At 62.9% G+C, this 115,343-nt stretch carries 99 protein-coding genes, 1 rRNA gene and 1 other RNA gene (1 of these 101 running past the window's edge); 54 read left to right on the top strand and 47 right to left on the bottom strand.

The annotated features are described in order from the left end of the window. Positions 1-891, top strand: partial view of an aldo/keto reductase gene (locus ML540_RS15240; protein ID WP_243363083.1) — the 3' portion only. 324 nt of this gene lie to the left of the window's left edge; the window shows 891 of its 1,215 coding nt (coding positions 325-1,215); its start codon lies beyond the left edge, outside the window; it ends in the stop codon at positions 889-891. A 183-nt stretch (positions 892-1,074) separates the two neighbouring features. On the opposite strand, the gene ML540_RS15235 is transcribed toward ML540_RS15240, so the two are convergent. The 3 genes from ML540_RS15235 to ML540_RS15225 all read right to left on the bottom strand — a co-directional run bounded on the left by ML540_RS15235 (position 1,075) and on the right by ML540_RS15225 (position 5,415). Next, positions 1,075-2,787, bottom strand: coding sequence for a methyl-accepting chemotaxis protein (locus ML540_RS15235; protein WP_243363081.1), 1,713 nt, complete (start codon positions 2,785-2,787; stop codon positions 1,075-1,077). Between the two features lie 388 nt (positions 2,788-3,175). Beyond that, on the bottom strand, positions 3,176-4,840 hold the full coding sequence (locus tag ML540_RS15230) for an AMP-binding protein (protein WP_243363072.1): 1,665 nt from the start codon (positions 4,838-4,840) through the stop codon (positions 3,176-3,178). Between the two features lie 14 nt (positions 4,841-4,854). Further along, the gene (locus ML540_RS15225; protein ID WP_243363070.1) at positions 4,855-5,415 is read right to left on the bottom strand and encodes a helix-turn-helix domain-containing protein; all 561 of its coding nucleotides are present in this window, start codon (positions 5,413-5,415) and stop codon (positions 4,855-4,857) included. Between the two features lie 124 nt (positions 5,416-5,539). Here ML540_RS15225 and ssrA point away from each other — a divergent pair. From ssrA to ML540_RS15200, 5 genes are all read left to right on the top strand, one after another. Continuing rightward, positions 5,540-5,891: a transfer-messenger RNA gene (gene ssrA / locus ML540_RS15220) on the top strand. A gap of 217 nt (positions 5,892-6,108) precedes the next feature. Then, positions 6,109-7,326: a tyrosine-type recombinase/integrase gene (locus ML540_RS15215; protein WP_243363067.1), complete on the top strand. Its 1,218-nt coding sequence runs from the start codon at positions 6,109-6,111 to the stop codon at positions 7,324-7,326. A 1,033-nt stretch (positions 7,327-8,359) separates the two neighbouring features. Beyond that, entirely contained in the window at positions 8,360-8,578 is a 219-nt protein-coding gene (locus tag ML540_RS15210) for a helix-turn-helix transcriptional regulator (protein WP_243363058.1), read from the top strand. 2 nt (positions 8,579-8,580) lie between these two features. Then, positions 8,581-9,582, top strand: a complete 1,002-nt coding sequence (locus tag ML540_RS15205; RefSeq protein ID WP_243363056.1) for an AAA family ATPase — start codon at positions 8,581-8,583, stop codon at positions 9,580-9,582. A gap of 224 nt (positions 9,583-9,806) precedes the next feature. Further along, complete coding sequence (locus ML540_RS15200) at positions 9,807-10,343, top strand: ERCC4 domain-containing protein (protein ID WP_243363054.1); 537 nt, start codon at positions 9,807-9,809, stop codon at positions 10,341-10,343. Between the two features lie 256 nt (positions 10,344-10,599). Here the strand turns inward: ML540_RS15200 and ML540_RS15195 are convergent, their stop codons facing one another. From ML540_RS15195 to ML540_RS15170, 6 genes are all read right to left on the bottom strand, one after another. Then, complete coding sequence (locus ML540_RS15195) at positions 10,600-11,079, bottom strand: terminase small subunit (RefSeq protein WP_279343488.1); 480 nt, start codon at positions 11,077-11,079, stop codon at positions 10,600-10,602. Between the two features lie 266 nt (positions 11,080-11,345). Beyond that, positions 11,346-11,612: a hypothetical protein gene (locus tag ML540_RS15190; protein ID WP_243363048.1), complete on the bottom strand. Its 267-nt coding sequence runs from the start codon at positions 11,610-11,612 to the stop codon at positions 11,346-11,348. A gap of 285 nt (positions 11,613-11,897) precedes the next feature. Next, a complete protein-coding gene (locus tag ML540_RS15185; protein ID WP_243363046.1) occupies positions 11,898-12,614 on the bottom strand; it encodes a M48 family metallopeptidase in 717 nt (238 codons plus the stop codon). Next, positions 12,614-15,667, bottom strand: coding sequence for a type I restriction endonuclease subunit R (locus ML540_RS15180; protein ID WP_243363045.1), 3,054 nt, complete (start codon positions 15,665-15,667; stop codon positions 12,614-12,616). Before ML540_RS15180 ends, ML540_RS15185 begins: the two co-directional genes overlap by 1 nt. Beyond that, a complete protein-coding gene (locus tag ML540_RS15175) occupies positions 15,664-16,890 on the bottom strand; it encodes a restriction endonuclease subunit S (protein WP_243363042.1) in 1,227 nt (408 codons plus the stop codon). Before ML540_RS15175 ends, ML540_RS15180 begins: the two co-directional genes overlap by 4 nt. After that, the gene (locus ML540_RS15170) at positions 16,881-19,307 is read right to left on the bottom strand and encodes a type I restriction-modification system subunit M (protein WP_243363032.1); all 2,427 of its coding nucleotides are present in this window, start codon (positions 19,305-19,307) and stop codon (positions 16,881-16,883) included. The genes ML540_RS15175 and ML540_RS15170 overlap by 10 nt, the downstream gene beginning before the upstream one ends. 1,418 nt (positions 19,308-20,725) lie before the next feature. Here ML540_RS15170 and ML540_RS15165 point away from each other — a divergent pair. Genes ML540_RS15165 through ML540_RS15150 form a run of 4 tightly spaced genes read left to right on the top strand, consistent with a single transcriptional unit; the run spans position 20,726 to position 25,474 of the window. Beyond that, positions 20,726-22,489, top strand: coding sequence for a methyl-accepting chemotaxis protein (locus ML540_RS15165; protein WP_243363030.1), 1,764 nt, complete (start codon positions 20,726-20,728; stop codon positions 22,487-22,489). Between the two features lie 29 nt (positions 22,490-22,518). Continuing rightward, complete coding sequence (locus ML540_RS15160; RefSeq protein ID WP_243363028.1) at positions 22,519-23,061, top strand: chemotaxis protein CheW; 543 nt, start codon at positions 22,519-22,521, stop codon at positions 23,059-23,061. 11 nt (positions 23,062-23,072) lie between these two features. Further along, a complete protein-coding gene (locus ML540_RS15155) occupies positions 23,073-23,363 on the top strand; it encodes an STAS domain-containing protein (RefSeq protein ID WP_243363026.1) in 291 nt (96 codons plus the stop codon). 2 nt (positions 23,364-23,365) lie between these two features. Next, complete coding sequence (locus ML540_RS15150; protein WP_243363016.1) at positions 23,366-25,474, top strand: chemotaxis protein CheA; 2,109 nt, start codon at positions 23,366-23,368, stop codon at positions 25,472-25,474. A 514-nt stretch (positions 25,475-25,988) separates the two neighbouring features. Here ML540_RS15150 and ML540_RS15145 read toward each other — a convergent pair. Continuing rightward, entirely contained in the window at positions 25,989-26,897 is a 909-nt protein-coding gene (locus ML540_RS15145) for a hypothetical protein (RefSeq protein ID WP_243363004.1), read from the bottom strand. Positions 26,898-27,414: 517 nt separating this feature from the next. On the opposite strand from ML540_RS15145, the gene ML540_RS15140 reads away from it, so the two are divergent. From ML540_RS15140 to ML540_RS15130, 3 genes are all read left to right on the top strand, one after another. Beyond that, entirely contained in the window at positions 27,415-27,969 is a 555-nt protein-coding gene (locus ML540_RS15140) for a hypothetical protein (protein ID WP_243363002.1), read from the top strand. A gap of 491 nt (positions 27,970-28,460) precedes the next feature. Beyond that, positions 28,461-29,027 carry an RNA polymerase sigma factor gene (locus tag ML540_RS15135; protein WP_243363000.1) on the top strand — a complete coding sequence of 189 codons (567 nt, stop codon included), beginning with the start codon at positions 28,461-28,463 and terminating at the stop codon, positions 29,025-29,027. Between the two features lie 142 nt (positions 29,028-29,169). Beyond that, positions 29,170-29,451 carry an anti-sigma factor family protein gene (locus ML540_RS15130; protein WP_243362998.1) on the top strand — a complete coding sequence of 94 codons (282 nt, stop codon included), beginning with the start codon at positions 29,170-29,172 and terminating at the stop codon, positions 29,449-29,451. 104 nt (positions 29,452-29,555) lie between these two features. Here the strand turns inward: ML540_RS15130 and fliD are convergent, their stop codons facing one another. The 7 genes from fliD to ML540_RS15095 form a co-directional block, all read right to left on the bottom strand. Next, entirely contained in the window at positions 29,556-31,241 is a 1,686-nt protein-coding gene (gene fliD / locus ML540_RS15125; protein ID WP_243362995.1) for a flagellar filament capping protein FliD, read from the bottom strand. A 24-nt stretch (positions 31,242-31,265) separates the two neighbouring features. Continuing rightward, positions 31,266-32,759 carry a flagellar hook-associated protein FlgL gene (gene flgL, locus ML540_RS15120; protein ID WP_243362993.1) on the bottom strand — a complete coding sequence of 498 codons (1,494 nt, stop codon included), beginning with the start codon at positions 32,757-32,759 and terminating at the stop codon, positions 31,266-31,268. A gap of 9 nt (positions 32,760-32,768) precedes the next feature. After that, complete coding sequence (flgK, locus tag ML540_RS15115; RefSeq protein ID WP_243362990.1) at positions 32,769-34,844, bottom strand: flagellar hook-associated protein FlgK; 2,076 nt, start codon at positions 34,842-34,844, stop codon at positions 32,769-32,771. 42 nt (positions 34,845-34,886) lie between these two features. Next, the gene (gene flgF / locus ML540_RS15110) at positions 34,887-36,455 is read right to left on the bottom strand and encodes a flagellar basal-body rod protein FlgF (protein WP_243362988.1); all 1,569 of its coding nucleotides are present in this window, start codon (positions 36,453-36,455) and stop codon (positions 34,887-34,889) included. A gap of 25 nt (positions 36,456-36,480) precedes the next feature. Further along, a complete protein-coding gene (locus tag ML540_RS15105; RefSeq protein ID WP_243362979.1) occupies positions 36,481-37,182 on the bottom strand; it encodes a flagellar hook assembly protein FlgD in 702 nt (233 codons plus the stop codon). Positions 37,183-37,343: 161 nt separating this feature from the next. Then, positions 37,344-37,637: an anti-sigma factor family protein gene (locus tag ML540_RS15100; protein WP_243362977.1), complete on the bottom strand. Its 294-nt coding sequence runs from the start codon at positions 37,635-37,637 to the stop codon at positions 37,344-37,346. 25 nt (positions 37,638-37,662) lie between these two features. Continuing rightward, positions 37,663-38,235, bottom strand: coding sequence for an RNA polymerase sigma factor (locus ML540_RS15095; RefSeq protein ID WP_243362974.1), 573 nt, complete (start codon positions 38,233-38,235; stop codon positions 37,663-37,665). Positions 38,236-38,838: 603 nt separating this feature from the next. Here ML540_RS15095 and ML540_RS15090 point away from each other — a divergent pair. The 3 genes from ML540_RS15090 (at position 38,839) to ML540_RS15080 (ending at position 42,377) form a co-directional block, all read left to right on the top strand. After that, complete coding sequence (locus ML540_RS15090) at positions 38,839-40,851, top strand: methyl-accepting chemotaxis protein (protein ID WP_243362973.1); 2,013 nt, start codon at positions 38,839-38,841, stop codon at positions 40,849-40,851. 42 nt (positions 40,852-40,893) lie between these two features. Beyond that, positions 40,894-41,913, top strand: a complete 1,020-nt coding sequence (locus ML540_RS15085; RefSeq protein ID WP_243362970.1) for a pepsin/retropepsin-like aspartic protease family protein — start codon at positions 40,894-40,896, stop codon at positions 41,911-41,913. Between the two features lie 116 nt (positions 41,914-42,029). Further along, on the top strand, positions 42,030-42,377 hold the full coding sequence (locus tag ML540_RS15080; RefSeq protein WP_243362968.1) for a hypothetical protein: 348 nt from the start codon (positions 42,030-42,032) through the stop codon (positions 42,375-42,377). A 22-nt stretch (positions 42,378-42,399) separates the two neighbouring features. Here the strand turns inward: ML540_RS15080 and ML540_RS15075 are convergent, their stop codons facing one another. Then, positions 42,400-42,765: a PilZ domain-containing protein gene (locus ML540_RS15075; RefSeq protein WP_243362966.1), complete on the bottom strand. Its 366-nt coding sequence runs from the start codon at positions 42,763-42,765 to the stop codon at positions 42,400-42,402. 319 nt (positions 42,766-43,084) lie between these two features. Here ML540_RS15075 and ML540_RS15070 point away from each other — a divergent pair, with 319 nt between their 5' ends. Both ML540_RS15070 and ML540_RS15065 read left to right on the top strand, forming a co-directional pair. Beyond that, positions 43,085-43,684, top strand: coding sequence for a nitroreductase family protein (locus tag ML540_RS15070; protein ID WP_243362960.1), 600 nt, complete (start codon positions 43,085-43,087; stop codon positions 43,682-43,684). A 125-nt stretch (positions 43,685-43,809) separates the two neighbouring features. Then, entirely contained in the window at positions 43,810-45,357 is a 1,548-nt protein-coding gene (locus ML540_RS15065; protein WP_243362958.1) for a methyl-accepting chemotaxis protein, read from the top strand. 271 nt (positions 45,358-45,628) lie between these two features. On the opposite strand, the gene ML540_RS15060 is transcribed toward ML540_RS15065, so the two are convergent. Then, positions 45,629-46,966: a UDP-glucose dehydrogenase family protein gene (locus ML540_RS15060; protein WP_243362956.1), complete on the bottom strand. Its 1,338-nt coding sequence runs from the start codon at positions 46,964-46,966 to the stop codon at positions 45,629-45,631. A gap of 151 nt (positions 46,967-47,117) precedes the next feature. Between ML540_RS15060 and ML540_RS15055 the strand changes: the two genes are divergently transcribed. The 9 genes from ML540_RS15055 to ML540_RS15015 all read left to right on the top strand — a co-directional run bounded on the left by ML540_RS15055 (position 47,118) and on the right by ML540_RS15015 (position 58,171). Continuing rightward, the gene (locus ML540_RS15055; RefSeq protein WP_243362954.1) at positions 47,118-47,843 is read left to right on the top strand and encodes a pyridoxine 5'-phosphate synthase; all 726 of its coding nucleotides are present in this window, start codon (positions 47,118-47,120) and stop codon (positions 47,841-47,843) included. A gap of 88 nt (positions 47,844-47,931) precedes the next feature. Then, positions 47,932-48,306 carry a holo-[acyl-carrier-protein] synthase gene (locus ML540_RS15050; protein ID WP_243362950.1) on the top strand — a complete coding sequence of 125 codons (375 nt, stop codon included), beginning with the start codon at positions 47,932-47,934 and terminating at the stop codon, positions 48,304-48,306. Further along, complete coding sequence (locus tag ML540_RS15045; RefSeq protein ID WP_341482665.1) at positions 48,303-49,919, top strand: NAD(P)H-hydrate dehydratase; 1,617 nt, start codon at positions 48,303-48,305, stop codon at positions 49,917-49,919. Before ML540_RS15050 ends, ML540_RS15045 begins: the two co-directional genes overlap by 4 nt. 373 nt (positions 49,920-50,292) lie before the next feature. Beyond that, positions 50,293-51,069, top strand: a complete 777-nt coding sequence (locus ML540_RS15040) for a DUF169 domain-containing protein (protein ID WP_243362949.1) — start codon at positions 50,293-50,295, stop codon at positions 51,067-51,069. Between the two features lie 168 nt (positions 51,070-51,237). Further along, a complete protein-coding gene (locus ML540_RS15035; protein ID WP_243362946.1) occupies positions 51,238-52,197 on the top strand; it encodes a phosphate/phosphite/phosphonate ABC transporter substrate-binding protein in 960 nt (319 codons plus the stop codon). 28 nt (positions 52,198-52,225) lie between these two features. Continuing rightward, complete coding sequence (locus ML540_RS15030) at positions 52,226-54,178, top strand: ATP-binding protein (protein WP_243362943.1); 1,953 nt, start codon at positions 52,226-52,228, stop codon at positions 54,176-54,178. 24 nt (positions 54,179-54,202) lie between these two features. Further along, the gene (locus ML540_RS15025) at positions 54,203-54,562 is read left to right on the top strand and encodes a response regulator (protein ID WP_243362941.1); all 360 of its coding nucleotides are present in this window, start codon (positions 54,203-54,205) and stop codon (positions 54,560-54,562) included. 76 nt (positions 54,563-54,638) lie between these two features. Further along, complete coding sequence (locus tag ML540_RS15020) at positions 54,639-57,095, top strand: PEP/pyruvate-binding domain-containing protein (RefSeq protein WP_243362932.1); 2,457 nt, start codon at positions 54,639-54,641, stop codon at positions 57,093-57,095. A 5-nt stretch (positions 57,096-57,100) separates the two neighbouring features. Next, the gene (locus ML540_RS15015; protein WP_243362931.1) at positions 57,101-58,171 is read left to right on the top strand and encodes a protein-tyrosine phosphatase family protein; all 1,071 of its coding nucleotides are present in this window, start codon (positions 57,101-57,103) and stop codon (positions 58,169-58,171) included. Between the two features lie 17 nt (positions 58,172-58,188). Here the strand turns inward: ML540_RS15015 and ML540_RS15010 are convergent, their stop codons facing one another. Then, positions 58,189-58,755, bottom strand: coding sequence for a hypothetical protein (locus tag ML540_RS15010; protein ID WP_243362921.1), 567 nt, complete (start codon positions 58,753-58,755; stop codon positions 58,189-58,191). Between the two features lie 52 nt (positions 58,756-58,807). Then, positions 58,808-59,926, bottom strand: a complete 1,119-nt coding sequence (locus ML540_RS15005) for a sulfite exporter TauE/SafE family protein (RefSeq protein ID WP_243363750.1) — start codon at positions 59,924-59,926, stop codon at positions 58,808-58,810. A gap of 873 nt (positions 59,927-60,799) precedes the next feature. Here ML540_RS15005 and ML540_RS15000 point away from each other — a divergent pair. The 5 genes from ML540_RS15000 to ML540_RS14980 all read left to right on the top strand — a co-directional run bounded on the left by ML540_RS15000 (position 60,800) and on the right by ML540_RS14980 (position 66,566). Beyond that, positions 60,800-61,255, top strand: a complete 456-nt coding sequence (locus tag ML540_RS15000; protein ID WP_243362919.1) for a CBS domain-containing protein — start codon at positions 60,800-60,802, stop codon at positions 61,253-61,255. 3 nt (positions 61,256-61,258) lie between these two features. Then, a complete protein-coding gene (gene tsaE, locus ML540_RS14995; RefSeq protein WP_243362916.1) occupies positions 61,259-61,762 on the top strand; it encodes a tRNA (adenosine(37)-N6)-threonylcarbamoyltransferase complex ATPase subunit type 1 TsaE in 504 nt (167 codons plus the stop codon). Further along, positions 61,759-62,991 carry an aspartate kinase gene (locus tag ML540_RS14990; RefSeq protein ID WP_243362906.1) on the top strand — a complete coding sequence of 411 codons (1,233 nt, stop codon included), beginning with the start codon at positions 61,759-61,761 and terminating at the stop codon, positions 62,989-62,991. Before tsaE ends, ML540_RS14990 begins: the two co-directional genes overlap by 4 nt. Before the next feature lie 103 nt (positions 62,992-63,094). Beyond that, positions 63,095-64,693, top strand: coding sequence for a citramalate synthase (gene cimA / locus ML540_RS14985; RefSeq protein ID WP_243362903.1), 1,599 nt, complete (start codon positions 63,095-63,097; stop codon positions 64,691-64,693). Between the two features lie 385 nt (positions 64,694-65,078). Then, positions 65,079-66,566, top strand: coding sequence for a PAS domain-containing hybrid sensor histidine kinase/response regulator (locus ML540_RS14980; RefSeq protein WP_243362901.1), 1,488 nt, complete (start codon positions 65,079-65,081; stop codon positions 66,564-66,566). 4 nt (positions 66,567-66,570) lie between these two features. Here the strand turns inward: ML540_RS14980 and ML540_RS14975 are convergent, their stop codons facing one another. The 3 genes from ML540_RS14975 to ML540_RS14965 all read right to left on the bottom strand — a co-directional run bounded on the left by ML540_RS14975 (position 66,571) and on the right by ML540_RS14965 (position 68,747). Beyond that, on the bottom strand, positions 66,571-67,326 hold the full coding sequence (locus ML540_RS14975; protein ID WP_243362899.1) for an alpha/beta hydrolase: 756 nt from the start codon (positions 67,324-67,326) through the stop codon (positions 66,571-66,573). Between the two features lie 99 nt (positions 67,327-67,425). Further along, the gene (mtnP, locus tag ML540_RS14970; protein WP_243362898.1) at positions 67,426-68,169 is read right to left on the bottom strand and encodes an S-methyl-5'-thioadenosine phosphorylase; all 744 of its coding nucleotides are present in this window, start codon (positions 68,167-68,169) and stop codon (positions 67,426-67,428) included. Between the two features lie 62 nt (positions 68,170-68,231). Next, positions 68,232-68,747: an adenine phosphoribosyltransferase gene (locus ML540_RS14965; RefSeq protein WP_243362888.1), complete on the bottom strand. Its 516-nt coding sequence runs from the start codon at positions 68,745-68,747 to the stop codon at positions 68,232-68,234. Positions 68,748-68,853: 106 nt separating this feature from the next. Here ML540_RS14965 and ML540_RS14960 point away from each other — a divergent pair, with 106 nt between their 5' ends. Then, positions 68,854-69,432 (top strand): hypothetical protein, encoded by a 579-nt coding sequence (locus ML540_RS14960; RefSeq protein WP_243362886.1) that lies wholly within the window; start codon positions 68,854-68,856, stop codon positions 69,430-69,432. Here the strand turns inward: ML540_RS14960 and ML540_RS14955 are convergent. Further along, positions 69,429-71,477 carry an ArnT family glycosyltransferase gene (locus ML540_RS14955; RefSeq protein ID WP_243362883.1) on the bottom strand — a complete coding sequence of 683 codons (2,049 nt, stop codon included), beginning with the start codon at positions 71,475-71,477 and terminating at the stop codon, positions 69,429-69,431. The two genes, ML540_RS14960 and ML540_RS14955, sit on opposite strands and share 4 nt — an antisense overlap. A gap of 78 nt (positions 71,478-71,555) precedes the next feature. Here ML540_RS14955 and ML540_RS14950 point away from each other — a divergent pair, with 78 nt between their 5' ends. The 14 genes from ML540_RS14950 to ML540_RS14885 all read left to right on the top strand — a co-directional run bounded on the left by ML540_RS14950 (position 71,556) and on the right by ML540_RS14885 (position 85,942). Next, positions 71,556-72,866, top strand: a complete 1,311-nt coding sequence (locus ML540_RS14950) for an amidohydrolase (protein ID WP_243362881.1) — start codon at positions 71,556-71,558, stop codon at positions 72,864-72,866. 86 nt (positions 72,867-72,952) lie between these two features. Further along, positions 72,953-73,189 carry a PxxKW family cysteine-rich protein gene (locus tag ML540_RS14945; protein WP_243362880.1) on the top strand — a complete coding sequence of 79 codons (237 nt, stop codon included), beginning with the start codon at positions 72,953-72,955 and terminating at the stop codon, positions 73,187-73,189. 237 nt (positions 73,190-73,426) lie between these two features. After that, positions 73,427-74,665, top strand: coding sequence for a M20 family metallo-hydrolase (locus ML540_RS14940; protein ID WP_243363747.1), 1,239 nt, complete (start codon positions 73,427-73,429; stop codon positions 74,663-74,665). A gap of 77 nt (positions 74,666-74,742) precedes the next feature. Then, positions 74,743-76,548, top strand: coding sequence for a tRNA uridine-5-carboxymethylaminomethyl(34) synthesis enzyme MnmG (gene mnmG / locus ML540_RS14935; protein WP_243363738.1), 1,806 nt, complete (start codon positions 74,743-74,745; stop codon positions 76,546-76,548). A 38-nt stretch (positions 76,549-76,586) separates the two neighbouring features. Then, the gene (locus ML540_RS14930) at positions 76,587-77,633 is read left to right on the top strand and encodes a PilZ domain-containing protein (protein ID WP_243362878.1); all 1,047 of its coding nucleotides are present in this window, start codon (positions 76,587-76,589) and stop codon (positions 77,631-77,633) included. A gap of 43 nt (positions 77,634-77,676) precedes the next feature. Beyond that, entirely contained in the window at positions 77,677-78,531 is an 855-nt protein-coding gene (locus ML540_RS14925) for a hemolysin family protein (protein WP_243362877.1), read from the top strand. Continuing rightward, entirely contained in the window at positions 78,509-80,029 is a 1,521-nt protein-coding gene (lnt, locus tag ML540_RS14920) for an apolipoprotein N-acyltransferase (protein WP_243362875.1), read from the top strand. Before ML540_RS14925 ends, lnt begins: the two co-directional genes overlap by 23 nt. Before the next feature lie 13 nt (positions 80,030-80,042). Beyond that, positions 80,043-81,153 (top strand): peptide chain release factor 2 gene (prfB, locus tag ML540_RS14915; protein WP_243363734.1). Its coding sequence is split into 2 segments (ribosomal slippage): positions 80,043-80,117 and positions 80,119-81,153, totalling 1,110 coding nucleotides; the frame shifts between segments, so codons are not numbered across the junction. After that, the gene (locus tag ML540_RS14910) at positions 81,140-82,009 is read left to right on the top strand and encodes a GGDEF domain-containing protein (RefSeq protein ID WP_243362871.1); all 870 of its coding nucleotides are present in this window, start codon (positions 81,140-81,142) and stop codon (positions 82,007-82,009) included. The genes prfB and ML540_RS14910 overlap by 14 nt, the downstream gene beginning before the upstream one ends. Then, positions 82,006-82,833, top strand: coding sequence for a MinD/ParA family protein (locus ML540_RS14905; protein ID WP_243362864.1), 828 nt, complete (start codon positions 82,006-82,008; stop codon positions 82,831-82,833). Before ML540_RS14910 ends, ML540_RS14905 begins: the two co-directional genes overlap by 4 nt. A 107-nt stretch (positions 82,834-82,940) precedes the next feature. Continuing rightward, complete coding sequence (locus tag ML540_RS14900) at positions 82,941-83,216, top strand: HU family DNA-binding protein (protein WP_243362861.1); 276 nt, start codon at positions 82,941-82,943, stop codon at positions 83,214-83,216. A 9-nt stretch (positions 83,217-83,225) separates the two neighbouring features. After that, positions 83,226-84,128: a UshA-like (seleno)protein family 2 gene (locus ML540_RS14895; RefSeq protein WP_420705181.1), complete on the top strand. Its 903-nt coding sequence runs from the start codon at positions 83,226-83,228 to the stop codon at positions 84,126-84,128. A gap of 49 nt (positions 84,129-84,177) precedes the next feature. Then, on the top strand, positions 84,178-85,056 hold the full coding sequence (gene dapA / locus ML540_RS14890) for a 4-hydroxy-tetrahydrodipicolinate synthase (RefSeq protein WP_243362856.1): 879 nt from the start codon (positions 84,178-84,180) through the stop codon (positions 85,054-85,056). A gap of 340 nt (positions 85,057-85,396) precedes the next feature. After that, on the top strand, positions 85,397-85,942 hold the full coding sequence (locus ML540_RS14885; protein ID WP_243362853.1) for a DUF2087 domain-containing protein: 546 nt from the start codon (positions 85,397-85,399) through the stop codon (positions 85,940-85,942). A gap of 87 nt (positions 85,943-86,029) precedes the next feature. Here ML540_RS14885 and ML540_RS14880 read toward each other — a convergent pair whose 3' ends face one another. Beyond that, positions 86,030-86,461: a winged helix-turn-helix transcriptional regulator gene (locus ML540_RS14880; RefSeq protein ID WP_243362852.1), complete on the bottom strand. Its 432-nt coding sequence runs from the start codon at positions 86,459-86,461 to the stop codon at positions 86,030-86,032. A gap of 91 nt (positions 86,462-86,552) precedes the next feature. Between ML540_RS14880 and ML540_RS14875 the strand changes: the two genes are divergently transcribed. Further along, a complete protein-coding gene (locus tag ML540_RS14875; protein WP_243362850.1) occupies positions 86,553-87,401 on the top strand; it encodes an SDR family oxidoreductase in 849 nt (282 codons plus the stop codon). Positions 87,402-87,473: 72 nt separating this feature from the next. On the opposite strand, the gene ML540_RS14870 is transcribed toward ML540_RS14875, so the two are convergent. The 10 genes from ML540_RS14870 to ML540_RS14825 all read right to left on the bottom strand — a co-directional run bounded on the left by ML540_RS14870 (position 87,474) and on the right by ML540_RS14825 (position 96,082). Continuing rightward, positions 87,474-88,397: a manganese-dependent inorganic pyrophosphatase gene (locus ML540_RS14870; RefSeq protein WP_243362848.1), complete on the bottom strand. Its 924-nt coding sequence runs from the start codon at positions 88,395-88,397 to the stop codon at positions 87,474-87,476. Between the two features lie 99 nt (positions 88,398-88,496). Beyond that, positions 88,497-89,237, bottom strand: coding sequence for a PTS sugar transporter subunit IIC (locus ML540_RS14865; RefSeq protein WP_279343485.1), 741 nt, complete (start codon positions 89,235-89,237; stop codon positions 88,497-88,499). Positions 89,238-89,270: 33 nt separating this feature from the next. Next, positions 89,271-89,726: a PTS sugar transporter subunit IIB gene (locus ML540_RS14860; protein ID WP_243362844.1), complete on the bottom strand. Its 456-nt coding sequence runs from the start codon at positions 89,724-89,726 to the stop codon at positions 89,271-89,273. 6 nt (positions 89,727-89,732) lie between these two features. After that, a complete protein-coding gene (locus tag ML540_RS14855) occupies positions 89,733-90,170 on the bottom strand; it encodes a PTS sugar transporter subunit IIA (RefSeq protein WP_243362842.1) in 438 nt (145 codons plus the stop codon). A 10-nt stretch (positions 90,171-90,180) separates the two neighbouring features. Continuing rightward, positions 90,181-91,065, bottom strand: a complete 885-nt coding sequence (gene rapZ, locus ML540_RS14850; RefSeq protein ID WP_243362834.1) for an RNase adapter RapZ — start codon at positions 91,063-91,065, stop codon at positions 90,181-90,183. Between the two features lie 106 nt (positions 91,066-91,171). After that, positions 91,172-91,624 (bottom strand): PTS sugar transporter subunit IIA, encoded by a 453-nt coding sequence (locus ML540_RS14845; RefSeq protein ID WP_243362832.1) that lies wholly within the window; start codon positions 91,622-91,624, stop codon positions 91,172-91,174. Beyond that, positions 91,624-92,163 carry a ribosome hibernation-promoting factor, HPF/YfiA family gene (gene hpf, locus ML540_RS14840; RefSeq protein ID WP_243362830.1) on the bottom strand — a complete coding sequence of 180 codons (540 nt, stop codon included), beginning with the start codon at positions 92,161-92,163 and terminating at the stop codon, positions 91,624-91,626. The genes ML540_RS14845 and hpf overlap by 1 nt, the downstream gene beginning before the upstream one ends. Positions 92,164-92,205: 42 nt before the next feature. Beyond that, complete coding sequence (gene rpoN, locus ML540_RS14835; RefSeq protein WP_243362828.1) at positions 92,206-93,645, bottom strand: RNA polymerase factor sigma-54; 1,440 nt, start codon at positions 93,643-93,645, stop codon at positions 92,206-92,208. Positions 93,646-93,896: 251 nt separating this feature from the next. Continuing rightward, the gene (locus tag ML540_RS14830) at positions 93,897-94,448 is read right to left on the bottom strand and encodes a KdsC family phosphatase (RefSeq protein WP_243362826.1); all 552 of its coding nucleotides are present in this window, start codon (positions 94,446-94,448) and stop codon (positions 93,897-93,899) included. Next, positions 94,445-96,082: a CTP synthase gene (locus ML540_RS14825; protein ID WP_243362824.1), complete on the bottom strand. Its 1,638-nt coding sequence runs from the start codon at positions 96,080-96,082 to the stop codon at positions 94,445-94,447. Before ML540_RS14825 ends, ML540_RS14830 begins: the two co-directional genes overlap by 4 nt. A gap of 140 nt (positions 96,083-96,222) precedes the next feature. On the opposite strand from ML540_RS14825, the gene ML540_RS14820 reads away from it, so the two are divergent. Next, on the top strand, positions 96,223-97,035 hold the full coding sequence (locus ML540_RS14820) for a phosphoribosylformylglycinamidine synthase subunit PurQ (RefSeq protein WP_243362815.1): 813 nt from the start codon (positions 96,223-96,225) through the stop codon (positions 97,033-97,035). 41 nt (positions 97,036-97,076) lie between these two features. Next, entirely contained in the window at positions 97,077-97,598 is a 522-nt protein-coding gene (gene tadA, locus ML540_RS14815; protein ID WP_423747897.1) for a tRNA adenosine(34) deaminase TadA, read from the top strand. Positions 97,599-97,731: 133 nt separating this feature from the next. On the opposite strand, the gene ML540_RS14810 is transcribed toward tadA, so the two are convergent. The 7 genes from ML540_RS14810 to ML540_RS14780 all read right to left on the bottom strand — a co-directional run bounded on the left by ML540_RS14810 (position 97,732) and on the right by ML540_RS14780 (position 103,624). Continuing rightward, positions 97,732-98,502: an alpha/beta fold hydrolase gene (locus ML540_RS14810; RefSeq protein ID WP_243362813.1), complete on the bottom strand. Its 771-nt coding sequence runs from the start codon at positions 98,500-98,502 to the stop codon at positions 97,732-97,734. A 1-nt stretch (position 98,503) separates the two neighbouring features. After that, positions 98,504-99,355 (bottom strand): thiamine pyrophosphate-dependent enzyme, encoded by an 852-nt coding sequence (locus tag ML540_RS14805; RefSeq protein WP_243362811.1) that lies wholly within the window; start codon positions 99,353-99,355, stop codon positions 98,504-98,506. A gap of 9 nt (positions 99,356-99,364) precedes the next feature. Further along, positions 99,365-101,053: a 2-oxoacid:acceptor oxidoreductase subunit alpha gene (locus ML540_RS14800; protein ID WP_243362809.1), complete on the bottom strand. Its 1,689-nt coding sequence runs from the start codon at positions 101,051-101,053 to the stop codon at positions 99,365-99,367. A gap of 66 nt (positions 101,054-101,119) precedes the next feature. Then, positions 101,120-101,617, bottom strand: coding sequence for a hypothetical protein (locus ML540_RS14795; RefSeq protein WP_243362807.1), 498 nt, complete (start codon positions 101,615-101,617; stop codon positions 101,120-101,122). A 7-nt stretch (positions 101,618-101,624) separates the two neighbouring features. Beyond that, positions 101,625-102,137: a ferritin gene (locus tag ML540_RS14790; protein ID WP_243362805.1), complete on the bottom strand. Its 513-nt coding sequence runs from the start codon at positions 102,135-102,137 to the stop codon at positions 101,625-101,627. 3 nt (positions 102,138-102,140) lie between these two features. Then, positions 102,141-102,518, bottom strand: a complete 378-nt coding sequence (locus ML540_RS14785) for a desulfoferrodoxin (protein WP_243362797.1) — start codon at positions 102,516-102,518, stop codon at positions 102,141-102,143. Between the two features lie 110 nt (positions 102,519-102,628). Continuing rightward, positions 102,629-103,624 carry a sulfite exporter TauE/SafE family protein gene (locus tag ML540_RS14780; protein WP_243362796.1) on the bottom strand — a complete coding sequence of 332 codons (996 nt, stop codon included), beginning with the start codon at positions 103,622-103,624 and terminating at the stop codon, positions 102,629-102,631. Between the two features lie 302 nt (positions 103,625-103,926). Between ML540_RS14780 and ML540_RS14775 the strand changes: the two genes are divergently transcribed. Genes ML540_RS14775 through ML540_RS14765 form a run of 3 tightly spaced genes read left to right on the top strand, consistent with a single transcriptional unit; the run spans position 103,927 to position 105,881 of the window. Continuing rightward, the gene (locus tag ML540_RS14775; RefSeq protein ID WP_243362794.1) at positions 103,927-104,862 is read left to right on the top strand and encodes a FlgO family outer membrane protein; all 936 of its coding nucleotides are present in this window, start codon (positions 103,927-103,929) and stop codon (positions 104,860-104,862) included. A gap of 10 nt (positions 104,863-104,872) precedes the next feature. Then, the gene (locus ML540_RS14770) at positions 104,873-105,133 is read left to right on the top strand and encodes a hypothetical protein (protein WP_243362785.1); all 261 of its coding nucleotides are present in this window, start codon (positions 104,873-104,875) and stop codon (positions 105,131-105,133) included. A 16-nt stretch (positions 105,134-105,149) separates the two neighbouring features. Beyond that, positions 105,150-105,881 (top strand): FlgO family outer membrane protein, encoded by a 732-nt coding sequence (locus tag ML540_RS14765; RefSeq protein WP_243362783.1) that lies wholly within the window; start codon positions 105,150-105,152, stop codon positions 105,879-105,881. Between the two features lie 119 nt (positions 105,882-106,000). Here the strand turns inward: ML540_RS14765 and ML540_RS14760 are convergent, their stop codons facing one another. Next, on the bottom strand, positions 106,001-107,968 hold the full coding sequence (locus ML540_RS14760; protein WP_243362782.1) for a monovalent cation:proton antiporter family protein: 1,968 nt from the start codon (positions 107,966-107,968) through the stop codon (positions 106,001-106,003). Between the two features lie 196 nt (positions 107,969-108,164). On the opposite strand from ML540_RS14760, the gene ML540_RS14755 reads away from it, so the two are divergent. Beyond that, a complete protein-coding gene (locus tag ML540_RS14755; RefSeq protein ID WP_243362766.1) occupies positions 108,165-109,001 on the top strand; it encodes an alpha/beta fold hydrolase in 837 nt (278 codons plus the stop codon). 147 nt (positions 109,002-109,148) lie between these two features. Here the strand turns inward: ML540_RS14755 and ML540_RS14750 are convergent, their stop codons facing one another. The 3 genes from ML540_RS14750 to rrf all read right to left on the bottom strand — a co-directional run bounded on the left by ML540_RS14750 (position 109,149) and on the right by rrf (position 115,337). Beyond that, the gene (locus tag ML540_RS14750; protein ID WP_243362764.1) at positions 109,149-111,995 is read right to left on the bottom strand and encodes an FAD-binding and (Fe-S)-binding domain-containing protein; all 2,847 of its coding nucleotides are present in this window, start codon (positions 111,993-111,995) and stop codon (positions 109,149-109,151) included. 212 nt (positions 111,996-112,207) lie between these two features. Continuing rightward, positions 112,208-114,664 (bottom strand): endopeptidase La, encoded by a 2,457-nt coding sequence (lon, locus tag ML540_RS14745; protein ID WP_243362762.1) that lies wholly within the window; start codon positions 114,662-114,664, stop codon positions 112,208-112,210. 557 nt (positions 114,665-115,221) lie between these two features. Next, positions 115,222-115,337 (bottom strand): 5S ribosomal RNA (rrf, locus tag ML540_RS14740). Positions 115,338-115,343: the final 6 nt, after the last annotated feature.

Genomic DNA, 115,343 nt, shown 5'->3' with positions numbered 1-115,343 from the left:
AATCCCGACGCCCGCAAGGACATCTTCCTGGTCACCAAGATCGTGGCCAAGCAGGGCTCCGACAACACCGCCAGGCTGGACGCGGCGCTTAAACGCCTCCAGACCAACTACGTGGACCTCTTCTTCATCCACGGCATCTCCGGCATCGACGAAATGACCCAGTACAAGCAGTGGGCCGCGGACATGAAGAAGGCCGGCAAGATGAAGTTCTTCGGCTTCAGCACCCACACCAACATGGAAGACTGCATGCTGGGCGCGGCAAAGCTGGATTGGATCGACTCAGTCATGATCACGTACAACTACCGGCTCATGCACACCCCGAAGATGCGCGAGGCGCTGGACGCCTGCGTCAAGACGGGCATTGGGCTGGTGGCCATGAAGACCCAGGGCGGCGGCCCGGTGAAGACCGACTCCGAGGCCGAACTCAAAATGGCCGGACGCTTTATGGAGAAAGGCTTCACCGACAAGCAGGCCAAGCTCAAGGCCGTATGGGAGGAACCCGCCATAGCCAGCATCTGCTCCCAGATGCCCAACCTGACCATCCTTTCGGCCAACGTGGCCTCGGCCCGGGACAAGACCTCCCTGGCCCGCGAAGACGTGAAGGTCTTCGGCGAGCTGGCCGAAGCCACCAAGTGCGACTACTGCGCGGGCTGCGGCAGCATCTGCCAGGGCGCGGTGGGCGGACTGGTCGCCGTCAACGACGTCATGCGCTGCCTCATGTACTACCGCGACTACGGGGATAAGGAGCTGGCCCGCGAGGTGTTCGCCTCCCTGCCGGAAGAGACCCGGGCCAAAATGCTCACCGTGGACTACACCCAGGCGGAAAAGGCCTGCCCGCAGGGGCTGGCCATTGCGGAACTCATGCGCGACGCCTCGACGCTTCTGGCGTGAGGTGGTGAGAAGAGGCTCTTGAGGGGCTCAGCTGAGGCCCACCAGGGCGGAGTGATGCCTGGGTGAAGCCTTCAGCGCCCAAAAGAGGGCGAGCCCCTTTGGAATCCAATGTAATGATCGACGGGCGGCCCGGTTATCACGCCGGGCCGCCCGTTTTGACGTTCGGAAGAAGTGCAGGAGGCGCTAGGGCAGGGCCCGCATGCCGGGCCGGGTGGAGAGGGCCGGTCGCCTGCGCGAACCGCGTGCGCCCGAGTCGCCGTCGTGCATCTGGGCGATCAGCTCCTTGAGCTGTCCGGCCATGTCGGCCAGCTTGCCCACGATCGCCACGGTCTCGGACATGCCGGATTCAGTCTCGTGGGCCACGCCATTGACGTCGGAGAGGCTGCCATGGATGTGTTCCGAGGCCGACGACTGCTCTTCGGCCGCCGCAGCGATGCTCTGCACGTTCTGGGTGTTGACGCTGGTCAGGGCCACGATCTCCTCGAGCGACTTTCCGGACGCCCCGGCCAGCTCATTGGAGCGGTCCACCGCCGTGGCGGCTGCTTCCATGTCCCTGACGCTCTGGCCCACGGAATCCTGGATGGCCCTGATCTTACCGCCCACATCCTGGGTGGCTCCCATGGTCTTTTCTGCGAGCTTGCGCACCTCGTCGGCCACCACCGCGAATCCCCGTCCGGCCTCCCCGGCTCGTGCGGCCTCGATGGCGGCGTTGAGCGCCAGAAGGTTGGTCTGGTCGGCGATGTCGCTGATCACGTTCATGACCTGCCCGATGGACTGGGCCTGGGTCCCCAGCTCGTTCATGTTGGAGCGCAGGTTGGCGGTGACGCTGCTCACACGGTCGATGGCCTTGACGCTCTCGATGACGATGCCGGCCCCTTCGCGCGCCTTTTCCTGGGCCTTGCCCGCGCTCTCCGCGGCTTCGCTTGCGTTCCTGGCCACGTCCAGCACCGTGGCGTTCATCTGCTCCATGGCCGAGGCCGCCTCGGAAAGACGGTTTTTCTGAACCTCGGTGCCCTGCTTGACCTGCTCCACCTGGGAGGAGAGCTGTTCGGCATAGTCGCTCAGGTTGTCGGACAGGGTCATGGACTCGTTCGCGATGGAGCGGATCATGGTGAGCATGTCCTTGATCTGGTGCTCCTGGGCTTCGGCCTGGGCCTGGGCCTCCCGGGCCTGCCGGGAGAGCGCGTCGGCTTCCTCGGCCTTGCGGTCCGACTCGGCGATCTTGTCCTTGAGCCCAGCGACCATGGCCCCCATGGACCTGGAAAGTTGGCCTATCTCATCATTCTGGGACAGGACGCACTGCTTCGACAAGTCTCCACCGGCGATGACCGTGGAACATTCAGCAAGCGATTTCAGAGGATTGGATATGGCACGTGAAATCACCAGGCTGAGCACGACGGCCAAAGCCATGGAGACGACGGTAGAGACGTAGACCAGAAGCTTCGTGAAGTTGATATCCTCGATCAGATCCTTGCGGTTCGTGTCGATACCGGTCTTCACCTTCTCGCGCATTCCCAGCAGTATCTCCTGCACGGATGAGAGCGACTTGAGCGTCTGTATGTTGTAAACTTCCTCGGCTTTTTCCTGCTGCGCCTCTTTCTTGAGCTTCTGGATGGTGACGGCGGTGCCGTGGAGATCCTTGTGGGGCTGTTCTATGGAGGCCAGAAGGGGCTTGAGCTCCGGATTGACCTTTTCCAGTTGGGCACGTTCGTCGCTGTAGAACCAGCGCCCGAAGGCGCACTTGGTGGCGTCGGATGAAACCGTCAGCTCCGTGGCCTTGTGGTCGTGCACGAACAGACCGAGGGCCTGCGCCCATTTGAGGTGGTCGATCTCGCGCTGCAGCAGGGTCATGGACAGGTCATACTTCTGCATGGTGTCGTTGGCGTGGATGTCCACGTCGTTGACCTCCCGTGCCGTGCCCAGAAGAACCAAAAGAAATATGAACGTGACGCAAAAAAAACCGAGTTGAATCTTTCTTCCGATTCGCAGATCAGACCATTGCATGTTCGCCCACCCACGTTAGTACTTTGAAACTGACCCATCGAAAAACAATGAATTTCAATGGACCGCCCCCACATGAAACCAATTGTTTACTAACGTAACAAAAACATCACGAAAAGGTAGGGAAAGAGGAAATTCAGCGCGTTAAAAATTTCGTCAGCGTACCGGCCCCTGGAGGCAAGAAAAAAGCCGCGGAGTTCTCCGCGGCTTTTTGTGATGTTCGGTCGGGGAAGGCGCGCCTCGTGCGCGGCGCCCTTCCGATGTCCGTTTTGGCGCTTCCCGGTCAGGGCTGGCTGCCGGGCCCCTTGCCTTCGTCCTTGGCCCTGATCTCGGCCCGCTTGATCTTGCCGCTGATGGTCTTGGGCAGTTCAGGCAGGAATTCCACGATGCGCGGATATTTGTAGGGAGCGGTCACGCTTTTCACGTGGTTCTGGATCTCCTTGACCAGCTCGGGGGAAGGCTCGTACCCGGGGGCCAGCACCAGGGTCGCCTTGACCGCCTGTCCGCGCTCGGCGTCGGGCACGCCGGTGACGGCGGCCTCGATCACGGCCGGATGGGTGATCAGGGCGCTCTCCACCTCGAAGGGCCCGATGCGGTAGCCGCTGGACTTGATGAGGTCGTCGTTGCGGCCCAGGAACCAGAAATAGCCGTCCTCGTCGCGCCAGGCTTTGTCGCCGGTGTGGTAGTAGCCGCCGAACAGCACGGACGCTGTCTTTTCGGGCTCATACAGGTAGCCCTCGAAAAGGCCCAGGGTCTTGCCGTCGCCCAGGCGGATGCAGATTTCGCCCTCCTCACCCGGCGGGCAGACGTGGCCCTTGGCGTCCAGGAGCACGATGTCCCAGCCTGGGCATGGCTTGCCGATGGACCCCGGGCGCACGGGCATGTTGGGGAAGGCCGCGATCTGCAGGGTGGTCTCGGTCTGGCCGTAGCCTTCGAAGATGGTCAGGCCGGTGGCCTTCTTCCAGGCGTGGAACACGCCCTCGTTCAGGAGCTCGCCCGCCGTGGTGCAGTGGCGCAGCTTCGAAAGGTCGAATTTCGTGAGGTCCTCGCGGATGAGGAAGCGGTAGATGGTGGGCGGCGCGCAGAACACCGTCACGCCGTGATCGGCGATCACCTGAAGCAGCTCGGCCGGGACGAACTTGCCCCGGTAGTCCCAGGTGAACACGCAGCCTCCTGCGATCCACTGCCCGAAGAACTTGCCCCACATGGATTTGGCCCATCCGGTGTCGGCCACGGTGAGGTGCAGGTCGCCGGGGCGCAGGTCGTGCCAGTAGACACCGGTGGTGGTATGCCCCAGGGGGTACTTGTGGTTGTGCACAACCATCTTTGGCATGCCGGTTGTGCCGGAAGAGAAGAAGATGAACATGACGTCGTCGCCGCCGGCGCTGTCGGCCGGGCGGGGGAACTCAGGGGAGGATGCGGCTTCCAGCGCCTCGTAGGCGTGCCAGCCGGGCAAGGCGGGCTTTTCGCCCACCCGGATCAGGTGCTTGAGCGTGGGGCAGGCGGCTTTGACCGCATCCACACGCTCCATGAAGTCCTCTTCGGCCACGCAGGCCTTGATGCCTGCCTTGTTCACCCGAAATTCCACGTCGTGGGCGGTGAGCAGGTGCGGCGAGGGCACAGGCACGGCCCCCAGCTTGTTCAGGGCCAGCACCGCCACCCAGAACTCCACGCGCCGCTGCAGCACGATCATGACCTTGTCGCCCTTGGAAATGCCAAGGGCCTTGAAGGCGTTGGCCAGACGGCTGGAGCCCTGGCTGAAGAAAGCCAGGTCGAGGTCGCGGCGCGTGCCGTCCGGTCCTACATGCACCATGGCCGGGCGCGAAGGGTCGGCCTTGGCGGCGACGTCCAGGAAATCGAAGGCGAAATTGTAGTCGGGGGGGACATCGACGGCGTACTGGCCGGAAAACTCCTCGAAGGATTCGTAATGTTTGAATTCAGGCAGCATTCTCGTCCCCTCCGCTAGATGATGACGTCCAGGAAAACGGCCTCTTTGCCGTCCAGGGCCCGCATGGCGTGCGGGATGGTCGAACTGAAATAGAGGCTGTCCCTGGGCTCGAGGATCTCGGTCTCCTTGCCCAGCATGACTTCCATGCGGCCTTCGAGCAGGAAGATGAATTCCTGTCCGGCGTGCTGGTTGAACTCCAGTTCGCCGGGCTCGCGCGGCGGCACGGTGACGATGAAAGGCTCCATGGCCGGCCGGTTGAAGCGGTAGGCCAGGGCCTGGTATTTGTAGGCCTTGCGGCGGGTGACGGAGAGCCCGTCGCCCTTCTTCACCAGGCTATACTGATGGAGCTTGGCCTCGGATCCGGTGATGAGGGCCGTGAGGTCCACGCCGGTGGCTTTGGCCAGGGCGTAGAGGTAACTGACCGGCACGTCGCGCGTCCCGGTTTCGTAGGCAAGGACGTCCTCGGCCGGGACGCCGAGCCGGCCGGAGAGATCCTCGGGGGATAGGTTCAAGACGTCCCGTAGGTCCTTGATGCGCCGGGAGATGTCGCGGTCGAAGGATGTGGGATGGCTCATGTGGTCCTCCTTGGCGTGTGTCCGGGCCAAATATCCCATATCGGTCAGGAATACGAGCATTTTTCACACTCTTGGGGCTTGCCGAATGGGCTAGCCGTCTTATATGAAGTGTCGGCACATCCCTGGGGGCGCACTGGTTTCGACGGGGATAGCGACGACAAGGTTGCAGGCCGAGGTTCCGCGAGGCCTCGTTAAACACGCGGAAAAAAAGATAATCGCCAACGATTACGACTACGCCCTGGCCGCTTAAGGCCAGCCTCCCTCTGACCCACGCCTGGTAAGTCGGATGCGGGGGACACCCCACCAAGCTGGCGCTTGCAGTTGGCCGTTGCAGCGAGCGTGAGAACTTAAACGGTCTGGATTCGGGACGCCCGGCCGGAAGGCACGTCCGAATTGAGATCAATTTCCGGCCTACGCCTGTAGATGCTTTGCCCGAGCGTTCTCGGACGGGGGTTCGATTCCCCCCGCCTCCACCAACAGGACTTCCAGCACAGTCCGACAAAGTCCACATCCCCCAGGAATTTCAAGGAAAAGGCGGTCCGTAAGGGCCGCCTTCGTCCGTTTTGGTCCGTTGACAGCCAAAATATTTGTGAGTAACCCTGCGAGTAACGCGGGCATGAGACACAAGGGGTTGTGAGTAACAAGCTCAATCCACAGCCTTACTGCCCCCCCCGCCTATCGGAGGTTACTCACATGGCGCTCACCGACTTGGCCGTGAGAAACGCGAAACCCGGTCCCAACCTCATCAGGATCGCTGACGACCGAGGGCTTTGCCTAGAGGTGGCCCCTGCCGGGGGGAAGCGCTGGCGCTTCCGCTATCGCTTCAACGGCAAGCCCAACATGCTCTCCCTTGGCGTCTACCCTGACGTCAGTCTCAAGGAAGCCCGCGAGCGCCGCGATGAAGCCCGCCGGTTACTCACACAGGGCATCGACCCTGCTCAGGTCCGAAAGTCAGCCAAAGCAGAAGAAGCTGAAGACGCCGAGACCTTCGAGCGCATCGCGCGGGAGTGGTGGGCCAAGTTCCAGCCTACCTGGAGCGAGGAACATGGCGCTCAAATCCTCCGCCGTCTCGAATTGAACGTCTTCCCCTGGATCGGTTCGCGGCCCATCAAGGAGATCACCGCCCCCGAAATCCTGACGCTTGCCCACCGCATCGAGTCGCGTGGAGCCCTGGAGATGGCGCACAGGACGATCCAGGGATGCGGCCAAGTGTTCCGTTACGGCGTCGCCACAGGTAGATGCGAGCGCAACCCCGCCGCCGACCTTCGCGGGGCACTTCCTCCAGTGAAGGAAAAGCACCACCCGAGCATCACGGACCCCAAGGCAATCGCCCCTCTCCTCCGGGCCATGGACAATTACCAGGGCTCGCCTATCACCGCCTGTGCCCTGCGACTGGCCCCGCTCGTCTTCGTGCGTCCCGGCGAACTCCGACATGCCGAATGGGCCGAAATCGACCTGGAGACGAAAGAGTGGCGCATCCCCGGCCACAAGATGAAGATGCGCGAGCAGCACATCGTCCCCCTGTGCACGCAGTCCGTCGCCATCATTGAGGAGTTGCGTCCCCTCACCGGCCACGGGAAATACCTTTTTCCGTCGATGCGGACCCTGGAGAGGCCGATGTCCGAGAACACGGTCAACGGCGCACTTCGCCGCTTGGGCTACACCAAGGACGAATTGACCGGCCACGGATTCCGCAGCATGGCCTCTACACTGCTCAACGAACAGGGATGGAATCGAGACGCCATTGAACGCCAGCTTGCCCATGCCGAGCGCGACAACATCCGGGCGGCATACAACTACGCAGAGTTCCTGCCCGAGCGAAGGAAGATGATGCAGGCTTGGGCGGACTACCTGGACGGCCTCAGGGCTGGCGGCAAGGTGGTCCCGATCCACCGGGAGGCCAACGGCTAACCCTGCCCACCTCGGCGGAAAGTGTACCGTCTGGGACGGAGGCGGTCAGCCGAGAGAATTTGTTCCTGCAAAATAAAGGTGATAGAGCGATGCGCTACACGCAGGCAGCGCAAAATATCCGCTAAAGTACGGATCGGGTCCGTGAAAGTACGAATCGGGCAAGGCTCACGCCCGCATAGCCAGTGACCTCATCATTTTTGGCTAAACAGGGCCGTTTCTTCGCTCAAGATGCTTTTCGGAACATGGAGAATCAGACAACGTCGTGGCCGTCGCAGACCAGTTGTAACTCGGTAAGCCCGGAAATTTTCTACTGCACCTATGACGGATTTTGCTCGATGCGGTTACATTATATAGCAGTCATCCGCCGCTCAGTTCCGTCCAAATTTCAATATCGCATCTTACGCCGCCTTGATCTACACGAAGTAAATCAGGAGTTTATTGCCTCTATAGATGCGCCCGTCAGACATACGCTAGCCCTCTTCTTCGACACCAAGGGAATTATGGATGAAACTTCCTTGTCCCTGGACTGGTCCGAGCGTCGTGGGATCGCGGCCATGATCCGGGACATGACGGGCGACTTGGAGAGCTTAGGGGGGCCATCTCAATGAGTTGCACAGCGCCCCCGATGCCGTGACCAAGGAGGCCCGGCACTAAAACCCGCTACACTTCCTGAACTTTTTTCAAGACCCTGGCCCTCGCCTGGGTCTTTTCTTTTGTCAAATCAGCATATTGGACGGACATGGGCGGTGGCGCGTTTTGTATGTACCGCGCCCATAATACTGCTACGATCCGGATCATTCGCTTCAACGAGAGCGGCAATTTCAACATAGGGAATTCATCAAAATGTACGATGAAATTTTTGGACGTAATTTTCATGCATGGAGAAAGGAAATGAAGGTCACGATGAAGGACGTAAGCAAGGCGCTCCAAGTTCCGGTGAGCACACTAACCGCAAGACTAAATGGCTACATCCCTCTGAGGGATGAAACGAAAGCAGCCTTGGAGCAGTTTCAAAAGGAGTACGGCGAGTAAGATGAGCCAGATTTTCGATATCGAACACGGCCAGGGAGAGCGATTCCTCCGGGCCAAAGAAGTTTGCAGCCTCCTCGGCATCAGCAAATCTACCCTCTACAAATTTATCGGGGAAGGCAAGTTCCCGGCCCCTAAGAAGCTTGGCACTCGGACTTCGGTCTGGCTCAGTTCCCAGGTGTATGCCGTGATGCAGGCTATCATAGGCGGCGAGGCAGCGTAAACGTGAAAGAACAGAACGCTCCTGCACCGGGTGGGGCCGAGAAAGAAGATACGGCAGAGGGGTCGCTTAAACGAGCTTTGCAAGGCATCCGGATTGTTACCGGAAAGGAACTACTGGCGAAGGAGTTCCCGCCGACAGAATACCTGGCCCAAGGTCTCATTGCCTCTGGAACAACTCTGCTCTGCGGAGACCCTAAAGTCGGAAAGTCTTTGGTAGCCCTTCAACTAGCCCTCTGCATAACGGAAGGCAGTATTTTGTTTGGAAATTACGAGTCGCAAATTCGTGGGAAGGTACTCTACTTTTGTCTTGAAGACGGACAGAAGCGCCTAAACAAGCGCATGAAGGAGCTTGATGTCGAAGACGAGTGGGCTGATAATTTGTTGATCGTCAACAAAGCCCCTAGATTGGGGCAAGGATTTGAAGATGTTCTTGAATCAATACTCACTGACGATCCTGACATTATGTTGGTCATCATTGACCCACTCGTTCAGATTCGCCCGATTTCTGGAGGTAACAGTCCCTATCGTGAGGACTACGCAGCTATACAGAGCGTCCGTACGATCCTGGAGGCACATGGTGTTTCTGGCCTAATCGTTCATCACCTCCGCAAGGAGCATGGCACGGGCGAAACCTCTCCCCTCGCCAGGATCAGCGGGACTCAGGGCCTTGCCGGTGCGGCGGACCACATCTTCATTATGGCCGGGGTCAGGGGCAAGAAAGCGGCAACGCTCCATCGTATTTCTCGCGACGACGATGAACTTGCAATCGGCCTTGAGCGAGAGGGGGTATTGTGGAACCTCGCTGGCGATGCCGTGAGCGTGACCCTCTCGCCCGCTCTTCGCCCGGTGTATGATTGCGTGGCCACTTCAGAGAAGCCAATCGGGCCAACAGAGATTGCCAGGATCATCGGAAAGTCAAAAGGTACGGTTGGCGAACAGTGCAAGACCCTTATGAAGGGAGGGGTGTTTGATGAGTTTGACGGCAAGTATGCCCTGGCTTCCTGAAACACCCGAACGAGCCGAACAGGGGCCAGGAAGCAAGACAGGACAACGGTTTCCCCGTTCGGTTCACGCCCGAACCCTAGCCGAACAAGTCGAACAGGACTCCACATCCCGTTCGGTCGCGTTCGGGTCCGTTCGACTCACTCCCGAACAAGGAAAGCTAGTAGTAGTGTGGGTTAAGGGACAGTGTTCGGCTGATTCGGTAGTTTTTGGACCAGGGGGCCATCATGGGCAGTAGCTTCCCCTACGTCCCGCTTCGGATCGTGGTGGATACCCGCGAGCAGCACCCATACGCTTTCGAGAAGTACCCAGAAGCGGAGATCATCCGGCACGGGCTCAAGACGGGCGACTATTCCCTGGCTGGCTATGAAGATCGCATGGCCCTGGAGCGGAAGTCCCTGGATGACCTGATAGGATGCCTGACGACTGGCCGGGATCGCTTCGAGCGAGAACTTGAACGGGCCAGGGCGTTGGACCTCTTCGCCGTCATCGTGGAGGCTTCAGTTGAAGACGTGAAGCGAGGGAGATACCGGAGCAAGCTCAACCCCCATGCTGCACTTCAAAGCGTCATCGCCTTCCAGGTCCGCTATGGCACCTCTTTCGTCTGGGCTGGCTCGCGGGCCGGTGGCGAGTACATGGCCTATGGGCTACTGGAGAAGTACCGGCGCGAGAAGGAGGGCCATGGTGAAGCCCTTGCTGCATCGGGCACGGAAGGGGCCAGCAAGAGAACAAGAGCCGCACGGCGAGAACGCATGGACAACTGAAAAACGAAGAGGCCGGACCCTTAACGGAATCCGGCCTTTCTCTATGCGAGCATGGCCCACGCTGATGCGATTTTTAGTACATAGAAGCTCATCTTTCGCATCTTAGCTTGGGAAGCCATGTCTCAGGTCGTGATGCGTGCCAGGATGAAGGAAAGAGTGTCGATGCGCTGGATATGATAGGCAGTAGGACAGACACACGCATCCTTTTTACATACCGGACCGCAGTGGCATTACATGGGAATGAACCTCCCCATCCTCAGTCGCCTTCACCCTGAATCCCAGGGGCCAAAGTGTTTGTTTCCAAGGCTTCCCGGACGTATCCAGCTATGCCCACGATGGTGAACTTGCCAGACACTTCCACGTTGCGGGTGTCTCTCCAGTTCGCGTGATGCTTCAAGGTGAAGATGGCCCCGGCAGTCGTCTTGCCTTGATGCAGTGAAATTTCAAGGGCGTCTTCTATGCGCTGGCGCGCCCTGAATACTACCCCATGAAACGGGTGGGATGGGTTCTTGTACTCGTCCAGGGCGTCGGGTGAACGAAAACCAAGCCAAGCGGTGAGGCCAGTATACGTTGCCGGTTTCCGGTCCTCTCCTCGGTACTCGAAATATAGCTCTATGGCGGCTTCAAGGTCCATGCAATTGTTGTAAAGCGGTTCACGTCCAGCGACGTAACCTTTTCGGCCTTTGACGGTTGCGCCGGGAACATTCCAGCGTGTGGGGTAAAGTCGATTGTTCATGCCCGATGACGGATGATGACGGTTGTTGACAGATCAAAAAAAAGACTTTGGAGGCATCCCGAGCGTCTCGTTCGCTTGCGGTCGTAGCCAGAGCATGCCATGCAGAATGGGCCTCTTCAAGACATGGCGCGCACAGCACTCATTAGCGCTGTGCATCGGCACACCTCTAGCATTGCCTCCTCAGCTAGCCAGAGTGTTCGGTCGAACAGGGGCCACTTTACAATGGTCCTTCCGGGGGGCTCTTCCGCGTGCTTTTGCTTGTTGACCTATCCGTTGCCGTTGTTTTCTATGTCACGAATGATTTTTTGGATAAGTACGGATGTTCTTTTGAACAGCGTCTTATTCTCATGATCCTGGCTGGCGTAATGCTTCTCGACAATCTCATTCACGACTGATGAGTTGCTTACCCCTTTTTCTCCGGACAATTTCCGGTTCGTAACCTCTCTTGTTATACGTAAGAAATTCATTGCTCGCATTGAGATGGTCATTTTGCGGCAATCGTGGCTCCCTTCGTTGTTTCCGTCGATATTCATAGCCTGACCCCTTTTACTTTCCGCATTGTATAAGGAGCCTTTCGCTCAATGTAAATAGTATTGTTTGTTGTAAACACGACTAGTATATTATGTGACAATGTGAAAATTCGTAAATATGATTACTGCAAGAAAGACACACTCAACGAGTCGGATGGAAACTGTTGTTTGTGGTGTGATCAGATTGCGGTCAATGCCCGCTGGTTCGTGGTCAGACAACGGCAAACGGTCAGTTCCTCGACGACAGCAGCCGACAGGTGCCGTCACAAAGCCCGGCTGTCCATATCATTAATACAACCATTCCTCGTGGCTCACCGGCAGACGGTTGAGCTGCTCCCGGTAGAACCGCCACTTCGGCATGAGCCGGTCCATGAGAGCGACGAAGCGCGGGTTGTGCGTGGGTTCCAGCAAGTGGGCCAGTTCATGGACGACGAGATACTCCAGGCAGTCCTTGGGCTTCTTGGCGAGGTCGGTGTTGAACCGGATGCAGCGGGTCGCCGGGTTGCAGCTCCCCCATCGGGTCTTCATCCTGCGCACGAAAAATCGCTCGACCTGCACCCCGATGCGCCTCTCCCATTTCTTGATCAGCGGAGGAGCCGCCGCTTTCACCTGGCCCCGATACCACCCATCGACAATCGCCTGACGTTTTTCTTCATCCGTTCCGGGTCGGACTTTCAGGGTCATCGTGCGGTGTTCAAGCTCGACACGGGGAGCCTCATCCACTTCGACCACTCGCATAAGGTAGCGCCGCCCCCAGAGGAAATGGCTCTCCCGTTCAAGATATTCGCGGGGGGTCTCCCGTTCCTGGTCACGGAACTTCTTCTGCTGCTTCCTGATCCAGTCGAGCTTCGAGATGGTGAAGACGCGGATGGTGTCCAGGTCCATGCGCGACGGGGCGGCAACGCGGACCTTGCCGTGCGGGGGGTAGACGCTCAAGTGGATGTTCTTGATGTCCTTCAGCACGACGTCCACCTCAATATCTCCGAGGTTGATCTGAGTGACCATCAATACTCGCCCTGCGCCTTGATGATGAGGAATATGCGCTCCACCTCTGCCTTGTCGCCATCCAAGAGCGGCAGCAGCGCCGCCTTGATGATGTTCTCCTTGGCGAGGTGTCCCCGCCAGCCATCGGGGCGCGTATCCTTAATCGTGTGGTCCAACTTCAGGGCCAGCTCCTCATCCTTATTCAGGTTGTTGTACAGCGCCCGTCTGCCCGGCGTGTCCAGCGTCTTCGGCGTCTCTTCCGATTGCCCGGCCTCGACCTGCTTTGCCAGCGCGGCGATACGCTTCAGGTACTCCTCGTATTCGATGGCCTTCGCCTTGCGGGCGGCGATGATTTCGTCCAGCAGCTCGGACATCTTCTCGTAGTACTCCGGGTCGCTCAGGTGCTCCTTGATGATCTTGCTGCGGACGTTGTTCTCGATGGTCTCGGCCACGGCGTTCTTGTTGCCCTTCATCCCGGCGAGGCGCTCATTGATGGCCTTGGCGATGCCGGTCTTCACGATCAGTTCCAGCAGGCCCATATTGTCGAAGGGGGAAATCGGCCTCGGCATGTCGGCTTCGATGTAGGTGTCGATCAAGTGCCGCATGTCCGCCTCGTAAGCCTTCAGGTCAAGCTCTTCCCCACTGGCCTTTCGCACAACATCCCGGACTTTCAGGAAGTGATCCAGTTGCTGCTTGATGCGGCTGATGTCGGCTGCCGTGTACCCTGCGGGCTCCATCTCGTCGGCAATATTGGCGTAGGCGCGGATCAGCGCCACCGTGGCCTTGTAGAGCGCGGCGCGTTGCGGCTCATGCTCCTTCAAGTCCGATGCGATCTCAGTGTTACCGCAGAAATAGTGGATATGCTCCAGCTCCCCTTTCGGCGGCTTGACCGGTTCGCATAGCAGGATGATGGATTCCAGGGCGGCATCGAGCCGTTCCTTACCTGTCTTGAGGCGGTCGTGCAGCAGCACTTCGGGACTGGCCCCTTCCGCACTATGATCCAGTTCGGAGGTGTAGACCGCGATGGCGTTTTCGACCTTCTTGAACAGGTCCTTGTAGTCAACGATGTAGCCGAAGCTCTTGTCGTCGCCGTCCAGCCGGTTCGTGCGGCAGATGGCCTGGAACAGGCCGTGATCCTGCATGGATTTGTCGATGTAGAGGTATGTGCAGGACGGCGCGTCGAAGCCGGTCAGCAGCTTGTCCACCACCACCAGCAGCTTCATGTTTGCCGGTTCCTTGATGAACAGCTCCTTGGCCCACTCTTCGTAGGTCTCGGTCTTAGTCATGCCCGGCTTCGCTTCGACATCCTTAAGCAGCTCAGTGTAGGTCTTGTAGATGAACTGCTTGTCGGTTTCCGTGTTCGCCCCGGTCTCTTCCTTGGTCACATCCTTCGTCAGCGGGTTGTAGGAGGTCACCACCGCGCATTTGTTCTTGAAGGTTGATGCCTGGAAAAGCGTGAAATACTTGCACGCCTCGAAGATGCTCGATGCCACGAGGATGGCGTTGCCGCGATGATCGGACAGGCGGGGCTTCAGGCTGAAGTCGTACTCGATGTCGTCCACCACCCTTACCATCCGGGACTTTGACGAAAGCACATGCTCCATCGTGCCCCAGTGCTTCTTCAGTTCGTCCTTCTGCCAGTCATTGAGAAATTTCGTCTTGGCGTCGAACAGCATGTCGATCCTGAACCCAGAACCAAGGCGCTGGTCGATATCCCGCGCCTCATAGAGCAGGTCCAGCACGACCCCGTCCTCTACGCCCTCGCTGAACTTGTAGGTGTGGATGTAGCCGCCGAACACTTCCAGGCTGGTCTGCTTGTCCTTCTTCAGGAGCGGCGTGCCCGTGAAGCCGATAAACACGGCATTGGGCATCATGGCCTTCATCACCCGGTGCAGCTTGCCGGTCTGCGTGCGGTGGCACTCGTCCACGAAGACGAACACCTCGCCCACGGTCTGGCTGGGCTGGGCTTCCAGTTCCTTGATGAAGGCATCGAAGTCGTCCACGTCCTTGCGGCCAAACTTGTGGACCAGGGAGCACAACAGGCGCGGCGTGGCCTGCCCGAGCTGGGTCATCAACTCCCGTCCGCTGCTGGTACGTGTGATCGGTTCTCCCGCTTCCATGAAGACGCGCTCAATTTGCTTGTCCAGCTCGTCGCGGTCGGTGATGATCGCCACGCGGGCGTGGGGGTTGTTTTCCAGAATCCATTTCGCCAGCAGCACCATCACGATGCTCTTGCCGCTGCCCTGAGTGTGCCAGATGATGCCGCCCTTGCGTTCACGGACATGGCGTTGCGCGGCCTTGATGCCGAAATACTGGTGGACGCGGGGGAGCTTCTTCATGCCGCCGTCGAAGAGCACGAAGTCGTGCATCAGCTCGATCAGCCGGTCCTTGCAGCACATCTTCAGCAGGTACTTGTCCAGCTTGTACCGGCTGTTGTCCTGTTCGTCTTCCTTCCACTTCAGGAAGTACTTCTCCTCTGTGCCGACGGTTCCGTACTGCATACCCTCGGAGTCACTCCCCGCGAAGATGAACTGCACCGTGCTGAAGAACCACGCGTTGAACTCGGGACGCTGGTTGGACAGATTCTGGCGGATGCCGTCGCCGATGGTGGTGCGGCTGTTTTTCAGCTCCAGCACGCCGATGGCGATGCCGTTCACGTACAGCACGAGGTCAGGACGCCGCTCCAGGTTGCCCTTGAGGGTCACCTCCTCCGCGATGGCGAAGTCGTTCTTCTGCGGCTCCTCCCAGTTGATGAGGTGGACGGTCTCAGTGGGCTTGCCAGCTTCGGTCTTTACTGAAACGCCGTAGCGCAGCAGGCTGTAGACGGCCTGGTTGTTCCCGTAGAGGCTGCGCCCATGGTTGTTGGCCTCGGTGCGGAGCAAATGAATGGCTCTGCTGATCTGGGAAGAGGTGTAGCCGCACTTCTTCAGGTGGGCGGTAAGCAAACCCTCCTCGACGTTGGTGTTGCCTTCACGGTCTGACCAGTCGCCAAGGTAGCTGTAACCCAGCTCATCGCGGAACAGAGCGATGACGCGGTTTTGGGTGACGCGCTCGGATTTGCCGATGTCGCTCATATGAGTCGGATTCTCCCGGTAAGAAGTTCCTGCATCATCCCTTGCTTGATCTGGCGGGCTTTGGAGAGCTTTGACTCCAGAGCGGAGAGTTCGGCGTCCATGTCGGAGAGGACGGTGGCGATAGCGGCTTGTTCTCTGACGGGCGGGATATAAAATTGTAACTTATTGAGCGCGGCGAGGTTGACAACTTTCTGCGCAGAACCGGCACTAGGTGCAAGTACCATATTTCTGCCATCGGTCGAGTTTAGAAAACACACAAGGAAATCCGGTACAACTTGTTCGTTGCATCTCAACAAGCCAACTGCACGGGAAATGTTTGACCCAATTAGCTCGTCAGGGACTTTCGCAGAAGAACCTGGGTATCCGACCAAGGCTATCACAACATCATCTTTCTCCAGCTTTGTCCTCGAATATTCATTCGATTTTTCGTGAGCAACCATTGGTAGGTCCGTGGCGATGTGGCCGTCGTCTATGTCTCCACCTCGGAGCATCTTGATCCCATTCTGGATAAATCTTCCTGCTGTTACAATGCCATACGTAGCGTTTAGTTGCAGCAAGTCTCGCATACGCACTTCCTTCCATTCCCCACTAAACCCCGGCAACCGCTTCTTGCCGGTCAGCAACTCCTGCATCGCTCCCTGCTTGATGTTCCGTTTCTTGGCGATGAGCTGCTCCAAGGATTCGATGAGAGCATCAGCATCGGAGAGTGCGGCGGCGATGGCTTCTTGTTCGGCCTTGGTGGGAGGAAGGGCCATAACATATTCAGCCAGCTCCAACCTGTTTATCTTCGGCATCCCACTGCGGACAGACACGGACTCTGCATACTTTGAGAAATGATATCCAAGGATGACGGCAAACACGAACCCCGAAGAAATGTCGACTTGAGGCTTCAATGGGTACATATCCGCACTGCAAAGACCCTCAAAGTCGGATAAAATTGCCTTTCTCAAGTACGGTCGAATCTTACTATAAACTATATCGTTCACCGAAAATGCGTACTTCCCGCTGATTGCGCGCTGATCCCCAGCAGTTTCTTTTTTCAACAACCGCCCGCTGCCACTCTCAATATGATCTGGAGCTACGAGTATCATTGAGCGGTAAGGCTCATGCTTGGGGTCCACTTGACCGTGAGCGACTCGAACGACGGACAGCATAGGTCGAAGTTGCCAATCCTCCGGGATCACCCCGACCTCTGTCTGCTTGTAGCCGGGCTTCACGTCCATGAGAAACCCATCCTCTCCAGGTGCTTGTTCACCCTCTCTTCGAGTTCAGCCACGCGGCTGACCATCTGCGGCAGCGAATTTTCATACCGTTCCGCCAGTTCCTTCACCCGCTGGGTGAGCGACTGGCTGACCCGGTCCATCTCGCCATGGATCGCCCCGTCCAGGGCAGCGAGCCATTTATCGTCCACCACCAGCGTCTGGACATCGGTCTCGGTGAGCCTGGGGTATTTCGTGTAAGCCTTGGCATCGAGTTCAGCCTCGGTATCCTTGAGGCGCTTCTTCAGTTCTGCCTTCCGCTCATCCAGTCTCAACCACTGCCGCAGCACGGCGGCTTCTTCCTTGGCTTCTTTGTCGCTCTTGATCTCCTTGAGCCGGGCCTTCACCAGGGCTTTGGAGACCTTCCCCTCTTTGCCGTCCTTGCCCTCATCCCTAGCTTCAGAGAGCACTCCGTCATCGCCCCCGTGCTCCTCCTCCAACTCGGCCATGCTGGCGCTGACAGTCTCCAGGTCGGCTGCGAGCTGGTCAACGGCCTCCTGCTCATTGGCGAAATAACGGGCCACAACCAAGCCCTTGGGCACAAGGTCGCAGGTCCACCCCTTGTCCTTCTCCTTGCCCTGCTTGTTCTTCACGATGATGCGGCTGGTCTCGGCCTTCCACCCGTCAGAGGCGATGAGGTAGCAGTCGTCCTGCATGGTCTCGGCCCAGTAGTTCATCAGGTGCTGGTAGACGTCGTAGGGATCAATGAGCGGCTTGCCGGTATAGTGGGTGAGCAGGTCCTCGGCCAGCGCGGTGATGACGTCCTTCGGGTGGCAGCCGACCTGCAACTGCTTCAACGTTGCGGCGCTCTTCCGCCTCCAGGCGTCGAAGTGGGCGTTCATGCCGCTGATGAAGTCTGCGAATTGGGGGTGCTCGTAGATGGCCGACTTGATGTCGGCCTTGTCCACGGCAAGGTCCAGATAGCCGGGGCGGTTGTCCTTGAACAGGGCCTGCTTGAGCTGCGGGCAGACGTCCCAGTAGCGCTGGAGGGCGTCCACGTCGGCAACCGGGATGCCGCCCTTCAAGTGGCCCTCGATGTCCTGGAGGTCCTCGGCCTGCTGGCTGTCGATGTAGCGCGGCAGATTGAGGTTGAACTCGTTCTTCTCGATCTCCTCCACTGGCACCATGCGGGAGTATCTGGGGACCTCGATGCACTTGTTGAAGACGTCCACGATCTTGTGGATGTCCTGGTCGCGCAGGCGGTTCTTGGGGCCATCCTTCATGAAGCCAGAGCTGGCGTCGACCATGAAGACACCCTTGCGGGCATGGGCGTCCTGCTTGTCCACCACCACGATGCAGGCAGGGATGCCCGTGCCGTAAAACAGGTTCGCGGGAAGGCCAATGATGCCCTTGATGTAGCCCTTTCGGATGAGCGCCCGGCGAATGTCGGCTTCTGCGTTGCCCCGGAACAGGACGCCGTGCGGCAGGATGCACGCGCCCTTGCCCGTGCTTTTGAGCGAGCGGATGATGTGCAGCAGGTAGGCGTAGTCGCCCTGCTTGGCAGGAGGCGTGCCGAACGGCTGGAAACGGTCGTAGGGATCGTGCAGCGGGTCGATGCCGGTGCTCCAGCGTTTGTCGCTGAAGGGCGGGTTGGCGACCACGAAGTCGAAGGTCTTAAGCGTCTCGCCTTCCTTGAACCGTGGGTCGGCCAGGGTGTTTCCCTGCACGATGCTCGCGGTGGGGTTGTCATGCAGGATCATGTTCATGCGGGCCAAGCCGCTGGTGGCGGAATCCTTTTCCTGGCCGTACAGCGTGACCTTGGCGCTGGCCTCGTCGCCCACCTTCAGAAGCAGGGAGCCTGACCCGCAAGTGGGGTCGTAGACCGTTGTGGTGGTGGTCGTCTGGGCGTCACGGATGCCGATGATCTTCGCCATGATGCGGCTGACCTCGGCAGGGGTGTAGAACTGGCCCTTGCTCTTGCCACTCTCCGTGGCGAAGTGACGCATCAGGTATTCGTAGGCATCCCCAAGAATGTCGTCGCCGTCTGCCCGGTTCTTCGAGAAATCGAGCGCCTTGTTCTCGAAAATGGCGACAAGGTTGGTGAGCCGATCCACCTTCTCCTTGCCGTTCCCGAGCTTGGTGGCGTCGTCGAAGTCCGGCATGTCGGAGAGCTTGTTGGCGTCGGCCAGGGGGGCGATGATCTTCTTGTTGATCTGGTCGCCGATGTCCGACTTGCCTTTGAGGGCCACCATATCCGCGAAACTGGCACCCGCAGGGATGGTGATCGGCGCATATGGCTGGCCAGCGTATTTGTCGCTGATATACTTGATGAAAAGCAGGACGAGGACGTAATCCTTGTACTGGCTGGCATCCATGCCGCCGCGAAGTTCGTCGCAGGATTGCCAGAGAGACGAGTAAAGTTCGGACTTCTTAAGAGCCATCTTACCTAAATCCTTAATTTTCTCACAATGGAATCAGATGGGCGGCAGCGCTTGGCCGCAACCAGTCACGGCGTTAGGCAAATCCCATTGGCCCGAGGCTGTCAAGAATTATAGACGGTTGGCAGATTGTCTTGAGATGGTGGGACAAAAGCACTTGGCGAAGGGTTCGAGTATCGTCATTCCAGGTGACACTGCGGACGTTCCATCAGCGACAACACCGTGGAGGTGACCCAGGGCGGGGGTGTGGGTGCCCCCCCACGGCAGAGACCGGAAACGGGAGGGGACTACAATACCCTAAGGTTGAGACCGAAACCTAAGGCAAATTTCAGTGAATATCTGGCCTCAGAATCGCGCCTATGCCCCGGAGATGAGTAAGGGCAAGGCCAAGAATCATGGGAGCGGTTTTGTCGGCGTTTGTGATGGATAGTTAAGACAGTCGCAGAGTCTCTGTCCGGAAGTTGCACCTGAAACTTGTCTGGGTGGATGGGACCCTGAGGCGGGAGGCGGGGGAGCAAGGGGGGGTGCTGATTCTCCCGGCAGGCGAAGGCGCTTCGACTGAAAATGCCACGGCCCGAGTGGAGTCCGGGGTGGGGTCGGTTCAACGCGCTTGCCCCATGCCTGACAGGGGGGCTGACGCGTTGCTGAACTAAAACAGCTAACACCCCGGCCTTAGAATGCTTCGAGTCGCTGTAGCATGGATGAAGTGCCAGGACGAGGGAGCCCAAGCGGTCCTGGAACGATCTGTTGCCTATAAATCTGAGCACATCGAAGTCCCCGTCCGGACGTTACGTACTGAAACTTGTCCGGGTGGATGGAACCACGGATGCCCTCCCCCCTCGGAGCCCCCCCCAGCCTAGTTTTCTTGCCGAACCGGGAACTCTTCCTTGTTCAGGGTCAGACGCAAAATTGGCGGCAGCACACCAAGCCTGTGAGTAAGATTGTGAGTAGCTCAACGGACAACCACAGGAAAATCGACTATCCACGCACGTCCCCAGACATATTCGATTCCCCCCGCCCCACCAAGAGGACTTTCAAGGAAGTCCGACAAAGTCCAAAACCCCCAGGAATTTCAAGGAAAAGGCGGGCCGCAAGGTCCGCCTTCGTCCGTTTTGGTCCGTCGCCCCCACGATTCCGGGCAACCGGCCTGCGCAACCATTCCAAACGACAAACGATTTCGATTTACACTAGGCCTCAAATTCTGGTATGAGTTGGAGTGGAAATATAAGACGTATGAAAACACCATACCAGTACAATTATTTTAATTTTTCATTTTGATCTTCACTTATTACGAAGGACTCGCGAAATCACTTACAAGATTTTCGCCCGTATATCACATGGCTTTACAATACAACGTACTGCATATTTTGAATTAGCAACACCTTTAATCACACTATGAATAAACTTTCAGGAGGATCATCATGAAGCTGACTCTCAAGCTCTCTCTGGCGTTTGGCGCAAGCACTCTGCTGATCCTGATTCTTGGTGTCATAAATATTTATTCCATGAAATCCATGAGCCAGAGCATCAATGAACTCGGCTCAAACTGGTTGCCCAGCGTCAAGGAACTTGGAAACATTGAACGCCATTTCTCGTCAACTAGACGTCTTCTTTTGTTGTATTTTCTTACTGATTCAAATGATGTAAAGAAAGAACAGGAAAAAAGACTTAACGAAGCAAGCGTAAATCTTGATGCGGCAATCAAACTATATGTTAAACTGATAAGCAGCGACGAGGAAAGGAAGATATTCGAAGAGTTTCAGAAGTACTCAAAAGACTACTTTGCGTTGCAGGACAAGGCCCTCGACATGGCAAAAAACAACCGCATGGATGAAGCTGTCAAGCTGGTGGCGACTGGAATGCGGTCAACGTACAATCCAGCAGCCGACGCCCTCACCAAAGGAATTGACATCAACGACAAAGGCTCCGCAGCCGAGGCCATCAACGGGCAGACCGCCTATGAAAACGCCAGGATGCTTTCGATCATCCTGCTTGTCACGGCGGTGGTCATCGGAATCCTTCTCGGCATCTTCATCCCCCGCTCCATCGTGCTGCCCCTGGCCAAGGGAGTGGCCTTCGCCAACCGGCTCGCCGTGGGCGATCTGAGCCAAAAGCTCGAAATCGAGTTGAAGAACGAGATCGGCACCCTGGCCAACGCCCTTCGCAATGTGGCCGAGGCCGAAAAAAACGTCGCCGCCCTGGCCCAGCAACTGGCAGAAGGAGACCTGCGCGCCAACGTGCAACCTCGCTCGGACCAGGACATTCTGCTGCAGTCGCTGGGCAGCATGATCAAACGCATTTCCGACGTGGTGCACGAAATCCAGGAGGGAGCCCAGAACGTGGCCTCCGGCAGCGAGGAACTCTCCAGCACCGCACAGTCCCTCTCGCAGGGATCCTCAGAACAGGCGGCCGCAGTCGAGGAATCATCCTCGTCCATGGAGGAGATGTCCTCCTCCATCATCCAGAACGCAGACAACGCCAAGCAGACCGAGACCATAGCCGTCCAGGCCGCCCGCGCCGCCCAGGAGTCCGGGCAAGCCGTGAACCAGACCGTCGAGGCCATGACCAACATCGCCGGCAAGATTTCCATCATTGAGGAAATCGCCCGGCAGACCGACCTCTTGGCCCTCAACGCCGCCATCGAGGCAGCCCGGGCGGGCGAGCACGGCAAGGGGTTCGCGGTGGTAGCATCCGAGGTCCGCAAGCTCGCCGAACGCAGCCAGGAAGCGGCGGGAGAGATCAATCAGCTGAGCACGGAAAGCATGGGTGTGGCCAAGAAGGCCGGGGAGCTTCTGCAGAAGCTGGTGCCCGACATCCAGAAAACCGCGCAGCTGGTCCAGGAGATAGCCGCGGCCAGCCAGGAGCAGGGCTCCGGCAGCGCCCAGGTGAGCAAGGCCCTGCAGCAGCTCGACCAGGTTATCCAACAAAACGCCTCGGCCTCCGAGGAACTTGCTTCCACGGCCGAGGAACTCTCGGGCCAATCGGAGCAACTCCAGGGGACCATCGATTACTTCAAACTCGACGACCACGGCGTCATCCGCAAGCCATCCAAGCGCCGGGTGCTCGCCGCCGGCGCGTCTCCGCTCTCCAAGCAGCCCGCCGGGCGCAAGGGCAAGAGCGGGGTCAGGCTGGACATTGGAGAAGAAACCTCCGAAGAAAGGCTCTCGGAGTTCGAACAGTTCTGACGCGTCCTTCCAAACAAGGGAGATTAAGTATGACCGACGCCTCCGAATCCAAGACGAGCACCAGCCTGAGCTTCGTTCTGGACAAAGAGCTCTTCGCTCTCGACATCGACAGGGTCCGCGAAATTCTCGACTTCGCCGAGATCACCCGCATTCCTCAAACGCCCGAATACATGCGCGGCGTCGTGAACCTGCGCGGCAACGCCATACCCGTGATGGACATGCGCCTGAAATTCGGCATGGGCCGAACCGAACAGACCATACATTCGCGCATCGTCATCCTCGAGGTTCCCATCATGGGGGAGACCACCGTCATCGGCGTCATGGCCGACGCGGTGAAGGAGGTCTTCGAGCTGGACCGGGACCAGATCAAGCCCCCGCCGAAGATGGGCACCACGGTCAACACCGAATTGATCAAAGGCATCGGCCGTTACCGCGACCAGTTCATACTCCTGCTGGACGTGGACAGGGTTTTCTCCGACGAGGAACTCGTCGCCGTGTCCTCCACGGTAAAAGCCGAAAGCGAAGAAGCCCAAGACGCCGACACGGCCGCGGATGCGGTCCAGGCCACCTAACGGAGTGCAGCATGCCCATGGAATTCAAGCCCAGGTGCACGGTGGACAGCGCGTCGGACATCCACAAGGAACTCATGCAGGCCCTGGAAGCAGGTGAGGCCCTGACCCTGGATTTCTCGACAGTCCGGGAGATCGACCTGACCTTTTTCCAGCTCCTCGCCGCGGCCCAGCGCTCCTTCGAGCGGGCCAGTGTTCCCTTGCACTTCACGGCGACGCTGTCCCCCGAACTTGCGGACAAGGCCCGGCTGACGGGATTCGACTTCCTCGTGGCCACGCCGGGCCTGCCCGGCGAGGAGATGTGATCATGAGCGCCGACATCGGCAAGCTGACGTTTCTCGACGAAGCCCGGGAACTGCTCACCGAAATCGAGGAGTCCCTGCTGGCGCTGGAGTCATCGCCAGATGACTCGGGCGAGGTGGCCCGCCTGTTCAGGGCCATGCACACGATCAAGGGATCCGGAGCCATGTTCGGCTTCGACGAGGTCGCCCGCGTCACCCACGAGGTGGAAACGGTCTTCGACAAGGTGCGCTCCGGCAGCCTTCCGCTCACGACCGACCTGCTGAGTCTGACCCTGGAAGCCAAGGACCACATCCAAGGCCTGCTCGACGTCGAGGACACGTCGCCCTTCAAGGAACGCTCCGACTCGCTCATCGCCCGCTTCCGGCTGGCTGGCGGCGAAGCCCCGCCTCAAGCGCAGGCCAGCCCCACCGGAGAAGCAGAGGCGGATGGCCGCAGGGGAATTTCCCCTGAAAACGCCAAGACCTATTGGGTGCGCTACCGCCCTGCTCCCAACACTTTCCTCAACGGCACCAACCCGCTGGCGCTGCTTGAGGAGCTTTCCGGGCTCGGCCGCATCTGGATCCGCTATCACGATACGGACATTCCCGCGCTGGAAGCCCTCGATCCCGAGCTGGCCTATTGCTGGTGGGACCTGCTCTTGGTCACGGACAAGGGCGAGGACGCCATCAAGGACGTCTTCATCTTCGTCGAGGACGAAGGCGGCATCGCCATCAGCCTCATCTCCGACCTGGCCATGCGCGGGGGCGACTCGGAAGAGCTCATGAACATGATCGAGGCTTCCCGAGACCTGGGCCGCGCCGCCGTGACGGACAAGCTGTCCACCATCCTGGCCAGCAAGATGACCCTTCGGGGCACCGGCGTCGGCGTGGTTTCGGCCCAAAGGCGTTCGGAAACCCAGGAGCGGGCGGCTTCGAGCGTGCAGTCGTCCAGCATCCGGGTGGACGGCGTGCGCCTGGACAACCTGGTCAACCTCGTAGGGGAACTGGTCATCGTCCAATCGCGCCTCTCCCAGGCGGTGCTCAACAAGAACCAGCAGTCTGTGCGCAACATCGCCGAGGAACTTCAGCGGCTGACCTCGGAGATGCGGGACTACGCCCTGGGCATCCGCATGGTCCCCATTGGCACCATGTATTCCACCCTGCACAGGCTCGTCCGGGATCTTTCCACATCGCTCGGCAAGCGCATCGAATTCGTGGGCGAGGGAGCCGACACGGAATTGGACAAGAACGTCATCGACAAACTCAAGGACCCTCTGGTCCACATGCTCAGAAACAGCGTGGACCACGGCATCGAAAGCCCCGAAAAACGCCTCGCGGCGGGCAAGCCCGAGAACGGCACCATCACCCTCAAGGCCGGGCACGAGAGCGGCAACGTGGTCATCACCATCCAAGACGACGGTGGGGGAATCGACGCCGAGGCTGTCCGGCAAAAAGCCCTGGATGCAGGAGTCATCGCCCCGGACGCCGAGTTGACGCCCAAACAGATATACGACCTGCTCTTCCTACCCGGCCTGTCAACCGCGAAAACCGTGAGCAGCGTCTCCGGCCGGGGAGTGGGCATGGACGTGGTGCGCAAGAACATCGACGCGCTACGCGGGGGGATCACCCTGGACAGCGCCCCGGGCGAAGGCACCACGGTCACTGTCAGGCTCCCCCTGACCCTGGCCATCATCGACGGCCTCCAGTTCCGGGTGGGCAAGGAGTTCTTCATCATCCCCCTGCCCATGATCCAGGCCTGCCAGGAGCGCCGCGTGACCGGGGCGGAAAAGGAGGTTGACGTCATCGAGATGCGCGGGGACCTCATCCCCTGCCTGAGCGTGCGCAAGATGCTCAACATTCCCGGCTCGCCCCCCGCCTATGAACGCATCATCATAGCAGGCGTGGACGGATCGCTGGTGGGACTGGCCGTGGACGCGGTGGTGGGCCAGCAGCAGGCGGTCATCAAACGGCTCAGCCGCATATACCAGGACGTGAACTGGGTGTCGGGAACCACCATCAACGGCGACGGCGGCATTTCGCTCATCCTGGACGTGCCGCATCTCGTGCGGTTTGCGGCGGAGCATTTCAAACAATTTATGAACGCTCAGAACCAGCACGCCTCCACCCTGCACTGACCCCGGCGGCGGGGCCATCCGGCGCCCTTCCGCTTCGGGGCTGTTTCCACAAGCAAAAGGGGATGCCCTTTCGGGCATCCCCTCCGCTTGAGCTCCGTGGCCCCCAAGGAGTAGGGAGAGGGCGTCGGAGACCCGGAGCCTGCCCCTTTCGGGGCTTCAGCGATTTTGACGGCCAGCCGTTTCCCTACGCTGGTTCCGTGGCCGCGCGGGTGTTCCTTCCCACGGGCCAGGCGTCAGCCGCGTCTCGGCGGCGCGCGGGCTTGAGAGGCTCATTCGCGAGGTATCCCGGATGCCGGCACCGCGCGGGCATGGCCGACTCCCCGCGCTTGTGCCCCCATCATCCTGGACGGGTTCGCATCGCGCGGGTCTGGCCGCGCTTGGGGAACAGTTGGACATCCGTGTCCGTGTCCCGGATTCGAGACAAGCACTGTCCGAAATTTTGCGCTCGTTCCCCTGATCCATCGAAAACACCTGCCCACCGGCCCTGCTGGAGTCCCTTCCCAAGGCTTCCGGATTATGAACTCGAAACCGTTCCCGTAGACGCTGTGAAGTAGGACAGATCGTTGGCCATCAGCTGCTGAATCCTGGCGAACAGCGACTGGGCCTGCTGGTCCGCGCTCAAGAGCGAGCTGCTGGTGCTCGATCCCGAATCGCTGCTGCTGGAAGAGGAGCTTCCCATATCGGCCATGGGCGGCGGAGGCGGAGGCGTGGACGGTTTGAGGCTGTCCATGCTGCCGGACTGGGCGGCGCTGGAGAATTTCGACGACATGTCGGTGAGCATGGCGGTCGTCCCGGGATCTGTGGAGTTCTGGGCCTGGGTGGCCAGGTCGTCCGAGATCTTCTGGCTGAGTTCCTTGAACTTGGCCGGATCAGACGTCTGGAGCTCCTTGAGCTGGTCCATCAGATACCGCATGCCCTCGGGACCGCCCATGCTGGAGAGGCCCGCGTTGGAGCTGGCCAGGGTGCTGGCGTTGGAGAGGCTGGAGAGCTCGCTGGCGATGGTGCTGGTCAAGGTGTCCATGGCGTCCTGCCCGCTGGAACCGGAGGCGCGCCCCGACTTTCCTCCGCGGTGGCTCCCGGACGGCTTAAGGCTGTCCATGCTGCCGGTCTTGGCCGCCGTGGCGAACTTGGTGGACATCTCGCTCAGCATGGAGGTCTGCGTCGAGTCGCTGGAACTGGCTGCCTGGGCGGCCAGGTCGTCCGAAATCTTCTGGGCGACCTCCTTGAACTTGTCCGGATCGGTGGATTGCAGCTGCATGAGTTCGCTCATCATCTGCCCCATCTGGGAGAACTTCGTCTTGTCCCCGCTCGACTGGATCGAATCCGACGAGTTCAGGTTCGAAGCAATATCGCTGGAATCAACCTGTTGTATCCCATATATGGCGGATAGTGGATTGTAACTTGAAACGCTACTGACGTTCATGACTTAACCTCCATGAAAAAATGTTGTAACCTTTTCGGAGATGGGAAAATTTTTCCGTCTACCTCAAGCCGCCGTCGCATCCCTCTAAAAAGCAACTTCAAAGCCGGACAAAATACGTATTTATATTCAATTATCTAGATATCTTACATGCTAGTTTAAAAAAGTTACACTCAAAACAAAAAAAACATGAAACTTTTTAATATAATATTTCAGTATGTTATTACAAAATCGTGCATCAGAGGCTGACGCTGCCAGAAGCCTTGTTTCGCATATCTAACTAAAAATTAACGATTATTTTTCTTGGAATCTCCCGGTATCCGGACGTTCCGGAGACGAGTGAAAAACCGCCTCCTAATGGCGTAACTATTCAAAATAATAAACTATATTATAATAAAACTCATTCTTGATATGCACAGCAAATAGCACGTTCATTAGATATACAATGCATTGCCACAGCTCTAAACTTTTTCACGATACATCCGATATGCTTGCTAATCTCATCAAGGAGGACAGTGCCATGAGCACCATCTCAAGCCTCTCCGGATCGAACCAGCTGGCCTCAATCGGACTCATCAGCGGCACGGGAGAAGTGCAGACGACGTCGGTGACGGACGCGCTCGCCCAGGGACAGGGAACCGACTCGGCAAATATTTCCGAGGGCGGACAGCTGATGAACAAGCTCAAGCAGCTCCAGTCGAGCGATCCGGAAAAATTCAAGGAAGTGGCCCAGACCATCTCCGACAAGCTGTCGGAGCAGGCAAAGAACACCACCGACACTGGCGCGGCCAACATGCTGAGCGACATGGCGTCGGGCTTCGCCGACGCCGCCAAGACCGGCAGCATGGACAGCCTGAAGCCCAAGTCTCCCCCCAGTGGATCCATGAACGGCTCCGGCCTCTCCAAGAACATGTCGGCGTTCAACAAGAGCAGCATGGAATCCACCTTCGGCACGGTCAACACCATCATCTCCGACGCGCTGTCCGGGACCACCTCGAGCTCGTCCACGAGCACGACCTCGAGCAGCACGGTCGCATCGACCAGCGTCACGGCCACGGGCTCGGCCAGCGCCTAGCGCTGTCCGGCGGGAGCCGTGCCTCCAGGACGATCCCGTCCCGGGAGAGGCAACGCGCTTGCGGCCGCAACTCCGCTTCCCCGCGAGGGGAAGGCGTCCGGGGAGTCTGGGAGGGCGACGGACGCGGGAGGTGCGGCGGCGGGACACCCGGACTGCACGAACCGCCCTGCGTACGGCGACGCAAGCGCCGCGCACGCATGCGTGGCGCACAGCGGCCTCCTTGAAAGCATCGCCTTTTTTTCCTCTCCCATTCGCCTAGTTGGCGCGCCTGCGTCCTTCCAATGCGAAAAACCTTGCTACCGGGTGAAACCGTACGCCCGGCAGCTCCCTCTACGTAACTGGGCGGATGCGCACAGGAGCTTCAGCCCTGGCCCGCCGCACCGGCACGAATGATGCTCTACATCCCGTGGGGAAATTTTTTCCTAGTTCGCCAGGCATCGTGCAGGCGGACAGGCTGAAATTGTTAACGAAGTATCCCAGGGTGTTACACAATGCTTCAGGAACGCGATCGGAGCTCATCCATCGACATCGACAGGGTGACGCGGGGGGAAAAGGCCGCCTGGGACCAATTCGTCGATACCCACGCAGGCCTGCTCTACTCCGTGGCCCTGCGCACGTTGCGCATGCGCTCGCAATCCTGCGGCGCGGAGGACGCGCGCGACGTGGTCCAGGATATCTTCCTGCGGCTGGTCAAGGACGACTTCAGGCTGCTGCGCTCCTACGACCGCGACCGGGCCTCCCTGGGCACCTGGCTGACGGTGGTGGCCAGGTCGGCGGCCATCGACTTCCTGCGTCGTCCCGAGAACGGCCGCGTGACGGTGGAATTGGACGAGGAAATGCCCGCCGAGCGTGACGTACGTCCCGCCGGCCTTCTGGACCTGCCCCCAGGCATCCTCTCCGAGCGCCAAGGCCAGATCCTGCGGATGCTCTTCGACGAGGACATGGATGTCTCCGAAATCGCGGGCGCGCTGCGGGTTCAGTCCCAGACGGTGCGCAGCCTCAAGCACCAGGCCTTGACCAGGCTGCGCGAATATTACGGAACCTCCCGCCCAGCCTGACTCCCTTCATTCGCGACCTAAAGTAATCGGTCTTTCCAGCCGATTCTCTCCACGGCCAGGCTCCTTGACCATGGAAATTCCGCGCGATATTGAGCCCGAAGGCCACCACACGGTGTAACCAGCGGAAATCACGGGAGCAGGCATGCCACAGGACGGCGGCGCGAACACACCCTTGCCCAAGGACGGGGCCACACCCGAGGATTTCAGCGTCTGCTTGGACGCCATGACCCTTGCGGCCTATCTGGACGACACCCTGGACGCCCGGGAACGCCGGCTCGCGGATGCGCACCTGGCCCGTTGCCGCAAGTGCGGACAGGCCGTGGAGGAGTTGCGGGCCATCATGTCCGGCCTGGAGCCCGACTCCGAGGACCAGGCCACGGTCCAGAGCGTGGCCGAGCGCGCCAAAAAGCTCGTCAGGGACTGACCGCCCCCCTGCCCGCCACCGACACGCTCTCCAGCAAACCTTTCCACGGGACGCCAGCCCTGCCCGCGCGACTTGCGCGCCGGGCCGCCCTGAAGGACGACACACTAGCTCGAACTGAGCTGGGTGATCTGCGAGGACAAGCTGGTCTGTATCTGGCTGTATTTCCCAAGCAGCGTGTCCAGTCGTGAATATTGATCTTTTAGATGCTGAGCCATCTCGGCTATTCGAACGTTCTCGTTGTCGATTTTTTTCTGAATGTTTGTCTGGATATCATCGTAGTTGTTCTCGATGATGGTGATGGGACCGCTGGTGGAATTGGTCAGATCCCCGAGTTCGTCCACCATTTCCGTGAACTTCCCTTCCCTGACGTAGGCGGTGTTGACGTAGGTTCCGTCCGTAAAATCGTTCACCGTAAGCACCATGCCTCCTTCATCGTATCCGTACATTCCGGTGATGGTGTTGCTGTTGGACGAGAAGGTCGCCTGGTGTCCGTTGATCGTGGCTGAAGTCAATTTGCCCCCCGAAACGGTGTAGTTGACGGAATAGGTGCCAGCCTTGGTTATCCCGTCCACGAACGACGTGTAGGTGCACTCGGAGCTGTCGGTGTCGCCCAGGTACTGTGCGGAGAATATCTTTCCCACGGCCAGGGCGTTGGAGGCCATGACCGCCCGGAACGTGTCCTCGTCGAACACGATCTGCCCGAAGGTGTCGGACCCTTCGTCGGCGTCCGTGGAAAGGCCCAAAGGCGACAGGGAGGAATAGATGTCGCGCTTGGTGCTGAACCCCTTCCCCACCGCTCCGGTTATGTTGTTGATCACGTCGCTGATCATCTGCAGGCTGTAGTTCCCCGTCAGGATGGACCCCTGCTTGTTGGTGGAGTCGTACTTGGTGAGATCCTGGAGCTCGGTGATGACGGTGTTGATCTTGGTCACGAAGGACGAAACGTTCTCCACCACGGAGTCCACGTCGGTTTCCGTCGTGATGGTCCCCGCCCCGGACGACTTCAGGTACATGGTCACCCCGTCCACAAGGTCGCTGACGGTATTGCTCGCCCGGCTTATGTAGGCGTCGCTCGCCGCGGGCCAGCCGTTCAGCTTGAGCAGAGCGTCCTGGTTCTTCTGCGTGGTCTGGAAATCGGAGGAGGTGAACCCCGAAAGCGTGCTGGCGCTCGAGATCACCAGATCGGATGCCGCGCCTGTGTCCAGCCCCCTGAACTGCAGGTAGTACTTGCTTCCGTCGTAGATCGTGGACGCCCGGATTCCCGTGTTGGACGACTGGGCGTCCAGGATGTTCACCAGGTCCGTGAGCGTGGCGGCCGCGGGGATGCTGTTGGAAACCGTGACGCCCTTGTAGGTGTAAACGAATTTCGCCGTCGCCTGGGTCTGGTTGATGTCCTGTGTAAGGGAGGAATAACCGGAGGTCGTGACCATCACCTTGTTCTTGGCCAGCTGCTTCACCGTGAAGGTGCACGTGCCCGTGTCCGCCGCCCCCGTGGCGGTGGCGGTGAGCACGTCCGTGTCCGACGACGTGGCCGTCTTCTTCAGGAACTCGTTCATGGTGTCCATGCCCTGCAGAGTCGTGCGCAGGCTCAGGAGCGTCGTATTCAGGGACTTGAGCGCGGTGTTCTTGTCCGCCCAGGTCTGTTTCCAGGTCTGGTAGGTGGCCACGCGGGTCTGCTCCACGGACACCAGCTTGTCGATCATGGTGCTGAAGTCGGTGCCGCTGCCGATACCGGTGAAATAGATGCCGCCGGATGTGCTCAGCCCGCCTGTGGCGTCCCCAATGGCCATGGCTTTTCCTCCGCTACGTCCCGTTTAGAGATAGTTGAGCAGGCTCATCCCCATGATCTTGGAGGACGAGGCCAGCACGCTCTGGTAGGCGTACTGGTATTTGGACAGCTCGATGAGCGCCTGGGTGACGTCCACGTCCTCCACGGCGCTGAGCGATGTCTCGGTGTTGTCGCGCAGCACCGAGATGGTGTTGGAGGCGAAGTCCAGGCGGTTCTCCCTGGCCCCGACGCTTGCGGCGGCGTTCTCCAGATGGGCCTGGGCGGTGGCCAGGTTCTGAAGGTCGTCGGCCACGCCGTCCATGTCGTTGGTCTCCAGATGGCCGATGAGCGAGCCTATGGTCTCGAAGACGTTCTGGGCCGCGTTGGAGGCAAACACCACAGAGGCGTTGCTGGCCCCGGCGGCCTTGTAGAGCCCGCCGAACACGTCCTTCCCGACATTGTTGATGGCAACCGAACCGGTGGGAGAGATGTTCACCATGATCTTCGCCGTGTCGGGCACGATGGTGAACTGGTCCCCGGCGGCCAGGGCGCTGCCCCCGTTGGAGGCGAGCGTCAGGAAGCCTCCGGGCACCGGCAGCCGAGCGTTGCTGGACACGTTGCCGCTCACCCAGTTCATGCCGCCGTCCAGGCTGTAAGAGTAGCTGATGGGCCCGGGCAGGCTCGCGTTGCTGGCGATGCGCACGGTCACGTTTCCGGTGAACGCCCCTTCCGCCGAGGCGCTGACAGGTGACGCACCGTATTGGCGCACCGTGGCCCCGTCCTGGTCGTCCCCCAGATAGAGCGCGGACGGACGCAGGGTCAGCGACGTTCCGCTGCCGCTGCCGGTGGCCGTGACCGCCGAGCCGTTTTTCAGCGTCACGGAGCAGCCGCCCAGAGTCAGGGTGGAGCTTCCGGCCGCGAGGGTTCTCGAGGTCCAGGTTGTGCCGCCGTCGCTGGAGTAGGCGTAGGCGATGCCCGCCGCGCCGCCGATGGCTCCGCTGTTGGAGAAGTGCACCAGCACGCTGGAATCGCTGGCACCGCTCACGCTGACCACGGCGTCCTGGGTGAGGCTCGAATCCTTTACCGTGGCCGAGAGCACCTGGGTGAAGGCCGCTCCGTCGGTCTTTTGCCCGGCGAAGATGCTGTTGCCGCTCACCGAAGTGTTGGCCAAGGAGAGCATTTCGGAGAAGAGGTCGCGCACCTGGGTGGCGATCTGCTGCCGGTTTGCGGCGGTGAGCGTGCCCGTGGCCGCCTGGGTGGCCAGCCCCTTGATGCTGGTCATCACCGTGCTGGCCTCCACCAGGGTGGAGTCGGCCTGGTTGAGCCAGCTTTTGGCCGTGGTGATGTTGTCGGAGTACTGGTCCAGGGTCTTGACGATGGTGTTGAGCTTCCTGGCCTCCGCATATCCCGCCGGATCGTCCGAAGGACGATTGATCTTTTTCTGGGTCGAGTTCTCTTCCTGCGCCCTCGCCAACTGTGTCAGGGCGCTGTTCATGTACTGAATGGAGGAGGAGTAGATCATGTTCTGCGATATTCGCATGGCTGCCTCCTATTTCAAGTTGAGAATCGTATCGAACATGTCGCTGGCCGTCTGGATGAGTTTGGCGGCGGCCTGATAGTTCTGCTGGTACTGCATGAGCCGGGTGAGCTCCTCGTCCAGGTTCACGCCGGAAGAGGATTCGCGTTGCGTCTCAAGGTCGGTGGAGAGGGTCGATGCATAGGTGTAGCTGGTGGAAGCCGCCGAGGCGTCCGCGCCCACCTTGGAGACCAGCGTGTTCAGGTAGCCCGAGAGGGTGTTGGACACCGATCCCCTGGAGGAGGAGAACGTCAGGCTGGACTTGGCCAGCCCCGCCAGCGCAAGGGCCGTGGTGTTGTCCCCGGAGGTGACTTCGCCGTTGCCGTTGACGTGGCCGGCGCACAGCCGCGACGTATCGTTTGCCACCTCCGAGGACACGGCTACGGAGCTCGCGTCGGTGCCCGAAAAGAATGTGTTGATGCCAAGCCCGGCCAGAAGCCCGGAGGTGTCCTCCGCCACCTGGAACTTCACTCCGCTGGCCGCGCTGATGGAGAGCTTGCCGTCCGCGATGCTGGCGGTGAGCTTGCCGGAATAGGTGGTGTTGATGGCGTCGCGGACGTCCTCCAGGGAATGCACGGAGGGGTCGAAGTTGGATATCCCGGGAGGGTTGATGGAGCTGAAATCAAGGGCCGAGACGGAGAGGTTGTCCCCCGTGGAGGAATCGTAGAGCGCGATGGAGATGTTGCCGGAGGTCAGCTTGTCGGCCCAGTGCAGCCCGCTGTTGCTGAGGGGCTGGCTGGTGCTGGTCACGGCGTAGTTCCCGGTGACCGAGGACATGGCCGTGAGCCCCGCGCCCTGGCTGTGCTCGCGGTTGACGCTCCAGATGAGGTTTTCCGCGAAGGAGTCCAGGGTGTCCTGGTACTGCCCCACGTACTGATCGCGCAGGGCGAAGAGCCCGGCGAGGGTCCCGCCGCTCAGGCGGTTGGCCGAACTGCTGCCCGTGAGCGGGGTGACGTTCACCTCGCCGCCGCTGGCCGTAACCCAGTAGATGCCGCTCTTGGGCATGACGTCGAACTTGTCCCCGGCGCTCAAGGAGGTGCTGGGAGCTGTGTTCTCGTCCGTGGCCGTGCCGAACCAGATGGAAACCCCGTCCACGGTTTCCTTGTTGTTCACGTCCCCGGCCTTGAACACCTTGGGGTTGCCGTCGTCGCCCTTGACCCAGGTCTTTCCCCCGTCCAGGGACACCTGGTAGGTTGCCGCGTTGGACCCGCCCGAAGTGTCGCCCGAGGTGAGGAACTTGACCGTGAACTCGTCGTTGGAACTGCCCTCAAAATAGAGCTTGCCGTCGAAACCCGAACCGGCGCTCAGGGCGGCTGTGCTCTTGGGGCCCTCCACCTTGAAGGAGTATGTATTGGCCCCGTCGACCAGGGTCTGCCCCTCGCCAGTGGTCAGCCGGACCTGCCCGTTGGACTGGTAGGACGCGTTCACGTCCACGTAGGTGGCCAGTTCCCGGACCAGTTCGTCGCGCTGATCGTACAGGGCGCTGGCGCTGCTCGAGCCGCCTATGGCCTTGTTGACGGACGCGATCTGCTTGAGCAGGCCGTTGACCGTGTCCACCTGGCTGGAGATGAAGGAATCGACCGACGAGTTCACTGAATCTAGGCTGGATTGCAATGAATTGAGCATTTCGGCCAGCGAATTGGCCGACTCGATGGTCTCGGTGCGCGAGGAGGCGTTGGACGCGCTGGCGGAGAGGCTCTCCAGGGCTGTCAGGAAGGTGTCCAGGGACGAGGATATGCCCGTGGTGTCCGAGTCGTTGAAGAGCTCCTCAACCTGGGCCAAATTGGAGTTGATGACGTTCTGGTAGGAGCTTTCGGAGGACTGCTCCAGGCAGCGCCGCTCCAGAAAGGCGTTGAACGACCGCAGGATGGCCTGGACGGTGCTCCCGGTCCCCACGCCGTCCACGGTCACGCCGTTGGTGGCCAGGTCCACCGAGCGGCGCGAATAGCCCGTGGTGGAGGCGTTGGTGACGTTTCCTCCGGTGACGTTCAAAGCCACCTGGAAGTTGGAGAGGGCCGATTGGCCGATGTTCAGCAGGTTGTTCAGCATGGTTGTCCCGTTCCTGGCGCGCCAGGGGTTCGCTGCGCCTCGCTATCTCTTGAGCTGGATGACTTCGGTGAGCATCTGGTCAACGGTGCTGATGACCTTGCTGTTGGCTTGGAAACCGCGCTGGTAACTGATCATGTTGACCATCTCCGTGGCCGTATCCACGTTGGACTGCTCCAGTTCCCCCGAGGCGATGCTGCCCAGGCCGGTGCTGTTGGCCGTGCCGATGCGCGGGTCGCCCGATTCGGAGGTCTTGCTGAAGAGGTTGCTCCCCTCGCGCTGCAGCCCCTGGAGGTTGGTGAAGTTGGCCAGGCCCACCACGAAGAGGTTCTTGGTCTGGTTGTTGGAGTAGACCCCCGTGACCACGCCGTCGGAAGTGACCTTCACGCTCTGGAGGTAGCCGGAGGCGTATCCGTCCTGGGATTCGTCCACGATGCTGAACGAGCTCGAATAGGCCGTGGTGGTGGTGTCGTCGATCTTGGCGGTGGTTATCTGCGGCAGGCTGCCGGCGTTGGTGCCGACCATGGACGCGTCCGTCACGGAGCTTGTCCAGCCGCCGTACCTGGACGAGCTGTGTATGCCCAGGTCCAGCTTGATGCTCGACGCGTTCGAGGCCGTGGTGACGCTGGCGTTGGAGGCGGCCACGAAGTTGGCCGTGAACACCGGGTAGCCGTCGGAGGAGAAGTTGGCCGGAGTCCAGTTGGTGAGCGACTTCAGGTTGCCGGAGGCGTTGGAATTCAGGGTGAAGGCGCTCATGTTCTTGAGGCTGCCGGTGGAATCAAAGGTCAGCGTGCCCATCATGAGAAGGCCGGCGGCTGAAGTGGAGCTTGTCTTGACGCCGTTTATGGTCCGGCCGTCCTCGGTGGGGTCGCTGGCCACGACGTATTCCCAGATGTTGTCGCCGCTCGCGTTGCTCACCTTGTCGTAATAGACGGTGACGTCGTGGGCGGCGCCGGCCTTGTCGTAAACCTTGAGGGTGCTCTGGTAGGAGTAGCTGGTGTCGGACAGGGCCGGGTCGGACTGGCCGTCCCAGGTCTTGAACAGGGCGAAGTAGGGGTCGGTGGCGTCGGTGGTGCTCTCGGTGGCGCTTTTGTTGAGGTTGGTGACCATCCTGAGCTTGGTGGTGGCCGAAGGGCTTATCTGGAAACTGGTCAGGTGGATGTCGCCGAGGGCGCCCACGTTGGTCACGGAGCCGCTGGTGGTGTCCGTGTAGGCTTTCCAGCCCTGGACCACGTAGCCGTTGGGGTCCACCAGATAGCCGTTCTTGTTGAATTCGAAGTTGCCGGCCCGGGTGTAGTAGGTGGAGCCGCTGTTGGGATTGTTCACCATGAAGAACCCGCTTCCGCTGATGGCCAGGTCCGTGGCGTTGCCGGTGGACTGGAAGGCCCCCTGGGAGAAGTCCCCGTAGAGGCTGGCTATGTCCGTGCCCAGGCCCACCTGCCCGAAGGTGCTGCCGGTGGTGACGTTCTGGTAGAAGAAGTCCTCGAACTGGGTGGTGGTGCGCTTGAACCCCATGGTGCTCGAGTTGGCGAGGTTGTTGCCCACCACGGACATGGCCTGGCTGTGGGCGGTGAGGCCGGATATGCCGTCATACATGGCTGACATGAGGGACATGGCGGATCTCCTTTTTTGGGGGACGCTAGGCGTCGGTGTCGGTCACGCTGCTGATGTTGGAGAGGGCCACTTCGCGCCCGTCCTTGAGCGTGAGCTTGATGGTTCCGCTGGACACCGAGACGCCGCTGACCACGCCGGAGATCGTGGTGCTGGCCTTGACGTCGCTGTTGCTGGAATCCTTGCCCACGATGGCCAGGGAGTAGGTTCCGTCGTCCACGCTCTTGCCGTTGGAGTCCTTGCCGTCCCACTGGAAGTCGTAGGTGCCGGACTTCTTGGTGCCGATGTCCACGGTGCGCACCACGTCGCCCTGTGAGTCGTAGACGTAGGCCTTGACCGAGGTGGCGTCGGAACCAAGCGTGTAGGAGCACGAGGATGCGGACCCGCTCGAAACCGACAACGAATACCCCGAGGCCATGACCGTCTTGCCAATGTAGGCCGAGGCGCTGGTAGCGGTCTGGAGGGAGAGCGCCGAGAGTCCCGAGGTCAGGGTGGTGTTCATGTTAGTCAGCTGCTCCAGCATGGAGAACTGGGTCAGCTGGCCCACCATTTGGGTGGTGTCCATGGAGTTGAAGGGGTCCTGGGTCTGGAGCTGCGTCACCAGGATTTTCAGGAAGTCGTCCTGTCCCATGGATGTGGAGGACGAACTGCTGGAGCTGCTGCTCGAACTGCCGGAGCTGCTCGTCGCGCCAGTCTGGATGCTGTTTAAGTACGAAGTGGTGTCGAGCATGTCGATTGCCTCCTCTTTCGCTGCACGTTTCCCGTCATTTCCGCAGTGATGCGTTTCACTGCGGGGAATCTGCGACCGGGAATGCGAAGAAGACAATCGGCGTAAAATCTTTCTTTGCTTTGCGTCGCGTATCGAGTGCGTGTTCAATCAGATCAAGATGTTCAGTTTCCTCCGATGTTCAGGACATGCATTGCGAAACCGGAGAAGGACATGCCTCTCGAGGTCAGGGGCAGTCCCGAGGACGGCGGGCATCCCCGCCCCACAAGCGCCTTGCCGTTCTCCAGGCAGCCGTCGTCAGGCTCAATGGGTTCCGGGCACAACAGAGCCCGGAGTTCATCCACGGCCTTGCGGCACTTGGCGCACCGGCGGAAGTGCTCGCGCCAATGGGCCTCCTCCTCCCTGCTCTGGGCCTGGTCCAGGAAGGCGGCCATCTCGTTCATTCCAGGGCATTTCACGGCTTGATCCTCATGATCCCGAAAGCTACTGGAGTTCCGAGCCGTTTTTCAGGGCCTGCCAGCGTTCCTGCAGGCGTTCCAGGGCCTGCCACTGCAGGGAGCGGACTTCCCCGGAGGAGACGCCGAGCATTCCGGCCGCCTGATCCACTGAGCAGCCCTCGCCGTAGATCAGACGCAACACGCACTTCTGGGAGGGTGAGAACATCTCGTCCAATGCGTCCAGGTAGTACTGCGCCCCGGCCACATCCACGTTCATGGCCTTGAACACGTCGGAGATGGAGGACTTGGCGTAGTGCGCGTTACGCACGTAGTTGAGTGTGATTTCCCGGGACATCACCACGATGCAGGTCTGCACGGAGCACTTCTCACCGCCGTTGAAGTACGAAGGGTGTTCTATTTCGTCGACGAGTCTCTTCACGATGAGTCCCTTCACACGGACAACATCGTCTTCATACTCTCTTCCAGCATGTTTATTCAAACAGATGCGCACTACCTTGTCCACCATGTTCCAGGCATCGCGCGCCGTATTGCCGCTCACCATGAACACCTTCGACATGAGCTCTGTGGCGAAATCGAAATCGTAATTGACCTGCTGCATACGTCCCCTCCAAAGCATACGGAACTTCCATCCAGAATTTGAAACGATCAAGACGCCGATTGTCTTTTTCGCATTCCTGACTGGATATACGAGGGGGAAAACGCCGATCATCCACGGCCGGGAAAAGAAATGCGAAAAAGAGTGGGCTCGGGACCCGGAACCCGCGCGCACGCACGGTCCGCGGCGGCTCCACCGGTCGCCACGCCCACAAGGAACGCCCGCAATCCCCCCCTGCGGTCCACGGCATGGCTGGAACACGAGCGGTGGTCTGACTAATTTTCCGCACCCCCCTCAGCGAAGCCGCCTTCGCCTTGTGGTCCGGCGGGCAAGTAGGCTATGGCTGGGATCGTGAACCACGGCCCCCGGCCGTGGGTGTTTTTCCTGGATCGAGAAACCTGCGCCGGCCAAGCATCGAGCACGGGACCACGTCCGCTCGGCCGGGGAAATGCCAACGCTGACAACTCGGCTCCCTCCCGGAGGATGTTTCCGGAACGGACCACAACTGCAAGGTAGGGTGTAATGCCAACAGGCCAGAAGATATTTTTACTCGGCTTAGGTCTGTGCGTTTTGATCCTGGCGGCATATTTGTCGGGGAACGTCTACGTGGCGGCAGGACTGGCGGTGGCTGGGGCGGTGGTGTCCTGGTTCGTGGCCGCCTCCGTGCACACGCCTCTCGAACAACTGCGCGCGGGGCTTGCGCTGGTCAATTCGCGTAAGCGTGAATTCCTCCTGCGCGAAATAGCCGAGTGGCCCAAATACGGCGAACTGGCCGCCCTGGCCTCGGACGTGATCGGATTCAACATGCGTCGCCGCGAATTCTACCGGGGCGCGGTGCACGCGCTGGGCACCCCCTTCCTGATGTGCGACGAGAAAGGGCTCATCACCCACACCAGCCAGTCCCTGCTGGCCTTCCTGGGCAGGCCCGAGAAGGAAGTCCTGGGGCGCACCGTGGGCGAGGCGTTCTACAACCGCTCCGGAGCCTCCCACACCGAGGAGGTCATTCGGGACAAGGCCAAGCTGTCCGAGGAGTTCGAGATCACCCTTTGGAACGGTCGCGCCGCGTACGTCTGGATGCACATCGACTGCATCAAGACGGCGAGCGGCGAGGTTCTCGGGGCCGTCATGTCCATGGTGGACCTCACCGAATCAAAAAAGCAGCAGACCCAGATCGAGGAGTCGGGCAAGAAGATGATTCTGCTCGGCCAGGAGGTGAACGACCTTGCCCAACGGGTGGCCTCGGCCTCGGAAGAGCTCTCCGCCACCGCCGACGAGCAGGCGCGCGGAGCCACGCGGCAGAAACGCCAGTCGGAAACCGTGGCCACCGCCATGGAGGAGATGACCTCCACCGTCATGGAGGTGGCCAGGAACGCCTCCGTTTCCTCCCAATCCGCCACCGCCGCCAACGAGGCCGCGACCTCGGGCATGCGCAAGGTGGGCGAGGCCGTGGACGGCATCACCCGCGTGTCCGAATCCACCCGCACCCTGGGCCAGATGCTCGCCACCCTGGACGGCCAGGCCGGCGAGATCGGGCGCATCATCGGCGTCATCAACGACATCGCCGACCAGACCAACCTCCTGGCCCTGAACGCGGCCATCGAGGCCGCCCGTGCCGGTGAAGCCGGTCGCGGCTTCGCCGTGGTGGCCGACGAGGTGCGCAAGCTGGCCGAAAAGACCATGAACGCCACCAAGGAAGTGGGCGATTCCATCCGTTCCATCCAGGACGGCTCGCGCAGAAGCGTAGCCTCCATGCAGGAGACCGAACGCCACGTGGAGTCGAGCACCGGGTCGACGAACAAGGCGGGACAGGAACTCGAACAGATCAAGCAGCGCATCGACGACATGACCGGGCAGGTCGCCCAGATCGCCACGGCGGCCGAGCAGCAGTCCGCCGCTGCCGAAGAGATCAACCGCAGCATCGAGGACATCGCCACGGTTGCCTCCGAATCCGAAGAGGGGGCCGTGCAGACCGCCCAGGCCACACGGGAACTGGCCCAGCTCTCCCAGGAGCTCCTGACCCTCTCCCAGCAGTTCATGGGCGCGGGGAGCGACAAGAGCAAGCTGCGCGCCTCCAAGGGGGAGATGAAGGGCGTGCTTCCCAAGCTCATGCGGGATTTCCTCTGCCGCGAGCTCGATTCCGGCGTATGCGAAAGCATGCTCGAAGAGATGGGACGCCCCACCTTCCTGCCTGGGCAGAGCTATCCGGACCAGGTGCTCATGCAGATGGCCGAAATCGCCTCGCGCCACACGGGCAAGAGCGTCCGGGACATCTTCCTGGGGCTTGGCCGCTACACCGTCCCCCAGTTCCACAAGATGTACAAACGCTACTTCAAGATGGGCAATCTCAAGGAATTTTTCCTGACCATGAACGACACCCACGCCCAACTCACCAAGGACTTCCCGGGCATCCACCCGCCCCGCTTCACCTACGAGGACCAGGGGGGCAGGCTGATCATGACCTACCATTCCAAGCGCGGCTACGGGGACTACTATGAAGGCATCCTGAAGGGCGCGGCCGAATTCTTCCGGGAACCGGTGAGCATCACGGTGACACCGGAACGGGACGGCTCGGCCAGGGCGGAAATCGTCTTCAAGGGAGCCAAGGCCCTGGCGGCCTAGCCCCATTAACCGGGAATCAACAGGCACAGACGGCTGCACATCATGACGTTTACGCGCATCAGGCCCTGTCCGGCTTTCATATTCGCCGTCTGTGCCCTGCTCCTCCTGGCAGTGGCCGGCGCCGCGTCCGCCCTGGAGACGGCCCAGGTGCCCCTGGCCGACAGAATCCCGGACGGCAGGCGGATCGGATACTGGCTTCAGGTGCGGGTCGCTGGCGGAGAACCAGTGATGCTGCTTCTGGACACGGGATCGAAAGGTCTGATGATCATGTCGGACCGTCTCGGCAAGCAGGGGATCACGAGGACCGGGCGGCGGGTGAAGCAGGGTTTTCTGGACGGGACGATCTTCGACGGCGAGGTCGTCAAGGCGCCGGTCAGCTTCGGCCCGGTCGCGTCGGCCGGGCCGGTGTTCCTGCTCGCGGTGGACCGCGCCACCTGCGCCAAGAACAAGCCCGACTGCCCGGCCAAGAACCTTCGGTCCGCGGGCTTCGGCGGCATCATCGGCGTGGGTCTGGGCGACATCAGCACTCTGGACAACCCCCTGGCAGAGCTCCCTTCCCCGCTTTCCAACGGCTTCATCATTCGTGGCGGCCGCAATGGAAAACCGTCCAGCCTGACGCTCGGGCTCACGCCGGAGAACCGGCAGGGGTTCACTATGTTTCCCATGCCCCGCATGGCCCTGACCTTGAACTGGAAGGACGCGTTCTTCAAATACAACGCCATAAACGCGTGCATTTCAGTGGGAGAGGCCGGGCAGGCCAGGCAGTGCTGCAAGATCCTCTTCGATTCGGGGAGTTCCATGAACCTGCTGGAGACGCACTCGCTTCCGGCCCCGGGCCTGCTGCTCCAGAACGGCGTATTGCGGCCAGGCTCTAAAATCGACATCCAGGCGCAAGGCATGGCGCCCATCGCGGCGACGGCCGAAACGGCGCCCTGGTCCGGCCTGACGCGCGTCGTCCAGGGCAGCGAAGACAAATGCATCCTGGGTGCGGGATACTTCCAGATCCTGGATTTCCTCTACGACCTCAAGAACAACGCCATCGGCATCCGCCCCGCCCGCTAAGGCATCAGCGACCGGCTATCCGGTACGCTGACGGCCGCGCAACGCTTTGCAAACCGCCCTCCCTGGCGCTATGAAGCACGGACCGCCAACGCGGCAATCACGCAAGGACCTTCGACATGAGCGATTCCACATCTCTGGATACGATCAATTCCCTGCTCGCAAGCCTTGGCCTCAAGGTCACGCACGCCATCGACGACATCTATTTCGTCGAGCACAACCTTTTCCTGGTCATAGACGCCAAGGACGACGCGCTCCTCCTCTTGTGCTTCAACCGCGAATGCCCGCCGGACAAAGCCGCGCTGGCCGCGCTCACCCTTTACGCGCGGGCGGAGGAACTGGGTCTGGATCTGGGACTCTCGGGATCGTACGTGCTCGAGGAGATGCCGGGGCAGGAAATCAAGCTCCACTTCCACCCCCAGCAGACCGTCAAGGAAGACCACGGCAGCAACGGCATGACGCACTGACCGGCCGTTGGAAACAGTGGAGTCAGGTCCGGGGCTTGAATGCGGGGAGAGATAATTCCTTGTCGATGGCGTCCGGGTCCAGCGAGTGGTAACGGACGATATTTCGAAGATGGAAGAAGGCCTTCTCGTCCATGCTCTCGAAATCCAGCGCCAACCCCTTCTCGTCGTTGCGGATCATTCGGGCTTCGATGGTGAAGGAGATGGACCGCGAAAGCACGATGGTGACGCTGCAGTCCTTGATGCACTCGATGCGATGGTCTGGCTCGCAGAGCATGCCCTTGAGGCTCAGGTTCCGCACTTTCACGTTGTGCTTCTCGATCCCGCCGCACGACACCACCGCATCGAATCCGGTATCGACACGGCTGCGTTTCCGCTTGTTCAACGTCATGCCCTCCTCCCGATACCGTCGTTCGCTTCCAATCGGGTCCTCCAACGCAGGAATAACGCTAGCAAAAAATCGAATGTTCGAAAACGTTGGAATTCCCTCGCCGTCCATTCGGATTTCTTGACCAGACCTCGGGATCGCGCATAGAATTGAAAGCAATTCCGATGTGGCCGGCCCAACCATAGCATGCCTCGGGCCGAAGTCCACCCGGAACTGACGGCGCCCTTGCGCGAGACATGACATGAAACCGGACGCCGCCATCAGCCGACCTTCTTGGAGCCGGCGCGTGCGCCAGCCAATCTCATTCCGGGAGGGACAATTCATGAGCATCAAACGCAGAACCGTCCTCGGCCTCGCCGCAGCCTTGCCCGTGCTGGCCACGGGCACCGCCTTCGCCCAGCAGGCCAAGGGCATGGACGCCCTCGAATGCATCCAGACCAGGCGCTCCATGCGCAAGTACCTGGACAAGCCCGTGAGCGACGACCTGATCAAACAGGTCCTGGAAGCGGCCATGCTGGCCCCCTCCGCCCACAACGAGCAGCCCTGGCATTTCGTGGTGGTCAAGAACCGCGACAAGCTGAAGGCGTTCACCCAGGCCGGTTCGAAGCCCGCCGAGGGCGCCGCCGCGGGCATCCTGGTCTGCGGAGAGCCGGGTATCGCCAAGGCCCAGGGAACCTGGCCCCTTGACTGCTCCGCCGCCACCCAGAACCTGCTCCTGGCCGCCAATGCCTTGGGCCTGGGCGGCGTCTGGACCGTGGCCTACCCCGACGAGGACCGCATGGCCAAATACCGCACCCTGCTCTCCATCCCGCAGACCATCATGCCCTTTGCCTTCGTCTGCCTGGGCTGGCCCGAAAAGCCGGGCTGGAAGGAAACCACTCGTATCAAGCCCGAAAGGATCAAGCAGGAAACCTGGTCCTGATTTCAAGCGGATTCAGAGGCCGTCCGGTCCAACCGTGACGGCCTCTGAATCCGCCGAGACTGTCGCCAAGCTTCGGATTTCTCTCTGCGCCCAGACAACAATTTCCGGTATCGTCGGAGGTGGCCATGCGTTGGTTTTCATCCCTTCGATTTCTCGCCGTAGCGGCAGGTGCGGCCGCCCTTGCCGGCCCCCTTCTCATGCTGGCCACAGTCTCCTTGACGTGGCTTTTCTTCGCGCTCTCCCTGGCCGCGACCGGGCTGATCTGGCTTTCTCACCTCCGCACGGCAGCCGCGCTGAAATCCTTCGAGCCGTTCCTGGACGCCCTGTCCAAGGGCGACTACCAGGCCGAACCGCCATCCCCCGCCGTCCCCGAGTTCGCGTCCCTGGCCTCCAAGCTGAGCACCGCCACCGGGAACCTCAAGAAAGACCTCGGCCTGGCCCGGTCCGTGGTGCAGGGTTTCCCCCTGCCCATGCTCACAGTGGACCACGACGCCCGCATCACCCATATCAACCAGCCCGCGCTGGATATGCTCCAGGTCCCCGGCCAGGCTGCCGGCTGGCTGGGCCGCAAGGCCGGCGAATTCTTCTACCAGGACTCCTCCCGCGACACCAACGTGGCCAAGGTCATGCGCGAACCCCAGGACGCCATCACCGGCGAAACGGTGCTCACCGGCCGCCAGGGGCGCGAGGTCACCCTCCAGGCGGACCGGCGCAAGCTCTACGATCTCGACGGCCGGCTCATCGGCGGCCTGTGCGTCTACAGCGACCTCACCGCAGTACGCGCCAATGAGAAACTCGCCCTTGAACGCGCCGAAAGCATGTTGAACGCAGCCAGGGAAATGGAAGGCATCACGCGGGGGCTGCTCAGCGCGAGCGAAAGCCTGGACCGGGAGATAACCCAGGTGGCAAGCGGAGCGCGCGAACAGGGACGGCGGACCAACGAAGCCGCGATGGCGGTCAAGGACCTTCACGACGCAGCGGCCCAGGTGACCGCTTACGCCGAGGAGGCGTCGGCAGAGGCCTTGAAAACGCAGACGCAAGCCCAGCAGGGATTCCAGGTGGTCGAACAGTCCATGGAGTCCATCAATCTCGTGGACAGCAACGCCAAAGACCTGGCGGCCAGCATGTCCACGCTGTCAGCGCGCACGGATTCCATCGGGCGCATCCTGGACATGATCTCGGACATAGCGGACCAGACCAACCTCCTGGCCCTCAACGCCGCCATCGAGGCCGCCCGCGCCGGTGACGCCGGGCGCGGCTTCGCCGTGGTGGCGGACGAAGTACGCAAGCTGGCCGAAAAAACCATGACCGCCACCCGAGAAGTGGGCGAAAGCATTGGCGACATTCAAGAGATGGCCACGATCAACCTGGAAAGGATGCACTCGACCGGGGAGCTCATCGCCCAGAGCACCAAGCTGGCGGCGGAATCAGGCCAGGCCTTGGCGGGCATCGTGGAGATGGCTCGCGCAAACGCCGATCGGGCCCAGGAAATCGCGGCGGCCGTGGACGTCCAATCCCAAGGCGCCCAATTGGCGGCGTCGGAAATGGAAGAGGTCCGCCGCATTGCCGACCAGGCCTCGGGCGGCATGGACAATGCGGCCCAAGCCGTGCACGAACTGGCAGGCACGGCCGGCTCGCTCTCATTGCTCGTGGAAAGACTCGGCGGAGAGTAAGAGCAAGAGGCCTCCGGCGTCCAGAGAGGGCGCCGCCCTCTCTGGACTCTCCCGCCAGGGAACTTCGTTCCCTGGACCCGTTATAGCTTCGCGTCGAACGCGTTATTCTCGCGTTCTGGAGTCAAAAAATGACGCCGCCCTGTCGGCCGGTCTTCCGGCCGACAGGGCGGCGTTTATTGCAGGGTCCAGGGGGATGATCCCCCTGGCGGGTCAAGGGCGGAGCCCTTGCGGGGTTCGGGGCAAAGCCCCGCCTCCCCTCTTCCCGCCTTCGTTACTTGGGGTCGCGGCGGCCGATGCAGAAATAGGCGAAGCCCATTTCGCCCAGCAGGCTCGGCGAGTACAGGTTGCGGCCGTCGAAGATCAGGGGAGCCTTGAGGCTCTTCTTGATGCGGTCGAAGTCCGGGTTGCGGAACTGGTTCCACTCGGTGACCACGGCCAGGGCGGTGGCGCCTTCCAGCACGGCGTACTGCTCGTCCACCACCTCGACCAGCTCGTTGCCTTCGAACTCCTTGCGGGTGTTGGGCCCGGCGACGGGGTCGAAGCAGCGAATCTTCATGCCCTTGGCGGTAAGGTCGCGGATGAGCTCGAACGCGGCGGCTTCGCGCACGTCGTCGGTGTTGGCCTTGAAGGCCAGGCCCCAGATGGCCAGGGTCTTGCCCTTCACGCCGCCCTGCGGCTCGAAGTAGTTCAGGACCTTGCGCGAGAGCACATGCTTCTGGCGGTTGTTCACTTCATCCACGGAGGCGAGCAGCTGGGGCTCGAACTCGTACTGGCGCGAGGTGTCGATGAGCGCCTTGACGTCCTTGGGGAAGCAGGAGCCGCCGTAGCCCATGCCGGGGTAGATGAACTGGTAGCCGATGCGGCTGTCGGAGCCGATGCCCATGCGCACGTCGCGCACGTCGGCGCCCACGCGCTCGCAGATGTTGGAGATCTCGTTGATGAAGGATATCTTGGTGGCCAGCATGCAGTTGGCGGCGTACTTGGTCATTTCGGCAGAGCGCACGCTCATGACGATGACCTTGTCGCGGCTGCGGGCGAAGGGTCCGTAGAGGGCCTTCAAGAGCTCGGCGGTACGGACGTTCTCGGTGCCGACGACCACGCGGTCGGGCTTGAGAAAGTCGCTGACGGCGTCGCCTTCCTTGAGGAACTCGGGGTTGGAGACCACATCGTATTCGATGGAGACATTCCGGGCCTTGAGCTCTTCGCCGATGATGGCGCGCATCTTGTCGGCGGTGCCCACTGGCACGGTGGATTTGTCGACCACGATCTTATAGTCGGTCATGTTCTGACCGATTTCCTTGCCGACCTGGTAGACGTAGCTCAGGTCGCAGGAACCGTCGGCCTTGGAGGGGGTGCCGACGCACACGAACACGAACAGCGCGCCTTCCATGCCTTCGGCGATGGAGGTGGTGAACTTCAGGCGGCCCTGCTCGGTATTGCGCTTGACGATCTCGTCCAGGCCGGGCTCGTAGATGTGCACCTTGCCGTTGCGCAGGTTCTCGACAACCTTGGGGTTGATGTCCACGCAGCAGACGTCGTTGCCCATCTCGGCGAAACAAGCGGCGCTCACGAGGCCGACATAACCAGTTCCAACTATGCACAGGTTCATAATCCGCGCATCTCCGTTCTTTTAGGTTGAGGCCCTCAAATTGGGCAGCCTCCGATACGAGCGTCGGGAAGGTTTGTCAACAGGCAACTTGAATATGGAAGGCGCAGGCGATATGGGATACATTTTCCAAGAGATTGCAAGGAGCTTTTCCATGCCCATATTGGCCGTCAACGTTGATCACGTCGCCACGCTGCGCCAGGCCAGGCTCGGTCGGGAACCTGAACCGGTCACGGCCGCGCACCTGGCCGAGATGGCCGGAGCCCGGGCCATCATCGTCCACCTGCGCGAGGACCGCCGCCACATCCAGGACCGCGACGTGGCGCTTCTGCGCCAGATGCTCAAGACCCGGCTGCACCTGGAGATGGCCGCCACCCCCGAGATGCACCGCCTGGCCCTGGGGATAAAGCCGGACATGGTCTGCCTGGTGCCGGAAAAGCGCCAGGAGCTGACCACCGAGGGCGGGCTCAACTGCGTGGGGCGCGAGGAGGAGCTGGCGAAGTTCCTGGCCCCGCTGCACGATACGGGCATCGGCTCGAGCCTGTTCATCGACGCGGACCCGGACCAGATCAGGGCCGCCAAAGACGCCGGGGCGCAGTACATCGAGATACACACCGGGGCCTATGCCGACGCGCCTACCCCCAAGGACCAACAGCGCGAGCTGGCCAAAGTGGTCGAAGGCATCCGCCTGGGGCGCGAGCTAGGGCTCAAGGTGAACTTGGGCCACGGGCTCAACTACGACAACGTCTGGGCCTTCGCCAAGGTGCCGGGCGTGAGCGAGTATTCCATCGGCCACAGCATCATCTCGCGCGCGGTGCTCACAGGCATCACCGAAGCGGTGGAGAAGATGGCCGGGATCATCCGGGGATTCGTGGACTAAACGGGTTAATGTGCGGGGGGTCGACGGGGGGAAGCCTCCGGCGGCCAAAGGGCTTCGCCCTTTGGAATCCCGTTTATGGGATGTGACCATGATAGTCGGCCTGGGCATGGACGTGACCGAACTGGACCGCATCGCCAAGGTGTACGAGCGCCACGGCGAGCGCTTCCTCGAAAAGATATTGACCCCGGCGGAGCGCGCGGCCATGCCCGCCAAGGCCGTGCCCTTCCTGGCGGCTCGTTTCGCGGCCAAGGAGGCCGGGGCCAAGGCCCTGGGCACGGGATTTCGCGGCGGCGTATGGTATAAGGAAATAGAGGTGACCGCCGACGCCCTGGGCAAGCCGCGCGTGCTCTTCCACGGCCACGCCCGCGAGCGGGCCATGTCCCTTGGCGTGACGCACACGCATGTCAGCCTGACCCACGGCCGCGACGTTGCCGCCGCCGTGGTGGTGCTGGAGGCCCCGTGATCGACACCCTGCTCTTCTCTCCACTGCTCACCCCGGCGGAAATGAACGCCTGGGACAAGGCTGCCGCGCACATGGGCCTGGCTACGGCCATGCTCATGGAGAACGCCAGCCGCGAGGCCCTGCACGCCCTGGAAGACAAGCTCGGGGACCTGCGCGGCAAGACCGTCCTGTGTTTCGCCGGCCCCGGCAACAACGGCGGCGACGCCGTGGCCCTGGCTCGGCACCTGCACGACGCCGGGGCTGAGGTGACGCTCCTGCTCACCCGCCCGGCCAAGAACTTCGCCGGGGCTCCAGGCTTCCACCTGCGCCTGGCCAAACGGGCGGGCGTGGCCGTGCGCCAGATCGGACGCGGGAAAACCGCCCCCGGGGCCGATGCGTCCGGTTCGGTTCAGGCGGCGCTGCCCGGCCTCGGGATGGACGCGTTCGGCGGTGCGGCTCCGGACATCGTGGTGGACGGCCTGTTAGGGACCGGGCTCGCGGGCGAGCCGCGCCCCGAATACGCCGCCCTCATCGACATGGTGAACCGCCTGGGCGAGCGCGCCTTCGTGCTGGCCCTGGACATCCCCTCCGGGCTTTCCGGGCTCACCGGCAATCCGTCAGGATCCACAGTGATCGCAAGCATGACCGTCACCTTCGAGGCCGCCAAGCTGGGCCTGTGCCTGCCCCAGGCCTCGGAATACGTGGGCGAGCTCGTGGTGCGCAAGATCGGCATCCCGCGCGCCGTGCAGGAGGCCCATCCCCCGGCCCAGCACCTGATGACCCCGGGACTGGCGCTCATGCTGCCCGGGCTCGATCCGTCCATGCACAAGGGCGCGGCGGGAAGGCTGCTGATCGCGGGAGGCTCCCCAGGGCTCACCGGCGCTCCGCTTCTGGCCGCCATGGGGGCGCTGCGGGCCGGTGCGGGCCTGGTAACCGTTGCCTGCCCCCGGGGCATCGAGCCCACGCTCAAGTCCGGCAACCCGGACGTCATGACCATGCCGCTGGGCGAAGGCGACCACTGGAACGCGGACATGGGCCGCATCCTGAAAGAGCGCCTGGGCCAGTTCGACGCCATTGTCCTGGGGCCTGGCCTTGGGCGCGACGAGGGCGCGAAAGCCTTCCTTGCCGCCTTGGGCACGGAGCTTCCGCCCTGCGTGTGGGACGCCGACGCCCTGTACTGGCTGGCCGCCGATCCCCGGCCGATTCAGAACGCCGTGGCCACGCCCCATCCCGGCGAGGCGGCCCGGCTGCTGGGCGTCTCCATCGAAGAGGTGGAGCGCGACCGCATGGCCTCGGTCCGCAAGCTGGCGGAGCTCACGGGAGCCGCCGTGGTCCTCAAGGGGCCCGCCTCGGCCGTCTGCCAGGGTGGTGAACAGGGGGGACAGGTGTTCGTCTCGCCCTTCGCCGAGCCCAACTTGGCCGTGGGCGGTTCCGGCGACGTGCTGGCCGGTGTCGCCGGAAGCCTTTTGGCTCGTGATCTTTCCCCGCTGCTGGCCGCCTGCCTGGGGGTGTATTGGCACGGACTCGCCGGACGACTGGTGTCCGGCGATTTCCCCTACCGGGGAAATCTGGCCTCCGAGATCGTCCAGGCCCTGCCCCGCGCCCTTACGGAGTGGCTCGAAGCCGAAAGCTGAAGGCGTCATGGCCTACAATGCGCTTCCGGCATCGGCGCCGGATGCCTGGCCGGAACACGCGGCCCGCCGCCTTCCCCGCCTTTCAGGTCGTGCACCGCGGGCATGGCGGGCGTTTTCGGCATCGCGCGCCTCGCCTTGCCCCCTCCTCAAACGTCACCTTTCACAAGCTGACGGCCTTGTGCGCCGTCGCAGGCGGGTTCCGCCACGAACTGAGTTATCAATTTCACAATCCTCCCCAATTCCTTGATCGAGCCCTCACCGATAGCTAGTCTAAATTTCGCGGAGCATCATGATTTCGGCTGGCGGGTTCGCATGGCGGAAATACTGCCGTATGCCCGAAAGACCGACAACCAGTTCATAAGGAGAGCCCCTCATGACGACGTACAAGGAAATGCAGGAAGTGCTGATGCGGGAATTGCGGTTGTACCACTACCCCATCGCCGTCAAATTCTTCTACGATCAGGCGGAATTGGACCATTTCCAGAACAACGCGCCTGAAATCGTCACGCCGGCCAAGCCCATGACGTTTTGCCAGTGGGAAATCGGCGCGCGCATGAAGGGTCAGATCGTCTACTCCGGCATCGAGGGCCTTGGTTGCGCCAACGCCAAGTACAGCTTCGGCTGGAAGGGCCTGGACGAAGGCGAGATCAAGGGCCACGCAAAATACACCCGCGACCTGGCCCAGGCCGAGCGTTTCGTCACATCCAAGTCCCGCCTCAAGGAAGGGCTGCTGGGCATAGCCGTGGCTCCGCTCGGCAGCATCGACGGACTCTACGAGCCCGACACCGTGCATTTCTACTGCGACAACATGCAGGCGTACCACCTGGCCGTGGACTACATGGCCGCCACGGACACCCACCCGTTGCGCCCGAGCATCACCATGAACTCGTCCGCCTGCGGCGGCAACGTCTTCACCCTGCAGGAGCAGGAATTCAACATGCTCCCGGCCTGCTCCGGCAGCTACAACGCGGGCAAGACCGAACGCGGAGAGATCAACGTGATCATCCCCGGCAAGAAATTCAAGGCGGTCTTCGACCGGCTCCAGGAGCGCATCAACGCCGGGAGCAGTTCCATCACCCGGCCCGGCGACGGCTTCCCCGGAGCGGACATCTGCAAGAACTGCCCCCTCATCATCTTCAAGAAAAACTAGTTCTTCTCCCCGGCCCCCGGAATCCGCTTTCCGGGGGCCGGGGGACAAGCCGCCGGGCAGGGTCCGGACCAATCCAATCCTGGTGTCGAGCGGGTGGAAAGTATCCGACATTCCCGGCCATACAAAGCTCTTGCCTTCCACAAACCCGGTGACTATCTTTTGCGGAGCATGGCAGTCAGCACGCCTACCTCGGTTACGCGATCGGCCGCTCGTTGCGCCGCGACGCTCCTGGCGCTGGCCTGCCTCTTCCTGGCCGGCTGCAAGGACCAGGAAACGGCCCTCAAGGTGGACTTCGACAAGCGGCGGGAACTTTCGCACCACGTGCCCCAAGAGGGGCTGACGTACGCGTACCTGCCCCAGTATTCCCATCCCATCTCCTACGCCCGGCACCATCAGCTGGTGGCCTACCTGAGCAAGGCTACCGGCCTCCCCATACGGCAGGTCTTCCCGGCCACTTTCGATGAACATATCGCCATGGTGCGGCGCGGTGAGATCGACATCTCCTACGTCAATCCGTTCGTCTTCCTGAAAATGGCCTCCAACGGGGCCTTCGCCTTCGCACGTGTAATCGAACCCAGCGGCTCCCCCGAGTTTCGGGGAGAGATCATCGTTCGGGCGAACAATCCCTCCATCAAGACCCTCCAGGACTGCCGCGGCAAGCGGCTCATTGCCGTGGATCCCTCCTCCGCCGGCGGCTTCCTCTTTCCCATGGGGCTGTTCCTGGACAATGGGGTGAAGATGTCCGACTTCTCTGAAGTCACTTTCCCTCCCGGCCCGGGCGGCAAGCAGGAAAAGGTCGTCCTGGCCGTGCACGCCGGGCTCTCCGACGTGGGCATGGTACGCGATGGGACCCTGAAGCTCCTGGCCAACCGCATCGACATCTCGACCATCTCCGTCCTGGGCGCCTCCCAGGCGTACCCGGGCTGGCTCTTCGTCGCGCGCCAAGGCCTGCCCCCGGATGTGGTCCAGTCCATCTCAAAGGCCTTGCTGGCCCTGTCCATGGACGATCCCGGACAAGCACCCATCCTTGAAGCGGCGCACATTCAGGCCGTGATTCCGGCACGCAATGAAGACTACGACCCCGTGCGCGAACTGGTGGCGCGCGTCGGCGCGGACAGTCCCCAATAATCGGGACGGGCTCGCAATGGGAACGCACATGAAGCGTCTGGCTTGGCTTCCTCCGCTCAATCCGACCCGCCGCCTGTCCTTTGCCACCAAGTTGGGCCTGGGCATCAGCGCCATCGTGCTCTTCGTCTCCGTGGCCATGACGGCCACCTTCTACGAAATGGCCTCGCGCTCCCTCACAGGCGAAGCCAAGAAATGGGGGCGCGTGCTCTGCGAAAACCTGGCCCTGCGCAGCCGCGACGCCCTGCTGGCCCAGGACCTGTTGCGCATCAAGAACCATCTGGACGAGCTCAAAAGCGCCGGCAACGACGTGGTCTACGCCTTCGTCATGGACGACGAGGGTCACGTGTTGGCCCACACCTTCCCTGGCGGGTTCCCGGTGGATCTCCCCGCGGCCAACCCTCTGGGCCCCAAGAACGATCTTCGCATCCAGCTCATCGATACCGGCTCCATGCTGGTTTACGATTTCGCTGCTCCGGTGGTGGTGGCCGACAACCGCCTGGGCGTGGTCCGGGTGGGGCTGGCCAAGTCCGGGGTGGTGGAGGACGTCGTCAGCGCCCTCATCGACCCTGTGGTCAACGTCTCCTTCCTGACCATGATCCTGGCGGTGGTCCTGGCTACGGTGTACGCCCGGCGGGTCACCCGGCGCATCAACTTCCTGCGGGAGCACGCCGCCTCGGTGGTGGCCGGCTATCTCGACCCGCCGGACAGCGCGCCCGACGTCCCGCCGCAGCCTTCCCTGGAGAGCTCCGGGGACGAAATCCAGCAGTTGAGCGAAACTTTCAATGTCATGACCCATACCCTGCGGCTGCACCTGGACGAACTGCACGCCGCCCAACGCGAGCTCACCCGGCAAAAAGAGCTCATGCGCACCATTCTGGACTCCACCCCGGACTATGTGGCCCTGCAGGACCGCGACCACCGCTACATGGCCGTGAACAAGGCGCTTGCGGAAGACCTGGGCCATCCCGAGGCGGCCATCGTGGGCCGCCTCGACGAAGCCTTCCTTCCCGAGGCCGAGGCCCTGCGCAACCGCGAAGCGCTGGACCGCATCCTGAGCACCGGACTGCGCGAGGAAGAGGAGATCCAGGTCCGCCGCGATGGGGCACTCCACTGGCTGCACGTGGTACGCGTCCCGGTCAAGGACGAACGGGACGAGGTGGTGGCAGTGGTCCGCTCGGCCCACGACGTCACCCAGCTCAAGAGTTACCAGGACCAGCTCATCCAGGCCCAGAAGATGGAATCGCTGGGCAAGCTGGCCGGGGGCGTGGCTCACGAGATCAACACCCCGCTGGGAGTCATCCTGGGCTATGCCCAGCTCCTGCAGGAGGACGTGCCGCCGGGCTCCTCCCTGCACGCCGACCTCGAGATCATCGAGAAGCAGGCCAAGGTGTGCCGCAAGATCGTGGCCGACCTGCTGGGCTTTTCCCGCCAGGCCGACTGCGCCAAGATGGAGATGTGCTTCAACAACTCCATCCTGGAGGCGGTGACCCTGGTCCGGCACACCTTCCGGCTGGACCATGTGGAAATCCTGACCCGCCTTGACGAGCACCATCCCATCATCTACGGCGATCCCGAGAAGCTCAAACAGGTCTGGATCAACCTGCTGAACAACGCCCGCGACGCCATGCCCCGGGGCGGCGTCATCCGGGTGTCCTCCCGGCTGGAACGCGATCGCGGAGTGGTGTTGGTCACTTTCTCCGACTCCGGGGAGGGCATCCCCGCGGAAAACCTGCCACGTATCTTCGATCCCTTCTTCAGCACCAAGGGCGTGGGAGAAGGCACCGGTCTTGGCCTGGCGGTCTCTTTCGGCATCATCAAGGACCACGGCGGGGCCATCGCGGTGAGCAGTCCCGTTCCGGGAGACGAGGGGGACGAAGGCCGCGATGCGGACGCTGCGGGACCGGGCTCGCAGTTTGTCGTCGAGCTGCCCCTGGACCATTCCGACAAAGCGTATCCGGAAGGACCGGCCCTGCTGTCCTGAGTCCCGCTACTGCAAGGAGCATTCATGGCGAACATCATGGTTCTCGACGACGTGGCCGACGCTGGCACCCTCATCAAGCGCATCCTGGAACGCAAGGGCCACGCGGTGACGAGCTTCACCGAGGAGGAGCAGGCCCTGGCGCATGCGGCCAAACAACGCCCCGACCTGGCCATCCTGGACATCAAGCTCAAGAAGATGACCGGGGTGGAGGTGCTGGACGAACTCAAGAAGATCGACGCCGGCATCAGGGTGATCATGCTCACCGGCTACCCCACCCTGGAGACGGCCCGCGAGAGCGTTCGTCTGGGCGCGGACGAATACTGCGTCAAGCCGATCGACAAGGACGAACTGGAAACCAAAGTGGCGGAAGTGCTCGCCAGGTAGGCGAGAGGAACGCACTGCGAAAGCGGGCCGACCATGACGCGGACCTGCAGGAGAATAAAGCCATGACGGGGCGGACGTGCTGAACCGGGAACTGCTCAAGCACTGGACCTATCAGGTCTTCGCCCCGGGGACGCTGCTCAGGGTCCGATACGAGGCATTCCGCGAACTGCTGGCCCTGGACGAGACCTGCCTGGAACGCATCGCCGAACTGGAGGACATCCACTACGGCCGCCGTGCCGTGGACTGGACGCGGGTAGTCTTTCTGGTCCAGGAGCTCGAGGGCCTTGGGCGGGGCCTCGTGGCCGCCCTGACCAGCCTCACGCCCACCAAGGGTGTGTCCCTGCTGGAATATTTCCGGAAAATCTCCTTCTACCTGAAGCTGGCGGTGGACATCCCTCCGCCTGACGCCTCGCCGCCCTTTACGCTGCTCCTGGACCGGCGGGAAGCCGACGTTGCCCGATTGGGCGGCAAGGCCGCCAACCTGGCCCGGGCCATGAACCTCCCGGAGCTGCCCGTGCCGCAGGGCTTCGTGATCACGCCCGGCGCCTTCCATTATTTCCTGGAGTCCAACAACCTGCGCGCACCGCTGGACGAACACCTGCGGCGGCTCGACCTGAACGATCCCGAAGGAATGGAAGCTGGCAGCATGGCTCTCCAGGCGCTGATCCAGGAGGCGGAGATTCCCGCCGCCGTCCTGGAGGAGATACGCCAGGCCCAGGCCGGGCTTCCCGACCCTGACGCCCCCCTGGCCGTGCGTTCTAGCGCCGTGGCCGAGGACGCCGCGAACTCCTTCGCCGGCCAGTACGACAGTTTCCTGAACGTCCCCCCCGCCGATCTGGCCGACTCCTGGCGGCGGGTGATCATAGGCAAATATTCCCCGCGCGCCCTGACCTATCGCATTCTCACCGGCCTCTCGGACATGGAGACGCCCATGGCCGTGCTGGTCATGCCCATGGTGGACGCCGCCTACGCGGGCGTCTGCTACACCCGGGACACCGACCGCTCGGCCAGCCTGTGCGGCATGACGGCCCTCTACGCCGTTCCGGGCCTGGGCGAGAACCTTGTCAGCGGCCGGGTTTCCCCCGGAGTCTTCTGCGTCGACGCCGAGGGTTCTCCGGCCCTGCCGCCTGAGATCCTGCAGCGCCCCCCCGGATTCGCCGGGCTGCCCGACGAGACGGTGCGGCGCCTGGCCCGCCTGGCCCGGCAGTTGGAGAAGTTCTTCGGATGCCCCCAGGACGTGGAATGGGCCGTGGACCGCGGCGGCAAGGCGTGGATTCTCCAATCGCGCCCCATGCAGCGGGGGCGGACCGCGCCTGCTGCCTTCCTGCCGGAACAGCTCCCCAAAGCGCTGCTGACGGGCGGCCTCAGCGTCTCGCCCGGAGCCGCCAGCGGCCCGGTGGTCCATGCCCGCACGGAGGCAGCCATCCGCGAGGCCCCTTCCGGAGCCATCCTGGTCACCGAGGCCATGCCGCCCTCGCTGGTGCAGGCCATGGGGCGGGTAGCCGGGGTGATCAGCCGGCGGGGAAGCCGGGCCTCGCACTTCGCCTCAGTGGCCCGGGAGTTCGGACTCCCGGTCATCGTGGGCGGGGCGACGGTCTTCGACGACCTCACCGAGGGCGATGTCGTCACCCTGGACGCCGCGCACGGCCAGGTCTTCCCTGGTCGATTGGAGGCCGTGCTGGAGGCCGCGCGGCCGCCCCGCAAGTCCCTGGCGGCCGCAGCCCAGGCCCGCCTGGAAAAACTCCTGCCCCATGTGGCCAGCCTTGGCCTCACCGATCCCCGGTCCCCCGACTTCCGGCCGGAGGGCTGCCGTTCGGTGCACGACGTGGTGCGCTACGCCCACGAGACAGCGGTGCAGGAGATGTTCTCCCTGGTGGGCAAATCCGCCCGGGGCATGGCCCGCGCCAAGAAGCTGAAAACCAAGCTGCCCCTGACCATGTACGTGCTGGACCTGGGCCAAGGACTCTTCCCCGCCGCCCGCGACAAGGCCGAGATCCTGCCCGACGACATCACCTCCACCCCCATGTGGGCCCTGTGGTGGGGGCTTTCCAGCGCGCCCACGTCCTCCCTGCCCATGGCCGACTGGGAGGCCCTGGACCGCCACAGCGCCGGGGTCATGCTCGACGACAGGCTCCTGGGCAGTTTCGCTGTCATCGACGGCGCCTACGCCCACCTCATGCTGCGGTTCGGCTACCATTTCTGCGTGGTTGACGCCCTGTGCGAGCAGAATGGGGAGAAAAACCATGTGGCCATACGCTTCAAGGGCGGCGGCGGCCAGTACCATCAACGGCTGCTGCGGCTGGAGTTTCTGCGCCTGGTGCTGGAGGACCAGGGTTTTCGGGTCACGATCATGGGCGACCTTTTCGAGGGCATGTTGACCGGCCTGGACTGCAACACCCTGCGGCGGCGGCTCGTGGTGCTGGGGCGCCTGCTGATGGACACGAGGCTGATGGATATCCGGATCGAAACCCCGGAGCAGGCCCGGGACCAGGCCAGACGGTTCCTGGACGCCGTCCTGGAGCGGGAGGCGTAAATCGCATGCCTGACCGGCAGCCATCCCTGGTCTGGGTCACGGATCAGCTGGCCGTTGGAGCAGCCCCGCTCTCCTACCGCCAGCTGGCCGAGCTGCATGACCAGGGTGTCACGGCCATCCTCAATCTTTGCGGGGAGTTTTGCGATCTTCACGAGATCGAGCGGGACCACGGTTTCGAAGTCCGCCACCTCCCCATCCCTGACGAAGAGGCCCCGAACATGGCCGCCCTGGAAGAGGCCCTGGCCTGGCTGGACGAGGCCGTATACCTCGGTAAGAAGATATTCATCCATTGCCGCCACGGCATCGGCCGCACCGGCACCGTGCTCAATGCCTACCTTTTGCGCCGGGGGCTGGGGCACAAGGCGGCGGCCAGGCTACTGGCCAAGCTGCGCAGCAAGCCCGCCAATTTCTGCCAGTGGCGGGCCGTCAGGCGCTACGGCAAGACCTCCGGCAAGCTGACCATCCGCGAACCCCGGCTGGAGTTCGCTCGCTCTACGGATCTGAAACCGTTCCTCAAGGACTATGAGAATCTGGTCGCCGAGACGGAGGCCGCTGTCGCCGCCTCCGCCCCCGGCGTGACGCGGTGCGGCCTGGAGCACCAACAATGCTGCCATCGTCCCGTGCGGCTGACGCTCATCGAGGCCGTGGCCCTGGCCGCCGTGGTCAACAAGGAACTCTCCAGTGAAAGGCGCCGGGAGATCATGGACCGCGCCACCCAAGCCTCGAGCCTGGAACGACGGGGCAGCCTAGAGCAGGGGCCACGTGGCGCGGAGGCGGAGGGCAACCTGTCCGGCGTGGCCTGTGCCTGCCCCCTGCTGGAGGCCGGGCGCTGCCTGCTCTTCTACTCGCGGCCGCTGCGGTGCCGCACCCATGGGATGAACGCCGACGCAGCCGAGCATCTCTGGCGGACCCTCGCGCCGGTCTTGGACCAGCTCTCGAGCCAGGTTTTCCTGGCCCTCTCCGGGGCATTCCTGCCGGAATCTCCGCTGTCCTTCAGCATACCGGAGGTGGTTTCGGGGCGCTACGCGCAGCGATTCTTCCACCAGCTCCGAAAGTCCGTCCAAAAAACCAAATAGAATTCGATCTCGACCGGCTAGGCCGTCTCTACGCCCCGCATCCGCAAGGAGTCCTCGTCTGCCAGGGCCGTGGCGTGGATGCGGCGATACAGCGGCACGCCGTGCTTGATCTTGGAAAAGGCGACGCGCACGATAATGTAGATGGGGATGAACCAGAATTCCGGCCGCACCTGCCCGATGAACGGAGCGATCAGGTCGTCGACCCGGCCGAAGCGCTGGTCAAGCCAGCCGAGCGCCAGGGCCACGGGCCAGATGGAGGCGCAGAACAGCGTCGCGCCCAGAAAGAAATTCCTGCCGAAAGCGTCATTTGCCAAGGTGTTGCAGGCTTTGAAAGCCTCCTTGTCCTTACAGGCCAGGGCCTGGAAGCTCATGTCGTTGTGCCTGAGCATCTCGCGCTGGTGGGCGAGGAATGCCTTCCGGTTGATGCGGTAAGCCAAGGACATGGCCACGTCGCCCACGATGACCGCGCACAGGGCCACGTAGGCGCAGCCCAGAAAAAACCCCGCCTGCGGGTCCCGCACGAGGCGGAAGGCCCAGATGAAGACGGGGTCCAGAACGGCGTTCAAGTCTGCGAAGCTGTTCATGCTGTTGCCTTGAAGGGGGCCGCCGTGTGGCGGCCCCCCGGTTCGCGGCGGTTTATGAGCCGATGATCACGATGCCGTAGAAGCCGCGCAGGATGTAATCAATGCCGGTGTAGAGGGCCAGCACGATGAAGATGACCTTCAGGACAGTGTCCGGGATGTACTTGGAGGTCCGGGGGCCGATGAACGAACCGAGGAGGATGCCCACCATCTCCGCGCCGATGAAGGACCACGCGATGGGCGTGCCCTGCATCATGTAGGAGAAAATGGAGGTCACCATGCCCACGAACACGCCCATGGCCGAGGTGCCTGCCACAAGGTACATGGGCAGGCCGGCCACGGAGGTCAGGAACGGCACCAGCAGGAAACCGCCGCCCACGCCCAGGAAGGAGGCGATGGCCCCGATCACGAATGCGCCGAGGACCGGAACGATGGGATTGAAGCTGAATTCCACCCCGAAGAAGGTGAACACGCACTTGGAGAAGGTGAAGCTCTTGATCTTCACGCCCTGTTCGGTGAGGTCGCCGCCCTTCTTCACGCTCTCCTGGAAGGCCTTGGCCGCGGCCGAGGCGGCTTTCTTCTTGGCCTTGCCCGCAGGCGTGACTTCATAGATCAGATACGCGCCCAGAACCAGCACGAAGAGGCCGAAATAGCCCTGGTAAGAGCTCAGGTTGATCTTCCCGGCGGTCAGCATGGGAACAAGATAGGAGCTGACGATGGTGCCGATGCCCAGGGCCAGGCCCAGGGGCAGCACCAGGCGGCCCATCTTCCAGTAGTTGTAGGTGGAGAAGCCGGCCGAGGTGCCCACCAGGTACTGGTTCGAGGTGCGGATGGAGTCCGTGACGATCTTGTTCAGCTTGAGGCCCTTGCCGAAGCTCTTGGCGTAGCCGCCGAGGCCGAACACGGTCATGTGGCCGATGGCGGCCATGATGCCGCCGAAAGCGCCCACGGTGGAGAAGATCCACCCGACCCACACGGCCCAGAGCAGCCCGGCCCACCAGGCGAGGTGAGGGCCGCCGGGGATGCCCAGGAATCCGGCCGGCTGGGCGGGATCGACCTTGCCCGCAGCTGTGGCTTCCCCGATGGCGTCGGCCAGTTTGTCCGCCATGGCGGGTTCATGCAGCAGGGCGCACATGGCCGCTGCCAGGACGAGCACAAGTGCAAGCGTCTTCATGGGTTTCACTTCGGTCGCTCCTTCTCGATTAAAGTCCGTGTCCAAAAAATCCCGGCGGCCGCGGGGCCGGGCCTGTTTCCGAGTCCAATCCGCCATGCGGGACGGGCAGATACATGGCCGGCAACCGAGGCTTGTGCCGCCACTCTTCGGTGCCACCGGAACCTTTCCGCTGAAGATTGTCGAGAATTTCAGATCATTGTTCGGAAGTTCCCATTTCAAAGGCATCAAATTCCCCGCGGTCATCGCCGGAAGGCTTTCGATTGAGCAAAATTTCACAGAGCACCTGTTGCGCTCGCGCCCACTTCCCCTGGCCGGCCTGCCCTCTCAACGGGGAGTCTTCGCTTCCGCGAACGCCGGATGCGGAAACAAGCCCTGGTCCTCAGAGCCGATCCCGAGAGCCACAGGACCGCGAAGCCCTTGAAGATCGGCAAGTTTTTCGTTGACTCTAACGGCAAGATGGCCGTAACCACCGACTCATGGCCTACCAGAAGAAGGGGTGCAAAGGCTGGTACGAAACATACCGGGACCACCTCGGCCGCGAGCACCCCGTAAAGGGCGCCTCGCCGGAAAGAGTTGAGCTCAAGATCGCTCGGATCACATGCGACATGAACCACACCCCCCGAGCCAAGCGCCCCCTTACAGTCACCGACAATACATTCGCAGACTTGGCCAAGCCTTTCCATGCAGCCAAAGACTTGGCCACAAGCTTGAGTGCACATGGCGCTTCCATTCTGAAAGAATTCAGTCCTCCAGCAGTGGACGCGTCAGTATAGACACGATTGGCCACGAAGACATCCGCCGGCTCGTTGCAGGATGCCCGCACAACCGTTTTCCTTTAACGAACCGACTCAAACAGAGAGGCATGAAAAGCTGATGTTACAAGCAAAACATATCATGACCACACCGGTCATCACCTTCTTCCCGGAAACCCCCATCTCCGAGGCGGCCAAGACGCTTCTGGAGAAGCACATCAACGGCTGCCCCGTGGTGGACGCCAGCGGCGCCCTCGTGGGCATCCTGTGCCAGTCGGACCTGGTGGCCCAGCAGAAGAAGCTCTCGCTGCCCACGGTCTTCACCCTGCTCGACGGCCTGGTCCCCATGACCTCCATGAGCGACCTGGATCGCGAGATGGAAAAGATCGCGGCCATCACCGTGTCCCAAGCCATGAGCCAGGACCCTGAGTTCGTGAATCCCGAAACCCCCATCGAGGACATCGCCAGCCTCATGGTCGACCGGGGCTTCCACACCCTGCCGGTGGTCGAAGCGGGCAAAGTGGCGGGCGTGATCGGCCTGGAGGACATCCTGCGCACGGTCACGGGCCAGAAATAGGCGGTGTCCGGGCTCTTCCTGCCGGACGAGGCGGCCACTCTGGCACTGGGCCGGGCCATGGCGCTTTCGCTGCCGGAAGGATGGGATAACCCCGTTGCACTCTTGCGCGCGGGGCTCGGTTCGGGCAAAACAACCCTTGCCCGAGGATTCGTCTCGGCGCTGCCCGGTGGTCAGGACTCCGAAGTCGCAAGCCCCAGCTTCAACCTGGCCAATGTCTACCCGACCCATCCTCAGGTGGTGCACATCGACCTGTACCGCCTGGGCGAGGGTTTCCTGGACGCCAGTCTGGAAGAACTCCTGGAAGCGAGCCCCGGCCAGGGCGGGCGGATACTACTTGTGGAATGGGCCGAATATTTGCCCGAGGGCCTGCGTCCCGTGAGCTGGCTCCAGGTGAATCTGGTCGAATCCGGCCAAGGCCGCGAGGCCACGCTCGAACCCCACGGTCCCCAAGCGGCCGTCTGGCTTGAGCGCACCCTTTCAACCTACTTACAGAGCGGCAAGTCATGAAAATCATGGTTCAGAAGTACGGCGGCACATCCGTCGCCGGACTGGAACGGATGAGGAAGGTGCTCTCGAGGGTCAAGAAGGGCATCGACGAAGGCTACAAGATGATCGTTGTACTCTCGGCCATGTCCGGCGAGACCAACAAGCTCATCGGCCTGGCCAAGGAATTTACGGCGACCCCGGACCCAGAGGAGATGGACGCCCTGGTGGCCAACGGCGAAAACGTGTCCATCGCGCTCTTCTCCATGCTGGCCAAATCCGAGGGGATCAAGGCCAAGTCGCTGCAGGCGTGGCAGATTCCCATCTCCACCACCGACGCCTACATGAAGGCCCGCATCATCAGCATCGACGACAAAAGACTTAAAGTGATGCTCGAAGAAAACGATGTTCTGGTGGTGGCCGGTTTCCAGGGCGTGGACTGCAAGGGGCGCGTCACGACCCTCGGCCGAGGCGGTTCCGACACCACCGGCGTGGCCCTGGCCGCCGCCATCAAGGCCGACGTGTGCGAGATCTACACCGACGTGGACGGCGTGTTCACCACCGACCCCCGCGTGTGCTCCGCAGCCCGCAAGCTCGACCTCATCTCCTACGACGAGATGCTGGAGCTGGCCAGCTCCGGCTCCAAGGTGCTCCAGATCAGGAGCGTTGAGTTCGCCAAGAAATTCAACGTGCCCGTGCGGGTGCGTTCCACCTTTACCGACGACCCGGGTACCCTGGTCACCCAGGAGGACGCTATGATGGAAGATCTCGTGATTTCCGGCATCGCCTTTGACCGCGACCAGTGCCGGGTTACCGTGTACAAGGTCAAGGACAAGCCCGGCGTGGCCGCCGCCATCTTCGGTTCCATCGCCGAGAAGCGCATCCTGGTGGACATGATCATCCAGAACACCAGCCACGACGGCTACACCGACATGACCTTCACCGTCTCCAAGGGCGACCTGGAACAGACCATGGCCATCCTGGACGGCGTGCAGAAGGACATCGGCGCGGAGTCCGTACAGTACGACACCAATGTGGCCAAAGTGTCCGTGGTGGGCGTGGGCATGCGCAACCACTCGGGCGTGGCCTCCACCATGTTCAAGGCCCTGCACGACGAGAACATCAACATCAAGCTCATCGCCACCTCCGAGATCAAGATTACCTGCCTGATCGACGAGAAGTACGTGGAGCTGGCCGTGCGCGCCCTGCACACCGCCTTTGGCCTCGACAAGGGCCAACAGGCCGCCTGCTGATCCCGCGGCGGGCGGGGCGCGTTGGCCCCCGCCCGCCGTTCACATCCCATACAGGGGCTCAAGTCGCGTCCGGGCGGCGCGGGCAAGCCCCAGGAAGGCCGCTGTGAAGGTTCAGATATACGATACGACCCTGCGTGACGGGGCCCAGGCCGTGGACATCAACCTCACGGCCGAGGACAAGATGCGCATCGCGCTCAAGCTCGACGAGCTGGGCGTGGACTTCATCGAGGGCGGCTGGCCCGGGTCCAATCCCACCGACAAGCGCTTCTTCGAGGATATCCAGGGCTACGCCCTCAAGCATTCGCGCATCGCCGCCTTCGGCTCCACCCACAACGCCAAGAACGCGGCTGAGACCGATCCCAACCTGAAGGCCCTGGTGGCCAGCAAAGCAACGGCCCTGACCATCTTCGGCAAATCCTGGGACCGCCACGCCGTTGAGGCCCTGCACGTGGAGCTGCCGCGAAACCTGGAACTCATCGAGAACTCCCTGGCCTACTTGAGGCCCCATTGCCAGGATCTCTTCTTCGACGCCGAACATTTCTTCGACGGATTCCGGGCCAACCGCGACTACGCCCTGGAATGCCTCAAGCGCGCCCATCAGGCGGGCGCGGACGTGCTGGTGCTCTGCGACACCAACGGCGGCACCCTGCCCTGCGACATCCGAAAGATATGCGACGCGGTGCTCAAGGCCGTGCCCCTGGCCAGAATCGGCATCCACGCCCACAATGACACGGACATGGCCGTAGCCAACTCGCTCATGGCCGTGCAGGCCGGGGCCACCCAGGTCCAGGGCACCATGAACGGCTTCGGCGAGCGTTGCGGCAACGCCAACCTGTGCTCCATCATCCCCACTATGGAGCTCAAGCTGAAAAAGCAGGCCCTGCCCAAGGGCAACCTGCCGCTCATCACCGAGGCTTCGCGGTTCATCGACGAGGTGGCCAACAGGGTGCCGTTCGCCCGCCAGCCCTACGTGGGCGAGTCAGCCTTCACCCACAAAGCTGGCATCCACGTGGCCGCAGTGGTCAAGAATTCGAGCCTTTACGAGCACATCGATCCGGAAAAGGTCGGCAATACCCGCCAGGTGGTTCTCTCGGACATGGCCGGGCAGTCCAACATCCTGTTCAAGGCCAAGGAGTATGGCATCCCCCTGGAAAAGGGCTCGCCCGAGACCCTGGACATCCTGCGCGAGGTCAAGGAGCAGGAGGCCGCCGGCTTCGAATACTCCGCAGCCGAGGCGTCCTTCGAGCTGCTCATGCGCCGCGCCCTGGGCACCACGCGCCGTTATTTCTCCCTGGTGAAATACCGCGTGCTGGACTGGAAGCAGGCCGACTGCGAGGAGCCCCTGGCCGAGGCCACGGTCATGGTCCAGGTGGGCGGCAACGTGGAGCACACGGCCTCGGCGGGCCTGGGCCCCGTGAACGCCCTGGACAACGCCCTGCGCAAGGCCCTTTCACGCTTCTACCCGCGCATCGCCGAGATCAGGCTTCTGGACTTCAAGGTGCGCGTGCTCAACTCCAAGACCAAGCACGACACCGGCACCGCGTCCAACGTGCGCGTGCTCATCACCTCCGGAGACCTGCACGATACCTGGACCACCGTGGGCGTCTCACACAACATCATCCAAGCCAGCTGGCAGGCCCTGGAAGATTCGGTCAACTACAAGCTCATGAAGGAAGACCGGAAGAAATTGGCCGGATGCTGACCGGCAATGGCCTTTTGAGTTCCCTTAAAACCGGCTTCGGCCGGTTTTTTCTTGCATCGCTTCATTTTATGGCTAGATAAATATGTTTCCTCTTTCGTTGACCCTGTCCCGGACAGGCGTATCGACCCGAAACAAGTGAGAAGCGATGTCGCAATCCAGCAGTAAAGACGCCACGGGCTCAAGCTGCGAACCCGGAACGCATGTGCCCGATGGGCATGTGGCCACAAGCGAAGCCTCCCGTGAGGCGCAGGCATATTGCGTTTGCGGGCCTGACGCCGTCCGGGAGCCGGGGGGCCCTGGTGGTCCCGGAGGCTCGGCGCACGACCAGGAACCGCCGGTTTCCGGCTGTTCCGTCCTGGTGGATTTCCCTGCGCTCAGCTGGAGGATGAACAGACACGGGGCACACGACTATTTCAACAACGCTTGGCTCGAATTCACCGGTTCCACCCTGGAACGGGAAACCCGGGGCGGCTGGATGGAACGGATTCATCCGGAAGACCTGGACGCATACAGGGAAAAGCTCAGCCAAAGCTTTAACAACCACTCGCCGTTCGAAACCCGGTTCCGCCTGCAGCGCAGCGACGGAGAGTGGCGTTGGATAACCGATCTCGGGCGTCCTTTCCGCGACGGGCAGGGGGATTTCGCCGGCCTCATCGGCTGCAGTTTCGACATCACCGAGCGCATCGAGCAGGAACGCTCCCTGACCGAGGCCAAATCCAGGGCCGAGGCCGCCGGAGAAGCCAAGAGCCAGTTCCTGGCCAACATCAGTCACGAAGTGCGCACCCCCTTAAACGGCATCATGGGCATGCTCGAAGCCCTCGCCGAATCCTCCCCCTCGGCGCAGCAGGCCGAATACATCGAAACGGCCTCGCAATCGGCCAGGCAGCTCCTGGGCTTGCTCAACGACCTGCTGGACCTGGCCAGGATCGAAGCGGGCAACCTGCCCCTGCATCCGAGCCTCATCAACGTGGGGGAACTGATCCGCCGGGGCACGGCCCCCTTCGCCCACGAGGCCCGCGGCCTGGGTATTTCCCTCACGGTGGAGGTCTGCGCCGAACTGGATTCCCTGCTCTTCCCGCTGGACGAAGTCAGGATGCGCCAGTTGCTGTTCAACCTTTTGGGCAACGCCCTCAAATTCACCAAATTCGGCGGAACGGTTGCCGTGAGCGCCTTCCTGGCCGGGACGCAGGCCGCCCGGAAGCTGGTGGTCGTGGTCTCCGACACGGGCATCGGCATCCCCGGCGACAAGCTCGCGGCCATATTCGATCCGTTCGTGCAGGCCATGGGCGCGCTCACCCGCGAACACGGTGGCGCCGGCCTTGGCCTGTCCATCGTGCGCAAGCTGGTGCGCATGATGGAGGGCGCGGCGTGCGTGAGCAGCGAACCGGGCCAGGGAACCGATTTCGCGTTCAGCATCCCTGTGGAACCGGGGGAGGTTCGCCCTTCTGAGGCCGCGGCCGAACCTGCGGCTCCCCAAATTACCCTCCCTCCCCTCAAGGCCCTGCTGGTGGAGGACGACCGGGTCAACCAGCTGACCGCCCGGCGCATGCTTGAAAAGCTCGGCATGAGCGTGGACATGGCCGAAAACGGCCAGCAAGCCCTGGACGCCGTATCCCGGTTCCAGTTCGACATCGTGTTCATGGACCTGCAAATGCCGGTGATGGACGGGCTTTCCGCCACCCGGGCCATCCGGGAACGTGAGGGCGCGGCGGGCGGGCCCCGTCTGCCCATCGTGGCCATGACCGCCCACGCCATGAAAGGCGACCGGGAGATGTGTCTGGAGGCGGGGATGGACGAATACGTGCCCAAACCCCTGGAAAAGAACGCCCTGGCCCTGGCGGCACGGACCGCGTTGGACAAGAGGACCGGCTGAGAAGTCAGGAAGCCGCGTCGAGATCGCTCACGAAACCGGCGCAGAGCTTGGCCACCTCGTCCCTGGTCTCCACATGGGTGGTGATGACGTGGTGCCCGGTGATGCGCTCCTCGATGGGGAGAACCACCGCGCGCCTCACAGTGGAACTCACCTTGGACGTTATTTCCCATAGATTGCCCAGGGGCACCTGCCTGTCCAGGGGCGAATGCATGGCCAGGAGCGGAGAGGTGATCCTGCCCAGGTCGCGCCGGACCACCCGCAGCCCCCGCACGAAGCTGTGCAACGGCTCAAGGGCCACGGCCTCGTCGTAGCCCTGCCATGGGGCTATGAGCCGCGACTCGGGCTTTTTGGGATCGGTGGGCCAGATGGGGCGGACCTTCTTGAGCAGCCCCACCATGGGCAGCCGCCAGTCCGTGGCCTCGGGCGGCAGGAAGCGGTAGAGGTAGACCGGCGAGGCCATGGTGACCACCCCGGCGGGCCTGTAGCGCTGGGCCAGGGCCAGGCTCAGGCTGCCGCCCATGGACAGTCCCAGCACGAAAACCCGGCCGTGGGCGGCCTGAAGGCGTTCGTACTCCTCGGCCGCGTGCTTGAGCCAGCCGCTCCAGCGCGTGCGGCTCCACGCCTCAATCGTGGTCCCGTGTCCCGGCAGGGTGGGCAGACTGACCGGATACCCCAGGTTCTGCAGGGCTTCGGCCACGGGCGACATTTCGAAGGGTTCGCCCCCGAAACCGTGGATGAGCAGGCAGGCGGCCTTGGACATGGTCTTCTAGCCCCCCGCCCGGGTGCGACGGATCGTAACCAAATGGTATGACGGCATGACAGCACCCTCCCGGGACCGCCGCTGCCGCATACGGTCCCGCTACATGGTGGAGATGACCTCGATGAGCACGTCGGTCACCTTCTCGGCATTCTGCTTGAAGATATGCAGGATGTCCTCCCATGTCACGGGGGGTTCGTCGGTTTTCCAACAGTCGTAGTCGGTGGACATGGCCACGGCGGCGTAGGGCACCCCGGCCTCCACGGCCAGGATGGCCTCGGTGGCCACGCTCATGTTGATGACGTCCGCGCCCCACTGGCGGAACATGTTGGATTCGGCCCGGGTGGAGAAACGCGGCCCCTCGATGGTGATGACCGTGCCGCCGGGATGGTGGGCGTAGCCGAACTTGGCGCAGGCGGTGTTCAGCTTGCCGCGCAGCCCCTCGTCAAAGGGATCGGCCATGGGGGTATGCACGGGGGCGTGGGGCTCGAAGCGCTCATGGAAGGTGACGGGGCGAAGCCTGGTGAAGTCGATGAACTGGTCCAGCACCACCAGGTCGCCGCGTTTGATCTCGGCCTTGAGCGAGCCCACGGCGGTGGTGGCCAGGATGTGCGTGCAGCCCGCGTCCTTGAGCGCCCATATGTTGGCCCGGTAGTTCACCCAGGTGGGCGGGCAGGTGTGGCTGCGCCCGTGCCGGGCCAGAAGCACCACCTCGCGTCCCTTGATGCGACCAGAGCGCAGGGTAGAGTTGGGCTTGCCGTAGGGGGTGTCCACCTCGCCGTCCACCGGGTTTTCCAGGATGTCGGGATTGTCCAGGCCGCTGCCGCCGATGATGCCTATCTTCATGTGGGTGCCCTGTCGCGATATGTTGCTTATGGAAAACAGTTTCCTGTGTTTCGAAACACCCGCTAGCTGATCTGGATGATGCTGTCGAAGGGCAGCTCGCCCAGCTTGTCGCGGCCGTTCAGGAATTCCAGTTCCACGAGCACGCCGATGCCCACGATCTTGGCGTCGAAGCTCTCCATGAGCTTGAGCATGCCCTGCAGGGTGCCGCCGGTGGCCAGCACGTCGTCGATGACCAGCACCTTTTCTCCGTGCAGCAGGGCGTCCTCGTGCATGCACAGGGTGTCCGTGCCGTACTCGAGGTCGTAGGTGACGGAGGCGGTCTTCCAGGGAAGCTTGCCGGGCTTGCGCACGGGCACGAAACCGAGCCCCATCTTGTAGGCCAGGGCGGCCCCGAAGATGAAGCCGCGCGCCTCGGCGCACACCACCTTGGTGGCTCCGCAGTCCTTGAACCGCTCGGCCATGGTGTCGATGGCGTGGCGGAAGGCTTCGCCGTGCCCCAGGAGGGGGGTGATATCGAAGAAGAGGATGCCCGGCTTGGGGACGTCCGGAATTTCCCGTAACAAAGCGCGCAGATCCATGACAGCTCTCCTGATTGTGAAATAAACGCCTTGACGGCGCTACGTGAATTGCGGATACGAGTCAAGCGCCTTGGGCACCATCATATTGAAACTTCTGGGGAAATCATTGCGAGCACCGCGGAAACCCTTCTGGAAATACGCCTTTTTCCCCATCCTGGTGAACTCGGCCGTCCTGGTCGCTCTGGTTTCGCGTGATCCGGGATGGTGGGGCATGCGCGGGGTCTATGACCGGGTGGGCTGCCTTTTCGGGCCGGCGATGCCCACCGTGCAGGGCCTGCACCAGGGCTTTCCGGAGGGAAAAATCCAGGCCCAGACGCTCGCCCAGGCGGTCCCGGCGACCACGCGCCTCGATTCCTCGGACACGCCGGGCTGGAGCGTCTACATGGTCCCGGAGGGGGCTGGCGCGCAGACGCTGGTCTTCGAAGTGCAGGCCGAAGGAGCCCAGCTGCTCTACTTCCCCCGCGCAAACGGCGCGGACAGTTCCGTCGAGGTGGCGGTGTTGGACGCGGGCAAGACCAGCCCCCTGGCCCGGCTCACCGGAAAACCCGGCGTGTGGACACCCATCGGCGCGCGCTGGACCATCCCTCTAGCCTGCTTCCATAGGGACCGGCCCATCCTCCTCCAGGTGACCCTGGCCGGCCCCTGGGCGCAACTCTGGGTCAGAAACGGGTCTGCCTTTTTCTAGTAGGAGGCGCGCAGCACTGCCACGGCCCCGTGCACGGGCTCGATCCAGGCGTTGCCTTCCAGTTCCACCACCAGCTTCAGCTCCCGTCCGGCATCTCCGGCTTCCACGACGACATCCGCGCGACCTTCCCGCGAGGCGGCCCCGGAGGCGAGCTCGCGGCCCCTCGCGTCCTTGAGGGCCCAGCGGGCGGCGGCTTTTGCGTCCTTGGGGTCCAGGCGCACGGTGAAACGGGCCTGAGCCCAGGACATGGGCTCCTGCGCGGTGAGCCTGAGGCGCGCGTATCCAGGACGGCTCCTGTCGGCCGGAGCCAACCCCTCCGTTTCCGGGTGCAGGCTCGAGACGTCCGCCTCGACCACTTGCCAATCACCTTGGGTCCGATACGTCCCCGAAGGGCCCATCTCGGCCACCCGCGCCGCCGCGCCAGGCCTGAAAACCGTGTAGTTCCCATGCCTGGCATCAAGATCGTAATACAGTGCCACCGCATCCTGGAAGGCTTTCGGAGAGAAGCCCCCGTAGAGCACCAGATGGTCAAAGCGCCTGGCGCGGATGTCCTCCGCCAGAGAGGAGCATTCAGCCTGCCACATCCCGGCCTCTTCGTAGAGCTGGGTCTCTATGCCGTCGAAGAAGGTTATCTTCCAATTTTCGGCCTCGCCGAGAAACAGCTGCCCCCCTTCCGTGGTGACCAGGACAGTTCCCGAAAGCCCGCTCACCCAGGATACGTCCGCCGGAGGGGGGGGCTCGGGCGAGGCGGACGCGGGCAGCCAGGCCAGAAGCAGAGTGAGCGCCACGGCCGGGCCCTGGGGCCTGAGGCGGACGACGTGGCCTACAAGTGTCCCCACGCACATTACCGCAGTTATCAGCGTGCCGATGGCGTAATTGATGTCCGCGCCCCAGGTGGCAAGCAACTTCGCCATGAAGACGGCGTTGACCACCGTGAGGACCATGGGCAGGTCCCAGCGCCTTCGCCATGCCGCCCATGCGAAATAAACGAACAGCACGACAATCAGGGCACGCAGTTGGTCCCAGATATGGCCAAGGCGCTGCAGCAGGAATTCAAAGGTGTTAAGGTCCGGATTGCCACTCATGACCGAGGGATAGACGAAGCAGTTGCGTAGGAAACAGCCGCCGCTTGCGGCTTGCACGCATCCGAAAAGGACGAGCCCCAGGACCAGGGCCGCAAGAGCCGCCGCAACAGTCGGACGCCACGCCCGCCTGCCCGCTCCCCAGACCAGGGTTCCCAGAAAATACGGCAGGGCCTGCTGCTTGGTGAACATCGCCAGGCAGAACACTATCCCCGCCGTCACGGCCAGCCTCACGCCCGCCTGGCTCGATTGCTCGCGTGCGCAGGCTTCGACAAAACACCAGACCCCCGCCAGGGCGAGGCACCAGGCCAGCATGTCCGGGCGCGCATGCATGCTCCACTCCTGGAGCATGGGAATAAACAGGAGCATGCACGACACAGATAGGGCCGCCAGCCACGACGAGGTGAAACGCAAGGTAATCAGACAGGCCATGCCGATGAGAATCAGAAAACAGCCAAGGCTGATGATGCGCCCGGTCTCCAGCGTCCACCCCAGGAAAGGCGCGGCGGCGGCCACCATGATGTGGTAGACGGGAGGATAAATGGTCACCAGGAAAGGATGGTCCCCAAGTGACGAATAGATGTTGCTGCCGTGGGCCAAAAGCCAAGCCTTAACAGTCTCGCGGCCCTCCACGGCGTTGAGGGACAGCGGATACGTCGCCACGTTCGCGATGTGCCGGAACCAGGGCACAAGCAGGTGCCAGGCCGATTCCAGCACCAGCACGGCGCACATCCCGTAAAACAGGCACACCAGCGCGTTCATGCCCCGCAGAAAGCGGCGGCTCCTGCCGAACAGGGGAAACTGGCGGAAGCAGAACACCTTGAAGAACATGAGGTTCAGCAAGAATACGCCCGCCAGGACCGCATCGCCGCCCCGGGGCACCCCAAGGAGGCGCGCGCCGTAGAAAAAGTGGCCGAGTAGGAGGGTGGCTGTGATGGTCAGGAAACCGAGCTTGCAGCGCATGGCCGTGCTCTTATCCGTCTAAGGCCCGCCACCGCAACCGCGACTTGACATCCCAGCCCCAGATGGCATCACCCACAGATGCTTTCCTCCTGCGACACCCTCATTCGCGCCGGAACCCTGGTCACCCAGGACGAAAATCGCACCATCCTAAACGACGCGGCCGTGGCCGTCACCGGCACGGCGATCGCCGCCGTGGGCCCCTGGAGCGAACTGGGCGGAACCCCCGCCCGCGAGACCCTCGATTTCTCCGGGGACATCGTCCTGCCTGGACTGGTCAACACCCACACCCACGCGGCCATGACCGTTTTCAGGGGGCTCGAGGACGACCTGCCCCTCATGGACTGGCTCACGGGCCACATCTGGCCAGCCGAGGCGCGCCTGACGCCGGAGATCGTGGTCACGGGCACGCTCCTGGCCTGCGCCGAGATGCTGGCAACGGGCACGACCGCCTTCTGCGACCTCTACATCTTCGAGCGCGCCGTGGCCGAGACGGCCGCCGCCGTGGGCATCCGGGCGGTGCTGGGCGAAGGCGTGTTCGACACGCCCAACGCCTCGTACTCGAATCTGGACCAGGCTTTCGCCAAGGTGGACGATCTGGCGGACTTCTGCCGGGGCCGCGCCCTGCTCACGCCGTGCCTGGTGGCCCATTCGGTCTACGCCACCGGGCACGATACGCTTGCGCGCCTCGCCGGGCTGGCCCGGGACAGGGACCTGCGCCTGACCCTGCACGCCGCAGAAAGCGCCTCGGAAACCGCCATGTGCCTGGAGCGCTTCGGGGCGCGTCCCGTGGAGATTCTGCGCGCCCTGGGCATCCTGGCGCCGAACCTGCTGGTGGCCCACGCCGTGGATGTGACCAAAGCCGAGATCTCCCTGCTGGCCGAAAGCGGCACGGCCGTGGCCCATAACCCGCGCAGCAACCTGAAACTGGCCTCGGGCATGGCTCCCATGGCGGCCATGCGAGCGGCCGGGATCACCGTGGGGCTCGGCACCGACGGCGCGGCCAGCAACAACACGCTCAACATGTTCTCGGAGATGAACCAGGCGGCGCTCATGGCCAAGGCGCGCGAACACGACCCCACCGCCCTGCCCGCCCAGGCCGTGCTGGACATGGCCACCATCGGGGGAGCGCGCGCCCTGGGGCTCTCCGACTGCGGCAGCATCGAACCGGGTCGCCAGGCGGACATCGTGGCGCTCGACGGGCGCGCCCCCAACCTCCAGCCGCCCCACCGGCCCGTGTCGCACCTGGCCTACGCCGCATCGGGGCACGAGGTCCGCCTGACCATGGTGGCCGGACGCGTGCTCTACCGAGACGGCCGTTTCACCACCCTGGACTACCCTGCCCTGCTCAAACGCATGGACAAAGTGAGGAAATGGGCTCTCGGGGCTTGACAGGGCGCGAATAATGATGAAAGAGACCACGTTTCCAAGCGACGTGAATCGTATCGCCCAGCGGGGCGTGAACGGAGGATAGATCAATGAGCTATGTCGTGAACGGTGTCGAGTGCCATCCCATCATCGACAAATGTGAAGGTTGCGAGCGCACCAAGGAAGTGGAAGGAGCCAAGTACTGCTCCAGCTATCCGCTGCCCGAGCGGAAATGGTCGCACGGCGTGTGCAACTTCGCCACCCATGTGAAGGCCGAGAAGGACACCGGCGGCAAGGTGAAGATCAACCCGCTGAAGGCCTCCAAGCGCGCTGCCCGCGGCCGCTAAGCCAATCGATTCCACGGGCGGGAACCACGGTTCCCGCCCTTTTTTTATTGCCGCCGGCCCGCCGGACGGTCGCTGTTTGCCGCACGGACGCGGGTTTCCGCGACATCGTCGCGCCTCGGAATGCCGGCCCGGCTTCTCCTGTGGCGCCCCCAGCCTTGCCATCGCCCCCACAAAGAGGCTACACGCCCGAGAACGGAAGTATCCTTGCCATTCGTGAGCACTAACCTCGGAGCCCCCATGCTTTCCGGCATACTCGAACACATTTCGGCCAGCCGCGACCAAGTCGTGGACCTGCAGCGCATCCTCGTCTCCATCCCGGCCGTGGGGCCGGACAACGGCGGTCTGGGCGAGCGGGCCAAGGCCGACGCCATGCTGGCCTGGCTCAAGGAGCACGGCGTCACGGACGTGACCGAATACCGCGCCCCGGACGAGCGCGTGCCCTGCGGCCACCGCCCCAGCATCAAGGCGGTCATCCCGGGGCAGGACGCCTCCCGCACCTTCTGGGTGATCTCCCACCTGGACGTGGTGCCGCCCGGTGACATGGCCCTGTGGGGCACCAAGCCCTTCGAGCTGGCCGTGGACGGGGACGCGCTGGTGGGACGCGGCGTGGAGGACAACCACCAGGGCGTGGTGGCCTCGCTCCTGCTGGCCGACGCCATGGTGAAGACCGGAGCCGTGCCGCCCGTCAACTACGGCATGCTCCTGGTGGCCGACGAGGAGAACGGCTCCAAGTTCGGCCTGGAGTGGCTGCTCAAGAACCATCCGGAAATCTTCGGCAAAAACGACCTCTACCTGATCCCGGATTTCGGCATCCCCAGCTCCGAGATGGTGGAGATCGCCGAGAAGAGCATGCTCTGGCTCAGGATCACTCTGTCGGGCAAGCAGTGCCACGCATCCTCACCCGAGGAGGGAGTGAACACGCTGGTGGCCACGGCCGCGTTCATCCTGCGCCTGACCAAGCTGCACGACCGCTTCCCGGCCGTGAACGAACTCTTCAAGCCCGCCAACTCCACGTTCCAGCCCACCAAGAAAGAGGCCAACGTGGAGAACGTGAACACCATCCCCGGGCGCGACGTGTTCTACATGGACTGCCGCGTGCTGCCCCAGTACGAGCTCGACGACGTGCTGGAGGCGGTCTACGAGATGGGCCGGGAGATCTGCGCCACTTACGGCGTCACCGCCGAGTACCACATCGTGCAGAAGGAGCAGGCCGCTCCGGCCACTCCCAAGAACGCCGAGATCGTCACCCGGGTGCTGAGGGGCGTGGAGGCCGTGTACGGCGGCAAGCCCCGGCCCATGGGCGTGGGCGGCGGCACCGTGGCGGCCTACCTGCGCCGGGCTGGCCTGGACGCGGTGGTCTGGGCCACCTGGGTTCCCAACGCGCACCAGCCCAACGAGCGCTCGCTCATCAAGAACAACATCGGCGACGCCAAGGTCATGGCCACGGTCCTCTTCGACGAGACCTCCGGGGCCTAGGCGTGCCCCCAAAGACGTTCCCCGAGCGCTTCGACCTCATTGTCGTCGGGGCGGGCCACGCCGGATGCGAGGCGGCCATGGCTTCCGCCAAACTCGGCCTGGCCACCCTGCTTTTGACCATCAATGCCGACCGCATCGGCCACCTCTCCTGCAACCCGGCCATCGGCGGGCTGGCCAAGGGGCACATGGTCAAGGAGATCGACGCCCTGGGCGGCATGATGGGCCTGTGGGCCGACGCCGCGGGCATCCAGTTCCGCCAGCTCAATACCCGCAAAGGCCCGGCCGTGCGCTCCACCCGCGCCCAGATCGACCGGGACGCCTACATGCGCGTGGTCAAACGCGACATCTTCGCCCAGGAGAACCTCTGGGTGCGCCAGGACATGGCCGTGGCCGTGCTCACGCAAAACGGCCGCGCCTCGGGCGTGGCCACCTCGCTCGGCGAGGAGCACCCGGCCCGGGCCGTACTTCTGACCACGGGGACCTTCCTCTCGGGCCTCATCCACGTGGGCCTGACCCATTTTCCCGGCGGACGCCTGGGCGACCCGGCCTCGGTGGGACTGTCCGAGAGCCTGCGCTCCATCGGCCTCGAACTGGGGCGGCTCAAGACCGGCACCACACCGAGGCTCCTCAAGGATTCCATTGATTTTTCCCAGATGACCATCCAGCCCGGCGACGATCCGCCCGCGCCCTTCAGCTTCCGCTCCAAGGGCGTGACGCTGCCCCAGCTGCCCTGCTGGCTCACTTACACCAACCAGGCCACCCATGAGGCCATCCGCTCGGGCTTCGACCGCTCGCCCATGTTCACCGGGGTGATCAAGGGCACGGGGGCGCGCTACTGCCCCTCCATCGAGGACAAGGTGGCCCGGTTCCCGGAAAAGGACCGCCACCAGATATTCGTCGAGCCAGAAGGGCTGGAGAGCCCGGAGGTCTATCCCAACGGCATCCCCACCAGCCTGCCGCTTTCGGTGCAGAAGGCCATGCTGGCCACCGTCCCGGGCCTGGAAAAGGCCCAGATCGTGCGCCCGGGCTACGCCATCGAGTACGATTTCGCCAACCCCACACAACTTCAAGCGACACTTGAAGTAAAAGTGCTGCCCGGGCTCTATCTAGCAGGCCAGATAAACGGCACCTCCGGCTACGAGGAGGCCGCCGCCCAGGGCCTGTGGGCCGCGCTCAACGTCTTCTGCGCCCTCGGGGAACGCCCGCCCTTCATCCCCAGGCGCGACCAGGCGTATATGGGCGTCCTGGTGGACGACCTGGTGACCAAGGGCACCACCGAGCCCTACCGCATGTTCACCTCCCGGGCCGAGCACAGGCTTCTTTTGCGCGAGGGCAACGCCGACGAACGCCTCACGCCTCTGGGGCGCGAACTGGGTCTGGTGGACGATGCCCACTGGCGGCTTTTTTCCGCCAAGCGCCGCGCCCTGGCCGTGACCGTGGAGGGCCTGGAGACCATCCGCATAAGGCCTGACGCGCCCACGCGCGAAATCCTGGAAGCCATGGGGGCGCACGTGCCCGGCAAGTCGGCGTCCCTGGCCGACGTGCTGCGCCAGCCGCAGCTTTCCATCGAGGACCTGGCCCCGCTGTGGCCGGCCCTGGCGGAATTTGCCCCCGACGTGCTCCAGGAGGCCGAGGCCAGGGTCAAGTACGACGGCTACCTGAAACGCCAGGAAGAGCTGGCGGGCAAACTCGCCAGGATACAATCCCTGGAACTTCCGCCGGATATGGAGTATCGGGAGGTTGCCGGTCTCTCCCGCGAGGTGGTGGAGAAGCTTTCGAGCGCCCGGCCCCTGACGCTGGGGCAGGCGTCGCGCATATCGGGGATCACCCCGGCGTCGCTCATGTGCCTGGAAATCCACCTGAAGAAAACGGGCCGATTGTAACCGCCGGCTTGAAGCGCCGACGTCCGGGATCAAACGACATGGACGCATCCATCAACGATTTCTTCACCAGGGTGTTCGAGGACATCCTGGCCGGGCGGGTCACGCTGGAATCGATCATGGTGGTGCTTGCGTTCTTCGGCTCGTTCATCCTGCTCACCTCGCTGGCCTTCGTGTTCTCCAAGAAGCCCAGGGAAGTCATGCTGGACCACCCCGCCACCTGGGTGACGGAATATCCGCGCATCATGGAACTCCTGGACGCGGCCGTGGTGCAGCGCAGCAAGGTGCGGGTGAGCTTCCACCGCGACCTGGGTGGAGCCCGATCCAGCGACGGCACGCTCATTGACGCCAACAAGAACGACCTGACCCTGGAGATGAGCTCCATCAAGACCATCAACCCAGCCTGGGTGGGGCGCACGCTGGAACTCAACTTCATGCTCCGCCTGCCCGACCAGCCCAAGATTCTCTCCACCTTCAGCTTCATCTCGGAGATATTGTCCTACCACCAAGGGCAAAACGACATCCTTCAGTTCAAGATATCGCGCCCTCTGCGCCTGGAGCTGAACCAGAACCGCATGCATCTGCGAGTGGAGCCCCCGGCCAAATACGTGCGCAGCCTCAAGCTCTGGACCGAGGACGATGTGCGCCACAACGGCGACCCCCGGGACCCCGATTCCTGGGGAGACGCGCTCTACTCCGCGGGCTCGGAAATGGCCCAGGAGATCGAGATGGACAACATCTCCGGCGGCGGCATGCGGGTGGAGATCGTTCCCGGGGCGCTTCGGGCCAAGAACAACAAGATCGCCGTGAACCAGCAGTACTACGGCCAGTTCACCCTGGCCGATCCCGAGTTCACGGGTTTCACCACCCACTATGTTCTCATGCGGGTGGTGAAGTGTTACGACGACTGCGACTCCAAGACGAAGCTGTCGCTGGGGCTCATTTTTTCGGCCATGGGCGTGCCCAACGAACCGCCCCTGACCGGGCTCAAATGGCGCACGGTCAACCGGGATTTCGGCATCCGGGAGCTTGACGACTGGGCCTACGAGCTGCACCTGGAACTGTATCGTAACAAAGGGATTGCATAGTACCGACGCTGCGACGCAAACCGCGCGAGTACGGAGGATTCAGTTGGACGAAGGATCGGAAGGACGGTTCTGGACCCTGGTGAACAAGTTCTTCAGGGGCCGCAACGACCTGCCCCTGGAGGAGCTCATCCAGGCCGCCACGGAAGACGGAGAGGTCGGCGCCGAGGACGCCAGCGTCCTGCTCAAGTACCTGAAACTCGGCAAGAAGCAGGTGGCGGACATCATGGTGCCCCGCACCGACATCGCCTGCGCCGACGAGGAGGACGGCATCGACGCCGTCACCCGCCTCATCATCGAGCGGGGCCACTCGCGCATCCCCATCTACCGCGAAAACAGGGACCACATCATCGGAGTGGTCCACGCCAAGGACGTGCTCACCTACCTGGTGAACCCCAAGGACAAGCCCCGGTCCCTGGCGCCGGTCATGCGCAGGCCCCTGTACATCCCGGAGACCAAGAACCTGAAGGACATGCTGGCCGAGTTCCAGAAGGGGCGCATCCACATCGCCATCGCCCTGGACGAGTACGGCGGCACCTCGGGCCTGGTCACGTTCGAGGACGTGCTGGAGGAATTCGTGGGCGAGATCGAGGACGAGCACGATCCCACCCGCCCGGCGGAATTCCAGGAACTCGAGGACGGCAGGCTCAAGATGCACGGCCGCTTCCCCCTGGAGGAACTGGCCGAGCGCTTCGGCATCGTGCTGGAGTCGGACCAGGTGGAAACCCTGGGCGGCTACCTGAGCGAACTGGCCGGGCGCGTGCCCAGGCAGGGGGACTCCTTCCGGGCGGCGGGCTACACGTTCACCGTCACCGAGGCCGACAGGCGCCAGGTCCGCTGGGTCCTGGCCGAACCAACAGCGGAGCCGGACACGTCCGATGACACGCCCGTCGGTCCTTGACGGGCCCCTGCGCCTGGTCCTTCTGGGCACGGCGGCCGGCTTCCTGGCTTTCGCCAACCCCGTGGCGCGCCTGCCCCTGCTGGTGCTGGGCTTTCCTTGGGTGCTGGCGCAACTCGCCCGCCAGGCCCGGGACTCGAGGCACGCCCTGAAACTGGGCTGGCTCACCGGCGCGGCCGCCGCCTCGGCCAGCCTTTACTGGATCGCCCTCCCGGTGCACGACTACGGCTTCCTGCCCTGGATTCTCGCCGTGCCCTGCCCGCTCCTGATGGGCGCGGCCCTCGGGATGTATCCGGCCGTGTTCTGCTGGCTGCTCTTCGCCACGCGGGAAAGCCTGCGCCCGATGGCCTGGGGCGCGTTGGCGGGCTTCTCGTGGATCGCCCTGGAGGCCCTGCGCGGCTGGCTTTTTTCCGGCTTCCCCTGGCTTCCCCTGGCCGCCGCCTTGGTTCCCTGGACTCCGGCCATCCAGGCGGCCGCCCTCATCGGGGCCTACGGCCTCTCGGGCGTGCTCGCCGCCTGCGGCGTATGGCTGGCCGGGCCGGGCATCGCGTCCCGAGCGGCCTGCGCGGCTACCCTGGCGGCGCTCTTCACCTACGGCCTGTGGGCCGTGGACCAGCCCGTGGCGACCTCGGGCGAGTGCAGCGCGGCCATGGTCCAGGGAAACATCGACCAGGCCCAGAAATGGGAGCCGGACACGCTTTCCAGGGCCATACAACAATACGCCGACTTGAGCGGCCCGGTCCTTTCTCCCAAGCCCGACGTGGTCATCTGGCCCGAGACGGCCCTGACCTTCTTCGTCCAGGAGCCGGGGCCGGAATCGGTCCAGGTCAAGGCGTTCGTGAAGCGCGCCGGCGTCCCCCTGCTGGCCGGAGCTCCTGGGTACGAGCGCGTGGGCAGGAACGCCCTGGTGTTCAACCGGGCCTACCTGATCGCTCCCTCGGGCCAGGAAACCTTCTACGAGAAGGAACACCTGGTCCCCTTCGGGGAATACGCCCCCTTCGGCCAGGACATCCCCATCCTGTCAGCGCTGCTGCAGGGCGTGGGCGCGTTCACCCCTGGCACGGCGACGGCCCCTTTGAAAGCAGGCCGCCTTGCCATGGGCATGCTCATCTGTTACGAATCGATCTTTCCGGAACTGGCCCAGAAGCGCGTGGAGGCGGGAGCCAACGTGCTGGTGAACATCTCCAACGACGCCTGGTTCGGCCGCTCCGCCGCGCCCGAACAGCATCTGGAACTGGCCAGGCTGCGGGCCGTCGAGCAGGAGCGCTTCCTGCTGCGGGCCACCAACACGGGCTACACGGCCCTGATCGACCCCAAGGGGCGATCCAGCCACCAGACGCAGCTGTTCCAGGAAGCGGCCGTGGCCGTAACCGGAGTGGGCCTTATCACGGAAACGACTGTCTACCACCGCCTGCACGGCCGGCTCGAAGCCGGTGCGGGTCTGGCCGCCCTGGCCCTGCTGGGCTTCGCGGCGGTGAAAAAACGCAAGACCGGCGCATAAAAACACTATGGCACTGCTGCAATACCCCGACCTCAAGACCCAGTCCAAGGAGATCCTGGACAAATTCGACTCCCTCTGGGGGCGTCTTTGACCTGGATGGCAAGCGCAAGCGCTTGGACGAAATCGAAACAGAACTCTCCAAGCCCGACGCCTGGCAGAATCCGGAACGCCTCACCCCCTTTCTGAGGGAAAAATCCGATCTTTCCGGCAAGGTGGCCACCTACGAAGCCCTGCTCAAGTCCCGCGAGGATCTGGACGAATGGCTGGTCATGGCCCAGGAGGATCCCAACCCCGAGGTTCTCGACGAGCTTTCCGGGCAGATCGAATCCCTGGTCAAACAGGTGGAGGCCTCCGAACTGGCCACCCTGCTCTCAGGGGCCGAAGACGCCTCCGGAGCCATTCTGGAAATCCACCCTGGAGCGGGCGGCACCGAGGCCCAGGACTGGGCTGAGATGCTTTTGCGCCTCTACCGCCGCTGGTGCGAACGCCACCAGTTCAGCGTGGACGAGCTGGACTTCCTGCCCGGAGACGAAGCCGGAGTGAAGTCCGTGACGCTCCAGGTCAACGGCCCCTACGCCTACGGTTTTTTGAAGGCGGAAAAAGGCATCCACCGTTTGATCCGCATCTCGCCCTTCGACTCCTCCGGGCGCCGCCACACCTCGTTCGCCTCGGTGGACGTCTACCCCGACGCCGGGGCCGACATCCAGATCGAGGTCAAGGAGGAGGACATCCGGGTGGACGTATTCCGGGCCAGCGGGCCCGGCGGCCAGCACGTCAACAAGACCAGTTCGGCCATCCGCATCACCCACATGCCCTCGGGCATCGTGGTGCAGTGCCAGAACGAAAAGAGCCAGCACCGCAACCGCGAATCGGCCATGAAGGTGCTCAAGGCCCGCCTCTACGACCTGGAGATCAAGAAGCAGCAGGCCATGCGCCAGGCCGAGTACGAATCCAAGGACGCCATCGGATTCGGAAGCCAGATAAGGACCTACACCCTCCAGCCCTACCGTCTGGTCAAGGACCACCGCACCAACTGCGAAGTGGGCAACGTGGACGCCGTGCTGGACGGCGACATCGACACCTTCATCCGCGACTACCTGCTGCACTTCCATGCCGCCCACTAGCCCGTACGAAGCCTCCCACGCCGAAGACCGGCGCGAAATCCTGGACGAGATCGCCAGGCTTCGAGACGCGTTGACCCGCAAGATCCGCTCCTCGGTCAAAGGCAGCACGGACGGCATCATCATCGCCAGGCTCTGCGCCGGGCTGACCCTGGACGAGTGGGACGAAATCATCCAGGACGGGCACTTCATGCATTGGCTGGCCCTGCCCGCGTCCGGGGACGCCACGCCCCACTTGGCGCGCCTCCAGCGCACCCTGGAAGAACTGGCCCACCAGACCCGCCACGATCCGCTCACGGGCCTAGCCAACCGCCGGGCTTTCGAGAAGGTCCTCAAAATGGAGCTGGAGCGCTCCTACCGCAGCGGCACCAGCCTGTCCCTGGCCATCCTGGACCTGGACGACTTCAAGGCCGTCAACGACACCTACGGCCATCTCTGCGGCGACCGGGTGCTTGTGGGCATCGCCGGAACCCTGCTCGGGCACAAACGCGGCTACGACCTGGCCGCGCGCATCGGCGGCGAAGAATTCGCGCTCATCCTGCCCGGTTCCGGGCTCATGCAGGCCGAAACCACCCTGATGCGGCTCCTGGACGAATCACGCGGCCGCCAGGTCACGTGCGAGGGCGTGGCCGATCCCGTGGGCGTGACCTGCTCGGCGGGCCTGGTCTGCACCAAGGGCAAGATGCACCTTACCGTGGAGCGCTTCATCGGCATGGCGGACAAGGCTCTCTATGAAGCCAAGGCCCAGGGCAAGAACCGCATCGTCAAGGCGCCCATACCCGACCTCCTGGAGACGCCCCAGGCAACCCTGGTGCACGCCCAGGAGAAACAATTTCTGTTCACGGGGCCGGACACATGAGCCACGAAGACGTCAATCCCCGCTCCACGCTGAGCGTATCCATCCTGTCGGGCAAGGGAGGGGTCGGCAAGACCAACCTGGCCCTGAACTTGGCCTACGCCCTGTACAAGGCCAGCCACAAGATGCTGGTCATGGACTTCGACGTGGGCCTGGCCAACGTGGACGTGCTGCTGGGCGTCTCGCCGGAGAAGAACCTCCAGGACCTGCTCAAGCCCGGTGTCATGCCCGCGGACGTTGTGGCCGAGGTTGAACCCGGCGGGTTCGATTTTCTGCCCGCGGCCAGCGGCGTGCCCGAACTCCTGGAACTCGACGAGGACATGCGCGATTCGGTCTTCACCAAGTTGAATACCGTGCTCGGGGAATACGACTACGTCCTCTTCGACCTGGGCGCGGGCATCGGCAAGACCGTGCTGGCGCTGGCCTCCATGACCCGCATGCGGGTGCTTGTGGTCACGCCCGAGCCCACCTCGCTCACCGACGGCTACGCCGTGGTCAAGGTGCTCAAGAACCAGCACAACATCAAAGACTTCCAGGTGGTGGTCAACCAGGCCAGCAGCGCCAAGGAAGCCCAGCTCACCTTCGACCGGCTGCATGGCGCCTGCAAGCGCTTCCTGGACCTGGATATCGGCTACCTGGGTGCGGTGCACACCGACCCCAACGTGCCCGAGGCAGTGCGCCGCCAGGTGCCCCTGATCAAGTACGCTCCGCAGTGCCGGGCCTCCCAGGACATCCTGAGCCTGGCCATCAAGATCGCACGCCACCGGGCCGAATCCAAGTCCCATCTGAAAGCCAAGGCGATTTTGAAAAAAATAACACATGGTTAACTTGACTGCGCCGACGGTATCCGCAATATACACGAAAAAGTGATTTCCGTGTCTGGAACCCCATGGCCGCCCGGCGAATATCGTGGCGGCGGAAAACGGAGGCCGTCATGAATAAGAGCGAACTCATCAACGCCCTGGCCGAAAGCCGCGAAATCCACGTGGACGAAGCCTCGGCCGTGGTCAATTCGTTCATCGACTCCATCAAAAGCGCCCTGGTTGACGGTGACCGCGTGGAAATCCGCGGCTTCGGCAGCTTCAAGGTGAAGGGGTACAAGGGCTATACCGGCCGCAACCCCAAGTCCGGCGAGGTGGTCAACGTGGCCCCCAAGCGCCTGCCCTTCTTCAGGCCAGGCAAGGAACTCAAGGAATTTCTCAACAAGTAGGTTTTTACGATGCGTTTTCTTGCAGCGCTCCTCATGGCGCTCTTCACCTGCATTGGCTTCGGTGCGTCCGCCCAGGCGGAGCCGCTTGCGTCCATCGTCTTTTCCGGAAATTCCTGGGGCTACTTGAAGCCCTGCCCCTCCTGAGGCAACCACACCATTGGTGGGCTGACCCGGCGGGCCAGCGCGTTCAGCAAGTTCCGCTCCCAGGAGAGCACCAAGGGTCAGACGGTTTTCATCGCCGGCCCCTATGAATTCATATCCGACGACGGCCACGACCACGCCATGGACGAGGCGTTCGCCCCCCTGGCCAAGGCCTATGAGGCCCTGAACTACGACGCGGGAGCGATATCGCCGGCCGAGGCCGCCAAGTTCGCCGCCGTCAACGCCCAGCCTCCCAAGGGTTGGCAGGTCCTGGCCCCCAAGGAGCCCAAGACCGTCGTCCTGGACACCCCCAAGGGCAAGATCGGACTGGTGTTCTTCCCCGAGGCCAAAAAGCCCGGCGACGACCCTGGCCCAGACGCAATCCAGGCCATCGCCAAGGCCGTCAAGGGTCTTCGCGGGCAGGTGAAGCTCGTGGCCGGAGTGAGCCCCTGGGGCGTGCAGGCCGAGTCCGACTACCTGGACAAGACCAAGCCTGACCTGGACGTGCTCCTGGGCAGCGGTTCGGGCGTCGGGTTCTCCGCCAAGCCCGCCCAGGGCGGCAAGACGCTGTGGATGCACACCTACACCAAGGGCAAGGCCATCTACACCATTGACGTTCTTGCCTGGCCGGGCGACAAAGGGTTCAAATGGGAGCAGGGCTCAAACTACACCACGCAGGCCGTGGTGCTGGACGAGGCCTACATCCCCGATCCCGGCATGGAGCAGCTGCTCCTTAGCGTGCCGGATCCGGGCGACAAGCCGGCCAAGTAGACCCTGGGGCAGGGGCTCCTGGCCGAATCGAACCAATTTGGAGGGCAGAATGCAGTTTACCGGAGCTTTCACCGCTCTCGTCACTCCGTTCAAGAACGGAACGGTCGACGAAGAGACATACCGCGCGCACATCGAATGGCAGATCGAACAGGGCATCGACGGCCTTGTTCCCTGCGGCACCACGGGTGAGTCAGCGACCCTGTCACACGCCGAACACGCCCAGGTGATCAAAATATGCGTGGATCAAGTGAAAGGCCGAGTACCCGTTCTGGCCGGAGCCGGATCCAACAACACCACCGAGGCCATCGAGCTCACCCGTTTCGCCAAGGACGCCAAGGCCGATGGGGCCCTGCTCATCACGCCCTACTACAACAAGCCCACCCAGCCTGGCCTGATCGCGCACTTCGCGGCCATCGCCAAGGCCGTGTCCATGCCGTTCATCGTCTACAACGTGCCCGGGCGCACCTCGGTGAACCTGCTGCCCCAGACCGTGGCGGCGCTCAAGAAGCAGGTGCCCGAAGTCATCGGCATCAAGGAGGCCACCGGCAACCTGTGCCAGATCTCCGAGGTGATCGAGTATTGCGGCCGGGACTTCACCGTCCTCTCCGGTGACGACTTCACCGTGCTGCCCACCCTGGCCATCGGCGGCCACGGCGTGATCTCGGTGGTGTCCAACGTGGCTCCTGCCATGATGCGCAAGCTGTGCAAGGCGTGGCGCAAGGGCGACATCGCCAAGGCCCAGCGCCTGCACTACAAGCTGGCCCCCCTCAACCGGGCCATGTTCATCGAGACCAACCCCATCCCGGCCAAGACCGCACTGAGCCTCATGGGGAGAATGTCCTCCGAGCTTCGCCTGCCCCTGGTCAACATGGCCCCGGAAGTCGAAGCCAGGCTCTCGGAAGTGCTGAAGAAGTCCGGGATTCTGTAAGACTGTCGACACGCTGTTGCTTCGGGGCCCGGGGAGAATTCTCCGGGCCCCGTTCGTTTGGATTGCCGGGCATCGCGTCCGCGCCCCGGGCGTAATGCGACACCGGCCATGCCTTGATCCCGACGGTGGCGTGCGCGCACCTGCGCGTTGATCCTCTTGCATCCCATCCGACAGTGAAGTATGTGACCTTCCGGTCGGCAGTTCACCCAGGCGTCGCCGCCCCGCGAGGGGAGCTAAACCTGCCAGTTTCATCATTCCATCGACACCTTATCCCGTGCCGAGTCGGAAGACGGCGACCACCGGCGATCCGTCCAGGATCGGCGCGCTTAAAGGATAAGCGATGTCCCGTACCCCTCTCCCCCTGTATGCGGGCGATATCTCCGCCCTTGCCCGGTCGCTTCGCGGCCAGCTCTGCGCCTGCGAGCGCACTCCCGGCCACGTGGAACTGCTCAACATGCTGGCCCGGTCCACCGGCTACCGCAACTTCCAGCACTTCCGCACCCAGGCCGATGCCCAGGTCCGCCTGGAGCGGCCCCTGCCCCAACCGCAAAGCGTGGATTCCGCCAAGGTGCTGCGCGCGGCGCGCTACTTCGACGCTGCAGGTCAGCTGACGCGCTGGCCGGGCAAGTTCAGTCACCGCGAGCCCTGCTTGTGGGTGATGTGGTCGAAAATCCCGCCCCGGCGGGATATGAACGAACGGCAGGTGAACGAACTGCTTCTGGAAGGCCACCTGTTCGAAGACCCGGCCTTGCTGCGCCGGGAGATGTTCGACCGGGGGATGCTCGCAAGAACCCCTGACGGCCGCGTCTACCGGCGCATCGAACGAAGGCCCTCTCCCGAGGCCCTGGCGCTCATCCGGCTTCTGGGCGAGCGCCGGACCGGCTGAACCAGCGCCTAACTCCATGTCAGGTTTGAAGCCGAAGGGGCATCCCGCCTCCGCGCGGCTTCAATCCGCCATTTGCCGAATGAAATCTCAAACAAGCCCGGCCCCACGGCCGGGCTTGCCTTCCTCCTGGCTGCGATCCAGGATATCCTTCAGGTTCTCTTCGATCCAGTCCGCCAACGCCGCCACCCGCTGCCCGACCTCGACGCCAAGCAGGGTCAGGCTGTATTCCACATGCGGCGGCACCACCGGGTAGGATTTGCGCTCCACGAAGCCGTCGCTCACCAGCCACTGCAACGTCTGCGCAAGCATCCTCTCGCTCACCCCGCCCACTTTCCGGCGCAAATCGCTGAAGCGGTGCGTTCCCCCCGACAGCGCGACGAGAATCAGCATCCCCCAGCGGCTCGTGACATGCTTGAGCACTTCACGCGAGGGGCATCGCTCCGAGAAGACATCTCCGCGCTTGAACCGGTCCGACAACGTGGCTGCCGGACATTCCGCCTTCCGACCGTGTTCGCTCATTTTTACGCTTACCTTTATGTGTGTACTTACAAAAAGTTTGTGTGGCTGCTACCGTGCCAGATATTCCCATCAACCGAAAGGAGTATCAGCCATGTTAGTCATCACCGGAGCCTCCGGCCAACTCGGCCGTCTGGTCATCGAGCAACTGTTAAAGACGATGCCCGCCGCTCGGATCGTCGCTGCGGCGCGCACCCTTGACCGAGTCAAGGACCTGGCCGCACGCGGCGTTCAGACGCGCCACGCCGACTATGACAAACCCGAAACCCTGGACGCCGCGTTCGCGGGCGCCGGCAAGCTGTTGCTCATCTCCTCCAGCGAGGTGGGCCGCCGCTTCCCACAGCACAAGGCCGTGATCGACGCCGCCAAGCGGGCCGGGGTAACACTGCTGGCCTACACGAGCCTACTGCATGCCGACACGTCTCCCCTGGGATTGGCCGAAGAGCACAAGGCGACCGAGGCGTACTTGAAGGCTTCTGGCGTTCCCTTCGTCCTGTTGCGCAACGGCTGGTATACCGAAAACTTCACCGCCTCCATTGCCCCCGCCCTCAAGCACGGCGCGTTCCTCGGCAGCGCGGGCGACGGGCGTATCTCCTCGGCCGCGAGGGCCGACTACGCCGAGGCGGCCGCCGCCGTGTTGGCGCTCGAGAACCAAGAGGGCCGGACATACGAACTGGCGGGCGACGAGGCCTACACGCTCACGGATCTGGCTGGGGAGATTTCGCGCCAGTCCGGCAAGACCGTAACCTACGCGAACCTCCCCGAGGCCGAGTTCAAGGCGGCGCTGCTTTCGGCCGGCCTGCCCGAACCCATCGCCGGGCTGTTGGCCGATTCGGACACCGGTGCGTCCAAGGGGGGTCTCTTTGACAACTCCGGCCAGCTCGGCCGCCTCATCGGCCGCCCCACCACCCGCATGGCCGCCTCGGTCAAGGCCGCGCTTTAGCCGTTCACAAAAGAAAAAGCCCGGAGCGGGAGACCGCTCCGGGCTTGATCATCATAGGGGCTTTCGGTGCGACTAGGCGCCGAAGACCTTCTCGAACTTGGGAACCACGTCCTTCTTGCGGCTCATGACGCCGGGCAGCCACACGGAGGTGCCGGCAGGCTTCACGCCGAAGGCCTTCTCGACGACGGAGGCGTCGTCGGAGACGATCAGCATCTCGGTGCCTTCCTTCATGATGTCGGTGAGCAGCAGGAACACGGAGTGCAGCTTCTTCTCAGCCTTCACCTTGGCGATGTCGGCCTGCAGGTCGGCCTTGTACTTGTCCAGGATGGACAGGTCCACGACTTCCAGCTGGCCGATGCCCACGCCGGTACCGGACATGTTGAAGTCCTTGTAGTCGCGGAAGACCAGGTCGCGGATGGGGGTGCCGTCCACGGCGGACTTCACCTTGAACATGTCCATGCCCAGGGCCATCATGTCGGCCACGCCCGCGATCTTGGCCAGCTTTTCACAGGCCTTCTTGTCTTCGGGGGTGCAGGTGGGGGACTTGAACATGACGGTGTCGGACAGGATGGCGCACAGCATGATGCCGGCCATGGGCTTGGAGATCTCCACGCCGTAGAATTCATACATGCTGGCGATGACGGTGCAGGTGCAGCCCACGGGCCAGACCCACATTTCCAGGGGGCTGGAGGTGGTCACGTCGCCCAGCTTGTGGTGGTCGACGACGCCCAGAATCTCGCCCTTGGAGAGGTTCTCCAGGCTCTGGGCCAGGTCGGAGTGGTCCACCAGGATGATCTTCTTGCCTTCGGCGTCGGAGATGATCTCGGGGGCCTTCACGCCGAACTTGCCGAGCACGAAGTCGGTCTCAGGGGTGGTCTTGCCCTGAGCGGCGGCCACGGCCTGGATGCCGCGCTTAGTCATCAGGTCGGCCACGGCAATGGCCGAGGCGATAGAGTCGGTGTCCGGGTTTTTGTGTCCAACGACATATGCTGCCATGTTCGAATCCCTCCTGAGGTGATGTGCAAAATGAACTTGTGGGAAATATCACAAAGATCGCCGGTTGCCAAGCGGCTTTGTCCAACATTGCTCCGGAACTCATATCAGCAAACGGCTGAGCACGGCCAAGGCCACGCCCCCAAGGAGCACGGCGTAGGCCGGGCGGTGCCGAAGCGAAAGCACTGCCCCGATGCTGGCCACCACCCAGAGGTGAGGCCACTTGAGCGGCACCGAGCCCAGAAGCGGCGTCAGCCGGGGGAGCATCAGGTGCGTGACCACCAGAAGCCCGGACAGGGCCAGGGCGAAGGCCACGACGTTCACCGGCAACATGACCAGCATGGAGCGGCGGGTGAGCGAGGCAGGGCCGGGTCCGCCTGAACTGCGCTTGGCCCAGAGCATGAGGCGCTCGAAGGCCAGGTTCTCGTATTGGCGGTGGTAGCGCTCGATCACGGCGAAAGCCCGCCCCAGCGGAAGCGCCGCCAGCATGACCACGGCGGCCAGGGCCGGTTGCCGCAGGGCGAAATGGTGCACCACGGCCAGGCTGGCCAGGGCCGGGGCCAGGGAATGTGGCTGGATGATGGTTCCGGCCGGGAAGATGTCCAGCCAGAGAAGCTCGAAGAACAGGCAGATGCCCAGGCTCGACGCCCAGTCGCCGGTGATAAGGCCCCACACGAACCCCACCGTGAGAGGCCGGTCAAGCAGGGGCAGATTGATCAGGAAGCGGAAGCAGGAAAAAAGGGCAAAAAAAAAGCGGTGGCGAGGATGAAAGGGATGACGTCGGCGTGCAGTTCCATGGGTCTTTTCGTCCTGGTCCGTCAGCTTTTCTTCAGAATGCCTCAAATGCGCCCGAATGTGAAGCGGCCCTCGGGCTCTTCAGGATATCTCCACCGGGTCGCCCGGCACGCAGCGGTAATCCAGGTTCACGCCCTGGCCCTTGAGGAAATCGAGGCAGCCCTCATCCTCGCCGCTTAAGGCGATGTGCTGGCAGATCTGCTTCTTGCCCGGCCCGTAGTGCAGGTTGCCCAGGTTCAGGCGGGCGAACTTGAGCCCGGCGTCGAAGGCCCGCCGCGCGTCCGGGCAGGAGGCGAACAGCACCAGCACGTCCTTGCCCAGGAGCTTGCGGCCCGACAGATATGCCTGGGCCAGATTCACCTGGACGAAGGAGATGTCGACCCCAAGGGGGATGGCGATGGACATGATCTGCTGGCGCAACTCGTCGGCGGCCAGTTCGTCGTTGGCCACCACGATGGCGTTGGCGTCGGTGAAAGGCAGCCAGGCTTCGATGATCTGGCCGTGCACGAGACGGTTGTCGATGCGTACCCAGAACACCCCGGACTACTCCCCGGCGACCCGTTTTCGCAGGATTTCCCCGGCCACCACGATGCCCTGCACGCCCGCGGTCTTGGCGTCGGCGGCCAGGAGCTCCAGGGCTTTGGTACGGGTGGAAAGGATTTTTATGAGCATGGGCAGGTTCACGCCCGTGACCACCTCGATACGATGTTGCCCGATGAGCGACAGCGAGAGGTTGGTGGGAGTGCCCCCGAACATGTCGGTGACGATGATCACGCCCGCGCCCTGCTCCACGGCCTTGATGGACCGTTCGAGCTCCTTGACGGTTTCCACGGTGTCCACGCCCACGTCCACGGAAACGGTGCGGGTGTGCTCCTGGGGGCCGATGATCATTTCGGCGGCCTTGAGAAGCCTGTCGCCGTAGTCGGTGTGGGTCACGATGACCACGCCGACCGGGGCGCCGGATATATTCTTGTCGTTCATTGTTGAAATATCAGCCTTTTTCGATATGGCGGTGTTCCAGCGAGACCGTGTACCCCGCCTTGCGCAAGGTGTCAAAGACGGCCTCGGCCGTGGCCACGGAGCGATGCCTGCCCCCGGTGCAGCCAAGCGAGATTGTCAGCCGGTAGCGGCCTTCCTTGGCGTACATGGGGATAAGGTCTTGAAGGAATGCCTCCAGCTTGGGCAGGAACACCCTGCCCTCCTTGGAGTCAAGGACATACTCCACGATGGATTTGTCCTGTCCGGACAGTGGCTTGAGAGCTGGTTCGAAATAGGGGTTGGGCAGAAAGCGTAGGTCGAAGAGCAGGTCGGATTCGGTGGGGATGCCATACTTGAACCCGAAGCTCATGATGTGCACCTTCATGGAAGGCCCCTTGCCCTCCAGGAACTTCCATTTGTCCTGCAGTTGGCGGCGCAGGTCGTGGATGGAGAAGTCGGTGGTGTCCATGACCAGGTCGGCCGCGTCGCGCAAGGGGGCCATGCGGCGGCGTTCCTCCTCCACGGCCTCGCCCAGCCCGTACCCCTCTGCCTCGAAGGGATGTGGGCGGCGCGTGGTGGCGTAGCGGCGCATGATCTCCTGGGTGGCGGCCTCGATGAACACGATCTGGGGCAGGTTGCCCGCGGCGCGCAACTCCTCCATGGCGGGCTGCCAGCCGGAGTCGAAGCCCGCCTGGCGCATGTCCATGCCCAGGGCGAGGCCCCGGTAGCGGTTGGCTCCCTGGCCTTCGAAAAGGCTCACCAGCTTGGGCATGAGGCTTGCGGGCAGGCCGTCCACGCAGAAATAGCCCAGGTCCTCGAAGACGTTGAGGGCCGTGGACTTGCCGGACCCGGAGAGGCCCGAAATCACCACCACGGGCAGCTTGACCGAAGAGGCCATGTCGCGCGCTCCTTGAAAAAGACATCCCCGCCGCGCCTTCTTAAGCGCGACGGGGATGGACGCTAGCACATCATCGACCGGGAATCATCACGAAACGGATGCCGCCTCAGGAATGGCTGGACAGCACGCGCCAGAGGCTTTCCCGGTCCGGGGCGTCCAGGAAGGATTCCCGGAACCCCTCATCGGAGAGGAGCCTGGATATCTGGGCCAGGATACGCAAATGCATGCCCGCCACATGTTCCGGGGCCAGGACCAGGAAGAATATCCGGCAAGGCTTGTGGTCCAGGGCCTCGAAATCGACTCCGCCCCGGCTGCGCCCCGCCACGATGACGATCTCCTTGAGGGAGTCCATCTTCCCGTGGGGAATGGCCACGGCGTCGCCGATGCCCGTGGTGCCCAGGTTTTCGCGGTCCATGAGCACCCGCAGGGCCTTCTCGGGACTCACGTCCGGGAAAGCCTGGGCCACGGGGGACACCAGTTCGCGGAGCACTTCGGGCTTGTCCGACGCTTGCAGGTCGTCGAGCACGAAATCCTTGCGCAGAAACTCCCCCAGCCGCATCAGAGGGAAACTCCAGGGTCGATCAGACCGAAGTCGCCATTCTTGCGCTTGTAGATGACGTTGATACGCTCGGCCTCGGAGTTGAAGAACACCAGGAATTCGTACTTCATGGCGGTGATCTGCTCGGCGGCCTCTTCAACGCTCATGGGCTTGGGGCTGTACTTGTCGGATTCCTCGATGGAGTGGACCTTGCCCTCATCGGTGAAGCTGACCACGCCCATGGTGACGTCGGAAGACGCGGCCTTGCGGCGGTCCTTCATCTTCTCGCGCATCTTGCGCACCTGGGCCTCGAGCTTGTCCGTGATCATGTCGATGGTGGAGTACATGTCGTCGGAGCGCTCATGGGCGGAGATGTGCATGGCGTCCGCGTCGATCACCACATCGGCGATCTGGCGGGTCTTTTCGACCAGCAGCGTGACCACCACTTCGGCGTTGTCGGCATTGGGCATGTATTTGGCCAGTTTGTCGAAACGCTTGGCGGCGTATTCGCGCAGACCGGGGGACGGCTCAAAATTCTTGAAATAGAAAGCAATGTTCATATCTACCTCCGAGGTGTGGCCGCGAAAAGACGCGCGGCGTGATTACAAGACTTCCTTGCGCTTGGACGAGGAGTCGATGCCCATGGCCATGCGGTACTTGGCCACGGTACGGCGGGCGATGTTGACCTGCAGCTTCTGCTTGAGGGTGTCCGCGATCTGCTCGTCGCTCACGGGCTTCTTGGGATCCTCGCCGGAGATGAGCTGCTTGATGAGCGCCTTCACCGACTCCGAACCCACGGAAGTGCCGTCGTCCAACTCCAGGGCGGAGTTGAAGAAAAACTTGAGTTCGTAGATGCCGTGCGGGGTGGCCACGTATTTGCTCGTGGTGATGCGGCTCACAGTGGATTCGTGCATGCCGATGTCGTCGGCCACGTCCTTGAGGATGAGGGGCTTTAATTTCGTAACCCCGTCCTCGAAGAAGTCCCGCTGAAATTTCACTATCGATTCCAGGACCTTGAACAACGTCCGCTGGCGCTGGTACAGGCTCTTCATGAGCCACTGGGCCGAGCGCATCTTGTCCTGGAGGTAGTCCTTGTCCTTGCTCCCGCTGGAACGGCTCATGTCCTCCATGTAATAGGGGGAAAGCTGGAGCTTGGGCAGGCCGTCCTCGTTGAGCACGATGATGAAGTCCTCGCCGTACTTGTACACGTAGGCGTCGGGACTCACGTAGACCGGATCGGAGGAGCTGAAGTGTGAGCCTGGCAGAGGGTCGAGGGTCTGGATGATGTCCAGGTATTCCTTGATGTCCTCGAGGGTGATGCGGAACTTCTTGGCCAGGGGCTTGTAGCGCTTCTTTTCCAGGTCCTCCAGGTGCTCGCGCACGATCTCCAGGAGCACCGGGTCGGTGTAGCCGTAAACTTCCAACTGGGTGAGCAGGCACTCCTGCGGGGTGCGCGCGGCGATCCCCACCGGGTCGAAGCGCTGCAGGGCGTGCAGGACCACCTCCACCTCTTCGGGGGTGGCGCCGGTGGTGGCGGCGATCTCTTCCACGGTGGACTGTAGGTAGCCCACGGAGTCCAGGTTGCCCACGATGTCGTCGGCGATGACTCGCTGGCGTTCGGTGAAGGGGGAGAGGTTGATCTGCCAGGAGAGATGGCCCTCGAGCGAGGTCTTGGAGGCCAGCCTGGCCTCGAAGGACATGCCCTCCTCCGGGGCCTCGTACTCGCGCACCGTGGCCTGGCGGGAGGTGGAAGCGAAGTCGCCGATGTAGTCGTCCCATTCGGCGGTCTTCATGAGCTCGCGCTGCATGGCCCCCTCTTCCTGGGTGGCGTCAGGCGCGTGGGAATCCTCGGCGATGGTGGGCTCGGGGCGCTCGTCGTCGACCTGGACCTCTTCCAGCAGGGGATTCTCGAGCATCTCCTGCTGCACGGTCTCAACCAGCTCCAGCCGGGAGAGCTGCAACAGCTTGATGGCCTGCTGCAGCTGGGGTGTCATCACCAGCTGCTGCGAAAGCTTGAGTTGCTGTCTGAGCTCAAGGGCCATGCGTGCGTCTGTCCTCGTGAAAGTTCTGCGGCAAGCAAGAAAAATGCCGGACCACCGTTCAACCGTGGCGGTTATGCACTAAAAAGGCGGGGGTGGCAAGACTTGACGGGAATTCACAACAGTGGGCGGGAGGCTGTAGCGCGGTGGAGCGTAGCGGATCAGGGGAAAAGCCTCCTTAGGCCTTAGGGGCTCGCCCCTTTGGAATCCAGTATAGTTTCGCTGGCTTGGGCGGCGATATGGCGGGCGAGAGGCTAGACGAGCCAGCGCCGCCACAGGGCGCCCAGCTTGCCCTTGGCCATGAGCAGGAAGCGCACGGCGTCGCGCACGGCCCCGCTGCCCCCAGGACGTTTGGACACCCAGGCCGCCAGGCGCAGGATTTCCGGCTGGGCGTCCACCGGGGCCATGGCAAGGCCCACGCGGCTCATCACCTGGGCGTCCAGCCAGTCGTCGCCCATGTAGGCCACTTCGTTCAAATCAAGATGTTTCGCGGAAAGGAGTTCTTCGAGAACGGGGAGCTTGCGCAGGTGGCCGCCGTGGAATTCGCGGATGCCCAGCTCCCGCAGGCGATGCTGGGCCTGGATGTTGCCCAGGCCACTGATCACGGCCACGTCGATCCCGGCGTGCTGGCAGAGCTTGAGCCCCATGCCGTCCTGGATGCCGAAGCGCTTCAGGCCCGGCCCGGCGCCGTCGTGGAAGACGGCGTTGTCCGTGAGCACGCCGTCCACGTCCAGCACAAGCAGGCGCACTCCCCTGGCCGACGCCAGGGCCCGGCGGTTCACGCCGGGCCTGACGGGTCTTCTCATTTGGCCTCGCGGGCGATCTTGGACGCCCGGATGAACTCCCTGAACAGCGGATGCGGGCGCATGGGGATGGAGTTGAACTCCGGATGGAACTGGCAGCCCAAAAACCACGGATGCTCGGGCAGCTCCACCACTTCCACCAGGGATTCGTCGGGCGACAGTCCCGAGAACACCATGCCCTTCTCTTCCATGCGGGTGTAGTAGGCCTTGTTGAACTCGTAGCGGTGGCGGTGGCGCTCCTCGATCTGGGGCTTGGCGTAGGCTTCCATGGCCTTGGTGTCGGGCTTGACCACGCAGGGGTAGGCGCCCAGGCGCATCGTTCCGCCCATTTCGGAGTCGGCGTCGCGCTTCTCGATCTTCTTGGTGCGGAAGTCGTACCACTCGCGCATGAGGTAGATGATCGGATCGGGGCTCAGGCGGTTGAACTCCTCGGAGTTGGCCTCGGGAAGATTCAGTACGTTGCGGGCGAACTCGATACAGGCCAGCTGCATGCCCAGGCAGATGCCGAAGAACGGCACCTTGTTCTCGCGGGCGTAGCGGATGGCCGCGATCTTGCCCTCCACGCCGCGCGAGCCGAAGCCGCCGGGCACCAGGATGCCGTCCAGACCCGCCATGCGCTCGGCCACGTTGGCCGGCGTGACCTCCTCGGAGTTCACGTAGATCAGGTTGACGCTCACGTCGTTGGCCACGCCACCGTGCACGAGGGCCTCGTGCAGGCTCTTGTAGGCCTCCTTGAGGTCCACGTACTTGCCCACGATGCCGATGGTCACTTCGCCCTTGGGGTTGGCCAGCTTGTGGGTCAGGTTCTGCCAGGCTTCGAGTTCCGCGTTCTTGGCGGGCAGGCGCAGCAGGATGGCGATCTTCTGGTCCACGCCCTCGGCGTACAGCTTGAGGGGCACCTCGTAGATGTTCTTCACGTCCACGGAGGTGAACACGGCGTCCGGGTCCACGTTGCAGAACAAGGCGATCTTGGTCTTGAGGGACTGGTCCAGGTCGATCTCGGAGCGGCAGATGATGATGTCGGGCTGGATGCCGATGGACCTGAGCTCCTTAACGCTGTGCTGGGTGGGCTTGGTCTTGAGCTCACCCGCCACGCGGATGTATGGGATCAGCGTCAGGTGGATGTAGAGGACGTTCTCCTTGCCCAGATCGCCGCGAAGCTGGCGGATGGCCTCCAGGAAGGGCTGGCCCTCGATGTCGCCCACGGTGCCGCCGATCTCGATCAGGGCCACGTCCTCGTCCTTGGCCACGCCCAGGATGGAGCGCTTGATCTCGTCGGTGATGTGCGGGATCACCTGGACGGTGCCGCCCAGGTAGTCGCCCCGGCGTTCCTTCTGGATGACGTTGTTGTAGATGCGCCCTGAGGTGACGTTGTTGTTCTGGGACATGGGCACGCCCAGGTAGCGCTCGTAGTGGCCCAGGTCCAGGTCGGTCTCGGCGCCGTCGTTGGTGACGTACACCTCGCCGTGCTGGAAGGGGTTCATGGTGCCGGGGTCCACGTTGATGTAGGGGTCGAGCTTCATGATGGTGCAACGAAGCCCGCGCGCCTGCAGCAGCGCGCCGATGGAGGCGGCGGCCAGTCCCTTGCCGAGGGAGGACAACACGCCTCCGGTAACGAATATGAATTTGGTTTTCATGAGAAAGCCCTGCCTCCTGGGGGCTGCCGTGATGTGTAAAACCCCCGCCCGGTTGACGCCTTGCGCGGGGGCACGTAATGTCTCCGGATACGTCTAAGCGACTGGACCGATTTTTTCAAGAAACCCCTGGAGCGTTGTTCATGGCCCGAGTCAAGACACTCGTGATCACCGGCTACGGCACCAATTGCGAGGCGGAATCCGCCCATGGAGCCAATCTGGCCGGTTCCGACCAGACCGATATCGTCTACTTTTCCGACATCACCGCCGGACGAGTCCGCCTGCCCGGCTACAATTTTCTCATCTTCCCCGGCGGATTTCTCGACGGGGACGACCTGGGCGCGGGCCAGGCCGGAGCCATCCGCTGGAAGTACGCCAAGACTGCCACCGGCGAACCCCTCCTAGACCAGCTCCGGACCTTCATCCAGGACGGCGGCCTGATCCTGGGCATCTGCAACGGCTTCCAGTTGCTGGTGAAGCTCGGGCTCCTGCCCGCCCTGGACGGCAACTATTTCGAGCGCCAGGTCACGCTCTCCAACAACGACTCCGGCCGCTTCGAAGACCGCTGGGTCACGGTGCGCGTGAACAAGTCGAGCCCCTGCGTGTTCACCCGGGGCATCGACCACCTGGACCTGCCCGTGCGCCACGGCGAGGGCCTGCTCATCCCCCAGGACAACGCCACGCTCTCGCGCATCGTCACCGAGAACCTGATCGCGCTGCAGTACGCCGATCCGGGCACGGGGCTGCCCACCATGGAGTACCCGGCCAACCCCAACGGGTCGCCCATGGCCATCGCGGGGCTCACCGACCCCTCCGGGCGCATTCTCGGGCTCATGCCCCACCCCGAGGCCTTCAACCACGCCACCAACCACCCCGGCTGGACGCGCGGCGAAAAGCCCCGCCTGGGCATCTCCATCCTGGAGAACGGCGTCAGGTTCCTCAAGGAAAACGCGTAATTCCACTGGCGGGGAGTCCGTCTCCCCGCCTTCCCCGCCTCGTGAACACTTTCCACTCCTCCGCCGCCATCTTCACCACCCCTCCCCCGGGCTGGAAATCCTGGCGGCTGGTCATGACCCGCGCGCTGCGCCAAGCCTGGCTCGCTGGCAGGCGCGGCGAGGCCCCCATCGGCGCGGTGGTCATCGAGGCCGCCACGGGACGCCTGCTGGCCGAAGCCTGCAACGGCCCCATCGGCGCAAGCGACCCCACGGCCCATGCCGAGATACTGGCGCTTCGCCAAGCAGGCACTGCGCTCGGCAATTATCGCCTGAACGGGGCCATCCTGGCCGTGACCCTGGAGCCCTGCCTCATGTGCCTGGGAGCCATGGTGCACGCCCGCATCGGCGGGCTGGTCTTCGGCGCTCGAGACGCCAAGGCCGGGGCCGTGGTCTCCAACCTGGACGGGCCGGGGCTCGCGTTTTTGAACCACAGGTTTCCGGTGCTCGAAGGCGTACTGGCCGAGGAATGCGGAGCCACTCTGACGAGATTTTTTGCGGGAAGAAGAAAGGAAAAGTTAAAGTGAAAGATTAAGAAGATAAGGCAAAGAGAGAAGATGCCTCCGGCGGCCAAAGGGACCAGTCCCTTTGGAATCCCCTATAGCTCTCGCGTCGAACGCTGCGAATGAAGCTGGGCATGCAAGAAGGCTGGGAGTGCGGTCAAGAGTCGTCGGTCAGGAACGCGAGAAGCGCATCCTGAAAGACGGACGGTACTTCCAGAAAGCACATATGGCCGCTATCGGGAAGTTCCCAGAATGAAGCGTTAGGGATGATTGAAGCCATGTCGCGGCCCTGAGGAGGCGGGATGAGCAGGTCCTGCGCACCGGCCAGGCAGAGGGTGGGAGCCAGGATACGCGGCAGGAAAGGCCCGCCGTCGTGCGCGGCCAGGGCGTCGCACTGGGCCGTGAAGCCCTCCAGGCTCGGCTTGTAAGCCCTGGTGGCGAAACCGCGCCCGATGCTCCCATCCAGCAAAGCGTTTTGACCGAGAAGCCAGGGGATCAAGGCGTCGTTGGCGTACACCGCGCACTGCGAGGCCGCGAACAAGGTCCGCGCAGCCCGGATGGCCGCCATGGGCGGGATGCCTATCCGGGAGCCGGACGAGGCCAATACCAGCCTGTCCACCCGTTCGGGATGGGTGGCGGCCAGCACCTGGGCGGTCATGCCCCCAAGCGAAAATCCGAGAACATGGGCGCGCGCCATGTCCAGTTCGTCCAACAGGGCCAGGGCGTCCTGGGCCATTACTTCCGTGGTCAGGCCGTCGAAGGAGGCCGTGGTGCGCCCCGCTCCCCTGGGGTCGTGCGCGATGACCGTGAAACGCTCGGCCAGCGCGGCGATGAGCCCGCCCCATTGGGTGACGTCCTGAGTGAGTCCTGCCAGCAGCATAAGCGCGGGGCCGCTGCCGTGGACTTCGTAGTGAATCCCGGCAGGCATCTCAGGCGTAGCTTTCCAGCATGGAGGCCAGCTTGGCCATGTCCGGCTTGGAGGTGGCCAGGGGCCTGCGCACCCTGGAATCGATCCTGCCCTCATAGGGCGCGCGCGTGCCCTTGTAGATCACGCCGATGGGGATGCGGTCGCCGAACTCCTGCGCCTTAAGCATGGCGGCGTTGCGGTCGGTGGGGTCGTAGTCGGCTCCGAGCTTGTAGCATCGCGCCTTGTACCAGGCGTAGGTGTTGACTTTGTTGAAGGACACGCAGGGCTGAAGGATGTCCACCAGTGCGAATCCGGGATGCCGCGCGGCCTGGACGATGAGATCGGCCAGATGGTCGACCTCGGCGGCGTAGCCCCGGGCCACGAAGGGCGTGTCCATGGTCACGGCCACGGCGATGGGGTTGAAGGCCATGGAGGCCACGCCCGCGGGCTGGAACTTTGTGGGCTGGCCCTGGGCCGTGGTGGGGCTGGCCTGGCCTTTGGTCAGGCCGTAGATCTGATTGTCGTGCACCAGGTAGGTCATGGTCACGTTGCGGCGCATGGCGGCCAGAAAGTGGTTCCCGCCCTCGCCGTAGCTGCACCCGTCGCCGCTTTCAGCGAAAACGGCCACCTCGGTGTTGGCCAGGGCCGCGCCCTGGGCCGGGGGAAGGCTCCTGCCGTGCAGGCCGTTGAAGCAGTTGCAGCGCAGATAATGCGGCGACTTGGCCGCCTGTCCGATGCCCGAGCAGACAAGCACCTTGTGGGGCGCCAGGTCCAGCATGGACAGGGCCTTCTTGAGGGCCTTGTTGATGGCGAAGTTGCCGCAGCCGGGACACCAGGCCGTTTCGAACTCGCCGTACTGTTCGAGGGGAATCATGGGAGCTCCTTACAGCCGGTCCAGCCGGTCCATGATGTGGGCGGCGGTCACGGGCAGGCCGTCGTAGCGGGTGATCAGCTGGTCGAAGGCGTAGCCGGTCTGCTGGCGGATGAGTTGAGCCAGTTGGCCCGAGTGGTTGCCCTCGACCATGAAGGTCCGGCCAGCCTTGGCGAAAACCGGCAGGAAGTGGTCCGGATTCAGGGGGTACACCTGCGAAAAATGGATGACTGCGGCCCGGACTCCCCGTTCGCGCAGTATTTGCGCCGCCTCCAGGGCCGGGCCGTAGGTGGACCCCCAGCAGGCCAGAAGGATGTCCGGTTTCTCATCTCCCTCGAACGTAGGCGGCACGATGGAGGACACGATCCCCTCGGTCTTGCGCATGCGCTTGTCCATCATTTGGATGCGCACGGTCAGGTCCTCGGTGATGTGCCCGTCAGCGGTGTGCTCGTCGCTGTCCAGCACCACCAGATGTTCCCCGAAGCCGGGAATCAACCTGGGGGAAACGCCGCAGGGGGTGTCGGCGTAGCGCCGGTATCCGGCGGGGTCGTCGCAGGTCAGCGCGGGCTCGGCCATGGGCTCGAGGGCCGCCAGGTCGAAGGGGACCACCGCCCGGTAGGAGTCGGCCAGGTACTGGTCCGTGAGCACGAACATGGGGCTCTGCCATTTCTCGGCCTGGTTCATGGCCCGGTAGGCCAGCTCGAAGCACTGCTCGGGCGTGCCGGGTGCGTAGATAGCCCGGGGAAAGTCGCCGTGGCCCGCGTAGAGGGCCATGTTGAGATCCCCCTGTTCGGTGCGCGTGGGCAGCCCCGTGGCCGGGCCGGGCCGCTGGGCCAGCACGATCACGATGGGCGTTTCGGTCATGCCCGCCAGGCTCACGCCCTCCACCATCAGGGCGAAACCGCCCCCGGAGGTGGGCACCACGGCCTTGGCCCCGGCATAGGACGCTCCCAGGGCCATGTTGATGGCCGCGATCTCGTCCTCGGCCTGCTCCACCAGCATGCCGAGCTTGGTCCCCTTGTCCACGAAGGTGGAGGCCACGGACGTGGCCGGCGTCATGGGGTAGTAGGAGCAAAAGTTGGCTCCGGCGGCCAGGGCGCCGAAGGCCAGGGCCTCGTTGCCGTGCATGAAGAGGCGCTTGTCCGTGCGCATCGGGGGAGGCATACAGGAGAATCCGGCTCCGCTGGCCTCGGCCCATGCCCGGGCCGCCGCGAACACCTTCAGGTTTCCGGCCACGGCCTCCTCACCCTTGCGGGCGAACACCTCGGAGACGATCCCCTCCAGCCAGGCGGCGTCCAGGCAGAGCAGGCGGCTCAGGACGCCCAGGGCGGCGATGTTTTCGAAAATCGGCTTGGGACACAGGGATTTGAAAGGCACGGCCAGTCCGGGCACGCCGGATAAGTCCACCGACTCATCGGCCACGGCCAGGGCCTTGGCGGTGAGCTGTCCCTTGTGCAGAGCCACCGTTTCGGCGTTCAGGGCCACCAGCAGGTCGATGGTCTCGCGCGGCCCGTACACCGGCTCGGGACTCACCCGCACGGCGTAGGTGTTGTGGCCGCCGCGGATGCGGGACTGGTAGTCCTGCGTCACCACGATTTCGTACCCGGCCCGCATCAGGGCCTTGGCCAGGAAATCTCCCACCGTGACGAGGCCCTGTCCGGCCTCGCCGCCGATGACGATGTTCACGCTGCTGTCGGGCATGCGGGTCTCCGTCCTTTGGCGAAAAAAAAAGCGCGGCCGCCGGAATCGCCCGGCGGCCGCGCCGTGTTATGAGGCGTTCGAGAGTTCCACGGCCTGTTCATACCGGCGGTGCATATCCGAAAGGAGCACCAGGTGCTCCTGCTCGTCCTTGAGCGCCTGGCCCAGGAAGGACCGCGCGTCCGGGTCTTTGACGCGGCGCAGCTCATTCTCGAAAAAATCGAGGCAGGAGCGTTGTTCCCGAAGCGCCAAGTCCAGCAGTTCGGCCTCGCGTCCGGCCGAAGGCGGCGCTTTCGGCTCAAGCCCTGCATCGGCCGGAAGCCCGGCGGGGTCCTGCAGGTCGTCGTCCGCCAGGGAGCAGGCGTTTTTCATGCTCATTCCCTGGCACACGGCCGCGTGGACCTCGGCCAGCCTGGTGATCAGCCGCAGCTTGTCCTGGGCCAGCAGCGAGAACACATTGGAGCAGAACTCATTGGAACACCGGGCCTGGGCGTCGATATAGAAATCCAGGACCTTGCGCTCCAGTTCCAGCCCCCTGCAGAGTATGTCCGCGCCGCCGGCGTCCATGGCTGTGCTAGGCGGCCGTCGTGGGCGGAGTGAACACCCGCACGGCCAGCTCCTTGTCGAGCAGGTACAGGGCCGAGGGGTTGCCCTCCACGAGCTTGAGCTTGTTGATCACGTCCTGCACGTTGGCCTCTTCCTCCACCTGTTCGTCGATGAACCACTTCAGGTAGGAGGCGGTGGCGTGGTCCTTCTCCTTGATGGCCAGGTCCATCAGGGCGTTGATGCGCGCGGTGACGCCCTGCTCGTGCTTGAGAGTCTCCTGGAAGGCGATCAGGGGGCTTTTCCAGGTGTTCTCGGGGGCTTCGAGGGTCTGCAGCTTGATACGGCCGCCGCGTTCGATGGTATAGTTGTAGAATTTGGTGGCGTGGAACTTCTCTTCCTGCTCCTGAACCTGCATCCAGTTGGCGAAGCCCACCAGACCCATATCCTGGAAATAGGAGGACATCGAGAGATACAGGTAAGAGGACCACAATTCCCATTTGACCTGATCGTTCAGGGCCTGTTCCATCTTCTTGCTGAGCATCGGTTACTCCGCTTTCCAGAGGCCGTGGATGTTGCAGTACTCCCGAGCCACGATCTTCTCGGCGGCGATGCAGAACTCGGCCTCGGGCTTCTGTCCGGGCTGCAGGTCCTGGCGGTAGACCTTGCCGTCGGCCATGACCTCGATGAACTCGATGTAGTGCTTCTCCTCCATGGGATGCGCCACGGCGCCCACCATCACCTTGAATCCGTTGGCGGTCTTCTCGATGACCGGGACGTGCTTTTCCTTGGCGGCGTCCACGGTGTTCTCCTGGAAGTACTTCATGGGCTGCCCGCAGCAGACCAGATCTCCGCCGCCGGTGTGCAGGACTTCGACGATATTGCCGCAGATATCACATTTGTAGACGCCGTTTTTCTCGGTCATATGTGCTCCTTTGCGTTGATGTCACGCCGGGCGCCCACAGGGTGAACGCCCGGATATTTCAGTGACATAAACCACTTTTAGCCCACATGTGCAAGGGCTTTCAGCGAGGATCAGCGCAGAGCTTCGAAGATGTAGCGGACGGCGAGAAACAGGATGCAGGCGGCAAGGAAGGATTTGATGTACCTGGCCGGGACGTACTTCTGGCAACGTGCGCCCACGTACATGCCCGCGAAGCCGCCCAGTCCGAAGAGCGCCCCCAGGGTCCAGTCCGGGGCCACGGCCATTTCGGGGTAGAACGGCGCGATGGCCTGGTAGAAGAACACGCCGCACACGCTGGTGAGGAAGGTGCCCATGAGCGCGGCCCCGGCCACGGTGTAGACCGGGAGGCCGAAGAAGGCCACGAAGAACGGGGCGATGATGGCCCCGCCTCCGATGCCGTACACGCCGCCCACGATGCCCACCGCAAAGCTCATGAGGAGCACTCCGCCGGTGGAGAACCGGTAGGTCTCTCCCTGGAAGGTGAATTCGACTTCCTTGAAGGAATACTTCGCCCCGCTCACGGCCATGTGCTCGATCAGCGTCCCCTGGGGTCCGCAACGGCTGGCGCCTGCCTGCTCCTGCGGCTTGCCGGAGCAGCTGGCCTGTTTGGGGGCGTCCTTCATGGCGCAGCCGGGACCCGCGCCCTGCGCAGGCTTGGCCGGGGCAGGCTTCTTGAAGAAGGTGTCCTTCACCAGGCGCAGGCCGATATAGCCCAGCACGCACGCGGCGAAGAGCTTGAAACTCTTGGGGTCCGGCAGATATTTGACGCGCACGATGGCCCCGATGAGCACCCCGGGCAGGGTCCCGATGGCCGTGGCGAAGGTCAGGGGCCAGACCATGCGCTTTTCCCTGATGTAGCGGTACACTCCGCTGGGGATGGCCACGATGTTGAACACCTGGTTCGTGGCGCTCACCGACGGCGAGGTGTAGCCCAGCACCGAAAGCTGGAAGGGAAGCAGCAGAAATGCCCCGGACACGCCGCCCATGGACGTGCACAGGGAGACGCAGAAGGCCACCACCGGAGGAACCCACGGTGAGACTTCAATTCCGGCCACAGGAAAGTACATGTCGCCCGCCTCCGGTTCAAAAGCCGGTTTTCCCGTTACCCAGCCGCCGTGCCTGTTGCCCATCCACTCGGGATCATGAGTCTTTCTTCGCCGCCAGCTGTATCCGCACAGTAAAAGTCACGAATTGCTTTAATTTCGTGACTTCATAATATCCCCGGAAAAAGACGTTGTCCATATTTCCGGCATGGTCTTTGCGTATTATCTTGTTGCACCGGTGTATGGGAAAAAATGGCCCGTTCCCCCGGGACTAAAGGGATTTTCCCAAACGCCGATGAGAGGCAAAACCCTCCGGAGGATACATCATGCGCGCGTTAGCCCTGATCGCCGCGCTCGCGACAACGCTCCCGCTTGCGGCCCAGGCCCGGGCGCAGACCATAGGCCCCGTTGACCCGGGAGCGCAGGTGGACGTCTCCGCCCCCAAGAGCGTCACCGTGGACGGCGTCTCGGGCGTTCGCGTGCGTGAAACGCCCGGCGCGTCCCAGGGATACATGGTCCCCGACGCGTCAGGCGGCTACGTCTACTATGCTCCGGCCCCCCCCGCAGCGCCGCAGAGCCCGTCACGCGCCGACGCCGAGGAAATCAGGCTCTACGCCCGTGAACTGGCCTCCCAGATCACCAAAGGACTCACCGGCGACACGCCCTTGGCCGGGGTCGTCAGCGTCCCGACGGCTTTCGTCAACCAGGACACCCGTGATTCGTCCTCCTTCGGCAGGCTCATGGGCGAGCAGATGATCTACGAACTCGGCAGCCGGGGGTTCCCGGTCAAGGAGGCCCGTGGCGGCGCACCCGCCGTGGCCAGGACCAAGGGGAAAAAGGCTCCCCCGGCGGCCCCTGTGGCCGTGCTGGCCGGATCCTACTACGTGGACCGCGACAACCTGTTCGTGAACGCCCGGCTGGTGCAGCCATCCGGAAACGTGCTGCGCACCGGCTCCGTGCTCATCCCCATGACCCCGACACTCAGGCGGATGCTTGGCATCCCCGACCCAACCGGTCTTCGTCCCACTCCGCCCACCCTCATCGGCGCGCGCAACGTGGACGAGCCTCCGGGTTACGGGGCGGGCTACGGGGGCGACAGGACGCCCGTGCCCTACTCGCCTTCTGCCAAGAAGAAGGCCCCGGCGAAAAAATCCGTGAAGAAAGCGGCTAAGCAGCCCTGCCCTCCCGGATGCGAACCCATCGACACTGCGGCCAAGGCGCAGCCTCCCCAAGCCCCCCAGCCGCCCGCGCCTGGAAAGTAGGAGAGAGGCCATGAAATTTTCCGCCGCCCTACTGCTCGCTTCCGTCCTCGCCCTGGCCGCTTGCCAGGGCAAGGGCCTGACAGTCATCCCCCAGGACGCCCACAGCCTGGATCACTACGCCCAGGGCCTTCGCTGCAAGCAGGAAGGGCGCTACCTGCTGGCCAGGGAACATTTCGAGCTGGCCCGCGCCACCGCCCGGGACACGGACATGACCCGGCGCTGCGACGCCGAAATCGCCGCCGTGGACCGGGCCATCAAAGAGCTGCGATAATACGGAGAACCAGGTCATGAAACCATACGCATGGATACTCCTTCTGCTGGCAAGCGCCTGCGCCCCCATGGCCAACGGCGAAATGGGCCAACTCTTCCACGACGTGGGGTCGTCCATGCCCTGGAGCGGCAGCAAGCCGGACATGAACGAGTACTACCCCCAGGCCGCGCGCGAGATGGCGGGCGAACTGGACGCGCAGCTGGCCCCGCGACTGGGCTTCGACGGCACCACCACGCGCGGGCTGCAATGGGTCATCGTCACCACGCCCTCGGACTTGGACAACATGGGCCAGGCTTCCCCCCTGTCCCGGGCAATGGCCGAACAGCTGGGCTCGGCGCTTACCGCTCGCGGATATTACGTCCAGGAGATCAGGAAGACTTCGGAGGTGGTGTTCAACAAGAGCCAGGGCGAGTTCATGCTCTCGCGCAACGCCCGCGAACTGGCCACCCGCAAGTTCCAGGGAACCCTGGTGGTGGCGGGAACCTATTCGGCCACGCCCTACGGCGTGCGCTTCAACATCGAGGTCATGGATGCGCGCAACAACGACGTGCTGGCCAAGTCCAGCCGGGTGCTGCCCATGAGCCGCCCCGTGGCCTACCTCATGGAGCAGCAGACGCCCGGCCAGAGCAACATCCGCCCCACCGTGGCCACCGTGCCCGGCGCGGCCGACCCCGGCCCCACCTACCAGCAGCCCGGCGACTGGCGAACCACGCGGCAGAAGATTCCCAACTTCCTGGTGCCGCAGTAGCGGCGCGAAAGAAGAACGACGAAGGGCGGATGCGTCGGCATCCGCCCTTTTTTATTGCTCTGGGATGACCAAGAGGCGAGACGGGATTGGGCGAGGCCCGGAATGGGACGGGAGGAGCCTCAGGCGGCCGAGAACAGCCAGGCCTTGTCCACCACGTCCTCCTGGCGGCCGAACACGTACGCCTTGTCCCCGGCCTGGATGGCGAAGGAGCCGTCCGGGTTCATGTGCGTCGTGCCGTCGCGGTCCACGGCCACCACAGTAAGCGCGTGCTCGCGGCGTATCCCAGCTTCCTCCAGGGTCTTGCCTGCCAGCGGCGAGGCATCCTCCACGGTGAACACCGCCAGGTCCATGCCGGTCAGCTGCGGCGTCAGGAGCTTCTGGCCGTCCAGCGGAATGTCCGGGGTGCGCAGCATCCGGTAGTTGGACCCGCGCGCCGTAAGGATCAAGCGCTCGATGGTCTGGTTGGGCACCAGGTACTCCACAAGAACGCGGGTGAATATCTCGATGGAAGTCTCGAACTCCTCGGGCACCACCTCGGACGCTCCCAGCTCAAGGAGTTCCGGGGCCTCGCCCACGAACCGGGTACGTACGATGATATTCAGGTTGCGGTTGAGCGCCCTTGCCGTCGCCACCATGCGCCGCACGGCCGCCGGATCGGACACGACCAGCACCAGTACCCGGGCCTGCTTGATCCCGGCGTGCTCAAGCACCGCCGGATAGGAGGCGTCACCGTAGCGGATGGGCACGCCCTCCTTGCGTTCGCGCCGCACCGTGTCGATGTTCATCTCCAGCACGATGAAGGGGATTCCCGCCCGCTTGACCGCGTGCACGATCTGACGGCCGCCGGGGCCGTAGCCCACGACGATTATGTGGTCGCGCAGCTCCTCGTGCTCCTCGGCCTTGACCTCCCTGGGCTTGGGGACCTTGCAGATCCGTCCCGCCACCTTGGGCGCAAGCTGGATGAGCCAAGGCGTCACCGCCATGGTCAGCACGCTGGATGCCAGGAAGTTCTGGTAGGCGTCGCGGTTCATGAGCCCAGTGTCCAGGCCCACCTTGGCCAGCACGAAGGAGAACTCTCCCACCTGGGCCAGGGCCATGCTTCCCAGTATCGCCACCCGGAGCGGATATCCCAGGATCAGTACGGCCCCTCCGGCAGCGAGTATCTTCATCACCATGACCATCACGGACCAGAAGAAAACATGCGCTGGATGGCCCACGATGTAGCTTACGTCCACCAGCATTCCCACGGACACGAAAAACAGGCTGGTGAAGATATCCTTGAAGGGCAGAACGCCCTCCATGGCGTTCAGGGCGTACTCGGATTCGGACAGCATGAGCCCCGCCAGAAAAGCTCCTAGGGAAAGGGAGAGGCCCACCCCGGCCGTGAGAAACGCCACCGACATGCAGAACACGATGGTGGCCATGAGGAAAAGCTCACGGCTTCGCACCCTGGCCACGGAGAGAAACAGGCGGGGAACGGCGTACTTGGCCAACACCAGCACAAGAACGACCACCCCGGCGCCCTTGACGAGCATCATGCCGAGCGACGGCAGGAGGTCCCCTCCCTGGCCGCCAAGAAACGGCGTGAGCAGCATCATGGGTACGATGGCCAGGTCCTGAAAGATGAGTATGGAGAGGCTCACGCGGCCCTGGGGGCTTTCCAGCTCGGCGCGGTTCTGGAGCTCCTTGAGCACGATGGCCGTGGAGGACAACGCCGCCAGAAAGCCTACGAACACCGCCCTGCCCATGCTCGGGCTGGGATCAAGGAGCAGCGCGAGACCGCCGAACGCGACGATGGTGAGCACCACCTGCGCTGATCCGCCCAGGAACACTGGCCGTTTCAGGCGCAACAGTTCCGACGTGGAGAGTTCCATTCCGATGGAGAACAGCAGAAACACCACGCCGATCTCGGCGATCATCTCCACCTGGTGCACGGACTTCACCAGGCCGAAGCCGCCCGGGCCGCAGATGACGCCAGCCACCAGGAAACCCACGATGGGAGGCAGGCCGATCTTGTGGCAGGCGAACATGACGGCCACGCTCATGGCCAGGATGACCACGAGCTCCGGCAGAAGAGGGATATCCATGAGGGCACGGCTCCGATGCGTTTTTCCTGGAGCATACCCGAGAGCGGCCTGGCTGTCACCGCGCGGGCGAGCCGGCCGGGGAGGGAGCTTTTTGGCCCTGCGCTGTGCGCCCTTTGTCTGGATTTGCGTTGCAAAGTCATCATTGATATGGGGTTGTTAAGGGGATGACGGACAGTTTCGACCCAAGGAAATACGCATGAAAAAAGAAAGCATGGTGTTCACCGGCGTTCGCATCATGTGCGCACTGGCCCTTGCACTGGTTGCCGCCTCTGGTGTGGCTTTGGCCAAAGACGTGTCGCCGGTGGGGGAAAAGGTCGCCGTGGACGGGAACGGCCACGCCATCTATCAGGTCGAGGCGAACGGGATCAGGATCGGGTACAAATTGATCGGTTCCGGGGAGCCGCTCCTGCTGCTCACCGGCCTTGGCTGCACCATGGATCGCTGGACCCCTGCGTTCATCGAAGAGGCATCCGGGAAATACCAACTGATCATCATGGATAACCGTGGGATGGGGTACACCACGGACAACGGCCAGGATTTCACCTATACGCTTTTCGCAAAGGACGTGATCAGCCTGCTTGATTCTCTTGGAGTCGGCAAAACGAATGTGCTGGGGTATTCCCAGTCGAGCGTCACCACTCAGAATCTGCTTCTCGAGTATCCGGACCGGGTGGGCAAGGCCATCATCCATGCCACGTCAACCGATGGAAAAGCCGTTGCCGCCGCATTTAAGAGCGTACCGTTGCCCGACAATCCCACCATCAAGAAGCAGCTCGAAGCGGCAATGGGCTGGGAGTCCCCCTTGGACAAGATGGCGCTGATAAAGAATCAGGTAATGTTGCTGGTGGGCACCGCGGACACCATTGTGGGCACACAGAGCTCAAAGACCCTGGCCGGGCTGATTCCCGGCGCATGGCTTGTCCAATTCAAGAATGGGACCCACCACCTTCAATTTGAAGCTCCAGTCGAATTCTCCCGCATCGTCCTGACCTTTCTTGAGATGAACGAAACCGTTCCAACGCCCCCCCAATGATGGTTTCATCTGTGTCGCGTCCACTAGGCACCGCTTCAGCGTTTTCCGAGCGCTCCTCCCGGTAGGTCAGCGCAATTGCCGCCCCGCCTGGAGCATCTCCCCGGCGGGGCCCACGCGGCATCGACCTTCGGCCCCTCCTTGAGAACGTCATTTCGCCACGGTGCACCTGTCCACCAGATACACGATGGACTGGTAGGGCACCCCGGTATTGCGCGACAGCCCGATCTCGCAGGTGCGGCTGTTGGAGTATCCGGCCACGGTTTCCGGCGGCAGCTGTTCGGTCAGGCCGTCCAGGGCGGCTTCGTTGAGTTCGGGGAAGTTGAATCCCCGGTCCCCGGCGAAACCGCAGCAGTAGATGTTGCGTGGCAGGATCACCTTCTCGGCGCAGGCTTCGAGCACGGCCCGGCACTTGCCGGAGAGCCCCATCTTCACCGAACTGCAGGTGACGTGCAGGGCCACGGTCTCAGGCGCCCTGGTGAAATGAAGCTTGTCCATGAGGAAGTCGTGGATGAACTCGGCGGCCTCGTAGAGCTTGAGGTCGGGCTCGATCTTGCGGCGCATGGTGTACAGGCAGGGGCTTGTGTCGAAAAGGATGGGGATGCCGCCGTTTTGGCTTACGCGGCGCAGTTCGGCCTCCAGCTCCCGGCCCTTCTGGTCGGCCTGCTCCATGAACCCCTTGGACTCGAAGGTCAGGCCGCAGCAGAGGTCGGCCATGCCCGTCGGGTAGATCACGTCGTATCCGGCCTTGGAGAGCACGGAGAGCGTGGCCTCGTACAGGGCGCGCTGGTCCGGGTCGCCCTTGGCGGGCCCCATGGAGCGGGCCACGCAGCTGGGGAAATAGACCACCTGGCGGCCCTTGCCCCGGGTCGTGTCCGTGAAGGACTTGGAGGGCAGGCCGCCGGGCATCCACTTGTTCCACAGGGGGATGCGATTGCCTGAGAGTTCGCGCAGCGATCCGGCCAGCTGCTCCATGAGGTACGTGCCCAGTACTCGGTGGGCGAATCCCGCGACTTTAAGCAACTGGCGCACGCGCTTCATGGCCAGTCCGTAGTGGTTGGCCACCCACTGGGCCAGCTTGCGGGAGGTGCCGCTGGCCCGCCTGCCGCGCAGCTCCTTGGTGAAGCGGCCGGTGTCGATGGACACGGGGCAGACCGTGGCGCACAGGCCGTCTGCGGCGCAGGTCTGCTCGCCGAAGTAGGTGTAGTGCTCCCAGAACTTCTTCATGAGCTCTTCGTCGCTGGAGTGCTGGATGCGGGCCATGTGGCGCTGCAGGGCGATGCGCTGGCGCGGGGTGGAGGTGATGGTGCGCGAGGGGCAGACGGGCTCGCAGAAACCACACTCGATGCAGCGGTCGATGATCTCGTCCACCGCGGGCATGGGTTTCAGGTTCTCCAGGTAGACGTTGGGGTTGTCGTTGATGATGACCCCGGGGTTGAGCAGGTTGTCAGGGTCGAAGGCCTTCTTGAGGCGCACCATGTAGGCGTAGGCCTGCCTGCCCCACTCCATCTCCACGAAGGGGGCCATGTTGCGCCCGGTGCCGTGCTCGCCCTTGAGCGAACCGTCGTAGCGCCCCACCACCATGTCCGCCACTTCCTCCATGAGGGCCTGGTAGTTCTCGATCATCTTGCGTGATCCGAAGTTCGGGCAGAACACGAAGTGCAGGTTGCCCTCCAGGGCATGGCCGAAGATGATGCCCTCGGGAAAGCCGTGCTTGTGCATGAGTTCTTGCAACTCCACGGTGCCGTGGGCCAGCTTCTCGATGGGGAAGACCACGTCCTCGATGACCACGGTGGTGCCGGGATCGCGGACGGCGCCCACGGCCGGGAACAGGCCTTTGCGGATGTTCCAGAGCTTGTTGTAGTCCGCGGGCTGGTCCATGAACACGATGGGATGCAGGGCCTTGATCTTGGAAACCAGGCCCTGGATCTCGTCGATCTGGCGAAGCAGCGTCTTTTCGTCGGCCGCCCGGGTCTCCACCAGGATGGCCGCCGCCGTGTCCGGCAGCTCATTCAGGAAGGCGGGCATACCGGGCTTGTCCTCAACGGAGCGAAGCGACGCCCGGTCCATGAGTTCCACGGCCGAGACGGGCCCCTTCTTGAGTGCGATGGTGGCGTTGCAGGCGTCGGCGATGGTGGCGTAGTACATCATGGCCGAAGCCTTGTGCGGATGCTCCACCACCGTGCGGTAGGTGACTTCGGAGATGAAGGCCAGGGTGCCCTCGGAGCCCACCATCAGGTGCAGCAGGATGTCGATGGGGTCCGTGAAGTCCACGAAGGAGTTGATGCCGTAGCCGGTGGTGTTCTTGATCTTGAACTTGCGTCGGACGCGTTCGGCCAGGGGTGTATCGGCAGTTATCTCGTCGCGGATGGCGGCAAGCTCGGCCACGAGCTTCGGATGCGCGGTCGTGAAGGCCCGGCGCGACTTCGGATCGGCCGTATCCAGGGTGGAGCCGTCCGCGAAGATGAGCTTCATGGACTCCACTGTCTTGTAGCTGTTCTCGGCCGTGCCGCAGCACATGCCCGAGGCGTTGTTGGCCGCGATGCCGCCGATCATGGCCGCGTTGATGGAGGCCGGATCCGGGCCGATCTTCTTGCCGAAGGGCGCCAGCTGGAAGTTGGCCTCGGCTCCGATGACGCCGGGCTCCAGGCTTATGTGCTCGGCCAGCGGATGGATGTGCAGGCCTTTCCAGGCACCAGACAGGTAGATGAGCACGGAGTCCGTGAGGGCTTGGCCGGAGAGGCTGGTGCCGGCCGTACGGAAGGTCACGGGCACCTTGAGTTCGCTGGCCGCTGCCAGGAGCTTGGAAACCTCTTCCGGGGTGCGGGCCTTGACCACGATCTTAGGCACCAGCCGGTAGAAGCTGGCGTCGTCCCCGTAGGCCAGGTTGGTGAAGGGACCACAAAAGAGCCGGTCGGAAGGGATGAACCCCGCGATACGTTCGTGATATTGCCGGTGGATTCCGGTCAGCTGGTTGCAGTCGTTGGACTCGAACATCGAAGCGCTCCTTGTGGCCGCCAGGCGGGGCCGGAAAAGAGGATGGGACTCTTCGATGTTTAGCGCAAAAGACGGTTGCTGGGAAGCTCCCGGCGGTTTTGCCTGCGCTTCACGTCTATTCTTTCGGGAAATCGAACCTCTCGGCGCCAGGCGCGCCAACGAAAAAGCCGGGGCGACCCCCGGCTTTTTCGTATCCATAAGCGCTCTGACGGCTAGTGGCGCGGTTGATTCTGGTATTCTTCCTTGAGCAGGCCCACGGCCAGGGGACGCACGTTGGCGTCGCGCCCGCAGAAGAGCTTGTCCGGGCCGTCGCACAGGATGGCCTGGGCCAGCACGTCGTCCATGTGCTTCACCTGGACGATCTCCAGGTCCTTCAGGATGGCCTCGGGCACTTCCTTCAGGTCCTTGGCGTTCTCGTCGGGTATGAGCACCTTCTTGATCTGGCCACGGTGAGCGGCCAGGAGCTTCTCGCGAAGCCCGCCAATGGGCAGCACGCGGCCGCGCAGGGTGATCTCGCCGGTCATGGCCAGGTCGTTGCGCACGGGCATGTTCAGAAGCGCCGACACCATGGCCGTGGCCAGGGTGATGCCGGCCGAAGGGCCGTCCTTGGGGGTGGCTCCTTCGGGCACGTGGATGTGGATGTCGATCTCCTTGTGGAAATCGGGCTTGAGGCCGAAGGTGGCGGAGCGCGACCGGATGTAGGAGAGGGCCGCGCGGGCGGATTCCTGCATCACGTCGCCCAGCTTGCCGGTGATCTCCACCTTGCCGGAACCGGGCATGAGCACGGTCTCCACCATGAGCATTTCGCCGCCGAGCTCCGTGTAGGCCAGGCCGGTGGACACGCCCACTTGGGGTTCGTCCTCCATCTCGCCGTGTCGGAACTTGGGCACGCCCAGGTATTGGGCCACGCTGTCCTTGGTGATCTCGAAGTTGGCCGCCAGGTCGCCGCCTTCGACAAGCTTGCGGGCGGTCTTGCGGCACAGCGAAGCCAGTTCGCGTTCCACGTTGCGCACGCCCGCCTCGCGGGTGTAGCGCCGGATAACCTCAAGGACGGCATCCTCCGTGACGGTGATGTTCTCGTCCTTCAGGCCGTTCTCCTTGATCTTCTTGGGCAGCAGAAACTGGCGCGCGATGCTGGCCTTTTCCGTCTCCAGGTAGCCGGGGATGCGGATGATCTCCATGCGGTCCTGCAGGGGCAGCGGGATGGTGTGCAGCGCGTTGGCCGTGGTGATGAAAAAGATCTTGGACAGGTCGTAGTCCAGATCCAGGTAGTGGTCGCCGAAGGCGTAGTTCTGCTCGGGGTCCAGCACCTCCAGCAGCGCCGACGATGGATCGCCCCTAAAGTCCGTGGACATCTTGTCCACCTCGTCCAGGCAGAACACGGGGTTGTTGAACTTCACCCGTTTGAGCGACTGGATGATCTTGCCCGGCAGCGCGCCCACATAGGTGCGCCTGTGGCCTCTGATCTCGGCCTCGTCGCGCACGCCGCCAAGCGACAGGCGCACGAACTCACGGCCCATGGCCCTGGCGATGGACTTGGCCAGCGACGTCTTGCCCACGCCCGGAGGGCCCACCAGGCACAGGATAGGGCCCTTGATCTTGTCCACCAGGCTCTGCACGGCCAGGTACTCGAGGATGCGCTCTTTGGGCTTCTCCAGGCCGTAATGGTCGGCGTCCAGGATGTCCTTGGCCTTGTTCACGTCGATCTCGACATCCTGAAGCACGTTCCAGGGCAGGTCCAGGATCCACTCCACATAGTTGCGCACCACGGTGTACTCGGCCGAGGACGCCGGGGTGTTCTTCATCTTCTTGAGCTCGCGCATGGCCTTTTCGCGAGCCTCCTCGGGCATGTCCTTATCCTTCAGGCGCTGTTCGAACTCGGCCACCTCGGCCAGGGGGTCCTCGTCGCGCCCCATCTCCTTGTGGATGGCCTTAAGCTGTTCGTTCAGGTAGTATTCGCGCTGGTTCTTCTCCATCTGCTGCTTGACGCGGCTCTTGATCTTCTTCTCGATGGAGGAAATCTCGATCTCGCCCTGCAGGAGCCCGAAAGCCTCTTCCAGGCGCTTCACCGGATCGAACTGCTCCAGGATGTCCTGTTTCTTGATGTAGTCCACCTTGAGGTGGGGCATGATGGCGTCAGCCAGACGTCCGGGAGCGGTCTGGGCGTTGATTGCCAGGATGGTTTCGGGCGCGAGTTTCTTGTTGATGCGCCCGTAGTGCTCCATGGCCTCATGGGCGGTGCGCACCAGGGCCTCGGCCTCGCTTCCCTCCCCGTCGTCCTCGGGCAGACGCGCCACGCGGGCAGTGGGGAAGTCGTCCTCGAAGCCCTCCATGCCGTCCTCTTCCCATTCGGCCCGGTACAGACCCTCGAAAAGAACCTTGATGGTGCCGTCGGGCAGGCGGAGCATCTGGAGGATCTTGCTGACGGTGCCTACGCGGAAAAGGTCCTCAGCCTGGGGCTTCTCCGTCTCCGGAGTGCGCTGGGCCACCAGGAAAATCTTCTTGTCGTAGGTGGAGACGGCGTTCTCAATGGCTTTGATGGAAGCCTCCCGGCCAACGAACAGCGGCACGATGGACCGGGGAAACATGACCACCTCGCGCAGGCTCATCACCGGCAGGCGCAGGCGATCGGCGCGGCGGGGCTGGTCATCGGAAAACAAGCTCGTCATGAAAGCCTCCTGGGCGTAATTGTCCACGCGGATGACGAAGGGCGCGGAACTCCGTAGTTCACGAACACGGAGAGTAAGACAGGCAGGGAAATTGTCAAATTATGAGAATATGAAATTAAATTCATGTGTTGAGCATCGAGCCCAGGGACGCGTGGCCGGCGGGCCCGCCGTTTGGCCGCAATGTCATGTTCCAGGCCGCATTGCAACAGGATTTCCGCACCATTCATATCGGAGGTATGGGGGAGAACTGAAGAGGGGATAGCGGTTCAAGGCGATGTTGAAGATGAACTTTTCTTGGATGCCTCCGGCGGAAAATGGGACTTCGTCCCTTTAGGATCCCGTATCGCTTCGCTATGGCCGTAGTGAAGGCAGGGAAATGCGAGTTCATGTCAGAGCTATGTGGGCATGGCGTGAGGCTGGCAGGTGAGAAGTTTTGAGGAAGGAAGGCCCACTCATGCCCTGCGTTGTCGCAGTGAAGTCCGGGGTGTTGCGGAAGCGATTGGTCGATGCCCGAAAAGCGAAAGGCCCGCATTTTGGTGCGGGCCTTTCTTAAAGGAACCTGGCGGCGACCTACTTTCCCACTAGCGGTCCTAGCAGTATCATCGGCGATGGAGGGCTTAACTTCCGAGTTCGGAATGGGATCGGGTGTACCCCCTCCTCAAAGGCCACCAGGAAATTC

The sequence above is a fragment of the Fundidesulfovibrio terrae genome (assembly GCF_022808915.1).
In the GTDB taxonomy this organism is placed as follows: Bacteria; Desulfobacterota; Desulfovibrionia; order Desulfovibrionales; family Desulfovibrionaceae; genus Fundidesulfovibrio; species Fundidesulfovibrio terrae.
Note: the sequence above shows the minus strand (reverse complement) of the source record. Positions and strands in the feature narration are given on the sequence as shown.

Coding starts and splice junctions, on each gene's coding strand:
- ML540_RS15230 (WP_243363072.1), bottom strand. CDS start 4,840: ATGCTGCCTGAATTCAAACATTACGAATCCTTCGAGGAGTTTTCCGGC.
- ML540_RS15225 (WP_243363070.1), bottom strand. CDS start 5,415: ATGAGCCATCCCACATCCTTCGACCGCGACATCTCCCGGCGCATCAAG.
- ML540_RS15215 (WP_243363067.1), top strand. CDS start 6,109: ATGGCGCTCACCGACTTGGCCGTGAGAAACGCGAAACCCGGTCCCAAC.
- ML540_RS15210 (WP_243363058.1), top strand. CDS start 8,360: ATGAGCCAGATTTTCGATATCGAACACGGCCAGGGAGAGCGATTCCTC.
- ML540_RS15200 (WP_243363054.1), top strand. CDS start 9,807: ATGGGCAGTAGCTTCCCCTACGTCCCGCTTCGGATCGTGGTGGATACC.
- ML540_RS15195 (WP_279343488.1), bottom strand. CDS start 11,079: ATGAACAATCGACTTTACCCCACACGCTGGAATGTTCCCGGCGCAACC.
- ML540_RS15190 (WP_243363048.1), bottom strand. CDS start 11,612: ATGAATATCGACGGAAACAACGAAGGGAGCCACGATTGCCGCAAAATG.
- ML540_RS15185 (WP_243363046.1), bottom strand. CDS start 12,614: ATGGTCACTCAGATCAACCTCGGAGATATTGAGGTGGACGTCGTGCTG.
- ML540_RS15180 (WP_243363045.1), bottom strand. CDS start 15,667: ATGAGCGACATCGGCAAATCCGAGCGCGTCACCCAAAACCGCGTCATC.
- ML540_RS15175 (WP_243363042.1), bottom strand. CDS start 16,890: ATGGACGTGAAGCCCGGCTACAAGCAGACAGAGGTCGGGGTGATCCCG.
- ML540_RS15170 (WP_243363032.1), bottom strand. CDS start 19,307: ATGGCTCTTAAGAAGTCCGAACTTTACTCGTCTCTCTGGCAATCCTGC.
- ML540_RS15165 (WP_243363030.1), top strand. CDS start 20,726: ATGAAGCTGACTCTCAAGCTCTCTCTGGCGTTTGGCGCAAGCACTCTG.
- ML540_RS15160 (WP_243363028.1), top strand. CDS start 22,519: ATGACCGACGCCTCCGAATCCAAGACGAGCACCAGCCTGAGCTTCGTT.
- ML540_RS15155 (WP_243363026.1), top strand. CDS start 23,073: ATGCCCATGGAATTCAAGCCCAGGTGCACGGTGGACAGCGCGTCGGAC.
- ML540_RS15150 (WP_243363016.1), top strand. CDS start 23,366: ATGAGCGCCGACATCGGCAAGCTGACGTTTCTCGACGAAGCCCGGGAA.
- ML540_RS15145 (WP_243363004.1), bottom strand. CDS start 26,897: ATGAACGTCAGTAGCGTTTCAAGTTACAATCCACTATCCGCCATATAT.
- ML540_RS15140 (WP_243363002.1), top strand. CDS start 27,415: ATGAGCACCATCTCAAGCCTCTCCGGATCGAACCAGCTGGCCTCAATC.
- ML540_RS15135 (WP_243363000.1), top strand. CDS start 28,461: ATGCTTCAGGAACGCGATCGGAGCTCATCCATCGACATCGACAGGGTG.
- ML540_RS15130 (WP_243362998.1), top strand. CDS start 29,170: ATGCCACAGGACGGCGGCGCGAACACACCCTTGCCCAAGGACGGGGCC.
- fliD (WP_243362995.1), bottom strand. CDS start 31,241: ATGGCCATTGGGGACGCCACAGGCGGGCTGAGCACATCCGGCGGCATC.
- flgL (WP_243362993.1), bottom strand. CDS start 32,759: ATGCGAATATCGCAGAACATGATCTACTCCTCCTCCATTCAGTACATG.
- flgK (WP_243362990.1), bottom strand. CDS start 34,844: ATGCTGAACAACCTGCTGAACATCGGCCAATCGGCCCTCTCCAACTTC.
- flgF (WP_243362988.1), bottom strand. CDS start 36,455: ATGTCCCTCATGTCAGCCATGTATGACGGCATATCCGGCCTCACCGCC.
- ML540_RS15105 (WP_243362979.1), bottom strand. CDS start 37,182: ATGCTCGACACCACTTCGTACTTAAACAGCATCCAGACTGGCGCGACG.
- ML540_RS15095 (WP_243362974.1), bottom strand. CDS start 38,235: ATGCAGCAGGTCAATTACGATTTCGATTTCGCCACAGAGCTCATGTCG.
- ML540_RS15085 (WP_243362970.1), top strand. CDS start 40,894: ATGACGTTTACGCGCATCAGGCCCTGTCCGGCTTTCATATTCGCCGTC.
- ML540_RS15080 (WP_243362968.1), top strand. CDS start 42,030: ATGAGCGATTCCACATCTCTGGATACGATCAATTCCCTGCTCGCAAGC.
- ML540_RS15075 (WP_243362966.1), bottom strand. CDS start 42,765: ATGACGTTGAACAAGCGGAAACGCAGCCGTGTCGATACCGGATTCGAT.
- ML540_RS15070 (WP_243362960.1), top strand. CDS start 43,085: ATGAGCATCAAACGCAGAACCGTCCTCGGCCTCGCCGCAGCCTTGCCC.
- ML540_RS15065 (WP_243362958.1), top strand. CDS start 43,810: ATGCGTTGGTTTTCATCCCTTCGATTTCTCGCCGTAGCGGCAGGTGCG.
- ML540_RS15060 (WP_243362956.1), bottom strand. CDS start 46,966: ATGAACCTGTGCATAGTTGGAACTGGTTATGTCGGCCTCGTGAGCGCC.
- ML540_RS15055 (WP_243362954.1), top strand. CDS start 47,118: ATGCCCATATTGGCCGTCAACGTTGATCACGTCGCCACGCTGCGCCAG.
- ML540_RS15050 (WP_243362950.1), top strand. CDS start 47,932: ATGATAGTCGGCCTGGGCATGGACGTGACCGAACTGGACCGCATCGCC.
- ML540_RS15040 (WP_243362949.1), top strand. CDS start 50,293: ATGACGACGTACAAGGAAATGCAGGAAGTGCTGATGCGGGAATTGCGG.
- ML540_RS15035 (WP_243362946.1), top strand. CDS start 51,238: ATGGCAGTCAGCACGCCTACCTCGGTTACGCGATCGGCCGCTCGTTGC.
- ML540_RS15030 (WP_243362943.1), top strand. CDS start 52,226: ATGAAGCGTCTGGCTTGGCTTCCTCCGCTCAATCCGACCCGCCGCCTG.
- ML540_RS15025 (WP_243362941.1), top strand. CDS start 54,203: ATGGCGAACATCATGGTTCTCGACGACGTGGCCGACGCTGGCACCCTC.
- ML540_RS15015 (WP_243362931.1), top strand. CDS start 57,101: ATGCCTGACCGGCAGCCATCCCTGGTCTGGGTCACGGATCAGCTGGCC.
- ML540_RS15010 (WP_243362921.1), bottom strand. CDS start 58,755: ATGAACAGCTTCGCAGACTTGAACGCCGTTCTGGACCCCGTCTTCATC.
- ML540_RS15005 (WP_243363750.1), bottom strand. CDS start 59,926: ATGAAGACGCTTGCACTTGTGCTCGTCCTGGCAGCGGCCATGTGCGCC.
- ML540_RS15000 (WP_243362919.1), top strand. CDS start 60,800: ATGTTACAAGCAAAACATATCATGACCACACCGGTCATCACCTTCTTC.
- ML540_RS14990 (WP_243362906.1), top strand. CDS start 61,759: ATGAAAATCATGGTTCAGAAGTACGGCGGCACATCCGTCGCCGGACTG.
- ML540_RS14980 (WP_243362901.1), top strand. CDS start 65,079: ATGAACAGACACGGGGCACACGACTATTTCAACAACGCTTGGCTCGAA.
- ML540_RS14975 (WP_243362899.1), bottom strand. CDS start 67,326: ATGTCCAAGGCCGCCTGCCTGCTCATCCACGGTTTCGGGGGCGAACCC.
- mtnP (WP_243362898.1), bottom strand. CDS start 68,169: ATGAAGATAGGCATCATCGGCGGCAGCGGCCTGGACAATCCCGACATC.
- ML540_RS14965 (WP_243362888.1), bottom strand. CDS start 68,747: ATGGATCTGCGCGCTTTGTTACGGGAAATTCCGGACGTCCCCAAGCCG.
- ML540_RS14955 (WP_243362883.1), bottom strand. CDS start 71,477: ATGCGCTGCAAGCTCGGTTTCCTGACCATCACAGCCACCCTCCTACTC.
- ML540_RS14950 (WP_243362881.1), top strand. CDS start 71,556: ATGCTTTCCTCCTGCGACACCCTCATTCGCGCCGGAACCCTGGTCACC.
- ML540_RS14945 (WP_243362880.1), top strand. CDS start 72,953: ATGAGCTATGTCGTGAACGGTGTCGAGTGCCATCCCATCATCGACAAA.
- ML540_RS14940 (WP_243363747.1), top strand. CDS start 73,427: ATGCTTTCCGGCATACTCGAACACATTTCGGCCAGCCGCGACCAAGTC.
- mnmG (WP_243363738.1), top strand. CDS start 74,743: ATGGCTTCCGCCAAACTCGGCCTGGCCACCCTGCTTTTGACCATCAAT.
- ML540_RS14930 (WP_243362878.1), top strand. CDS start 76,587: ATGGACGCATCCATCAACGATTTCTTCACCAGGGTGTTCGAGGACATC.
- lnt (WP_243362875.1), top strand. CDS start 78,509: ATGACACGCCCGTCGGTCCTTGACGGGCCCCTGCGCCTGGTCCTTCTG.
- ML540_RS14910 (WP_243362871.1), top strand. CDS start 81,140: ATGCCGCCCACTAGCCCGTACGAAGCCTCCCACGCCGAAGACCGGCGC.
- ML540_RS14905 (WP_243362864.1), top strand. CDS start 82,006: ATGAGCCACGAAGACGTCAATCCCCGCTCCACGCTGAGCGTATCCATC.
- ML540_RS14900 (WP_243362861.1), top strand. CDS start 82,941: ATGAATAAGAGCGAACTCATCAACGCCCTGGCCGAAAGCCGCGAAATC.
- dapA (WP_243362856.1), top strand. CDS start 84,178: ATGCAGTTTACCGGAGCTTTCACCGCTCTCGTCACTCCGTTCAAGAAC.
- ML540_RS14885 (WP_243362853.1), top strand. CDS start 85,397: ATGTCCCGTACCCCTCTCCCCCTGTATGCGGGCGATATCTCCGCCCTT.
- ML540_RS14880 (WP_243362852.1), bottom strand. CDS start 86,461: ATGAGCGAACACGGTCGGAAGGCGGAATGTCCGGCAGCCACGTTGTCG.
- ML540_RS14875 (WP_243362850.1), top strand. CDS start 86,553: ATGTTAGTCATCACCGGAGCCTCCGGCCAACTCGGCCGTCTGGTCATC.
- ML540_RS14870 (WP_243362848.1), bottom strand. CDS start 88,397: ATGGCAGCATATGTCGTTGGACACAAAAACCCGGACACCGACTCTATC.
- ML540_RS14855 (WP_243362842.1), bottom strand. CDS start 90,170: ATGAACGACAAGAATATATCCGGCGCCCCGGTCGGCGTGGTCATCGTG.
- rapZ (WP_243362834.1), bottom strand. CDS start 91,065: ATGGCCTCTTCGGTCAAGCTGCCCGTGGTGGTGATTTCGGGCCTCTCC.
- ML540_RS14845 (WP_243362832.1), bottom strand. CDS start 91,624: ATGCGGCTGGGGGAGTTTCTGCGCAAGGATTTCGTGCTCGACGACCTG.
- hpf (WP_243362830.1), bottom strand. CDS start 92,163: ATGAACATTGCTTTCTATTTCAAGAATTTTGAGCCGTCCCCCGGTCTG.
- rpoN (WP_243362828.1), bottom strand. CDS start 93,645: ATGGCCCTTGAGCTCAGACAGCAACTCAAGCTTTCGCAGCAGCTGGTG.
- ML540_RS14830 (WP_243362826.1), bottom strand. CDS start 94,448: ATGAGAAGACCCGTCAGGCCCGGCGTGAACCGCCGGGCCCTGGCGTCG.
- ML540_RS14825 (WP_243362824.1), bottom strand. CDS start 96,082: ATGAAAACCAAATTCATATTCGTTACCGGAGGCGTGTTGTCCTCCCTC.
- ML540_RS14820 (WP_243362815.1), top strand. CDS start 96,223: ATGGCCCGAGTCAAGACACTCGTGATCACCGGCTACGGCACCAATTGC.
- ML540_RS14810 (WP_243362813.1), bottom strand. CDS start 98,502: ATGCCTGCCGGGATTCACTACGAAGTCCACGGCAGCGGCCCCGCGCTT.
- ML540_RS14805 (WP_243362811.1), bottom strand. CDS start 99,355: ATGATTCCCCTCGAACAGTACGGCGAGTTCGAAACGGCCTGGTGTCCC.
- ML540_RS14800 (WP_243362809.1), bottom strand. CDS start 101,053: ATGCCCGACAGCAGCGTGAACATCGTCATCGGCGGCGAGGCCGGACAG.
- ML540_RS14795 (WP_243362807.1), bottom strand. CDS start 101,617: ATGGACGCCGGCGGCGCGGACATACTCTGCAGGGGGCTGGAACTGGAG.
- ML540_RS14790 (WP_243362805.1), bottom strand. CDS start 102,137: ATGCTCAGCAAGAAGATGGAACAGGCCCTGAACGATCAGGTCAAATGG.
- ML540_RS14785 (WP_243362797.1), bottom strand. CDS start 102,518: ATGACCGAGAAAAACGGCGTCTACAAATGTGATATCTGCGGCAATATC.
- ML540_RS14780 (WP_243362796.1), bottom strand. CDS start 103,624: ATGTACTTTCCTGTGGCCGGAATTGAAGTCTCACCGTGGGTTCCTCCG.
- ML540_RS14775 (WP_243362794.1), top strand. CDS start 103,927: ATGCGCGCGTTAGCCCTGATCGCCGCGCTCGCGACAACGCTCCCGCTT.
- ML540_RS14770 (WP_243362785.1), top strand. CDS start 104,873: ATGAAATTTTCCGCCGCCCTACTGCTCGCTTCCGTCCTCGCCCTGGCC.
- ML540_RS14765 (WP_243362783.1), top strand. CDS start 105,150: ATGAAACCATACGCATGGATACTCCTTCTGCTGGCAAGCGCCTGCGCC.
- ML540_RS14760 (WP_243362782.1), bottom strand. CDS start 107,968: ATGGATATCCCTCTTCTGCCGGAGCTCGTGGTCATCCTGGCCATGAGC.
- ML540_RS14755 (WP_243362766.1), top strand. CDS start 108,165: ATGAAAAAAGAAAGCATGGTGTTCACCGGCGTTCGCATCATGTGCGCA.
- ML540_RS14750 (WP_243362764.1), bottom strand. CDS start 111,995: ATGTTCGAGTCCAACGACTGCAACCAGCTGACCGGAATCCACCGGCAA.
- lon (WP_243362762.1), bottom strand. CDS start 114,664: ATGACGAGCTTGTTTTCCGATGACCAGCCCCGCCGCGCCGATCGCCTG.